This window comes from Pseudonocardia kongjuensis (assembly GCF_039526905.1).
GTDB lineage: Bacteria > Actinomycetota > Actinomycetes > Mycobacteriales > Pseudonocardiaceae > Pseudonocardia > Pseudonocardia kongjuensis.
This window is the reverse complement of record NZ_BAAAJK010000009.1, coordinates 1-113,127: the sequence shown is the minus strand read 5'-3', so window position 1 is coordinate 113,127 and position 113,127 is coordinate 1. Positions and strand designations below refer to the sequence as shown.

Here is a 113,127-nt window from a genome sequence, read left to right as displayed (position 1 = left end):
GGACACCATGTTGCACGCCCAGATGACGATGTAGCGGGAGTGCACCAGGCTCTCCGGGTCGACGCCCGCGGTGGGGCCGACGCTCATCACATACGCGGTGGACGCACCGGAGTCGCAGTAGGTGCGCTCGCTGACGGTGGCGCCCATCCGGTTGAAGAACGGGTCACCGACGTTGAGCCCGTTCAGCGTGCCCTGGGTCCCCAGGTAGCTGACCGGCATGACGGCCTCGGGTCCGTGCTCGTCGATCACCTGCTTCCAGGTCGACGAGATCGTCCCCAGCGCCTCGTCCCAGGTGATCGGCTCGAACCGGCCGGACCCCTTCGGGCCGGTCCGCCGCAGCGGCGTCGTCACCCGGTCCGGGCTGTACACCCGGTCGACGTAGTTGTTGACCTTCACGCAGAGCCCGCCCCGGGTGAAGGGGTGCTCCTTGTCGCCGCGGACGGCGGTGGCCCGGCCGTTCTCGACGGTCACCGTCATCGCGCAGCCGTCCGGGCAGTCGTGCGGGCAGATGGCGCGGCGGGTGCCGGAGCCGTTCAGGTCGATCAGCGGGAGCTCGGGGGTGGTGGTCATCGCGGGACTCCTCCGGTGGTGGTGACGCCAGCATCGGGTCCGGCGGCGGGGTCCCGTTTCGCGCAGCGTGCCCGTTTGTTGCCACTGGGCGACAGGCATTGACCCGGCGGCGCCCGGGGGGTGGACTCGGGTCCGCGGCCGAGTGATGCGGAGGTGCCCCCGTGGTCCTGTCCCCCGGTGCGGCGCCGGTCGCGTCCCGGACCCGGCGCTGCGACGAGTGGCGCGAGGCGTTGCGGCACGACTTCGTCGCACTCGACGTGGCCCCGGACCGCAGGCGCGGCGGATCGTTCGCCGGTGCCGTGGACAGCGCGACGCTGGCCCACCTGCAGGTCTCCCGGGTGTCGTCGGTGCCGCAGACCTGCCGGCGGACCCCGCAGCTGGCCCACCGGGACGACCGGCGGTTCCTGCAGGTCGGGATGCTGGCCCGGGGGACGGCGGTGCTCGACCAGGACGGCAGACGGGCCGTCCTGCATCCCGGTCAGCTCGCCCTCTACGAGACGGAACGGCCGTTCGCCTGGCAGCTGGGCGGGGACTGGGAGCTGCTCGTCTTCACCTGGCCGCGGGACGCGATCGACCTGACCGGCGGCGAGTCGGCGGCCGCCACCGCGCGGCGCTTCGACACCCGGGCCGGCCTGGGGGCGGTCGTCGCCGGGGTGCTGCGCGGCCTGGTCCGCGATCCGCCGTCGCTCAGTGCCCCCGGCGCGGTGCGGGTCGCCGACGAGGTCGGCGGGCTGGTCGGGACGCTGGCCGGTGAGCTGGCCCCGCCCGCCGTCGGTGAGCGGGCGCACGCCGACCTGCGGGTCCGGGTCGAGCGCTACCTCGACGAGCACCTCGCCGATCCCGACCTGGGCCCGGCGTCGATCGCCGCGGCGCACTTCGTCTCCACCCGGCAGCTGCACCGGTTGTTCGCCGGTTCCGGCGAGTCGGTGACCCGGCGGATCCGGCGGGCCCGGCTGGACCGGGCCCGCCGCGATCTCGCCGATCCACGGCTCGCCGCGACGCCGGTCGGGCAGGTCGCCCGGCGCAACGGCTTCACCGACCTGGCCGGGTTCAGCCGGGCGTTCCGGGCCGCGTACGGGGTGCCGCCGAGCGCCTACCGGCCGCGTCCCTGAGCCGGGGTGCGGTAGACCAGCCTGCGCAGCAGCGCCTCGGCCGGGCCCGGGCTCCCCCGCCGCTCCAGCACGACCGCGTAGGCCAGCGTGACCAGCCAGACCCCGGTCGCGAACAGCGCCGTCGTCGCGCTGCCGAGCACCGCGCCCAGCCCGAGCCCCCAGGCCGCGAGCAGCGGGGCGCACAGCACCGACTGGCCCAGGTAGCAGGTCAGCGACCGCTTCCCGACCGCGCTGATCGCGAAGCCGACCGGCCCGGGCTCGCGCCCGGAGAGCCGGTCCCCGATCAGCCCGAACAGCGCCACGTAGCCGATCCCGCAGGCCAGCCCGGTGACCATCTGGGTGGTGGAGAACACCCACATGACCTGGTCCAGACCGCCGAGCACGCCGACGTGCGCCAGCGCGTGCGGGAGCCCGCCGAGCCAGCCGATCGCGATCCCGCCGACCGCGGTGATCCACAGCAGCCGGCGGTGCTCCCCCGGCCGCTCCAGGATCCGGCGCCGGGCCGCCCAGAAGCCGAGCAGGATCGCCACCGGCACCGCGAGCCCCAGCAGTCCCTGCACCAGCACGATGAACGGCCACAGCAGCATCCGCGCCCCCATCGCGGCGAGCACGCCCTCCGACGACGCGGAGGCGGTCACGAAGTCCGGGATCCCGCCGGTGGCCTGCGCCGCCGTCCCGGCGGACAGCGTGGCCCGGGCGCCGAGCACCGACAGCATCGCGAGCAGCAACAGCACGGCGGCGCCGATCCCGGCCCACACCAGCAGCGTCCGGTCCGCCCGCCGGACGAACAGCCACACCAGCACCAGCCCGCACAGGCCGTAGGCGCCGAGCACGTCACCGCCCCACAGCAGCAGCGCGTGCACGAACCCGAACACCAGCAGCCACAGGTTGCGCCGCTGCAGCAGCCGGAACGCCTCCCGCTCCGGCACCCCGTTCTCGCCCTGCCGCCGGTAGATCACGGCCAGGCCGTAGCCGAACAGGAACGCGAACATCGGGTACACCCGCATGTCGACGCCCGTGATCAGCACCGCCTGCACGATCCGGTCCGCGACCGAGCCGTCCACCGGATGGAAGCCGGTGAGCGAGTGCGCGCGGCCGTACAGGTAGAACGGCGTGTTCGCGAGCGCGATCAGCAACAGCATGAAGCCCCGCGCCAGGTCCGGCGCCGGTGCCCGCCCGGTCAGCCCGACCGGGCCGGTCAGGCGTGGGCGTCCCCCCTCGACAGTCATGTCTCCCCCCTCGTGAATCCCCCGAACACCAGCAGAGCGGGACGAAACGGGGATCGTCAAGCAGGAAACACCGCCCGCCGGAGCTCGGCGGTGAACCGCAGCCGCAGCTCCGGCCCGGGCGGCGGCCCCGGGGACGCCCGGGTGGTGAGTTCGTCGGCGTACACCCGGAAGCAGCCGTGGATGCCGCGCAGCAACCCCTCGACCAGGAACGGCCCCGGCTCGGCCGGATCCAGCACGGTCCGCAGCATCCGGTGCCCGGTGCCGTCGCCGGTGGCCGCGTCCGGGCAGACGACGAACAGGCCCCGGCCCGCCAGGACCGCCTCCTGCAGCAGGTCCCGGACGAGCTCGGTGTCGTCCACCGGTTCCCCGTGACCGGGTTGCAGGACGTGCCGGGTGACCGGCAGATCCTCGTGGCCGATCGCCTCGGCCAGCGCGACGACGTCGGCGACCGGATGCCCGACGACGGCCGACACCTGCGCGGCCGCGGCGCGCAGCCAGCGCAGCGCGGCGGTCGCCGCCGCGGTCGGTTCGACCTCGCTCAGCAGCCGCCACGCCCCCAGCGGATCCTCGTGCAGGATGCGGTGGGCGAGCGTCAGCTGCTCGGCGGGCACCCCGATCCGGACGTGCGTGACGGCCTGGGCGGAACGCCCGGTGAGGTCGCCCGCGTCGGCGTCGAGGACGGCCTCGATCTCGGCCCGGACCTCGTCGACGACCGCGTCGGCGAAGGCGCGGCCCGGTGCCACGGCCACGACGCGACCCAGGGTGTGCGCGATCCGGTCGCGCTCCTCCGGGATGCGGGCCGGGTCGACCGGCGGGAACTCCGGGAGGCGGACCGCCTCGACCAGCCGGAACGGCTGGATCGTGATCGCCTCGTCCTCGGCGTAGGCCGACCAGAGCAGCTCGGAGAGCCGGGTGAGCAGACCGGCGGCGCGGCGCGCGTGCACGGCGTCCCAGCTGCGGGGGACGCGGGCGATCCGGGCGGCGACGGTGCCGTCGCCGGTGGGCCAGGTCGCGACGATCACGGACGCGGTCGGGTCGTGGGCGTAGGAGGTCATCACGGACCGTCCCCGTTGGGAGTCATACGGCTTGGACGACGCCGGTGTCCGGGCGGTTCCGGTGGGGTCGCGGTCGGGCACCGGGAGCCGCGGGGCGGGCGGTGTCCGACCCGTTCGGCTCCACAGAGGACCGAGGCGCTCCGTCTCTCCGCGATCGGCTACGGCTTCACCGATCAGGATCTGGAGGACTCGTTCCGGAGCCTGGTCGAGCAGTGAAGCCGACTCCGACTGCCATGGCAGGCCTGGTCCTGGTGCTCGTCACCGGGTGCTCGTCCGCGTCCGGCTCGGCCGCGGTCTTCCCGGACCGGCCCTACTCCCTCGACGTCGCGGTGGTCGATCCGTGTTCCGGCCTCACCGACGACCAGCTCGAGGCGATGAACCTGCGCGAGGGCAGCGCGGGAACGAGCCACGGCGGGAGCTCACGCGGGTGTACCTGGCCGGGCGACGACGGCGTCGGGTACTCGTTGCAGACCTTCGACAGCGCCGCATCCGCCGCCCTCGGCGCGGAGCCGACGTCGACCGTCGTCACCGTCGCGGGTTTCGGAGCGGTGCAGAGTTCACCACCCGCCACGGCCACCGGTCTGCCGTTCTGCCAGGTGGTGCTCGACGTGGCCGACGAGGCGTCGCTGCGCGCGCAGCTCCAGGTCGGTCCGCGCGGCGCGGAGCGCGACCGGCACACCGTGGACAGCACCTGCGCACGGATCCGGGAGGTCGCGGGGCTGATGCTCGACAACCTCCGACGGCGGCAGGCCGGTTGATCCGCAGCGCTCCCACCGTGTGCCGACACCTGGCTGTACAGGGCTGTACATGACCGAGCTCAGCCTGAGCGAGGCGCGCGGCCGGCTGCCGCGCCTGCTCGACCGGGTCGCCGCAAGCGACGTCGTGCACCCGGACCGGCCGGCCGGCGGTCAGAAGTTCCCCAGCACCCGCACCGGGGTGACCAGCACCGCCGCCCGGCGCTGCTCGGCCATCACCCGGTCGTACTCCGCCCAGTCCCCGTGCGTCCCGCCGCAGGCGGTGAACACGTCCCGCAGCAGCCGCGGGACGTCGACGCCCTCGACCGGGTCGTCCGGCCCGACGATCTCCGAGGTCCCCTCGACGGCGGCCCACTTCCAGCCGGCCCGCCAGTGCAGCGACGTCGCGGGTCGCGCACGCAACGCCCGCAGCTTGACGGGACCGTAGGTCACGTAGGCCGCCACCGGGTCACCGGAGACGGGATGGTCGAGGACGCCGGCGTTCACCAGCGAGGTGTGCGGGCTGCCGTCGGGTCGGACGACGGCGACGGTGCACAGTCCGCTGTCCGCCGCCACGATCCGGCGGACGATGTCGAGATCGACGCTCATCCCCCGAGTCTGCCCGCTCAGCGCCAGCCGAGCTTCTTCGTGCAGGCGGGCCACGCCTTCCAACCCTGCTGGTCCTGGACCTTCTTGGCGACGGCGATCTGCTGGGACTTCGACGCCTCATCGGCGCTCGCCGCGTACTGGGTGCCGCCGAACTCCTCCCAGGTGGACGGCGTGAACTGCAGTCCACCGGTGAAGCCGTTGCCGGTGTCGGCGTCCCAGTTCCCGGTGCTCTCGCAGTGCGCCAGCTGGTCCCAGGTGTCGGTCTGCTCGACCGACGGGGCCGACGGCGACGACGGGGCCGCGACCGCGGTGCCGACGAAGCCCAGCGGGGCGGCCGCCATCGCGGTCAGCGCGCCGATCCGGGCGGCGCGCCGGCCGGTCGGGGTGGGTTTCCGGTGGCGTCCTGCCATGGGGTCGTACCTCCGTGCGTCGGGGAGCGGTTCGAACGGGCCGACACGGTAATCACGCCGGACATCCCACTCACAACCCGTGACACACGCTCACCGTCCGTGGAACGACGAGTGGTCAACCGTGCGCGTCGACCGTCGAAGGGAGTAACGCAATTCGGACGAACAGCTCAGCGTCCGCGGCACCGCCGCCCGCCGATCACCCGGTGCGGGTCGTCGCGGGAACCCGTTCCCCGGTGGCGGACGCCGGGACACGCCGGGCGAGCACCGCCGCGACCACCGCCAGGCCGACGACCACGCCGCCGTAGACCAGCGCGGTCGGCCGCAGCCCGACGGCCGTCGCCGCCACCCCGGCGAGCATCGCGGGCACGCTGAACGCCAGGTAGGCCAGGCTGTAGGTGGCGGCGAACAGCTCGCCGCGCTCGTGCGGGGTGGCCAGCGCGGCCAGCGTCCCGAACGTCGCGTAGGCCGCCGACCCGAACCCGACGCCGGCCACCAGGGTCCCGGCGGTCGCGACCGGGAGCAGCCCGGCGAGCGTCCCGGCCAGGGTGACCAGTGTGCCGAGCCCGAGCAGCAGCGCGGCCGGTGCCAGCACCCGGGCCGGCGCCCGGTGCCGCAGCACGTAGGCGCTCGCCGCGCCGGTCAGGCACAGCGCCGCGACCACCAGCCCACCGACGAGGTGGTTCCGCACCCCGAACAGCCCGATCACCACCGACGGGCCGAGTGACAGGTACAGCCCGCCCAGCGACCAGCTCGCGACCAGGGTCGGGACGATCGCCACGAACCCGGGCCGGACCCGCTTCGGCACCGCGAGCCGGGGGCGCAGCGACGCGAGCGCGCCGGGCCGGCGGGTGACCGTCTCCGGGATCAGCGCGATCAGCAGCGCGGCCACCAGCAGGCCGCCGAGCAGCAGCACCCAGACCAGCCGGGTCGGGGCGGGGGCGAACTCGACGAGCGCGCCGGTCGCGAGCCCGCCGAGCCCGAGCCCGGCGAGCGGCGCGGTGCCGTTGACCAGGCCGGCCCGCTCGGGTCGCGGCGCGAGATCGACGATGGTCGCCGGCAGGGTCGCGGTCGCCGCACCGGTCGCGATGCCCTGCACGATCCGGGCCGCCAGCAGCCAGCCGACCCCGTCGGCCAGCAGGAACAGCACCAGCGCGACGATCTCCAGCGCGATCGCGCCGAGCAGTACCGGCCTGCGGCCGACGTGGTCGGACAGCGCGCCGACGACGAGCAGCGCGGCGATCAGCGCGAGCACGTAGACCGCGAACACCGCGGTCAGGGTGAACTCGGTGAAGGCGAACCGCTCCTGGTAGACGACGTAGAGCGGGGACGGTGCCGACGACGCGGCCAGGAACCACAGGAAGGTCGCCGCGACCACGGCGAAGGCGACCGGCGGGGACAGGCGGATCCGGTGCACGACGCTCCTCGGGTTCACTCAGGTACTGAGCAGTGCCAACGGAATCCGGCGGCCGCGGCATTCCCGGCCGGGTGAGCGTCGATCCGGTCCTGCCGGAACCGGCCGGGTGGTGGCAGGCTGAGGGGGTGCTGCGTGCGTCGTCCACCCGGGTGCGGCTGTTCAGCGTCCGCTACGAGGTCACCCAGGACGGCCGACCGGTCACCGGCTGGACCGCCCGGACCTGGCAACCGCATCGCGACCTGGTCATCGACGGCCATCCCTACGCGCTGCGCTCGGAGGGTGTCGCCCGGTTCGCGCTGGAGGGCGACATCCGCGCGCACATCCTGCGCACCGTCGACCACCCGTACGGCCCGCTGTCGACGCCGCACTGGAACATCGAGGTCGGCGACCTCACCTATCGGATGGCCGGCTCCGGGATCGGCCGCCGGTTCGCGCTGCTCACCACCGCGGACGCGGCGAACGAGGCCGGCCGGGTGTGGCGGACCGGCGCGCTGCGCCCCTCCTACGCCGCGCAGCTGCCCGCCGCGCTGGCGCTGCCGGTGCAGGTGTTCGTGCTGTGGTCGGCGATGGCGATCTGGCGGGCCAGCGTCGCCGCCGCGACCGCCGCGGTCGCCCGCTGACCGTCCCCGGACGCCGATCGGCCCCGGACACCGTGCGGTGTCCGGGGCCGGTGATCGGGATCAGGCCTCGCCGCGGTACCCGGCGGCCTGCGCCTGCCACATCCAGCGGGCCTCCTCCAGCGCGCGGCCCAGCTCGATGAGCAGGTCCTCGGTGAGCGGGTCGGCCTTGCCGGCCTGCTCGATGCGCGGGCGGAGCCGGTCGACGGCGACGTCGACGGTCGCCGAGACGGCCAGCACGGTGTCGGCGTCGGACACGTAGCCCTCCGGGTACTCCGGGAGGCCGGTGTCACGGCCGACGGTCCGCACCCGGCCGTCCGGGGCGACGCCGATGGCGGCGGAGCGCTCGGCGACGTTGTCGCCGTGCTCGCGGGCCAGGTCGACGAGCTCGTCGAGGTGCAGGTGGATGTCGCGGAACTGCTTGCCGACGAGGTTCCAATGCGCCTGCTTGGCGACCAGGGAGAGGTCGACGAGATCGACCAGGGTCTCCTGCAGCACGCGACCGGTGATGTCGCGGGCACCGTCGTCGAGCGGGCTGGTGATCGGGGTGGCCATGGTTCGCACGGCTCCTTTCGCGTCGGTCCGGAACGAGCACCGGCGGGGGTCTCCCGCCTACACGGGGTGCAACGCCGGTCTCGCTTCCGGTATGCCCCGAACCGCCCGCCCGCATGCCGTTCCGTGACCCGTCAGACATCCGGTGAGGTATGCCTGACCTGCGAAAAGGCCGGCCTATCGGGCGGCGTGCGTGACCAGTACCGGCACCGGCGACTCGAGGATGATGCGCTGCGCGACGCTGCCGGTGAGCAGCTTGCCGACCGGGCTGCGCCGCCGGACCCCGACGACGAGCAGCGACGCCCCCGCCGCCGCGGCCAGGTCCAGGATCGCCTCGGCCGCGTCGCCGCCGTCGTCGATCACCTGGACGTCGGTCTCCGGGTCGCCGTCGGCGCGCAGCGCGGCGAGCCGGGACTCCACCCGGTCCCGCAGCGGCCCGCCGTCGTCGGGCTCGGTGTCGTTCTCGAACCGCTCCTGGTGCTCGGTCGCGAGCGCGACCAGCCTCGCACCCCGCAGCCGGGACTCGCGGACCGCGAGGTCCAGCGCGGCGGTCCCCTCGGGCGTCGGGCCGTAGGCCACACAGATCGTCATGTCGCTCCCCATCAAGCGCGTGCGGACGGCGCCGACCCTAACCACGGAATGGGGAGAAACCCGGAAAAGTTCATTGTGTTCGCAGCGGACATAGAGTTATCGAAGCCGGACATTGGTAACGGCCCATACCTGTGATTACCGTTCCCGCCATGCCACGACGGCAGGTCATCGCAGCCCTGGGAATCGTACTCGTCGCCGCACTCGCGGTGACCGCCTTCGCCGACGCCGCCCGGTCCGGGGAGGGTCAGGCGGCGCGCTCCAACCTCACCATGATCGCCCCCGCAGCGGCGGGCGGCGGCTGGGATCTCGTCGCCCGCGAGTCCCAGCAGGCCATGCGCACCGGGAACATCGTGAACACCGTCCAGGTGGTCAACATCCCGGGCGCCGGCGGCACCATCGGCCTGAACCAGCTGGCCGGGCTCGCCGGCGAGGAGACCACCATGATGGTCACCGGCACCGTGATGCTCGGCGGGATCAGCCAGTCCGGCAGCCCGCTGAGCCTGGCCGACACCACGCCGATCGCCCGGCTCGCCGAGGACTTCGAGGTGATCGCCGTCCCCGCGGCGTCACCGTTCCGCACGCTCGAGGACATGCTCGTGGCGTGGGAGTCGAACCCGGCCGCACTGCCGATCGGCGGCGGATCCGCCGGCGGCATCGACCACATGGTCGCCGCGCAGCTCGCGCAGGCCCGCGGCATCCCGGTCGAGAACATGGTCTACACCCCGCACCCGGGCGGCGGTGAGCTCACGCTCAGCCTGCTGTCCACCGCCGCCGGCACCGTCGGCGTCGGCGTCTCCGGCTACAACGACTTCCGCGACCTGGTCGAGTCCGGCCAGCTGCGGGTGCTGGCGGTCGTCTCGCCCGAGCGGCTGACCGGGGTCGACGCCCCCACCATGGACGAGCTCGGGTTCCCGCAGGTCGATCTCGTGAACTGGCGCGGCCTGGTCGCCCCGGCCGGGATCACCCCGGACGAGCGGGCCGAGCTCGAGGCGATCGCCCGCGAGATGGTCGCCACCGAGTCCTGGTCGGAGGCCGTCGAACGCAACCGGTGGGTGCGCAGCGAGATCTATGGCGAGGACTTCGAGAAGTTCCTCGTGACCGAGCAGACCCGGATCGACGACCTTCTGAAGGAGCTGGGATTGGCATGAGCGGCCGTCCTGCACATCTGTCGAGGGGCGCCCTGGTCGTCCCCGCCATCCTCGCCGGACTGGGGATCTTCCTGGTCTACGGCACCGTGACGATGGAGGTCGTCGGCGACGGCGGCCTGTTCGGCCCGACCACCATGCCGTGGATCGTGGCGGTGCTCTGCTTCGTCGTCGCCGCGCTGCTCGCGTTCGACATCCTCCGCCCGCGACCCGAGTACGACACCCCCGCCACCGGCACCGCCGACGGTTCCGCCGGGGAGTCCGGCGAGGCCGGTCCGGCCGCGCCCGACGGCGTCAACGTGCCCGCCGTGCTCACCGCGGTCGGCGGTGTCGCCGGGTTCATCATCGTCCTGCCGTTCCTCGGTTGGATCCTGTCCGCCACCGGCCTGTTCACCGCGGTTGCGGTGGCGCTGGGCAACCGCCGCTGGCCGGGCATCGTGCTCGGTGGCCTGGCGGTCTCCTCCGCGGTTCAGGTCGTGTTCAGCGCCCTGCTGGGGATCTCGCTGCCCAGCGGGTTCGTCGGGGGGTTCTGAGCGATGGAACAGCTGTCCAACCTGCTCGGCGGTTTCGCCGACATCCTGAGCCCCTCCGCGCTGCTGTTCGTGTTCCTCGGCGCCCTGATGGGCACCGCGGTCGGTGTGCTCCCCGGCCTCGGCTCGGCGATGGCGGTGGCGCTGCTGCTGCCGCTGACCTTCGTCCTGGACCCGACCAGCGCGCTGATCATGTTCACCGGGATCTACTTCGGCGGGCTGTTCGGCGACTCGATCGCCGGCTTCCTGATGAACACGCCCGGCAACTCCACGGCGATCGCCAGCACCTTCGAGGGCCACCGGATGGCCCTGCGCGGCAAGGCCGCACAGGCGCTCGCCACCGGCGCGATCGGCGCGTTCATCGGCGGCATGGTCGCCTCCGCGCTGGTCGTGTTCTTCGCGCCCACCCTCGCGCAGCTCGCCACCGGATTCGGCCCGGCCGAGTTCCTGGCACTGGCCGTGTTCGCGTTCGTCGCAATCTCCGCGGTGGTCGCCGACTCCGCGATCCGCGGTGTCGCCGCGCTCGCCATCGGCCTCACCCTGGCGCTGATCGGGATCGACCAGCCGTCCGGGAGCCCGCGGTTCTCGTTCGGCTTCTCCCCGCTGCTCGACGGCATCTCGATCGTCGTCATCACGGTGTCGCTGCTCGCGCTGGGCGAGGTGTTCAGCCAGGCCGCGAAGGTCGGCCGGGCCCAGGACACCAAGGCCGTCATGCCGACCGGCCGCTGGTGGCTGTCCCGCGCCGAGTTCCGGCAGGCGCTGCCCGCCTGGCTGCGCGGCACCGCGATCGGCGTCCCGTTCGGCGTCATCCCGGCCGGTGGCGCCGAGGTGCCGACGTTCCTCGCCTACGGCACCGAGCGCCGCCTGGACCGGCGCAAGCCGGAGCCGACGTTCGGCAAGGGCGCCATCGAGGGTGTCGCCGCGCCGGAGGCGGCGGGCAACGCCACCGCCGGCACCGCGATGGGCGCGCTGCTCGCGCTCGGCCTGCCGACCTCGGCGACCGCGGCGATCCTGCTCGCCGCGTTCCAGCAGTACGGCCTGCAGCCCGGCCCGCTGCTGCTGGAGCGCTCCGGGGACATCGTGTGGGCGCTGCTCGCCGGCTTCTTCCTGGCGATGATCGTGCTGCTGATCCTGAACCTGCCGTTCGCGCCGCTCTGGGCGCAGCTGCTGCGGGTGCCGAAGTCCTACCTGTACGCGGGCATCGCGGTGTTCGCCGCGTTCGGCGTGTACGCGGCCGGCGCGAGCACCGTCGACCTGGTGATCATGCTGGTGCTCGGCGTGCTGGGGCTGGCGATGCGGCTCTACGACATCCCGGTCGCGCCGGTGCTGATCGCGGTGATCCTCGGCCCGCTCGCCGAGTACTCGCTGCGCGACGCGATGGGCAACTCGGACAACGACCCGGCCGTGCTGGTGTCGAGCCCGATCACCGTGGTGCTCTACCTGCTGCTCTTCGCCGGTGTGGCGTGGACGGCGTGGCGCCGGTTCGCCGAGAAGCAGGCCGCCGACGTCTGAGCACCGCCCCGACCCCGGGGCCGCACCCCGCGCTCCCCACGGGGTGCCGCCGCCCCCTCCCTCACGAGCGGACCTCCCGTGGCCGTCCCCCCGGCCACGAGGGGTCCGCTCGTGGCGTTCCGGGTCCGGCGCTCACCAGGGTTCCGAGCGTGTCCATTCCGGACGCCAGCCGATGTAGCGCGGCATCACCCACACCGTCACCACGCTGATCACCGCGGTCAGGACCAGGTAGCCGCCGGCGATCCAGGGGCTCCCGGCCCCGGCGGCGAGCAGCGCGGTCAGGATCGCCGGCGTCAGGCCGGAGGCGTAGATCCCGGACACCTGGTAGACCAGCGACAGTCCGGTGTAGCGCACGTCGGCCTCGAACAGCTCCGCGTAGAGCGCCGACTGGGTGCCGGTCATCAGCGCGTAGGCGACGCCCAGCTGGAACAGCACCACGACCACGACGATCCAGCCCACACCCGTCCCCACCAGCAGGAACGACGGGATCACCGACAGTCCGAACAGGACGGCGCCGGTACCGAACACCCGTCGTCTGCCGAACCGGTCGGCGAGCAGCCCGGCCAGCGGCGTCACCACCGCCATCAGCAGCGCCCCGGCCGTGACCGCGACCAGGACGAGCACCCGGTCCACCCCGACGGTGGTCACCGCGTAGGTGATGACGAAGACACCCCAGGTGTTGAACGCGGCGCCCTCGGCCCAGCGGGCGAGCATCCCGGTGCCCAGCCCGCGGCGGTGCACCCGGGTGCGGAACAGCTCGACGGCGGGGACCTTCGTCGTCGTCCCGGTCTCCTGCAGCTTCCGGAACTCCGGGGTCTCCAGGATCGTCAGCCGCACCGCGAGCCCGACGACCACCAGCAGCACCGACACCAGGAACGCGGCCCGCCAGCCGTAGGCCAGGAAGGTCTCGTCGTCGAGGAACTCGGCGAGCAGCGCGAACGCCCCGGTGCCCAGCGCGAGCCCGAGGCCCAGGCCGATCTGCGGGACGCTGCCGTAGAGGCCGCGCTTCCCGGGCGGCGCGTTCTCGATGGCGAGCAGCACCGCGCCGCCCCACTCGCCGCCGACCGCGACGCCCTGCAGGATCCGCAGCAGCACCAGCAGCAGCGGCGCGGCGACGCCGATCGCGGCGTACGGCGGCAGCAGCCCGATCAGCGCGGTCGCGACGCCCATCAGCAGCATCGTCGCGACCAGGGTCTGCTTGCGGCCGACCCGGTCGCCGATGTGCCCGAAGATCACCGCGCCGACCGGGCGGGCGACGAACCCGACCGCGAACGTGCCGAACGCGAGCAGGGTGCCGACGGTCGGGTCGTCGGACGGGAAGAACAGGATCGGGAAGACCAGGCCGGCCGCGGTGGCGTAGAGGAAGAAGTCGTACCACTCGATGGTGGTGCCGACCAGCGAGGCGATCAGGACCTTGCGCCGCGCCGCCGGGCTGTCCGGGGCGGTGGGTGCCGTGCCGCTCGCGGTGCTCACCTGCGGTAGTCCGCGGCGAACGGCACCGAGCGGGCTTCGTCGGCCTCGACGACGGCGCCGTCCGGCGGGGACCACAGGCCGGGCTCGCGCAGCACCGGCAGCACCCCCTCCCCCATCCACCAGGCCTCCTCCAGGTGCGGGTACCCGGAGAGGACGAACTCGTCGATCCCGGCGGCGTGGTAGTCGGCGATCCGGTCGGCGACCTCGGTGTGCGAGCCGACCAGCGCGGTCCCGGCGCCGCCGCGGACGAGTCCCACTCCCGCCCACAGGTTCGGGGCGATGGTGAGGTTCTCCCGCGACCCGCCGTGCAGGGCACGCATCCGGCGCTGCCCCTCCGACTCGGACGCGGCCAGGCCCTGCTGGACCCCGGCGATCGTGTCCGGGTCGAGCGCGTCGAGCAGCTTCTGCGCCTGCGCCCACGCCTCCGCCGCGGTGTCCCGGGTGATGACGTGCAGCCGGATGCCGAACCGGACGGTGCGCCCGCGGTCGGCGGCGAGCTTGCGGATCCAGCCGACCTTCTCCCGGACCTGCTCGACCGGCTCGCCCCAGGTGAGGTAGACGTCGGCGTGCTCGGCGGCGATGTCACCGGCGGCCGGGGACGATCCGCCGAAGTACACCGGCGGCACCGGATCGGGCAGCCGGGACAGCGACGCGGCCTCCACCCGCAGGTGCTCGCCGTCCAGGTCGACGGTCTCGCCGCGCCACAGCCGGGTCACCACCGACAGGAACTCGCCGGTGCGGGCGTAGCGGGCGTCCTTGTCGAGGAAGTCGCCGTAGGCGCGCTGCTCGCGGGACTCGCCGCCGGTGACGACGTTGAGCAGCAGCCGCCCGCCGGAGTGCCGCTGGAAGCTCGCGGCCTGCTGTGCGGCCAGGGTCGGCGAGATCGAGCCGGGCCGGAACGCGACCAGGAACTTCAGCCGCTCGGTGTGCGCGACGAGCATCGCGGTGGTGATCCAGGCGTCCTCGCACCAGGCGCCGGTCGGGGTCAGCGCCCCGTCGAAGCCGGCCTGCTCGGCGGCCCGGGCGACCTGGGTGAGGTAGCCGATCGAGGCCGGGCGGATGGTGCCCGCCGAGCCGGTGGCGTTGCCGTGGCCGCCGCCGACGAGATGGCGGCCGTCGCCCATCGTGGGCAGGAACCAGTGCATGGTCAGGGGTGCGTCGGGCACGGGGACCTTCCGGGGTGGTGGGGGGTGTTCAGCGGCTGCGGGGTGCCCGACAGGCCTGGGCGTGCACCCGGCCCAGGTCGACCCACAGCCGGCGGGTCAGCTCGCTTCCTCCCACCCCACGAGCGCAACAGAGCACCGCGTCACCACGCAACCCGGCGCGGGATCGGTCACAGCGGCCGCGCGGTCCCGCGGCGCGGGCCGAGGGCGAACAGCAGCAGCAGCGCCAGCGCCGGTGCGACGGCGGTCGCGGCGAACCCGGCCGCGCCCGCCCCGCTGTAGAGCGGCACCCACAGCAGCGGCGCCAGTGCCCCGCCGAAGAACTGGAACGACAGCGCCAGCGACGCCGCCCCGGCCCGGTTCCCCTCGGTGCTGGTCGCGGCGATCGCGTTCACCGTGGTCCGCAGCCCGGTCACCGCGACGCCGACGGCGGCGATCCCGATCCCCAGCAGCAGCACGGTCGGCCCGACCGCGGCGACCACCAGACCGGCCGCGAGCAGCAGGTTCATCCCGACACCGGTGCGGCGCGGACCGAGCCGGTCCAATCGGCGGCCGAGCAGCGGCGCGGCGAGCAGCCCGGCCACCCCGAACGACGACGCGAGCAGGCCGCGCTCCCAGGGGCCCAGGCCGAAGTCGTCGGCGGCGCGCAGGATCGCCAGCACGGTCAGCCCGACCGCCGCCAGGTAGCACAGGAACGACAACCCGCAGGCCACCGCCAGGTTCCGGTTGAGCAGGGCGCGCACCGGCGGCGGGCCGGTCCGGGGCGGGCCGGCCGTCATCGTCGGCGGCAGTGCCGCGAGCACCAGCGCGACCAGCGCCGGGAACACGAACGCCAGCCGCCAGTCCAGGGCCGCCGACGGACCGGACACCAGCGGGCTGGCCGCCTGCCCGGCCGCCTGCATCCCGGCGAACAAGCCGAGCGCGCGGCCCAGCCCGGCCCGCGGGACCAGGTCGGTGATCGCGGCGACCAGCAGCGGGGTGGTGAACGCGTTCGTGACGCCCTGCAGGGCACGCGCCGCGAGGAACCACCCGATCCCCGGGGCGAGCACGCACAGCCCGCAGGCGACGACGAACGCGACCAGCGACACCTGCATGGTGCGGGCCCGGCCCCAGCGCTCGGCCAGCGTGCCGGACACCAGCATCACCGCGGCGAACGGGAGCATGTACGCGGTGACGGCCGCGGCGGCCAGCTCCGGTGTGGTCGCCAGCCCGTCCGCCACCTCGGGCACCATCGGCGTGACCATGGTGCTGGCGTAGGGGCCGAGGAAGCCGCCGACGTAGAGCGGCCACGCCCGGACGCCCGGGCGTGGCCGCGTCACGGCGAGATCGTGCTCAGACATCCACTCAGACATCCACCAGGTTCTGGACCAGCGAGTCGAAGGTGCGGTCGTCCTCGATCAGGCCCCAGGACACCATCCAGTCGTAGGTCCGCCGGAACTGGGCCTCCGGGTACGGCGCCGGATCGACGTAGCGCAGCCGGCCCAGCGGGATCTCGTGCGGCTCGACGGTGCCCAGCTCCGGCGGGATCTCCGCGGTGAGGTGGTGCAGGTAGGGCCGCGGGTCCTCGTCGAGCTTGCGCACCGCGCGCACCACGGCCCGGTTGATCCGGGCGTAGGTGTCCTCGTCGACCTGCGGGCTGGCGATCTCGGCGCCGACGTAGAACGCCTCGGCGAGGATCTTGTAGCCCTGCTTCTCGGCGAGGGTGATCCACGGCTCCATCAGCGCGGCCGCCTCGACGGTGCCGTCGCGCAGTGCCTCGAACCGGACCTGCGGGCCGCCGTAGTGCGCGACGCTGATCTCCTCCCGCGGCAGGAAGCCCTCCAGCGTCTGCAGCGCGACGTAGTGCGAGCCGTGGTGGAAGTTCACCGCGACGGTGACGCCGGCCAGGTCCTGCGGGTGGGTCGCCGGATGGTCGCCGCGGACCATGATCGCCTGGCCGTTGACGGCGGCCCGCTTGCTGACCACCCGGCCGCCGACCGTGGTGTCCCCGGCGCGGCGCACCTGGCCCCACTCGCAGGCCCGGTAGAGCGACGCCTCGCCGCTCTCGAAGTGCGACTTGGTCGAGCCGAACGAGCTGAGCAGCTGGTGGTCCTCCACCGGCGCGATGCCGGCGTTCGCGTAGTCCTTGGTGACGAACGCGACGTCGACGCCCTCCTCGGCGAAGTAGCCCTCGTCCCGGGCGACGAGCTGGGGCAGCGAGAACACCAGGGACAGCAGCTCCATGGTGACCTGGGGTCGGTCGGTCATGCGGGTCTCCTCTCGGGTGCGCTCAGGCGAGCGCGGCGACGATCCGGGTGTGCAGGTCGAACAGGTGCGGGTCCTCCGCGGAACGCGGCCGGGTGCGGTCCACCCGGTGCTCTGCGACGATCCGGGCGGGCCGGCCGGCCAGCACGATCACCCGGTCGGCGAGCAGCGCCGCCTCGAGCGGATTGTGCGTGACCAGCAGCCCGCTGCGCGGGCGCTGCATCCACAGCTGCTGCAGCAGCAGTCGCAGCTTGCGGGCGGTGAGCTCGTCGAGGGCGCTGAACGGCTCGTCGAGCAGCACCAGATCGGGTTCGACGGCGAACGCGCGGGCCACCGCGACCCGCTGCCGCTGCCCGCCGGACAGCACGCTCGGGTAGGCCCCGGCGTACTCGGTGAGGCCGACGGCGTCGAGCACGGTGTCCGCGGCGGCCGGGTCGAGCCCGGCCGCGTCCAGCGCGAGGACGACGTTCTGCCGGACCGGCAGCCAGTCCAGCAGCCGGGGCTGCTGGAACACGACGCCGAGCCGGGGCCGTCCGATCTCGACGGTGCCGCGCTCGGGCACGGTCAGCCCGGCGACGATGTGCAGCAGGGTGGTCTTGCCGGTGCCGGACGCGCCGACGACGGCGACCAGCTCGCCGTCGTCGACGGTGAGCGAGAAGTCCTCCAGCACGGTCTGCGGGGCGCCGGAGCGGGCGTCGACGAAGGTCTTGCCGATGCCGTCCAGCCGGATCCGGGTAATGGCCGGGGCGCTCACACCGACACCACCTTCCGCCAGCGGCTCGCCCGCCGTTCCAGGCCCTGCAGGACGCCGTACTCCAGCACCGCCATGACCACCGCGAACAGCAGCGTCCAGGCCAGCACGGCGCCGACGTTCTGCCCGGCGAACGCGTTGTTGAGCTGGTAGCCGACGCCGGAGGACATGCCGAACACCTCGACCAGCACGATCACCTTCCAGCCCAGGGACAGGCCGAGGCGGGCCCCGGCGAACAGCGACGGCGCCAGCGCGGGCAGCCACAGCCTGCGCAGCCGGGTGGTCCGGGAGAACCGGTAGACGTGCGCCATCTCCAGCAGGTCCGGATCGACCGACCGGACGCCCTGGTAGATCGTCAGCACCAGCGCGGGCGCCGAGGCGAGGGCGACCGCGATGACCGGGTTGGCGAGGCCGACGCCGAACCAGATCACGCACAGCAGCGCCCACACCAGCCCGGGGATGGTCAGCCCGAGCAGCACCGCGGGCTCGAAGAACCGGCGGGCGAACTCGTTGCGCCCCATCGCGATCCCGACGGCGATGGCGACCAGGAAGGCGAGCGCGAAGCCGAGCGCGACGCGCAGCACGGTGATCCCGAGCTGCTCGGCGAACGAGCCGTCGACGACGATGCCGACGAGCTCGGTCGCGACGTCGCCGACGGTCGGCACCAGCACCGAGTCGAGCAGCACCGCCATCAGCTGCCAGGCCAGCGCGGCGAGGACCAGGAACAGCGCGGCGGGCCCGGCCGCGCGCAGCAGGCGGCGGCGCGGCGGAGCCGGGACGGCGGGGCGCTCCGCCGGCGGGACGGTCCCGGTGGGCCGGCCGGCCGGTGCCGCCGCGGTCCGGCCGGCTGCGGTGTCGGTGCTGGTCACAGGGTCTCCAGGTCGATCCAGGGCAGCTGCTCCGGCACCGCCGTCACCAGCCCGACCTGCTGGGCGACCTCGACCTGGCGCTGCAGGTTCGCGAAGACCGCCGGGCCCCACTCGACCGGATAGACCTCGCGCATCCGCTCCGGCAGCAGCTCGATCGCCGCGCGCTCCTCGGCCGGAATCCCGTAGACCTCGTGCAGCTCGGCGAGGATCTCCGGACGCTCCCGGATCACCTCGTGCGCGCCGACCCGCAGATCGGCGACCGCCCGGACGGCGTCCGGGTTCTCGTCCAGGAACGAGCGCACCGTGCCCTGGCCGTTGAGGACGAGCGCGGCCGGGTCCTCCCCGGTGCCCCGCGACCACTCCTCCCCGACGGTGGCGATCTGCCGGGCGCCCCGGCCGACGAGGCGGGTCGCGTTCGGCTCGATGGTGACGATCGCGTCGACGTCGCCGCGGTCGAACAGCGCCAACCCGGCCAGCACCGCACCCGGGAACAGCTCGTACTCGTCGTTCAGGTCGGTGCCGTTGACGGCGGCCGCGAGCTGGGTGGAGCGGAACGCGTCGCTGTTGTTCGGCGGCGTCGCGACCCGCCTGCCGCGCAGGTCGGCCGGCGTCCGGTAGGGGCTGTTCTCCGGGACCAGCCAGCGGACGTGGTTGGTCAGGTTCGCCGAGAACAGCACGACGTCCGAGCCGGCCTCCCCGGCGACGACCGCGCCGAGCGGGCCGAAGCTGGCGACGTCGAGCGCCCCGGAGAGCAGCTTGTTCTGCACGTCGCCGGGGCCGGTCCCGGCGATGTAGGTGAGATCGAGGCCGTCGAGCAGGCCGTTCTGCTCGGCGACCGGGCGGATCACCGAGCTCGCGGTGCCCGCGCCGGAGTCCTCGACCCGGGCGGAGATCCGCCCGGCGGGGGCGGCGCCGCCGCCGCAGGCGGACAGCAGCGGGGCGGCGGTGAGCCCGGCGGCGCCGAGCAGGACGGCGCGCAGCACGGTGCGCCGGTCGGTGGACAGGGTGTGTGCGGGCATGCGGGGGCTCCGGAGGGGGCGGGTCCGCGCGGGGGCGCGGCGAGGCGGCCGGGCGCGCAGGTGCGGCCGGCCGGGCGGACGGGTGTGCGGGGCGTCAGCGCCCCGGACAGGTCCCGCCGTTGATGTGGCACAGGTCGATGTGCCTGCGCCGGGTGAGCAGCCCGTTCACCGCAGTGCCCGCAGCGTCTCGTAGCCGGAGCGGCCGTCGGTGAGCCGCCAGGAGCGCATCCAGGCGTAAGTCTCGGTGAACCGCTGCTCGGTGAAGGGAACGATGTGGGTGTAGCGGTGGTAGTCGCGGCGCAGGTCGGCCGGATCGAGCAGACCGCCCGCCTCGGCGGCGATCAGCGGCGCCCAGCGGTCCCGGTCGGCGTTGATCAGGTCGACGGCCCGGTCGACGGCGGCGCGGTAGGCCTCCTGCGCGGCGGCGGTCAGGTGCGGGGCGACGACCTGCGAGCCGCGGTAGGTGTAGGTGCCGAGCACGTGCGCGCCGTGCACCAGCGCGGCGGACAAGAACGGCTCCATCAGCATCGTGGCCCGGGTGCGCCCGGTGAGCAGCGCGTCCAGCCGCTCGGCGGGCGGGCCGCCGTGCACCAGGGTGATCCGCTGCCGCGGGACGGTGCCCTCCAGCAGGTGCAGCGCGGTGTAGTGGGAGCCGGTGTACTCGTTGATCGACACCGGCACGTCGGCCACGTCGTGCGGCTCGTTCAGCTCCGGATCGAGGCTGACCAGCGCCTGGGCGACGACGGCCGCCCGCAGGTGCCCGATCCGGCCGCCGCGGGCGTCGCGCTCCAGCCGGTCGATGCCGCCCCACTCGCAGACGTTGTAGACGTCGGCCCGGGCCGCGGAGAACTGCGACTCCTTGTGCCGGACGGCGGGATTGCGCCGGGTGTCGGCGGACCGGTCGGCGGGGGTCTCGAACCGGACGTCGAGCCCGGCGCCGGCGAACAGCCCCTCGGCGACGGCGACCATCTCGGGGAGGTCGAACACGACGTGGTTCGGCGACACCACGATCTCGGAACCCGTCACGCTGGTCACCGTAAGGAGCCGCGACGACCCCCGTCAACAGGCGATTTGCGCGATGCGGGACACGTTCGCGCAGTGCGCAATGTACGGACACGTGTCCATTCCGCAGCGGACGGGGGCCGGTTCAGAACTCCCCGAACGCCATCGACACCGGCAGGCCCTCCAGCGCGTCGGCGGCGGAGCGGACGAGTGCGCCGATCCCGTCCAGGGCGTCGTCGGGCAGCCTGCTCACCGGGCCCTGGATCTCGACGCCCATCCGCACCACGTCGCCGGCCCCGACGACCGGCGCGGCGATCGCCCGCAGCGCGTCGTCGTGCGGGTCGTCGAGCACCGCGTAGCCGCGGAACTGGGTGGCCATCAGGTCGACCTCGGCCAGCCAGGTCTCCGGGGCGCCGGCCCGGGACAGCACCTGCGCGGCGTGCCCGAGCGGATCGGTGCCGAACGCGACGATCGCGCAGCCGATCGCCGACTCCAGCAGCGGCACCCGCTCCCCCGGCCGCCCGGTGTAGCGCAGCGGGCGGGTCGAGGGCACCGACAGCACCACCAGCACCTCGTCGCCGCGGCGCATGCCGATGCTGGCCGTCTCGCCGGTCCGGTCGGCCAGCTCCTTCAGCACGTCGGCCGCCTCCGGCACGCCCGAGGCGCCGAGCGACTTGCGGGCCAGCCGCAGCAGCAGCGGGCCGGGCAGGAACCGGTCCGACGAGGCGTCGCGGCACAGCAGGTTCCCGGCGACCAGGGTGTGCGCGAGCCGGTGCACGGTGGACACCGTCATCCCGGTGATCTTGGCGATCTCGGTGGTGGTGAGCCCCCCGTCGCTGTCCACGACGAGGCCGAGCACGGTCGCCGCGCGCGCCACCGACTGGATCTCCGAACCGCGGGCCGGGTTCGGGGCGCGCCCGGTCACCGGAGGGTCCTCAGCACCGATCTCGACACCGGCTCACCCTAGTCCGCGCGTGTGCGGCGGCCGTCGCACGCGGTCAGGCCGGCGCCCACCCCAGTGCCGGGGCGACGGTGGTGGCCAGGTCGGTGATCAGCCGCCGGTTCTGCGCCGGCCCGAACGCGGGCGGCAGGAACAGCACGATCTCGTCGGCGGCGGCGATCCCCGGGTCGGCGAGCAGCGCGGCCACCACCTCGTCGGGGGTGCCGTGGTGCACCGGGCTGATCTGCTGCCCGGCCGGCAGTGCCGCGGTGATCACCGGCTCCAGCGCGCCCTGCGGGCGCGAGGTGGCCATCCCCCGGGTGCGGCGTTCCTCGTCGTAGGCGGCGTAGCGGGCGCGCAGCTCGGCGGAGGTGCCGGGCAGGATCGACGCCGCCGCCGCGACCGGTGGCGGCTCGGTGCCGTGCTCGGCGCGCCAGGTGTCCCGGTAGGCGGTGATCAGCCGGGCCTGGTACTGCGGGAACGTCTCGCCGTCGGCGATGCCGTGCAGCACGGTCCCGGTGATCAGGCCCAGGCCGCGGCGGGCGGCCCGCACCGCCGAGCCGACGCTCGCCGCGCCGATCCGCAGCCGGCCGCGCAGGCCGGGGCTGTGCGGGGTCACCCGGATCTCGGTGCCGACCGGGGCGCCCTGGCCGGGGCCGTCGACGACGTGCAGCGGCGCACCGGAGACCGCGGCGAGGAACCGGTCGAGCCGCCGGTTCGCCTCGGTCCGCGGGTCGGTGTCGACGGCGCCGAACACCGCGTCCCAGCTCGCGGTCGAGCCGGTCGCCAGCGCCAGCTCCAGCCGCCCGCCGACGAGCAGATCGGTGGTGCCCGCGGCCTCGGCGAGCAGCACCGGGTCCTGGTAGCGCATCGGGAGCACGGCCGAGCCGAGCCGGATCCGGGAGGTGTGCCGGCCGACCGCGGCGAAGAACGGCAGCGGTGAGGACAGGTAGTGGTCGAAGTGCCGCTGGTAGGCCCAGCCGGACTGGTAGCCGAGCTCCTCGGCGGCCTCGTAGAGCGCGATGCCGTCGGCCAGCCCGGCGGCCGGGCCCGCGTCGTCGGTCCAGGAGACCCGGGTGTTGAACCCGAGCGCGGTCACCGGGCGGGCCGCCGTGACCGGTGCTGCCCCGGCGGTCACGCGGCGGCCCGCTCGGTGCCGGGGAGCGAGTCCAGCAGGGTGCGGGTGTAGTCGTCCTGCGGGTCGTCGAACACCGCGCCGACCTCGCCCTGCTCGACGACCCGGCCGTGGCGCAGCACGGACACGGTGTGCGCGAGCTGGCGGATCAGGGACAGGTCGTGCGAGACGAACACGTAGGTCAGGCCGCGTTCGGCCTGCAGCCGCAGCAGCGTCTCCACGATCCCGGCCTGCACCGTCACGTCCAGCGCCGAGGTCGGCTCGTCGAACACGATCACGTCCGGTTCGAGCACCAGCGCCCTGGCGATCGCGACCCGCTGCCGCTGCCCGCCGGACAGTGCCGCGGGCCGTCGTCCGAGCAGGTCGTCGGAGAGCCCGACCGACGCGGTCGCCGCCCGCACCCGGCCGGCCCGCTCGCGCCGGTCGCCCACCCGGAAGCGGTCCAGCGGCTCGCGGACCAGGCGTTCCACCTTCCACATCGGATCCAGCGAGGTGAACGGGTTCTGGTAGACCAGCTGCAGGTGCCTGCGCAGCTCGCGCAGCGCCGCGGGCGAGCGGGACTCCAGCGCCGCGCCGGCGACGGCGATCCGCCCGGTGTCCGGGCGTTCCAGCCCGAGCAGCAGCCGGATCGCGGTGGTCTTGCCGGAGCCGGACTCGCCGACCAGCGCGTGCGTGGTGCCGCGGCGGACGGTGAACGACACGTCGTCGACCGCGGCGACGCGGGACCGGCCGCTGCCGAACGCCTTCGCGACCTGCGACACCTCGATCGCGGCCGGAGTCGCCGGATCGGCGAGCCGGGCCGCACCCGCGGCGCGCTGCTCGGCCCAGCGGTCCGGGTTCAGCGCGGGCACGTCGGCGTGCAGCCGCCGCGCGTACACCGACGACGGCCGGTCGAACACCGCGGCGGTCGGCCCCGACTCCTGCACCGCGCCGTCCTTGAGCACGACGAGGTCGTCGGCCCGGTCGGCGGCGATCGCCAGGTCGTGGGTGATCAGCAGCAGCCCGATGCCGAGGCTCCCGCGCAGCTCGGAGAGCAGGTCCAGGATGTGCCGGGCGATGGTGACGTCGAGCGCGGAGGTGGGTTCGTCGGCCACCAGCAGCGACGGCCCGGGCAGCACGGCGAGCCCGATCAGGACCCGCTGCAGCATGCCGCCGGACAGCTCGTGCGGGTAGGCGTCGAACACCCGGCGGGGATCCGGGAGGCCGACCCGCGCGAGGGTGTCGAGGACCAGCCCGCGGCGCCCGCCCGGCTCGGTGCCGTCGGCGAGCGCGGCGGCCTCCAGTCCCTGCGAGCCGATCGTCCGGACCGGGTTGAGGGCGCTGCCCGGGTCCTGCGGGACGAAGCCCAGGGTGCGTCCGCGCAGCGACCGGAACCGCCGCTCGGGCAGCCCGAGCACCTCGGTGCCGTCGATCTCGACCCGGCCGGTCGCCCGGCCGGTGTCCGGCAGCAGCCGCAGCACCGAGCGGGCGATGGTGGACTTGCCGGAACCGGACTCGCCGATCAGCGCGAGCGAGCCGCCCGCGTGCAGGGTGAGGTCCACACCGGACACCGTCGGGCGGCCGGCGTAGGACACGGACAGGTCGGTGACCCGCAGCAGCGGTGCGGTCAGTCGGTCGTGCGGAGCCATCGGCTGATCCTGTTCACGGAGAGGACGGTGACGATCGTGACGAGCGCGGGCGCCCACACCAGCCAGGGCGCCATCGGGTGGTCCTTGCCGGAGGCGACGAGCAGCCCCCAGTCCGACGCGGGCGGCGGGTCGCCGTAGCCGAGGAAGGCCAGGCCGGCGATCACCAGGATCGACAGGCCGAAGTGCAGCACGGCGAGCTGCAGCACCGAGCGCGACGCGTTGGGCAGCACGTGCCGCAGCAGCACGTGCGTGCGCGACCCGCCGAGCAGCAGCGCCGCCTCCACGTAGACGGCGCTGCGGGTCTTGAGCACCTCCGAGCGCATCACCCTGGCGAACACGGCGACCGCCGAGATGCCGGTCGCGATGGCCGCGTTGATGGTCTGGAAGCCGAGCGCCGAGACCACGACGACGGCCAGCAGGAAGCTGGGGATCGCCAGCAGCACGTCGACGAACCGGGCCAGAACCACGTCGACCAGCCCGCCGAGGAACCCGGCGAGCAGCCCGATCAGGCCGCCGCTGAGCACCCCGATGGCGACCGCGACGAGCGCGCTGGTCACCGACGACGAGGTGCCGTGCACGACCCGGCTGAACAGGTCCCGGCCCAGGTGGTCGGTGCCGAACAGGTGCTCGGCGCTCGGCGGCAGGAACAGGTCGGCCGGCACCCCGTCGACCGGGTCCTGCGCGGTGAACAGCCCCGGCGCCACCGACCAGGCGACGACCAGGGCGATCACCAGGAACGACAGCACCACCCCGGCCGGGACCCGGCGGGCGGGGGCGCGGTCCGGGCCGCGGGGCGCGGTGGCCGAACCGGAGACGGTGGAGACGGTCATCGGGCGGCCACCCCTCGTTCGGGGCCGGCCTGCAGCGACACCCGCGGATCGAGCAGCGGGTACACCAGGTCGGCCACCAGGTTGACGACGACGAACACGACGGCCGCGAGCGCCACCACCGCCTGCAGCACCGGCAGGTCCTGCATCGCGACGGACCGCTCGACGAGCGAGCCGACGCCGGTCCGCCCGAACACCGCCTCGGTGATGACGGCGCCGCCGAGCAGCTCGCCGACGGTCAGCGCGAGCACCGTCACCACCGGCAGCGACGACGGCTTGAGCAGGTGCGCCACCAGCAGCGCCGGCCGGCCGAGCCCGCGTGAGCGGGCCACCGCCGCGTACTCCTGGCGGGACTCGTGATCGAGGTTGGCGATCAGCACCTCGGCGATCTGCGCGGACACCGGGATGCCGAGGGTGAGCGCGGCGAAGAAGGTCGCCGTCGGCGAGTCGGCGTCGATCGCCCGGAACAGCCCCAGCTGGAAGGAGAACAGCTGGATCAGCAGCAGCCCGATCAGGAAGTTCGGCACCGACAGGAACAGCGACGGGAACGCCCGCAGCGCCGGGCCGAACGGGCGCGGCAGGTACTGCGCGCCGAGCGCGATCCCGAAGGCCAGCACCACGGCCACCACGAACGCGGTGCCGGCCAGCGCGAGCGTCGACCCGAGCACCTCGCCCAGCATGTCCGCGACCGGCCGGTCGGACCGCAGGGACAGCCCGAGGTCGCCGACCAGGAACCGGGACAGCGCCTCCCACAGCTGCACGTACACCGGCTGGTCGAGGCCGTAGTAGGCGATGATCCGGGCGATCTCCTCCTCGCTGAACCCGTTCTCCGGGTTGCGCAGGGTGGCGGTCACCGGATCACCCGGCAGCACGCTGATCACCACGAAGGTGAACACGTAGGCCAGCAGCACCACGACGACGGCCTGCCCCGCCCGGCGCAGTGCATAGCCGGTCCAGTCCCGGTTCACGGCGGCCTCAGTCCCCGATCCAGGCCGTGTAGTAGTTGGCGTAGGCGACGCCGTTGTAGGTCACGTCGTGCACCCGCGGGGACTGCAGGTAGATCCGCTGCACGATCTGCGTGATCGGCACGAAGTACGCCTGGTCGAGCACGTGCGCCTGCAGCTCGTCGAGCTGCGCGTCCCGGGCGGCCGGGTCGCTGGCGCCGGCGATGCCGCTCGCCAGCTCGACCAGCTTCGGGTCGCTCTGCCCGACGCCGAACCAGTTCTCGCCGTTGTCCGCGTCGGTCAGGATGCCGCTGACCGTGCCGGCGTCGATGATGCTGCGGGTGACCTCGTAGAGCGGGACCGAGCCGATCTCCACCCGCTGGGTGTAGGTGACGACGTCGAACGACTGGATCTCGACGGTGAACCCGATGGCCCGCAGCTGCTGGGCGATCAGCTCGTCGACCGCGGTCGAGGTCGCCAGGTACGGGTTGGGGTGCAGGGTGACCGACAGCGGCGTCCCGTCCTTGGCCCGGGTGCCGTCGGCGCCGCGCACCCAGCCCGCCTCGTCGAGCAGCTGCTCGGCCCGGGCCCGGTCGAACGCGAACGACGCCGAGTGGTCGGTCGCGCCCGGCACGTTGCTCTGCAGGAACGACTCGGCGGGCAGCCAGTCCGGGGTGTAGACGGTGGAGATGATCTCGTCGCGGTCCAGGCCGTGCTGCAGCGCCTGCCGGACCCGCAGGTCGTCGAACGGGGCGGCGGCGGTGTTCACCGCGAAGCCGTTGACGAACCCGAGATAGCGCGGCGTGGCGGTGGTGAACCCCTCGGCCCGGAAGCTCTCCAGCTCCTTCGGCGACGGGTTGTAGGCGACGTCGGCCTGCCCGGAGCGGACCGAGGAGGTGCGCACCGGCTGCTCGGAGACGACCTTGTAGGTGATGGTGTCGATCCGGGCCGCGCCCTGGTGCTCGAACACCTCGGGCGCCCAGTCGTAGTCGTCGCGCTTGCGGAGCACCACCGAGTCGTCGTCGCGCCAGGACTCGACGACGTACGGGCCGGATCCGATGCTGTTCGACAGGTCGGCCTGCTCGGCGGCCGGCCGGGCGAGCGTGGCCGGCGAGATCAGGATCGAGCCGTGGTAGCCCAGGGTCGGGACGAAGCCCAGGGTCGGCGACGAGAAGCGGACCCGCACCGTCGCCGGGTCGACCGCCTCGGCGCTGTCGTAGGTCTTGGGGAACAGCCCGATCGGCCGGATCCCGTCGTCCGGGCGGCCCCTGGCCCACAGGTCGAGATTGGCGACGACGGCGGCGGCGTCCACCGGGGTGCCGTCGGAGAAGGTGACGCCGGGCCGCAGGCGCAGGGTGAACTCGGTGGCGTCGTCGTTGCGGTCCCAGCTCTGCGCGACCCACGGCGACACGGTGCCGGTCTCGTCGACGTGGACGAGCTTGTCGGTGACGTGCCCCCAGACGTGGCCCTGGAAGCTGGAGATCGCCGAGTTGTTCGGGATCCAGGTGTCGCCGAGCGAGTCGATGAGGAAGGTCAGGTCGCCGCCGGCCCGCGGCTCACCGGAGCCGCCGGTCTGCGCGGCGCCGGGGCTGCAGGCGGTGGCCAGGACGGTCGCGGCCAGCAGGCCGATCGCGATCCGGAACAGCCGTCGCGCGGTGTGGGACGTTCTCATGGCAGGTCGTGCTCTCTTCTCGGTGGTCAGCGGGTGAGGAGGCGGCGGCCGGCGTCGAGCAGCGCGGCGTCCGCCTGCGGGGGATGCACCCGGACGCACAGGACGTCACGCAGATGCCGTTCGAACGGCTGGTGACGGGTGAGCGCGGGATTGCCCAGTGCGGCGACGGCGGTCTCCACCGCCGCGACCACCGAGCGGGCGATCTGCACCTTCAGCACCGACAGCTGCGGCAGGTGCGCGGTGTCGCCGGCCTCGATCCGCAGCAGCGTGCCGAACAGCAGCGTCTCGGCCTGCGCGACGAGCGCGTCGATCTCGCCGGCGACGGTGCGGATCCGCTCGGTCTCGGCGATCGGCCGGCCGAGCGCGGCCGGGACCCGCTCGCGGGCGTACCGGACGAACGCGGCCCGGGCCGCCCGGGCGACGCCGACGTAGAGCGCCGGATGGCCGAAGCTCGCCGGCCCGGCGACGGCGGCCGGGTCCCGGTAGACGCCGTCGGCGCCGCGCGGGATCTCGACGAACGCGTCCGCGGGCAGCGCCACCTCGTCGTAGACGACGTCGTGCGTGTTCGACGCGCGCAGCCCCAGGTGGTCCCAGGTGTCGATCCAGGTGATCCCGGGCAGGTCCGCGGGCACGATCAGGTGCCCGACCCGGGGCGCGTCCGGGTCGCCGTCCGGTTCGTCGGCGGTCGCCCACACCACGTGGTAGGCCAGCGCGGTGCCGCCGGTGGCGTACGCCTTGCGCCCGGACAGCGACCAGCCGCCCGCGATGCGCCGGGCGACGGTCGCCGGGAGCCCGCCGCGGGCCGGGGCGCCCAGCTCGGGCTCGGCCCGGACCGCGTTCAGCAGGGTGGGCTCGCGGGCCGAGCGGCGCAGCACCTCGGCGTAGCGGGCGGCCGGCCAGCTCCCGGCCGCGGCCTGGCCCTGGTGGGTGGCCAGGGTGTTCGCGGCGAGCAGCGCCACCGACGGGTCGCCCTCGCCGAGCGCGACCAGGATCCGGGCGGCGTCCCGGGCGGACACCCCCGGCCCGCCGAACCGCTCGGCGACGGTCGCGGTGAGCAGCCCGGCCCGGTGCACGGCGTCGATCCCGGCGCGCGGGATCTCGCCGCTGCGGTCGTAGCGCTGCGCGGTGCCGGCCAGCTCGGCGGTGACCGCGGCCAGCCCCTCCTCGGACAGGTCCGGGACGGGGAGCGCGGTGCTGCGCTCGTCCAGCGCGGTCACCGGACGCCGGCCAGCGCGTCGGCGTCGAAGCCGGGGGCGAGCGCGCCCGGGTGCTCGGCCTGCAGGGTGCCGCGGCGGCCGGTGGCGGCCCGGTGTGCGAGCTCCTGGCGGACCAGCGGCAGCACGTACCGGCCGTAGTCGGCGGCATCGGCGAGGGTGTCGTAGCCGCGGATCGAGACCAGGTCGGCGCCGACGTCGACGTAGTCCACGATCGCGGCGGCCACCGTCTCCGGGGTGCCGACCAGTGCGGTGGCCGCGCCGGCACCGTTGGTCACCGACGCGGTGCGGGTCCACAGTGCCCGGTCGTAGACCTCGGAGCGGGCGGCGAAGTCGAGCGCCCGCCGGGAGCCGACGTTCTCCGGGGTGTCCTTCAGGTACCGCTTGCCGAAGGTGCCCTGGCCGAAGGTGGCGCCGATCTTCTCGGCGTAGTCGTAGGCCTTGCGCCAGGCCAGCTCGTCGGTGCGGTCGATGATCGGGCGGAAGGTCACCCAGATCCGCGGCCGCGGGCGGCCCGCGGCGTCGGCGATGTCGTGCACCCGCTGGATCTGGGCGCGGATCTCGCCGAGCGGCTCGCCCCAGAAGCTGAACACGTCGGCCTGCCTGCCGCCGATCTCGAACGCCTCGTCGGACTGGCCGCCGATGGAGATCGGGATGGTGTCGCCGTAGGGCCGGAAGCCGGGGCCGAAGTCGTCGAACCGGTAGAAGTCGCCGTCGTGCGAGAACGGCTCGGGCTCGGCCCAGGCCCGGCGCAGCAGCTCGATGAACTCGCTCGTGCGGGCGTAGCGGCGCTGCTTGGGCAGGTAGTCGCCGTGCCGGGCCTGCTCGGCGTCGTTGCCGCCGGAGATCAGGTGCACGACGGCGCGGCCCTCGGTGAGCTGGTCGAGGGTGGCCAGCTGCTGGGCGACGACCAGCGGGTACGCCGTGTTCGGGCGGACCGCGACGATCGGCCGGAGCCGCTCGGTGAGCTGCCCGACCGCGGAGGCGACGACGAACGAGTCCGCCGACGACGAGCCGTAGGGCAGCAGCGTGTAGTCGTAGCCGGACTCCTCCAGGGTGCGCACGTAGCGGCGGAAGTAGTCCAGGTCGATGCCGCGGGTGGGGCGCGGGGCCAGCTCGGTGGACGGGTTGAGGTGCGAGAGCGAGATGAACTCGACGGTGCGGGCCGCGGTCGGCGGGACGGCGTCGGTGGGCACGGGTGTCTCCAGGGTGGTCGGCGGTGGTCGGACGGTGCCGGTGGTCGGACGGGGCGGTGGTCGACGGGGCCGGTCAGATCGCCTTGCCGGGATTGAGGACGCCGCGCGGGTCGAACACCGCACGCAGCTGCTGCTGCAGGTCGACGACGTCGTCGCCCAGCTCGTCGCGCAGCCAGCGGCGCTTGAGCAGGCCGACGCCGTGCTCGCCGGTGAGGGTCCCGCCGAGCCGCAGCGCGGTCGTGAACACCTCGCCGGCGCACGCCCAGACCTGCTCGTCGAGCTCCCGGCCGGGTTCGAGGACGAGGATCGGGTGCAGGTTGCCGTCGCCGGCGTGCGCCATCGTCGCGATCCGGATCCCGGTGCGGTCCGAGATCGCGGCGATCGCGCCGACCGCCTCGGCGAGCCGGGACCGGGGTACCGCGACGTCCTCGACCAGCACCCGGCCGAGGCGTTCCAGCGCGGGCAGCCCGGCCCGGCGGGTGGCGAGCAGCGCCTCGGCCCCGGCCGGATCGGCCGCGACCTCCACCGAGCCGGGCCCGGCGAGCGGCTCGACCACCGCCCGGACGGCGTCGATCTCGGCGTCGGCGCCGAACCCGTCGGTCTGCACCAGCAGGAACGCGCCGCCGCGCGGTGCGGGCCCGCCCGCCTCGGCGATCGCGGTCAGGCAGGCGGTGTCGAGCAGCTCGGCGACCGAGGGCTGCAGCCGGGCCGCGGTGATCGCGGCGGCGGCCGCGGCGGCCGCACCGATCCCGTCGAACCAGGCGGCGAGGGTCGCGGTGGCGACCGGCGCCGGGCGCAGCCGCAGGGTCGCCCCGACGACCACCCCGAGGGTGCCCTCGGAGCCGACGAACAGGCCGGTCAGGTCGTACCCGGCGACGCCCTTCACGGTGCGCCGCCCGGTCGAGATCCGGCGGCCGTCGGCGAGCACCACGTCCAGGCCGAGCACCGAGTCGCGGGTGACGCCGTACTTGGCGCAGCGCAGGCCGCCGGCGTTGGTGGCGATGTTCCCGCCGATCGTGGAGATCGCCAGGCTGGCCGGGTCCGGGGCGTAGCGCAGGCCGTGCGCGGCGGCGGCCGCGTCCAGGTCGGCGGTGATCACACCGGCCTCGACGACGGCGTACTCGTCGGCCGGGGAGATCTCGACGATCCGGTCCAGCCCGCTCAGGTCGAGCACGATGCTGCCGGCCCCGGCGACGGCGCCGCCGGACAGTCCGCTGCCCGCCCCGCGGACGACGACCGGGGTGCCGGTGGCGGTCGCGTGCGCCAGCACCGCGGCGACCTCGTCCACCGAACCGGCGACGACGACGGCGTCCGGATCGGAGCCGGGATCGAAGCCGGACCGGTCGAGCCGGGCGGCGGCGCGGGCGGCCGGATCGGTGGTCCAGCCGGGCAACGCGGCGGGATCGGTCAGGGTGCTGGTCACGGCGGTCCTGCTTCCGTGGTCGGCCCGGCCGTGGGCACGGCAGGGCGGCGACCCGCGCGGGGCGGGTCGTCGGGGCGGCGCGCGGGCGGGCGCGCGGGACGCGGGGGTCCGACCCGGGGCGGCGCTGCGGCCGGGTCTCAGCAGGCCCGACAGCCCGTGGAGCCGACCGTGCCGTGGTCGATCACCCGGCGCCGGGTCAGTGCGGCACCGATGACCCCGGCGGGCCGGGCGCACGACGACCCGCCGCGGCGCGGCGCTGCCACGGGGCTGCGCGGCGCAGCCGCGGGCCCGAGCGGGGTCGTCGTGTCCACCCGGTGAGTGAAGCCCGCGGGGGCGGCCGCGGTCCAGCGACGAATCCGCATCGGTACCGATCGCGGATCGCGATCGATGAGGTCGGGGCCGGTCACGGCGCCGCCCCGGTGGCGGCCGGGCGGGCCGGGTCGTTCGACCAGGCCGACCAGGAGCCGGGGTACAGCGCCGCCGGGACGCCGATCGCGGCCAGCGCGGCGACCTGGTGCGCGGCGGTCACCCCGGAGCCGCAGTAGACGCCGACGTCGCGCCCGTCCACGCCGAGCGCGGCGAACCGCTCGCGCAGCTCGGACGGCGGCCGGAACCGGCCGTCCGGGCCGAGATTGTCGCCGGTCGGCGCGCTGACCGCGCCGGGGACGTGCCCGGCCCGCGGATCGACCGGTTCGGTCTCGCCGCGGTAGCGCTCGCCGGCGCGGGCGTCGAGCAGCAGCCCGGAGGTCGCGAGCGCGGCGGCGCCGTCGGCGTCGAGCACCGGCAGCCCGCCGCCGGTGAGCACCACGTCGCCCGGCTCCGGATCCGGCACCTCGCCCAGCTGCACCGCGAACCCGGCGTCCTGCCAGGCGGCCAGGCCGCCGTCGAGCAGCCGGACGTCGTGGTGCCCGCCCCAGCGCAGCAGCCACCAGGCGCGGGCCGCGGCGAGCCCGCCGGACGCGTCGTACACCACCACCGGGCGGTCCCCGCGCACCCCCCACCGGCGGGCGGCGGCCTGCAGGTCGGCCGGCTCGGGCAGCGGATGCCTGCCGCCGGCCGGATCGCCGGTGTGCCGGGCCAGCTCGGTGTCGAGATCGACGTAGACGGCGCCGGGCAGGTGCCCGGCCCGGTGGTGCTCCCGGCCGTGCGGGTCGCCGAGCGCCCACCGGACGTCGAGCAGCACCGGCGGCCGCGGCCCGGCCAGCTCGGCGGCCAGCGCGACCGGACCGACCAGCACCGCGGCGGCGGCCCGGGCGTCGTCCAGCGGTTCGGTGCGGGCGATCGGACCGGCGCCGCCGCGCAGCCGCTCCAGGAACAGCACCGCGGTCGCCGCGGCGGTCCGGTGGGTCTGGTCGTTGAGCGCGTCGTGCGCGCCGTCGGCGATGCTCACCAGCTCGGCGCCGGGCAGTGCGGCGTACCAGCCGCGGACGTCGTCGACCGGGCTGACCGCGTCCGCCGCGCCGTGCAGCCCGAGCACCGGGACGCCGATCGCGCCGGGCCGGGCCCGGTCCCGCCAGCCGGCCGGGACCGGCTCGGTCAGCGCGCCGCGGCGGACCGCGTCGTCGCCGTCGAGCCGGCCGCGGTGGGCCGGGCAGGAGGTGCGCAGGGCGAGCTCGTCGTCCCAGCTCACCGGGCCGGTCGCGGCACCGGCACCGGGCAGCCCGGCCAGCACGAGGCCGTCGATCCCGGCCGGTTCGGCCGCCGCCAGCCCGGCGGCCCACAGCGCGCCGGTGTCCGAGCCGACCAGCACCCGCGGCGGCGGCCCGGCCTCCCCCGGCTCGTCGGAGGGGGTGCGGTCGAGCAGCGCGCGCACCTGGGAGCGGGTCCGCTCCTCGTCGACGGTCGGATCGGACACCGCCCACACCCGGTAGCCGTCGGCGGCGACCCGGCGGCCGAACCGCTCGTAGACCGCGGCGTGCTCGCCGCGGCCGGGCACCACGACGACCGTGCCGCGCGGCCGGATGCCCTCGGGCTCCGACCAGGACGCGACCACCGGGACCGCTCCGACAGCAGTCATGACAGACCTCACCTCGTGCTCGGGTTCGACGGGGGTGCGCCGGCGACGGGGGCCGGGGCACGGCAGGGATCGGCAGCGGCCGGCGGGGCCGGGGCCGGGGACTCGCTAGTGGTGACGCGGACAGCGCGCGGAGCACACGGTGCCGTGGTCGATCACCCGGCGCCGGGTCAGCTCACCCGCGACGCCCCCGCCGGTGCGGGTCGGGATCGTCGTGCGGGCCACGGCTCCAGGAGACCCCGCGCCGGGTGCCGCCGTCCAACGACGAATGTTCATCACAACTGATCACGAATCACAATCAGTGCTGCTAGCGTCCGACCGTGCCCGCCGTCCTCGACATCACCGCGCTCCGCAGCATCGTCGCCGTGGCCGACCAGGGCGGCTTCCACCGGGCCGCCGAGGCGCTGATGCTGTCGCAGTCCGCGGTCAGCCAGCACGTGCGCAGGCTGGAGAAGGCGGTCGGCCGGCCGCTGGTCCGCAAGGACGGCCGGGCCAGCCGGTTCACCCCGGAGGGCGAGGCGCTGGTCGGCGAGGCCCGGCGCATCCTGGCCGCGCACGACGACGCGCTGCGCAGGCTCGGCGTCGGCGATCCGCGCGAGTCGCTGGTGCTGGGCTCCACCGAGCACGCCGCCGACGAGCTGCTCCCCCGGGTGATGACCCGGCTGCAGGAGGTGTTCCCCGGCATCGCGGTCCGGTTCCGGCTGGACCGCTCCAGCCGGCTCAACGACGCCGTCGACCGCGGCACCCTCGATCTCGCCATGTACATCGGGGACCCGGTGGACGCGCCGGCCGGGCTCAGCGTGCACGCCGGGGCGATCCCGCTGACCTGGTACGCGGCGCCGGGCTGGCGGCGCCCGGCGGACGCGCCGATCCCGCTGGTGGTGATCGACAGCCCGTGCACGATCCGGCGCCGCGCGCTACGCACCCTGTCCGACAACGGTCTGCCCGCCACCGTCGTCGGCGAGGCCGCCTACCTGGCCGGGGTGCTCAACGCCGCCCGCGGCGGACTGGGCGTCGCGCTCGTGGCCGGGCTCGGTGCGGCCCCGGAGGGCCTGGAGGCGTGCGGCGACCTGCCGCCGGTGCCGCCCGAGCGGCTGTACCTGCGGGTGCGCTCCGGATCGGACCCGCGGCTGCTGGAGTCGGCGGTCGGGGCGCTGTCCGAGGTGCTGGTCGACGACGGGACGCCCGCCGCGGGCTGATGCCCGCCGCGGGTGTCCGGGACCGCCGGTCAGGCCGCGGCCTCCTTCACCGCCTGCCCGACCCGGGCCCGCAGCTCGGCGAACTCGGCGGAGCCGCGCAGCGCCTCGGCGTCCACCCCGGTCCGGGGCAGGTCGATCCGCAGGTCCAGCGCGACCCGGCCGGGCCGCGCGGTCAGCACCACGACCCGGGAGCCGAGGAACACCGCCTCGTCCGCGCTGTGCGTGACGAACAGGCTGGTCCGGCCGGTCTCGTGGCTGACCCGGCGCAGGTCGTCCTGCAGGCGTTCCCGGGTGAGCGCGTCGAGCGCGCCGAACGGCTCGTCGAGCAGCAGCAGCGAGCGGTCCGCGGCCAGCGCCCTGGCGATCGCGACCCGTTGCTGCTGGCCGCCGGAGATCTCCCAGATCCGCCGGTCGGCGACGCCGGTCAGGCCGACCCGTTCCAGCAGCCCGTCCCGGGCGACGGCCCGGTCGGCCGGGTCGGTCCCGGCGTAGCGCAGCGCGAGATCGACGTTGCCGCCGACGGTCCGCCACGGGAACAGCCGCGGCTGCTGGAACACCACACCCGCGCTCACCCCCGGCTCGGGTGCCTGCCCGGCGACGGTCAGTACGCCGTCGGTGGGCTGCTCGAACCCGGCGACCAGCCGCAGCAGGGTGGACTTGCCGCAGCCGGACGCGCCGACCAGCACCAGGAACTCGCCCGGGTCCACGGTCAGGTCCAGCGGGCCGAGCGCCTGCACCCGTTCCCGGCGGCCGGGGTAGGAGTGCCCCACCCCGGTGGCCTCGATGGCCGGCGTCGCGCCGCCGGTGCCGGTGCCGGTGGTCTCAGCCTGCGGCGAGGACATCGGGCAGTCCCTTCGTGTAGACGGCGTCCTGGAAGGTCGCGAGGTCCGGTGCCGACGGGATCTGCTTCTGCTCGGCGAGGAACGCCGCGGCGCTCTGCAGGTTCTGCGCGACGTTGCCGGGCGCGCCGTCGGTGCCCAGCCACTCGGCGGAGGTCAGCTCCTGCTGGCTGAGGAACACGCCCTGCTTCAGCTGGGCGGCGGCGTCCTCGGGGGTGGTGCCGATCTCGGCGGCGACCGCCTGCGCCGCGGCCTGCGGGTCGTCGCGCACCGTGTCCAGCGCCCTGGCCTGCACCTGCCGCCAGGCGTCGACGACCTCCGGGTTCTGCTCGGCGAACGGCCGGGACACCACGCCCAGGTCCAGGGTCGGCTTGCCCTCGGCGGCCAGCTCCCGGCTGGTGATCAGCGTGGTGCCGGTCGCGCGGAGCTCGTCGAGGGTCGGCAGCCAGGTGTAGACGGCGTCGACGTCGCCGCGCTCCCACGCGGCCAGTGACGCCTGCGGCTGCAGGTCGATCAGGTCGACGTCGGCGGCGGTCAGCCCGGCGCCCTGCAGTGCGGCGAGCAGGCTGTAGTGCGAGGTGGAGGCGAACGCGGTGGCGATCCGCTTGCCGCGCAACCCGGCGACGTCGGTGACGCCGGTCTCGTTGCGGGCCACGAGTGCTTCGTTGTCACCGGCGACGTCCAGCACGAACGCCACCTGGTACGGGATGTTCAGCGGATCGGACAGCCCGCGGGCGACCGGGCTGGAGCCGATCGCGCCGAAGTCGATCTCCCCGGCGACGAACGCGGTGTTGATGTCGGCGCCGGAGTCGAACTTCGTCCACCGGATGTTGTAGTCGGGCAGCGCCTCCTCCAGCCAGCCGTTGTGCTTCACGACGAGATCGCCCGAGGGGAAGGTCTGGTAGGCCAGCCGGATGGTCGGCCGGTCGGCGTCCTGGCCGGCCGGGCCGATGGCGCAGCCCGCCAGCAGGGCCAGCCCGGTGAGCAGCGCGGCGACGACGCCGGTACGACGGAATCGGGTGATCATGCTTTTCCCCTCCACGGGACGGCGCGGCGCTCCACGGCGCGCAGCAGCGCGTCGATGACCAGGCCGGAGATGCCGATCGCGGCGATGCCCACGAGCACCACCGGCGTGTTGTTGTAGTTGCTGGCGTCCTTGACCATCCCGCCGATCCCGGGGATGCCGTTGAACAGCTCGGCCGCGACGACCGAGGAGTAGGCGATGCCGACGGCCAGCCGGATGCCGGTGAAGGTCTCCGGCAGCGCGGCCGGGACGATCACGTCCCGGACCACCTGGCCGCGGGTGGCGCCGAGTGCCCGGGCCGCCTCGATCAGGCCGACCGGTGCGGCGGCGACCGCGGCGGTGGTGGCGACGGCGGCCGGCGGGAACGCGGCCAGCGCCAGCAGGGTGATCTTCGGGGCCTCGTCGATGCCCAGCCAGATCACCAGCAGGAAGAAGTAGGCCAGCGGCGGCAGCGCCCGCAGGAAGGTCAGCCACGGTTCCAGCACCCGCCGGACCCAGCCGATGGTGCCCATCAGCAGACCGACCAGCACACCGGCGGCGACACCGAGCACGACACCGCCGAGCACCCGGCGCAGGGTCATGTAGAGGTGCTCCCACAGCAGGTAGCCCTGGTAGCCGCGGACCCCGTCGCTGCTGGTGGTCGAGACGTCCAGGAACGCCTGCCAGACCGTCGCCGGGTAGGGCACGAACGTCTCGTTCCAGATCCCGCTGGCGGCGGCGAGCTGCCACACGCCGAGGAAGACCAGCAGCGACAGCAGCGGGAGGAACGCGGTGCGGGGATCGAACCGGGGTGACCGGGTACGGCCCCTCGGTGGTGCGGCACGGGCCGCGGGTGCGGCCGGTTCGGCGGGGGCGGACATGGCGGAGCCTCTCGGGACGGCGCGGCGGCGCACGGGACGGGACGGCGTGCCGGGCACGCCGGATTCGTGCGGCCGAGGGCTCGACGAGGAGGGCTCGGCGCCTCACGCGGGGTCGCGGCCTCGCGCCCGGGGGCCCGACCGTCGGGGTCGGGGGCCCGGGGCCCGTCTCAGCGGGTGGGAGGCGGAGTGGTCAGCGACAGGTGACCGTGCAGAGACGGCACAGATCCACCGTGATCCGCCGGGCCAGGCACGTGTGCTGCACGGCGCAATGAATACCGGACGGGCGGGTGTGCGGACAAGAGGCCGTTCGCTGTCGGCATCACCACGCCGCCACCCCGTAACGCGGGCCGCGGGTTGCCGGCAGCTCAGTCGCGGGCGGTGAACCCGGCGGCGCGGGCCTTGTCGTCGGGCCCCCACAGCGTCGTCGTCAGCTCCCGGCGCACCAGCGGGATCACCTCGGTGGCGAACCGGGTCAGCACCTCGTGCTGGGTGGCGTAGGGCAGTACCGGGTTCACCGAGACCGACTGCACGTCGTGACGGTAGGCGCGGTGGTAGTCGACGATCTTCTCGGCGACCCGCTCCGGCGTCCCGACCAGCGCCGGGCCGTGCGCGACGGCCTCCTCGACGGTCGCGAACGAGGTGACCTTGCCGGGCCGGTCGTCGCCGGCGTGCGCGGCCCGCATCTTCGCCGCGAACCCCTCGTAGACCGGCCGGTACTCGGCGATCGCCTCGGCGTCGGTGTCGGCGAGGAACAGCCCGCCCGATCCGGACCCGACGTAGCCGACGGCCGGATCGTGGCCGTGCTCGACGAGCTTCTCCCGGTAGCGGTCTATCAGGATCTTGTAGTTCTCCCGCGGCTGCAGCGCGTTCGCGGAGAAGATCGGGTCGCCCCACCGGGCGGCCAGGTCGACGGCGTGGGTGGAGGTCGCCGAGCCGTGCCAGATCCGGAACGGGCCGTCGAACGGGCGCGGCCAGGTCGTCACCCCGGACAGGTCGGCGTGGTGGGTGCCGGCCCAGTCGACGCCGGTCTCGCGCAGCAGCCGGCGCAGCAGCTCGTAGTTCTCGGTGAGGTACTCGTACTGCCGGGCGAGCTCCAGGCCGAACATCGGGAAGTGCCGGTCCTCGTTGCCCTTGCCGATCACGATCTCCAGCCGGCCGCCGGAGAGCTGGTCGACGGTGGCGTAGTCCTCCGCGACCCGGACCGGGTCGAGCAGCGAGATCACCGTGACGCCGGTGGAGAGCAGGATCCGCTCGGTGGCCTGGGCGATCGCGCCGAGCAGCACGGTCGGTGCCGAGGACACGAACTCGCCGGCGTGCCGCTCCCCCACCGCGTAGGAGTCGAACCCGAGCCGCTCGGCGAGCACCGCGGTCTCCACCACCCGGGTGAGCCGCTCGTGCACCGAGATGATCTCGCCCGTCACCGGGTGCGCCGTGTGCGGGACGATGTCGAGGACCTGGAACCTCACGGTGTCTCTCCCCTGCCGGCGGGGCCGCCGTGCGGCGGAGCCCCCGGATCGTCGACGCCCGGGCGCGCGACGCCGGGCGGGCCCCGCCGTCGGCGGGACGCGGATCCCGGGTACGGCGCGGCGGAACCGGGCCGCCGCGGCGATCGCCACGGCGGGGCGGCCGACCTGGCACCGACGCTACCCCCTCGACGTGCGGTGGGTCGTGTGGTGAGGATGGAGGGGTGACCGGAGAGCTGCGCCTGGTGGCGCGCCTGCACGTGGACCTGGGTCGTACCCGGTCCGCCTGCTGTCGCTGACCCGGCCCCGCTCTCCCGGCCGCCGCACCGCGCGGCCGTCGCCCCGGCCGTCCCGGAGGTCACGCCATGTCCCGGCGCCCCGTACCGCTGTCCGTGCTCGACCTGTCCCCGGTTCCGGCCGGTGCCGGGGTCGGCGACGCGCTGCGCAACACCCTCGACCTGGCCCGCGCCGCCGAACGGGCCGGGTACGCCCGGTTCTGGCTGGCCGAGCACCATCTCAACCCGGGTGTCGCCGGTGCCTCCCCGGCGGTGCTGATCGGTGCGGTCGCCGCCGCGACGTCCACGATCCGGGTGGGGGCGGGCGCCGTGCAGACCGGGCACCGCACCCCGCTGTCGGTGGTGGAGGACTTCGGCACCCTGGACGGCCTGCACCCCGGCCGGATCGACCTGGGGCTGGGCCGCTCCGGGGCGCGGCCGCCCGCGCAGCGCGGTCCGGCCGGCCGGGAGCCGCGGGTGGTCGGCGGGATCCTGATCCCGGCGCCGTTCTCGTTCGCCGGTCTGGTCGGGTCGCCCCGGTTCCGCGCGCAGGCCGAGCTGCTGGGCAGGCCGGGGCCGCAGGTGCCGGACTACGACGAGATCGTGGACACCGTGCTCGGCCTGATCGGCGGCACCCACCGCAGCTCGGACGGGGTGCCGGTGAGCGCGGTCCCCGGCGAGGGTGCCGACCTGCAGCCGTGGGTGCTCGGTTCCAGCGGCGGGGACAGCGCCGTGGTGGCCGGCCGGAAGGGGCTGCGGTTCGCGGCGAACTACCACGTCAGCCCGGGGACCGTGCTGGACGCGGTGCAGACCTACCGGGCGTCGTTCCGCCCGTCGGAACACCTGGACCGGCCGCACGTGATGGTGTCCGCGGACGTCGTCGTCGGCACCGACGACGCGCACGCCGGGCACATCGCCGCCGGCTACGGCCCGTGGGTGCACAGCATCCGGACCGGCGCCGGCGCGATCCCCTATCCGGCGCCGGACGACGCCGCCGGGCTGCCCGCCGATCCGGCCCTGGTCGCGGACCGGCTCGACACCCGGTTCGTCGGCGGACCGGCGACCGTCGCCGACCGGCTGGCCGCGCTGCAGGAGGTGACCGGCGCCGACGAGCTGCTGGTCACCACGATCACCCACCGGCACGCCGACCGGGTCGCCTCGCAGGACCTGCTGGCCGCGGAGTGGGCGGCCCGGCAGGACGCGCCGGCCGGCGCACGCGGCCGCTGACCGGGGCGTCCCGGCATCCGGTCCGCCCGCCGCCCGCCGCCCGGGACCGTGTCCGTACACCCGCTGCCCGGTCCCGCCGTCCGGACGCCCGAGTTGTCCGGTGCACACATCCCGTGGTCACCTGCCGGAGTGACCGACAGCAGCCCCGCGACCGCGCCGGGGCGGCTGCTCACCCGCCGCCGGCACGTCGATCTGCTGCTGCTGGCCGGCTACACCTGTCGCTGAGGACACCCGCACCCGCGCATCCCTGCACCCGATCCGGGAGACACCTGTGTCCTCATCCACCCTCGCCCGCGCCTCCGGGGAGCGGGCCGCGGCGCCGCCACCGGCCGCCGCCCGCCGTCGCGGCCCGGACCTGCGCCGCTGGATCTCACCCGTCGCGCTGGTATTGCTCTGGCAGCTCGCGTCGTCCACCGGGCTGCTCGCCGAGGACGAGCTCGCCTCGCCGCTGCGGGTGCTCACCGCCGCCGTCGACGTCACGCTCACCGGCGAGCTGCCCGAGGGGCTGGCGGTCTCCCTCGGCCGGGTCCTGGTCGGCGTCGCGCTCGGCCTGACCGTCGGCGTCGGGCTGGGCCTGCTCTCCGGGCTGTCCCGCTGGGGCGGGCTGCTGGTCGATCCGCCGGTGCAGATGCTGCGCACGCTGCCGCACCTGGCGCTGGTGCCGCTGTTCATCCTGTGGTTCGGGGTCGGCGAGCTGCCCAAGGTGCTGCTGGTCGCGCTCGGCGTGCTCTTCCCGATGTACCTGAACGTGCACGCCGGGGTCCGCGGCGTCGACCCGAAGCTGATCGAGGCCGCGTCGGTCTCCGGGTTCACCCCGGCCGAGCGGCTGCGGCACGTGGTGCTGCCCGGCGCGATGCCCTCCACCCTCACCGGCCTGCGGCTGGCGCTCGGCGTGGCCTGGCTGTCGATCGTGGTCGCCGAGACCACCGCCGCCGACGCCGGGCTCGGCTACATGATCATGAACGCCCGGGAGTTCCTGCGCACCGACGTGATCGTCGTCGGGCTCGCGGTGTACGCGCTGCTCGGGCTGTCCACCGACGCGCTGGTGCGCAGGCTGGAGCGGACCGTGCTCGCCTGGCGCCCCGCCGGACCGGCCGGGGCCGACCGGTGAGCGCCCGCGTCCGCGGCCTGACCCGCGAGTTCGCCGGCCGCCGCGTCCTCGACGGGCTCGATCTCACCATCGATGACGGCGAGTTCGTCGCCCTGCTCGGCCGCTCCGGCTCCGGCAAGTCCACCCTGCTGCGGCTGCTCGCCGGGCTCGACGACACCTCCGACACCGGCGTGTCCGGTGCCGTCGACGTGCCCGGCTCGGTGGCCGTCGCCTTCCAGGAGCCACGGCTGCTGCCGTGGCGCTCGGTCCGCGACAACGTCGCGCTCGGCCTGCACCGCGATCTCGGCACCGACACCCCGGGTGCGGTCGCCGACCGGGCGCTCGACGAGGTCGGCCTCACCCCGCGCGCCGGCGCCTGGCCGCTCACCCTGTCCGGCGGCGAGGCGCAGCGCGCGTCGCTGGCCAGGGCGCTGGTCCGCGAGCCGGAGCTGCTGCTGCTCGACGAGCCGTTCGGCGCGCTCGACGCGCTGACCCGGATCACCATGCACACCCTGGTCCTGGACCTGTGGCGCCGGCACCGGCCCGGCGTGCTGCTGGTGACCCACGACGTCGACGAGGCGCTGCTGCTCGCCGACCGGGTGCTGGTGCTCGCCGACGGCCGGATCGGCGCCGAGCACCTGCCCGGCGACCGGCCCCGCGACCCGGAACGGCTGGTCGCGCTGCGCCGCACCGTGCTCGACGAGCTGGGGGTGGCCGAGGATGCGGCGTGAGCCGCGGGTACTCGCCGCGCTGCTGCTGGCCGCGCTGCTCGCGCTGGCCGGCTGCTCGAACGTCCCCCTGGAACGCCCGCCGGTGCAGCCCCCGGTGGACGACGCCGCGCTGGCCGGGGTCACCCTCGTCGTCGGTGACCAGCGGGGCGGCTCGCAGTCGCTGCTGCGCGCCGCCGGGCTGCTCGACGACCTGCCCTACCGGGTGCAGTGGCGCACCTTCACCTCCGGGCCGCCGCTGATCGAGGCCGCCCGGGCCGGCGCGATCGACCTCGGCGGCACCGGCAACACCCCGGTGATCTTCGCCGCGGCCGCGCAGGCACGGGTGCAGATCGTGTCGGCGAACCGGGGCAACGTCGAGAGCGACGCGATCCTGGTCCGGGACGACTCGCCGCTGCGGTCGGCCGCGGAGCTGCGCGACAAGCGGGTCGCCGTCGCCAAGGGCAGCTCCGCGCACGGGCAGCTGCTGTACACGCTGCGCGCGGCCGGGCTGACCCTGGACGACGTCGATCTCACCTTCCTGGCCCCGGCCGACGCGTTCGCGGCGTTCCAGCAGGGCGACGTCGACGCCTGGGCGGTGTGGGACCCCTACACCACCCAGGCCGAGCTGGACGGCGCCCGGATCATCGCCGACGGCGAGGGCACCGCGAACGGCTACGGCTTCCAGGTGGCGTCGAACGCCGCGCTCGCCGAGCCCGCGCGCAGCGCCGCCGTCGCCGACCTGCTCGCCCGGATCGCCGCCGCACAGGCCTACTCCGACACCCACCGCGAACAGCGGGCCCAGGTGTGGAGCGAGGAGACGAAGCTGCCGATCGAGGTGACCCGGCGGGCCGTCGGACGCGGGCCCGACCAGCCGATCCCGCTGGACGACGACGTGGTCGCCTCCCAGCAGGCGCTGGCCGACGCGTTCTCCGACGCCGGCGTCATCCCCGGCCGGGCCGACTTCGCCGCGTTCGTCGACCGGCGGTTCGAGCGGAGCACACTGGACGCCGCCCGGGACGGCATACCCGGCACCCCGACCGACACCCGAGGAGGCGCACGATGACCGTCGTCCCGCACTGGTTCCTGCCGACCGCAGGCGACGGCCGCACCATCGTCGCCCGCCGGCACGCCGACCGCGGCGAGGCCGGCAGCACACCGCGCGACCCGGACATCGACTACCTCGCCCAGGTCGCCCGCGCCGCGCAGGCGCAGGGCTTCGACGGGGTGCTCACCCCGACCGGGACGTACTGCGAGGACGCCTGGCTGACCACCGCCGCGCTGCTGCGCGAGACCAGCACGCTGCGCTACCTGGTGGCGTTCCGGCCCGGGGTGCTGTCACCGACGCTGGCCGCCCAGATGGCGTCGACCTACCAGCGGATCTCCGGCGGGCGGCTGCTGCTCAACATCGTGACCGGTGGCGACGCCGTCGAGCAGCTGCGGTTCGGTGACCGGGCCGCGCACGACGAGCGCTACGCCCGCACCGACGAGTTCCTCACCGTGCTGCGCGCCGCCTGGGGCGCCGAGCCGGCCGACTTCACCGGTGAGCACTACCGGGTCGAGGGCGCGACCACCTTCGTGCCGCCCGATCCGCTGCCGCAGATCTACTTCGGCGGATCGTCGGACGCCGCGCTGCCGGTCGCCGCCCGGCACGCCGACGTCTATCTCACCTGGGGCGAGCCACCCGAGGCGGTCGCCGAGAAGATCGGCCGGGTGCGCAAGCTCGCCGACGACCTGGGCCGCAGCCCGCGGTTCGGGATCCGGTTGCACGTGATCACCCGGGACACCGCCGACGAGGCGTGGGCGCAGGCAGGGGCGCTGCTCGACGCGCTCGACCCGGACGAGATCGACCGTGCCCAGGCGACCCTGCGGTCCAGCCAGTCGGTCGGCCAGCAGCGGATGCTGGCGCTGCACGGCGGATCCCGGAAGGGCCTGACGATCGCGCCGAACCTGTGGGCCGGCGTCGGCCTGGTCCGCGGCGGCGCGGGCACCGCACTCGTCGGCAGCCACACCGAGGTCGCCGACCGGATCGCCGAGTACCACGAGCTCGGGATCGAGGAGTTCGTGCTGTCCGGCTACCCGCACCTGGAGGAGGCCTACCGGGTCGGCGAGGGCCTGCTGCCGGAGCTGGGCCGGCGCGGCCTGCTCGCCCCCGCGGTCCGGTCGTGACCGGCGGGCCGCAGCTCGACGACTCCTACGCCCGTGCGGTGCCGGAGCTGTCCCTGCCGTGGACGGCGGTGCGCGCCCCGGCGCCCCGGCTGCTGCTGCTCAACGACGCGCTCGCCACCGGACTGGGCCTCGATCCGGCCGCGCTGCGCGCCCCGGACGGGGTGGCGCTGCTGGTCGGCAACGGGCCGCCCGGCGGTGTGCGGCCGGTCGCCCAGGTCTACGCCGGTCACCAGTGGGGCGTCTGGAAGCCGCGGCTGGGCGACGGCCGGGCGCTGCTGCTCGGCGAGCTCGTCGATCCCGGTGGTCAGCGGCACGACCTGCACCTCAAGGGGACCGGCCCGACGCCGTTCGCCCGCGGCTACGACGGCATGGCCGCGATCGGGCCGATGGTGCGCGAGTACCTGATGGGCGAGGCCATGCACGCCCTGGGGGTGCCGACGACCCGGGCGCTGGCGGTCACCGCGACCGGGGCGCAGGTGCAGCGCGACACACCGCTGGCGGGCGCGGTGCTGTGCCGGGTCGCCGCGAGCCACCTACGCATCGGGACCGTCCAGTACGCGGCCGCGACCGGCGACCGGGACCTGCTGCGCGCGCTCGCCGACCACGCGATCGCCCGCCACCATCCGGCCGCGGCCGACGCCGACGAGCCCTACCTGGAGCTGTTCCGGAGCGTGGTCGACGCGCAGGCGTCCCTGGTGGCACGCTGGATGCTGATCGGCTTCGTGCACGGCGTGCTGAGCACCGACAACACGACGCTGTCCGGCGAGACCATCGACTACGGCCCGTGCGCCTTCATGGACGCCGTCGATCCGGCCACCGTCTTCAGCTCGCTGGACACCACCGGCCGCTACGCCTACGGCGCGCAGCCGGACATCGTGGGCTGGAACCTGGCCCGGCTCGGCGAGAGCCTGGCGCCGCTGATCGGCGACGACGCGGCCGTGCAGGACGTGCTCGCCGGCTACCCCGCGGCCCACCGGCGGTACCGGACGGCCGGGATGGCCGCGAAGCTCGGGCTCGCCCGGGAGGACGAGCAGCTGGGCACCGACCTGATGGAGCTGCTGCACGCGCAGCGGATCGACTTCACGTCGTTCTTCCGGGCGCTGTCCGCGGGCACCGCGCGCGACCTGTTCCTCGACCGGGCCGCGTTCGACGCGTGGGCCGCGCGCCGGGAGGCGCTGCTCCCGGCCGACCGGGCCGCGGTCGCGCGGGCGATGGACCGGGTGAACCCGGTGTACGTCCCGCGCAACCACCTGGTGGACGCCGCGCTGGACGCCGCCGGGCAGGGTGACCTCGGACCGGTGCACCAGCTGCTCGAGCTGTTCGCGGCGCCCTACGACGAACGCCCCGGCCGCGCGGAGTTCGCCCGCCCCGCCCCCGGCGGCGCCCCGCACGTCACCTACTGCGGAACCTGACCGGCCCCGACCTGCCGACGCCGCACCCCGGCCGCAACGGCGCACCACCTGGAGCAGGTGCGAGACAGCGGCAGCGGTGCGCGGAGGCGTCAGCGGTGCGCGGCCGCGCAGCTGTGCGAGGCCGCACCCCGCCCACCACGACGCACCGGGTAGAGCAGGTGCGAGACCGCGCCAGGGGTGCGCGGACACCCAACGAGTGCGAGCACACGCAGCGATGGACCACGCCGCACCCTGCCCACCACAACGCACCACGCAGAGCAGGTGCGAGACCGCGGCAGCGGTGCGCGGACACCGAACGAGTGCGAGCACACGCAGCGATGGACCACGCCGCACCCCGTCAGCGACAACGCACCAGGTGGAGCAGGTGCGAGACCGCGGCAGCGGTGCGAGGCCGCGCTGCGAGGTCAGCGCCGAGGGTCAGGGACGGAGGCCGGCGCCGGAGGCCGGCGCACCGCGGTCAGCGCTGCCAGTCGGTGAGATCCCAACCGGTGCGGGCGGCGACCCGCGGCACGTCGTCGGCGAACCGGGGCAGCGCCGCGGCCCGCTCCGCCGGGGTCGGGCCGGCGGTGCGTCCGTGCACGTCGGGCCGGACGTTGTGCCGGGGCACCCCGGCCACGATCCCGGTCGCCACGCCGAGGAACCGGCAGACCCGGTCGATCGTCTCCCCCGGCGCGTCGCGCAGCTCCCGGTAGCGGATCAGCAGCACCTGTTCCGGCGCGAACAGCGTGTCCAGATGCGCGAGCTGCTCGCCGTAGCGGCCCTGCGCGGTGTAGTGCCAGAAGTGCGCCCAGCCCTGCTCGATCCGCCGGGGCTCGGCGCGCAGCGCCGCACCGAAGTCGGCCTCCGGCTCCAGGCCGGCACCGCGCAGGTGCGCCCAGTTCGAGTGCGCCCGCTCGACCGGGTCGCGCAGCACCGCGATCAGCTTCGCCGCCGGGACGAGCTCGCGGATCCGGCGCTGGGCCGCGGTGTCGTAGAGGTAGAACACGGTGGACTCGCCGCGGCGCGCGCCGGGCGGGGCCGCCTCGAACAGCTTCTCGTAGTCGGCGCGCCGCCAGACGTGCTCGGCCCAGGTCTCGACGTCGCCGGGGCCGCCGCCGGAGGTCGGCGGCGGCCCGTCGGTGAGGAAGAACTTGGGTTCCTTCGGCTCGGTCAGGAACAGGTCGGGATGCCGGTTCAGCGCGTGGTGCAACGCGGACGTCCCGCACTTGGGCGCGCCGATCAGCAGGAAGTCGGGCGGTCCCGGCACGGATCAGGCCGTCCCGTCCGGCCCGGCGGCCGGTACCGGCTGCTGCGCGGGCACCGGCGGGCGGAGCAGCTCGGTCCGCAGCTCGTGCGCCCCGTCGGCCCGGGTGGCCTCGTAGAACAGCCGGTACCCGCCGTCCGGCCGGCCGACCGCGCTCAGGTAGCGCAGCCCGCCCGGCCCGTGCGGCGACCGTGCCACCGGCTCGCCGCCCTGCGGGGTGAACCCGTCGGCGGCGTCCGCGGTGCCGTAGGCGAGCCCGGTCCGCTCCTCCCAGTTCTCCCCGGCGCTGGCCCGGCCGTCGTAGGTGGCGGCCCAGCGGCCGTCCACCCGGAAGACCGCCGACACCCGGACCCCGCGGGCGTCCCACCGGCCCGCCCGCCCGGCCAGGGCGGTGCCCCGGTGGGTCCAGTCCAGGCCGTCCGGCGAGGTGTAGTGCTCGGTGGTCATCCGGTCCTCCTGCCCGGCGACGTCGAGCGGGTGCACCGACGCCCACAGGTGCCAGGTCCCGCCGTCGACGACGATCACCGGGTCCTTCACGGCGTGCGTCGCGTCGCCGGGCAGCACGGTGCGGCGCGGCGCGGCGGGCAGCTCCTCGGGGGTGGCGGCCTCCAGGACGTCCACCCACCAGTGCTTCGATCCTGGTGTGGCGCAGGAGATGTAGAGCCGCCACCGATCCTCCGGCGTCCGGACGAGCGCGGGCCGCTCCAGCGACTCCGCGCCGAACCGGTCCTTGGTCACCTCCCCGACCGGGTGCACGGTGGTCCCGTCCGCGGAGCGGGCGAGCACCACCGACAGCCCGCGGCCCGCCGCCAGCGGGGCCCGCATCCGGTAGGCCAGCAGGTAGCTCCCGTCGGCGTCGAGGACCGCGCTCGGCGCACCGGCCCAGTGGCCGGCCCCCGATCCCGGTGGGGCGACGGCGACGGTCGCGTCGTCCCAGCGCGGCAGCGGCAGCAGTGGGGACAGCGACGACAGCGGCATCAGGGGTTCTCCTCGTCCCGGGCAGGCACGCCGGCCAGCCCTCGTCCGGTCAGGTGGTCCACCAGCAGCGTCACCGAGTCGGCGACGGACTGCCGGTGTGCGGGGAGCACGAGGTCCGGCGAGCGCGGTTCCTCGTACGGGTCGTCGACGCCGGTGAGCCCGCTGATCTCGCCGGCCCGCTGCCGGGCGTAGAGGCCCTTCACGTCCCGCGACGACGCGACGTCCACCGGTGTGCTGACGTGCACCTCCAGGTAGCCGGTGCCGTTCTCCTCGTGCGCACGCCGGACGTCGGCGCGGACGTCGGCGAACGGTGCGATCGCCGACACCAGCACCAGCACGCCGTTGCGGGCGAGCAGCTCGGACACCCAGCCGATCCGGCGGATGTTGACGGCGCGGTCGTCGCGGCTGTACCCGCGGGCGGCGGCCAGGTGCGGGCGGACGGCGTCGCCGTCGAGCACCTCGACCTTCAGCCCGCGACGGCGCAGCACCGGCTCGCAGGCGTGCGCGATGGTCGACTTGCCGGCGCTGGGCAGCCCGGTCAGCCAGACGGTCGCCCCTGGCGCTGGGGTGACCGCGGAGGTGACCGCCCCGAGCGCGGTCGTGACGGTGGCGGGGCCGGTGGTGGTCCGGTCGGCGTGGGGCATCGGCGTTCTCCGGTGCACGGGGCGGCGGACCGGCCCGTGGTCCGCCCGGGACGGGCACGGACCGCGGACCGCGACCGGGGCCGGGAGCGGGCCGCCTGGCCGGCGGGGCCGGCGGGTGGCGCGGCGGGCCGGGACGGGCGGGATGGCCGGCGCACCCGGGAGGCCCGGGTGGACACCGGCCCGGACACCACCTCGGTGGCGCGTCCGGAGGGTGGACCGCTGTCGTCAGCGACAGATCGCGGACCGGGTGCGCCCCAGGTCCAGGTACAGCCGCGCCACCAGGCGCAGGTCGTCGCTCACCCCCCGATCGTGGCCGGTCGGACGGGCGCGGCGCAACCACCCGGCCCGGCCGGGCCGCGGCCGTCGTGAGCTTCGTCGCGGCGCCCGCGGGCGGCCGGTTCGTCCGATGTATCCTCGGCGGCCGTGCCGACCGCCCCGCCGTCGGGGCCGCTCCCGCGCCGGGGGCGACCACGACGGCGGCCCGGTCCCCTCGGACGACGCCCCCGGAGCACCCGCTTCCGCCGGCGTCCCCCACCCGCACCGGCCGCGCCGGTGCACGGCCGCGACCCGGCCACCCGGCACCCCGCCCGACGCACCGCCGCGCCGTCCCCCGCCGGCGTCACCCGCCTGCGGCACGGCGCCGAAAGGAACCCACGATGCGCCTGCTGCGCGTCCTGTCACTGCTGGTCCCGGCCGCCGTACTGGCCGTGGGCTGCGCGGCCCCCGGCTCCGCCCCGTCCGGGGACGCCGCCGACGGCGACTCCCGGACCGTCCGGATCGGTGTCTCCGACGGCGCCGAGCCGTACTGGAACGTCTTCACCGAGAAGGCGGCCGCCGAGGGCATCACCGTCGAGCTGGTGAACTTCACCGACTACAACCAGCCCAACCCGGCGCTGTCCCAGGGCCAGCTGGACCTGAACCAGTTCCAGCACCTGCAGTACCTGGCGAACTACAACGTGCAGAACGACGACACGCTCACGCCGATCGGCGCGACCGCCGTCTACCCGCTGCCGCTGTACTCGACCCGGCACACCGATCTCGCGCAGATCCCGGACGGCGGCCAGATCGTCATCCCGAACGACGCGGTGAACCAGGCCCGGGCGCTGAACGTGCTGCAGTCCGCCGGGCTGCTCACGCTCACCGACGGTGGCACCACCACCTCCACCCCGGCCGACATCGACCAGGCCGCCTCCCGGGTGACGGTCACCCCGGTGGACGCCGCCCAGACCGCGGCGAACCTGCCCAGCGCGGACGGCGCGATCGTGAACAACAACTACGCGACGGCGGCGAACCTGACCGAGGAGCAGGTGCTCTACCAGGAGGACCCGGACTCGGACGCGGCGAAGCCCTACATCAACCTGTTCGTCGCCCGGGCCGACCAGGCCGCCGACCCGGACTTCGCGACCCTGGTCCGGATCTACCACGACCAGGAGGTGCTCGACGCGGCCCGCCAGGACCTCGGCGAGGGCGGCGTGTTCCGGGACAACACCCCCGAGGACCTGCAGCAGACCCTCGCGGACATCGAGCAGCAGCTGCGGGCGGGCTGATGAGCACCCCGGTGATCTCGTTCGCCGGCGCGACCCGCACCTTCCCGGCCCGCCGCGGCCCCGGGGTCACCGCCGTCGACGACGTCGATCTCGACATCGCCGAGGGCGGGATCACCGGGGTGATCGGCTGGTCCGGTGCGGGCAAGTCGACGCTGGTCCGCATGATCAACGCCCTCGAGCTGCCGACCGCCGGCACCGTGACGGTGCGCGGCCGGGTCACCTCGGAGCTGTCCGAGAAGGGCCTGCGCACGCTGCGCGGCGAGGTCGGGATGATCTTCCAGCAGTTCGCGCTGCTGAACTCCCGCACGGTCGCGGGCAACGTCGGCTACCCGCTGAAGGTGGCCGGCTGGTCGCGCGAGGCGCGCCGGGCCCGGGTCACCGAGCTGCTCGAGTTCGTCGGGCTCGCCGAGCTGGCCGGGCGCTACCCGGCCCGGCTGTCCGGCGGCCAGAAGCAGCGCGTCGGCATCGCCCGCGCGCTCGCCACCTCGCCCGGGATCCTGCTCGCCGACGAGGCGACCAGCGCGCTCGACCCGGAGACCACCCGTGAGGTGCTCGCCCTGCTGCGGCGGGTCAACCGGGAGCTCGGCACCACCGTCGTCGTGATCACCCACGAGATGGAGGTGGTCGCCGCGATCTGCGACCGGGTCGTCGTGATGGAGGCCGGGAAGGTGATCGAGCACGGCCCGGTCTACGACGTGTTCTCCGCGCCGTCGCACCCGGCGACCGCCCGGTTCGTGCACGGCGTCCTGCAGGACGTGCCGTCCGCCGAGACGGTCGGGCGGCTGCGCAGCCGCTTCCCCGGCCGGCTGGTCACGGTCGCCGTGGGCGGGCGCGACGGCGGCGAGCGGGCCCAGGAGATCCTGGCCCGGGTCACCGCCGAGCAGGGCGTGCGCAGCACGGTCGTGCACGGCGGCATCCGCGAGCTCGCCGAGCGCCCGATCGGCAGCCTCACCCTGGAGCTGACCGGTGCCGACGTCGCCGTGCAGGCCGTCGTCGACGAGCTGGCCCGGCACACCCGGGTCACCGAGGTGACCGGATGAGCCCCGCCGCGACCGACTGGGCGACGCTGCAGCCGGTGCTGTGGCTGTCCGTGCTGCAGACCATCTACATGGTGTTCTGGACCATGCTGATCGCGGGCGCGCTCGGCCTGCTGCTCGGCGTCGCCCTGCACACCACCCGGGCCGGCGGGCTCTACGCCCACCGGGGCGTGTTCACCGTGCTGAACGTGCTGGTCAACCTCGTGCGGCCGATCCCGTTCATCATCTTCATCACCGCCGTCGGGCCGCTCACCCTGCTCGTCATGGGGACCACCATCGGCACCCGCTCGGTGCTGTTCCCGATGATCGCGATGGCCACGTTCTTCATCGGCCGGATCGTCGAGCAGAACCTGGTGTCGGTGGACCCGGCCGTGGTCGAGGCGGCCCGGGCGATGGGCGCGAGCCGGTTCCGGATCGTCTGGAGCGTGCTGATCCCCGAGGCCCTCGCGCCGCTGGTGCTGGGCTACACGTTCACCTTCATCGCGGTCGTCGACATGTCGGCGATGGCCGGCTACGTCGGCGGCGGCGGGCTGGGCGACTTCGCGATCTCCTACGGCTACCAGCAGTTCAACTGGCCGGTGACGCTGTTGACCGTCGCGATCATCGTCGTCATCGTGCAGGTGGCACAGCTGCTCGGGAACACGATCGCCCGCAGGGTGTTGCACCGGTAGGAGCATGTCGGGAGGACACTTATGCCGCGCAAGCAGATCCACCTCGCCGCGCACTTCCCGGGCGTCAACAACACCACGGTGTGGAGCGACCCGGCGTCCGGCAGCCACATCGAGTTCGAGTCGTTCGCGCACTTCGCGCGGACCGCGGAGCGGGCGAAGTTCGACTTCCTGTTCCTCGCCGAGGGGCTGCGGCTGCGCGAGCACCGCGGCGAGATCTACGACCTCGACGTGATGGGCCGCCCGGACACCTTCACCGTGCTGCACGCGCTGGCCGCCGTCACCGACCGGCTCGGGCTCGCCGGGACGATCAACTCGACGTTCACCGAGCCGTACGACGTGGCCCGCCAGTTCGCCACCCTCGATCACCTCTCCGGCGGCCGGGCCGCCTGGAACGTGGTCACCTCGTGGGACGCGTTCACCGGCGAGAACTTCCGGCGCGGCGGGTTCCTCCCGAAGGAGCAGCGCTACGCGCGGGCCAAGGAGCAGCTCGCCGCCACCGCCGCGATCTGGGACTCGCGCAGCGGCCCCGACGACCGGTCCACGTTCTCCTACACCTCCGGCCAGTTCGACGTGCACGGCCGCTTCGCGCTGCCGCGCAGCCCGCAGGGCCGGCCGGTGATCCTGCAGGCCGGCGACTCCGAGGAGGGCCGCGAGTTCGCCGCGGCGTCGGCCGACGCGATCTTCTCCCGGCACTCCGAGCCGGCCGCCGGCCGGGCCTTCCTGGCCGACGTGAAGGGCAGGCTGGCCCGCTACGGCCGCGGATGGGACGACCTCAAGATCATGCCCGCGGCGACGTTCGTGCTGGGCGACACCGACGCCGAGGCCGCCGAGCGGGCGGAGGTGATCCGGCACCAGCAGGTGAGCCCGCAGACCGCGATCGTGTTCGCCGAGCAGCTGTGGAACACCGACCTGTCCGGCCGGGACCCGGACGGCCCGCTGCCCGAGTTCGACCCGGTGGAGGGCGAGCTGGTGTCGAAGGGCCGGGCCAGCGTGCGGCAGTACCGCGACCCGAAGGCGGTCGCCGACGAGTGGCGGGCGATCGCCGCGGAGAAGAACCTGACGCTGCGCGAGACCGTGATCGAGGTCGCCGGGCGGCACACCTTCGTCGGCAGCCCGCAGACCGTCGCGGCCGCGATCGACGATGCCGTGCAGACCGACGCCGCCGACGGCTACGTGCTCGTCCCGCACGTCACCCCGGCCGGGCTCGACGAGTTCGCCGACCGGGTGGTGCCGCTGCTGCAGGAGCGCGGCTCGTTCCGCACCGAGTACACCGGCACCACCCTGCGCGAGCACCTCGGCCTGCCGGTCGTCGCGACGACGACCGACCCGACCGAGGCGGCGACGGCGGCACCGGGCGCCGGGCGGTAGGGCAGGCTCAGGAGCGGCGGTCGTCGCCGTCGTGGCGCTGCTCGCCGCCCTCGCCGGTACCGCCCTCCCGCTTCGCGCGGGCGGCGATCATCGCCATCGCGAACGGGATGCCCAGCAGCAGGCCGAACGACAGGATCCCGGCGAGCCAGTCGGTCGGCACCAGGACCAGCACGATCACCGCGATCGCGACGGCCTGGAGCACCCGGTCCAGGGAGAACCGGTCGTCGCGGGCCAGCGACGACATCTCCGACTCCAGATCCGGGTCGGAGCGGCGCAGCTCGCCCTCCAGGTCGGCCAGCGACCGCTCCTCGTCGCGGTTCAGCGGCGACGCGAAGGGGCGCGGTTCGGGGTCCGGCGCCGCACCGGCGGGCTCCGACGGCGGCGGTGGCGGCAGGGGTGGCGGTGTGGCAGGCATTGTTCCTCCTCGGTGCCGAGCTGCCGGCGATCCGAGCGTTCCGGTGGACCCCGCTCATCCTAGCGAAACGGACATAGCTCCGCCCGGTCGTACGCCGACGCAACACCGTCGTGGTGTCGTGTCGATCTCACCGGCCCATCCGGCCACCGCCGTCCCGGGCGGGCAGGATCGCGGTCATGGAAAGGCTGCACGACCTCGTCCACCGGCACGACCCGGGCGGTGTGCTCGCACTGCTCGACGACCGGCCCGCGCACGAGGTGGCCGACGAGCTGGCCCGGCTCGATCCGGTCGACGCGGGCTGGGCGTTCCGGCTGCTGGACAAGGACCGCGCGCTCGAGGTGTTCGAGGAGCTCGATCCGGTCGACCAGCAGGAGCTGCTCGCCGGGCTGCGCGACGACGCGGTGGTCGCGCTGGTCGAGGAGATGGACCCGGACGACCGGGCCCGGATGCTCGGCGAGGCACCGGCGAAGGTCGCCACTCGGGTGCTCGCCGGGCTGTCCGCCGGGGAACGGACCATGACCGCGGCGCTGCTCGGCTACCCGGACGGCTCGGTCGGCCGGACCATGACCCCGGAGACGGTCGCGGTGCCGGTGCACAGCTCGGTCACCGAGGCGCTGGCCGTGGTGCGCCGCAAGGGGGCCGACGCCGAGACCGTCTACACCCTGCCGGTCACCGACGCCGGACGGCGGGTGCTGGGCACCGTGTCGCTACGCGACCTGGTGCTGGCCCGGCCGGACACCCCGGTCGCCGATCTCGTCGACCGCGGCGCGCCGCGGGTGCGCGCCACCGACGACGCCGAGGACGCGGCCCGCCTGATGGGCGAGGCGAACCTGCTGGCGCTGCTCGTCGTCGACTCCGAGGACCGGCTGCTCGGTCTGCTGACGATCGACGACGCCGTCGAGATCCTGGAGGCCGCCGACACCGAGGACGCGGCCCGCCAGTCCGGCGCCGCGCCGTGGTCCGGGCACTACATGTACGTGAAGGTCACCCGGCTGGCCCGCACCCGCGCGATGTGGCTGGCGGTGCTGCTGCTCGCCGCGGTGCTCACGGTGAACGTGCTGCAGATCTTCGAGGACTCCCTGGAGCAGGTCACCGCGCTCGCCCTGTTCATCCCGCTGCTGGTCGGGACCGGCGGGAACGCCGGCGCTCAGGCCGCGTCGGCGGCGGTGCGGGCGATCGCGGTCGGCGAGGTGCGCCTCGCCGATCTGCCCGCCGTCGTCTGGCGGGAGCTGCGGGTCGGCCTGCTGCTCGGCACCCTGCTCGGCGGGCTCGGGCTGGTCGTCGCCTCGGTGCTGGTGGGCGTGCAGATCGCCACCGTGGTCGCGGTGACCCTGGTGGCGATCTGCGGCTGGGCGGCCACGGTCGGGGCGACCATGCCGTTGCTCGCCCGCAGGCTCGGGATCGACCCGGCCGTGGTGTCCGCGCCGATGGTCACCACCCTGGTCGACGCGACCGGCCTGCTGATCTACTTCTCGGTCGCCCGGCTGCTGCTCGGGGTCTGAGCGAGCTCCTCGGCGGACCCGGCGGCCGCAGTGCCCGGGCCGGTCCCGTCCGGGCCGTCACCGTCGCCGTCGCGTGTGCCGGGGCCGGCGTCCGGTCCGCCGGGCGTCCCGGCACCGGCTGCGGCGGCCCGCCGCCGGGACACCACCAGGCTGGCGACCGCGGCGACCGCGATCGTGCCCGAGATGAACAGCAGCGACAGCCAGATCGGCACCTCGGGCACCGGCACCGGCTGCCCGCCGTTGATGAACGGCACGTTGTTCTCGTGCAGCGCGTGCAGGGTGAGCTTCACGCCGATGAAGGCCAGGATGACCGACAGGCCGTGCGCGAGGAAGATCAGGCGCTCCAGCAGGCCGCCGATCAGGAAGTACAGCTGGCGCAGGCCGAGCAGCGCGAACGCGTTCGCGGTGAAGACCAGGTACGGCTCCTGGGTCAGGCCGAAGATCGCCGGGATCGAGTCGAACGCGAACAGCAGGTCGGTGAGGCCGATCGCCACGATGACCAGCGCCATCGGGGTCAGCAGCCGCTTGCCGTCGATCTTCGTGGTGAGCTTCGCGCCGTCGTACTCGCTGGAGGTCGGCAGCACCCGGCGGACCATCCGGATCAGCCTGCTGTCGGCCGCGTCGCCGTGGTCGCCCTCGTCCTTCGAGAGCGCCTCCTTGATCTGCGAGTAGGCCAGCCAGAACAGGATGATCGCGAAGATGTAGAACACGGCGGCGAACCGCTCGATGATCACCGCGCCGACCGCGATGAAGCCGCCGCGCATCACGATCGCGATCGCGATGCCGATCAGCAGCACCTTCTGCTGGTGGATCCGCGGCACCGAGAACGCCGTCATGATCAGCAGGAAGACGAACAGGTTGTCGACCGACAGCGCCTTCTCGGTCATCCAGCCGGCCATGTACTCGCCGCCGTACTGCCAGCCGGAGAAGACACCGACACCGACACCGAACAGCAGCGCGATCGCCACGTAGCCGGCCGACCAGATGGCGGACTCGCGCAACGTGGGTTCGTGCGGGGTGCGGACGTGCCCGACGAAGTCGAACACCAGCATGCCGACCACGAACGCACACGTGGCGAGCCATACCCAGAGAGGGACGTTCACTGCAAGGACCTCCAGCGCAGGTTGGGGCGCTGAAGGTCTCCTCCGCCCGCTGATCGCGGACCGGCGCCACCGGGATCCAGCTCGTCCTGGTTCCGTGATGACGGCGACGCCGTGTTCGGGAGTACTCCCCTTCTCCGGCGAACGGTAGGGCACGCCGTCCGGTTCCCGACAGTCGGGGCCGTCGCGACCTTGGTCACTCCTGCCCGATTCGCAGGATGGTTGGCAGGACCGGACGGCCCAGGTGCCACTCCTCCGGGCGGCGCACCGGAATGGCTCAGCCGGTCGCGAGCCGGACCGTGACCGCTTCCCGGTCGGTCGTCCGCAGCGGGCGCGGGGCGGCGGGCGCGACCGGGGTCGCGGGCCGGCGTCGGGCCGGCCGGTCCACCGGGGCGAGCACCGGCCGGACCGGGCGCTCGGGCAGGACGGCGGGGGCGCCCTCGGGCAGCGACCGGACCGCGGGCGGTGCACCCCGGAACGGCGTCGGCACCGGCGACGGCCGGGTGTACCGGGGGGTGGCCGGGGTGGCCCGCCCGCCGTGTCCCGGGACGTCCCGCCGGCTGCGCTCCGCGACCCTCCGCCCGTCCGTAGCTGCGGCGGCCGTGGCCGTGCCGGCTGCCGTGCGTGCGCCGGTGGCCGTGGCTGCCGCGCCGGTGGCCGTGGCTGTGTCAGCCGTGCCGGTGGCTGTGGCTGTGGCTGCCGCTCCGACGGCTGTGGCTGCCGGACCGCCCGGCTGCCCGCCGCCCGCCGGCAGGACCCGGGCGGCCAGCCGCAGCGCCGTCCGCCGGGGCTCCCGGCAGCCGGCCAGCATCCGGCGGGCCCGGCCGGGCACCGACCGCGCCCGGCCGCGGCCGGCGTCGGCGAGTGAGCGCCGGACAACCGTCCGCGGATCGGGCGACTCCGGCCCCACCGCCACCGCGGTGACCGGCACGCCGGCCGACCGCAGCACCGCGAGATCGGGCAGCGGGCCGCCCCGGCCGCCGTTCCCGCCGTCGACGAGCAGGATCCCGGGGCGCCGCCGACCGGCCGCCGTCGCGGGCACGGGCGCGGGCCCGGTCATCGCCGCGACGGCCGCGCGGACCAGCCGCAGCACGACCTCCGGGTACGGGTCCGGCCCGGTGACCGGGCCGCCCGGCGCGCACCGGGCGGCCTGCACCAGCAGCCGCACCGGCAGGTCCGGGTCGGCGATCCGGCGCTCGACGGCGGCCAGACCGGCGGGCCCGGTCAGGTCGGTCAGGTCGGCCGCCAGGATCTCGACGATGGCGCCGGTCGCCCGGCCGATCCGCTCGGCGGTGGCCGCCAGCCGGTCGGGGTCCCGGGCGACCAGCACCACCGAGTACCCGCGCTCGGCGAGCTCGCGGGCGTAGGTCTCGCCGAGGCCGCGGCTTCCCCCGGTGATCAGTGCTGTCGGCATGCCCGAGACGGTAGAGCGCAGCCGCTGTGGGGCCACTGAGAACGATCACCGGGAACGATCACCGGCCGGGCGGTGACCAGGATCATCACCGGCTCCTCCCGATCGCGTGCGCAGCACCTCCGGCACCCGGTGGGCGGGCGCCGCGGACCGTCCGGCGTTGCGACGGCGGCCCCGTTCCGGATACGGTCACGGACCGGTCGCATCGCAAGCCGCTTTTCATCGCGGACATCGTGCGGCGACCGTCAACGGCGATCCGTTCAACCACGCAGCGGACCCCGCACCAGCCATCGGCGAACGCGAGGGACCCAGATGCGCACTGCAACGAGACCGACCACAGGCCCAGGCACCGGCACCGTCGGCACCGCCCGCGAGGGCCGTACCGGCTACGACCACCTGATCCCGCACCTCGAGCAGCTCGCCGGGGCGGACGAGGGTTCGACCACCCGGAGCGACCTGCGCGACCACGTGATCCGCGAGCTCCGGCCGCTGGTCCGCAACCTGTCCCGGCGGTTCGCGCCGGGCGGGCGCGGCATCGAGGACGTCGAGCAGGCCGGGATGCTCGGCCTGGTCAAGGCGGTCGACCGGTACGACCCGGCGTCCGCGACCGGCGGCCCGCTGGGGTTCTTCGTGCCCAGCATCCGCGGCGAGATGAAGCGCTACCTGCGTGACCACTCGTGGTCGGTGCGGGTGCCGCGGGACCTGAAGGAGCTCGCCGTCACGGTGCAGCGCACCGCCGACACCCTGGGCCAGGAGCTGGGCCGGGCACCGCGCCCGTCCGAGCTGGCCCGGGAGCTGAACGTCGGGGTGGACCAGATCGTCGACGCGCTGGGCGCGCTCGACTCGCACCGGGCCCGCTCGCTGGACGCCCCCACCGGGGACGGCGCGGAGTCCGGCGACGGCATCCCGCTCGGCGAGCAGATGGGCGGCGAGGACCCGGACCTGCACCTGGCCGCGCACCGCGGGGAGATGAACGCGCTGATCCGCGGGCTGCCCGAGCGGGAGCGGACGATCCTGATGATGCGGTTCTACGGCGACCGCACCCAGTCCTCGATCGCCACCGAGATGGGCATCTCGCAGATGCACGTGTCCCGGCTGCTGAGCCGGACCCTGGCCCGGCTGCGCGAGGGGCTGGCCGAGCAGGACTGACCGGGCGGGATCCCGCCCGGCCCCGCCCGGCCCGGTCCGGTTCAGCCCGGCATCGTCTCGCCGCCGACCGGCGCCAGCACCTCACCGGTGTAGTACGACGACAGCGCCGGCGCGGCGAAGAACACGTACGACGGCGCGATCTCGTCGGGATCGGCGGGCCGGCCCATCGGGGTCTGCTCGCCGAACCCCTCGACCTTGTCCGGCGGCATCGTCGCCGGGATCAGCGGTGTCCACACCGGCCCGGGTGCGACGCAGTTGACCCGGATCCGCCGGTCCGCCAGCGACTGCGCGAGCGAGTAGGTCAGCGACTGCACGGCCCCCTTCGTGGCCGAGTAGTCGATGAGCGACTTGTTGCCGCGCAACCCGTTCACCGATCCGGTGTTGATGATCGAGCCGCCGTCGGGCAGGTGCTTCAGGGCCGCGGCGGTGACCCGGAAGAAGCTGTGCACGTTCACCTCGAAGGTGCGCAGCCACTGCTCGTCGGTGATGTCGGTCAGCGAGTCGTAGGGCTGCTGGGTGGCGACGTTGTTGACGACGGTGTCCAGCCGGCCGAGCTCGTCCACCGTCCGTGCCACGATCCCCGCGCAGTGCTCCGCGTCGCCGAGGTCGCCGGGGAGCAGCAGGCAGCGCCTGTCCTGCGCCCGGACCAGCGCCGCGGTGTGCTCGGCGTCGGCGTCCTCGGACAGGTAGGCGAGCGCGACGTCGGCCCCCTCCTTGGCGAACGCGACGGCCACCGCGCGGCCGATCCCGGAGTCGCCGCCGGTGACCAGCGCGGCGGTGCCCTCGAGCAGGTCACGACCGCGGTAGCCGCGCATCTCGTCGCGCGGATCGGGCTCCATCGACCCGGTGTCCCCGGGCGGGCTCTGCTGCTGGGCGGGTGGGCTGTCGGGCACGGATGCCTCCTGCTGCTGGGTCGTGTTCCGGCCACGCGGCGGCTACCCGGGACCGGGGGTGGCAAACGGCCGCGGCGACGTCACCACCGAGCGCGCCCGGCGCCCGGCGAGGACCGGAGCGCGGAGGGCATGGACCTCGGCGACGCCGGGGCCCGCGCGACCGGGGCGAGTACGGCCGGTGCGCGGTCTGCGACTCCACGATCGACGACGAGCGCCTCGAGATCCGCAGCCTGCCCGGCCCGGTCGAGGGCTGATCGAGGGCTGATCGACGGACGGGCGACGGGCCCGGCACCCACGGGGGGTCCGGGCCCGTCGGCGCGCGCGGGATCAGGCGGTGGCGCCGGCCGGGTGCACCGGGTGGCGCCCCTCCTCGAACTCCTCGATCAGCTTCGCGCAGAACGCGTCGAGATCGTCCGGGTTGCGGCTGGTGACCAGACCCTCGTCGCAGACCACCTGCTCGTCGACGACGGTGGCGCCGGCGTTGCGCAGGTCGGTCCGGATGCTCGGGTACGAGGTGAGCGTCCGGCCGCGGACGACGTCGGCCTCGATCAGCGTCCACGGGCCGTGGCAGATCGCGCCGACCGGCTTGCCGGCGACGAAGAACGCCTGCACGAACGCGACCGCGGCCGGGTCGGCGCGCAGGTTGTCCGGGTTGACCGTGCCGCCGGGCAGCACCAGCGCGTCGTAGTCGTCGGCGGACACGTCCGCGACGGCCCGGTCGACGTCGACCTTCTCGGCCGGGTTGATGTCGGCGTTCATGGACTGGATCGGGTCCGTGGACAGCGACACGACGTCCACCCGGGCCCCGGCCCGGCGCAGCTCGTCGCGGGGCTGCACGAGCTCGACCAGCTCCACGCCGTCGGTGGCCAGGATCGCGACCGTCCGGCCGTCGAGTTCGTTCGTCACGGTGTTCTCCTCCTCGGTCGGTGGGTGTGCCCTCCCCGGCTTCCCGCTGCACGTCCGCCCAACCACCCCCCGCGGGTACGATCGGGATCGGCCGCGACGCAACGCGGGTGGCCCCCGTCCCAGGAGCACCGGTGCCAGACGAGCGAGCGATCCGACCCCCCGCGCGACGGGTGTCGCGATGAGCCGGGCCGGAGAGGCGCGCGCCTACCGGTCGCCCGCGGTCGGCCGTGCCTTCGCCGTGCTGTCCGAGCTGTCGACCGAGCCGTCCGGCCTCACGCTCAGCGAGCTCGCCGGTCGGACCGGGCTCCCGGCGAGCTCGCTGCTGACCATCCTCGGCAGCCTGCGCGAGGCCGAGGCGGTCCGGCTGAGCAGCCGCAAGCGCTACTCGCTCGGCGTCGGGATGCTGCGGCTGGGCCAGGCCTACTCCGACGGGAACGAGCTCGTCGAGTCGTTCCGGGGCGAGGGCCTGCGCATCGCCCGCCAGTTCGACGAGACCGTCCACCTCGGCGTGCTGACCGGCACCGACGTCGTCTACATCGCCCGGTTCAGCAGTTCCCGGCCGCCGCCCTCGGTCACCGCGCTCGGGCGCCGGGTCGCCGCACACGCCTCCGCCGTCGGCAAGGCGGTGCTGGCGTGGCGGCCGGACGTCGCCGCCCTGTACCCACCCGACGGCGGGCTCCAGGTCTTCACGTCCACCACCCGGCGCACGGTGTCCGAGCTGGTCGGCGACCTCGACGAGGTCCGCCGGCTCGGCTACAGCGAGAGCGACGCGGAGTGCATCGAGGCACTGCAGTGCGTCAGCGCCGCGATCTTCGACCACACCGGCGCCGTCGTCGGGGCCATCGGGATCTCGGTCCCGGCCCCCCGGATGTCGGCGGCGCTGCGGCACGGTCTGCGTCGCTCGGTCGTCTCCTCGGCCGCCGTGCTGTCCCGGACGCTGGGCGCGGCCCGGCTCCCCGACTGCTACGAGGCCGTGACCGCCTGACGCGGCCGGGCCCCGACGTCGTCGAGGTCGGTCCCGCGGGTCTCCCTGGTCGAGGCCACGCCGACGATCGTCATGACCCCCATCAGCATCCCGAACAGCGCGAGCGGCCAGACCGATCCGGACCATGCGACCAGCACCGAGAACAGGGCCGGTCCGAACCCGGACAGCAGCACCGCGTTGAACTGGTAGGACACCGAGATGCCGGTGTAGCGGACCCGGGTCGGGAACAGCTCGGTGAACAGCGCGGGCAGCGGCCCGTAGAGCAGCGTGTGCACCGCACCCAGGTAGAAGGCGATACCGAGCACGATCGCCCAGGTCCGGCCGGTCCCGACGAGCAGCAGGATCGGCCAGATCGACACGATCAGCAGCGCCGCGCCCGCACCCAGCACCCATCGGCGCCCGAAGCGGTCCGACGCCAGCCCGGCCACCGGCATCAGCAGGATGTTGAGCGACGACCCGACGATCACCGCGAGCAGCCCGGTGCCGGCCGGCACCCCGAGGGTCCCGGCCACGTAGGCGATGAGGAACACGGTGAACAGGTAGTACGTCCCGGAGTGGCCGAAGCCCACGGCCACCGCGGTCGCCAGCGCGCGCCGGTGCGAGCGGACGACCTCGACGATCGGGGCCCGCTCCGGCGCGGTTGAGCCGGCGTCGCGGGCCCGCAGGAACGCCTGGCTCTCGGTCGCCCGCAGCCGGATGTAGAGCCCGACCGCGGCCAGCGGGATGCTCAGCAGGAACGGCAGCCGCCAGCCCCAGGTCATGAACTCGTCACCCGAGATCAGCTGCGAGCCGGCGACCGCGAGCGTGCCCAGCAGCAGCCCGCTGGACACCCCGATCTGTGGCCAGGACGCGGCGAAGCCGCGCCGGTCCGATCGGGCGCTCTCGGCCGCGACGATGGCGGCGCCGCCCCACTCGCCGCCGACGGCGAAGCCCTGCAGCAGCCGCAGCAGGCACAGCAGGACCGGCGCCATCAGGCCGATCGCGCCGTAGTCCGGGAGCAGCCCGATCGCCGCGGTGGCCGCCGTCATGACCGTGAAGGTGGCGAGCAGGGTCGCCTTGCGGCCGATCCGGTCGCCGTAGTGCCCGGCGACCCAGGCTCCGATCGGGCGTGCCACGAAGCCGACACCGAACGAGGCGAACGCCGCGATCTGCGATGCGGCGGGATTGTCGCTGGGGAAGAACAGCGGTGCGAACACCAGCGCCGCCGAGGTTGCGTAGATCGTGTACTCGTACCACTCGACGACGGCGCCGACGACGCTCGAGAGCAGGGTGTGTCTGCGCCCCGACCGACCGGGTGCGTGAGCTGTGCTGGTCACGGTTGCTCCTGGGTGATCCGGATGGTGGTGGCTGCTCAGCCGAACGGGGACGGCGTGAGGGTGTAGGTGGTCTCCAGGTACTCGCCGATGCCCTCGGCGCCGCCCTCGCGGCCGAGCCCGGACTGCTTGACCCCACCGAACGGTGCGGCCGCGTTCGACACCGCGCCCACATTGAGTCCGAGCATCCCGGTCTCGATCAGTTCCATCATCCGGGCACCGCGCTGCGCGTCCCGGGTGAAGACGTAGCCGACCAGGCCGAAGTCGGTGGCGTTCGCCAGTGCGACGGCCTCGTCCTCGGTGTCGAACCGCTGGACGCCGACGATCGGCGCGAAGATCTCCTCGGCCGACACCGCCATCTCCGCGGTCACCCCGTCGAGCAGGGTGGGTTCGAAGTAGTGACCCGGACCGGCCGGCGCCCGCCCGCCGGTCCGGACCACCGCACCGCGGGCCACCGCGTCGCCGACCAGCCGCGCCGACCCCTCGACGGCGCGGTCGCTGACCAGCGGCCCGATCTCGACACCGTCCTCGGTGCCCCGCCCGACCGTCAGCGCGGCGACCCGGTCGGTGAGCCGGGCGACGAACTCGTCCGCGACGGAGCGGTGCACCAGGAACCGGTTGGCCGCCGTGCACGCCTGCCCGATGTTGCGGAACTTCGCGAGCACGGCGCCGTCGACCGCGCGATCGAGGTCCGCGTCCTCGAACACGACGAACGGGGCGTTCCCGCCCAGCTCCATCGAGGTCCGCAGGACGTTCCCGGCCGCCTTGCGGAGCAGCGAGACCCCGACCCGGGTCGATCCGGTGAAGCTGAGCTTGCGCAGCCTGCGGTCGGCGAGCAGGGCGTCGGAGAGCGGCTCCGGCCGGGACGTGGTGACCACGTTGACCACACCGGGCGGCAGGCCCGCCTCGGTGAGCAGGTCGATCAGGGCGAGGGTGGTCAGCGGGGTCAGCTCCGCGGGCTTGACGACCGCGGTGCAGCCCGCGGCGACCGCGGGCGCGATCTTGCGGGTGGCCATCGCCAGCGGGAAGTTCCACGGGGTCACCAGGTAGCAGGGGCCGACCGGGCGGTGCGAGACGGTCATCAGACCGCGGCCCTCCGGTGCGGGGCCGTAGCGTCCGGAGATGCGCACCGCCTCCTCGGCGAACCAGCGCAGGAACTCGCCGCCGTAGGCCACCTCGGCCCGCGACTCGGCGATCGGCTTGCCCATCTCGAGCGTCATCAGCAGGGCGAAGTCCTCCGCCCGGTCCTCGAGGAGCTGCCAGGTGCGGCGCAGCACCTCGCCGCGTTCCCGCGGCGGGGTGCGCGCCCACGACCGCTGCGCCGCGGCCGCGGCGTCGAGCGCCCGCAGCCCGTCCTGCGCGGACGCGTCGGCGACCCGGGCGAGGACCTCGCCGGTCGCGGGGTCGTGCACGTCGAAGGTCCCGTCCGCGCCGTCCACCCACTTCCCGTCGATGTACAGCCCGGTCGGGAGGGCCTCCAGCAGGGTCGTCTCACGGGCGTTCACGGGGTCTGCTCTCCTTCGGGGTCGAACATGATGATCTGGCGGACGGCGCGCCCGGCGGCGAGCTCGTCCATCGCCTCGTTGATCCGGTCCAGGCTCGTCCGGGACGAGATCAGCTCGCCGACCGGCAGCCGGCCGTCCCGCCACATCCGGACGAACCGGGGGACGTCCCGCGCGGGGACGGCCGACCCGAGGTAGCTGCCCTGGATGATCCGTGCCTCGGTGGTCAGCCCGAGCGGGGCGATCGTCGAGCGGGCCGACGGGGCGGGCAGGCCGACCGTGGTGGTCGAGCCGCCCGCGGCGGTGATCCGGACCGCCGTCTCGAAGGCCCGCGGGTGCCCGGCCGCCTCGATGACGGCCGACGCCCGCACCCCGCTCTCCAGCGCCTGCTCGGGCGTGTACACCTCCTTCGCGCCCAGCTCGCGGGCCCGGTCGAGCTTGGCCGGGAGCGCGTCGATCCCGATCACCGTGCACCCGAGCGAGAGGGCGGTGAGCAGAGCGGCCATGCCGACCCCGCCAAGCCCGACGACGGCGACGACGTCACCCGGGTCCGGGCGGGCGGCGTTCAGCACGGCGCCGCCGCCGGTGAGCACGGCGCAGCCGAGTACGGCCGCGACGTCCGGCGGGACGTCCGGATCGACCGGCACCACCGAACGACGGTCCACCACGGCGTGCGTCGCGAAGGCGGACACCCCGAGGTGGTGGTGCACGTCGATCCCGTCCCGGTGCAGCCGGCGACCGCCGAGCAACCGGCCCTCGGTGTTCGCCGCGCTGCCCGGGGCGCACGGGAGCCTGCCGTCGGTGGCGCACTGCGCGCAGTCGCCGCAGCGCGGCAGGAAGGTCATGACGACGCGCTCGCCGATGCCGACGTCGCCGACCTCGGCACCGCGCTCGACCACCCGGCCGGCGGCCTCGTGCCCGAGCAGCATCGGCAGCGGCCGCTCCCGGGCGCCGTTGACGACCGAGAGATCGGAGTGGCAGATCCCGGCCGCCTCGATCCGCACCAGCAGCTCGGTCGGTCCGGGGGGTTCGAGGGTCAGCTCGGTGACGGCGATGGGCCGGGACCGTGCGTACGGCCCCTCCCGGCCGTGGCTCGCCAGGACAGCGCCTCGGATCATCATCGTTCCTGTTCCCTTCGCCGGGCTGCGCCGCTCGGGTCGCCGAGGGGGCGTCGGGCGCCAGTACAGGTCGCGGCGCTGCGCGGTCACAAGGCGGAATTCAGCATGCTGAAATGCGCGCGGCGAGCCGGGCCGGGTCACATCCCCTTCCCCGACGACCGCGGCGCGGGTTACGGTCCAGCTGAGTAGCTCACCGATACCCAGGAGCCGGGGATGGACACGTCGCAGACCGTCGCGGGCCCGGCCTGCTCGGTGGCGCGCACGATGGCGTTGCTGTCCGACCCGTGGGCGGTGCTGATCGTGCGGGACCTGGGGCGCGGCATCCACCGGTTCGACGACCTGGCCCGCGACCTCGGCATCGCCCGCACCGTGCTCAGCCGGCGACTGTCCACACTGGTCGGATCCGGGATCGTCGAGCGGTCGGAGTACCGCGAGCCCGGATCGCGGACCCGCCCGGAGTACCACCTGACCCGGCGCGGCCGGGATCTCGGCGTCGTGCTCGCCGCGATGATGGACTTCGGCGACCGGCACCTGGCCGGCCCGGAGGGGCCGCCGGTGGTGCGGAGGCACGCCGGCTGCGGCGCCCCGGTGCGGCTGGTGAGCGTCTGCGCCGACGGCCACCGGCTCGGCGCGGGCGATCGCGTGCTGCTCGAACCCGGCCCCGGCGCCACGCCGGGCTCCCCCGCACCCGACCTGGAGGAACCATGACCGCCGACACCTCAGCCGGCCCTGCCACCGGCGCCGCAGCCGGCGCGACCCGGCGGCGCGAGCACGAGTGGTCCGACCCGGCGGCACTGGCCGCCGCCGCCACCGAGCTCGACGGCCTGGAGTTCCTGCGCCGGATCGCCGACGGCCGGCTGCCCGGCGCCCCGATCGGCAGCCTGGTCGGGTTCCGTCCGGTGTCCGCGGAGCCGGGCCGGGTGGTCTTCGAGTTCGAGCCAGCCGAGCACCAGTACAACCCGATCGGCTCGGTGCACGGCGGCGTCTACGCCACCCTGCTCGACTCGGCGTGCGGCTGCGCGGTGCACTCCACGCTGCCCGCCGGGACCGGCTACACCAGCCTGGACCTGTCGGTGCGTTTCCTGCGCCGGATCACCGTCGACACCGGCACCGTGACCTGCACCGGGCACGTCGTGCACGCCGGGCGGCGGACGGCGCTCGCCAGGGCCGAGCTGACCGACGCCGGCGGGAAGCTGCTGGGCGAGGCCACGTCGAGCTGCATGATCCTGCCCGGCGGCTGACCGGCCGCAGCTCGGCGACCCGGCTGCTCAGCGACCGTCCGTGCCGCCGCCGACCGGCAGGGCCGGTCCCTGCTCGGCCGCGACCCCGCTGGCCTCGGCCCGCAGCGCGGCCTCGACGCAGGTGGCGACCCGGACCACGCCGGACGCCTCGGCGTCCACCCCGTAGAACGCCGGACCGGGCAGGTCCGGCGAGAGGCTGCGGGCGTCGTCGGTGACGGCGGCGAACCCCTGCCCGCCGTAGACCCACACGGCCCGGTCGCCGTCGCGCTCGACGAGATCGTCGCCGTCCACCGGGGCGGACAGGAACAGCAGCGGCCCCTCGGTCACGGCGAAGCGCTGCTCCCCCGGCACGGCACCGGGCGACAGCGCGGCGGCGAGGGCGTCGAAGTCGGTGCCGCGGGCGGGGGTGCACGCGCGCAGCGCCGCACCGGGGTCGTCCGCGGCGAGCCGGGTGAACTCCTGCAGCGCGGTGTCCGGGCGGTCGTCGGAGTGCGCCTCCTCCGGACCGACCAGAGCGCCGACCCCGACGACGAGCGCGGTGAGCAGTCCGGCACCGGCCAGCAGCACGCCCGCGCACCAGGCCACGGTCCTCAGGACCAGCGACCCGGATCCACCCATGGCCTGCACGTTAGCCGCTCCCGGGGGCTCCGGCGGTACGGAAGGCAAACGGTTACCCGGCGGTGACACCGCAGGGGTGATTCGTGCACCCGGTCGGGGATGAGGCTTTGCCACCGTGCGTCGCACCGGCTAAAGGATCATGCCGGACGGCCGTGGGCGTGGGCGTGGCCGTGACCGCGGCCCTGGCCGTCGCCGTGCCCGTCCCCCTGGCCGTGGTCGTGCCCGGCCGGACGGTCCGCGAGCCGGGCCGCGCGGACACCGAGGTCGTCGACGCCGATCCGCCCGGCCCCGACGAGCACGTCCTCCAGCGCGGCCAGCCAGCTCACGTAGTAGGCCCGCTGCGGGTCCTCGGCGATCCGGGCGACCAGCCGGTCGCGGAAACCGTCCCAGCCGATCAACCCGCTCTCGGCGAGCGTCACCGCCATCCCGAAGGCGCGCCCCTCCCACGGCTCGGCGAACACCAGCTCGCCGTTGGACCGCGGCGGCGCGGCCGGCCCGCTGGTGTCCAGTGTGGTCCCAGGGGCCCCAGGGGCCCCGGCGGTCCCGGTGCGGCCGTCCCGGCCGGTCACGATGCGACCGCCCCGGCCGGGCCGATCTCGGCGACCCCGACCATGGCGTCCCGGGTGACCAGCGCCGCCAGCTCGTCCTCGGTCATGCCCGCGGTGCCCGCCGGGCGCCGCGGCAGCGTCAGGTAGCGGACCTCCGCCGAGGAGTCCCACACCTCGATCCGCCGACCGGCGGGGACGTCGAGCCCCATCTCGGCGAGCACCGTGCGCGGCTCGCGGACCACCCGGGCCCGGTAGGCCGGGTCCTTGTACCAGCTCGGCGGCAGGCCGAGCACCGGCCACGGGTAGCAGGAGCACAGCGTGCAGACCACCACGTGGTGCACCTGCCCGGTCTGTTCCAGCACCACCATGTGCTCGCCCTGCGGCCCGGTGAACCCGAGCGAGGCGATCGCGGCGGTGCCGTCGCGCAGCAGCCACCCCCGGAACTCCGGATCGGTCCAGGCGCGGGCGACGACCCGGGCGCCGTTGAGCGGGCCGACGTCGTTCTCGTAGGTCCGGACGAACCCGTCCATCACCGCCGGATCGACCAGCCCGCGCTCGACGAGCAGCTCCTCGAGGGCCTCGGTGCGCAGCGCGGGCGGGATCCGGTCGTCGGTCATCGCGGCTCCAGGTGGATCTCGAACAGGTCGGCGTGCACGGTGGCCTCCTCCGCGCCGGGACCCCACAGCTCGGCGGAGCCGAACGCGACGGTGTGCACGTGCTGCGGGTGCTCCCCGGCGAACACGGCGTGCGTGTCCGGGAGCACGTGCGGCGGCCGCACCGCGACCACCGTCCCGGCCCGGCCGCGCAGGTAGCCGGGCACCTTGAACGGCCCGGTCCCGGCGCAGGGCCGCCGGGTCAGCACCCGGACCGGGTCACCCGGGCCGAACCGGGGCGGGCGGTCCAGCGTGCGCAGCGATCCGGGCCCGGTCGGCGCGTAGTCCGGCCGCGCCGGTTCCGGCACCGGTGGCTCGGTGACGTCCTCCCCGCGCCGCCGGCGGGCCCGCGCGTCCACCGCGCCGGGGGCCAGCAGCGCCGAGTCGGTGAGCATCAGCTCGGCGGCGTTGAGCCAGCGGCCGTAGTAGCCGTCGTCGAAGTAGGCCGCCCGGTCCAGCCGGGACAGCGCGTACCGGAACGCGTCGAGGTTGCGCCCGGAGATCCGGCCCATCGTGAGCACGGTCAGCGCGAACGCCCGGCCCTCCCAGGGCCGGCCGAACGGCGGCTCCGGCTCCACCCGCGACGGCGGCAGCACCGGACCGAGCCCGGGCCGCCCGCCGAGATCGGACGGGTCCACTCAGGATCCCAGCGCCAGCACGTTGCAGACGTCCCCGCGGCCGCCGGTGGTGACCAGCCCGCGCTGCGAGCGGATCCGCTCGGCGAGGTACCCGGCGTCCTGCCCGACGCCGGAGAACCGGCCCGAGCCCCAGGTCCACTGCCAGGGCAGGCCGAGGAAGAACAGCCCGGGCACGGAGGTGGCGCCGCGGGTGTGCACGGGCGTCCCGCGGCCGGTGAACACCGGCACGTCGATCCAGCCGAAGTCCTGCCGGAACCCGACGCACCAGACCACCGAGGTGATCCCGCTGCCGTCCAGCGCCAGCTCGGTGGTCTCCTGCTCCGGGCGCCAGACCGGGGTGTAGCGCTCCCCCGGCGGCGCGTCGATGCCGTTCCGCTCGATGTGCGCGTCGATGGTCTCCTTGATGGACTCGCAGACCTCGTCGGCGTGGTCCAGCGCGGCCGCCAGGTCCGGCCGGAAGCGCAGCGCGCCGCCGGCGTGGTCGGCGAGCGAGCCGTAGAGCCGCATCCCCTCGGCGGCGAACCGGCGCAGGTCGATGTCGCGGCCGCCGTCGCGGCCGGTGACGTAGTGGTTCGCCTGGGCGCGGACGGCCTCCCGGCGCGGGTGCTCGGTGACCGGCATCCGGTAGTAGCCCATCTCGTCGAGCCAGTCGGTGACGTCCCGGCCCCGGTGGAAGCGGGCCACCCGCGGCGCGCTGCCGACCGCCAGGTGCACCCGCCTGCCCTCCAGGTGCAGGTCCTCGGCGATCTGCGCGCCGGACTGCCCCGATCCGACGACGAGCACCTCGCCGGGCGGCAGCTGCGCGCCGCTGCGGTAGTCCTGGGACTGCACCTGGGTGATCCCCGTCGGCAGCGGCTCGGTCAGCGACGGGACGACCGGCGTGTGGTAGCCGCCGGTGGCGACGACGACCTGGTCGGCGGTGCAGGTCCCGGCGGTCGTCTCCAGGGTGAAGGTGCCGCGCTCGTCGCGGGTCAGCCGGGTGACCGTGACGCCCTCGCGCAGCGGCGGATCGACGAACTCCCGGTACGCCTCCAGGTAGCCGATGATCTCCTCGCGCACCATGAACCCGTGCGGGTCGTCGCCGGCGTACGGGAAGTCCGGCAGGTCGCACTGCCAGTTCGGGGTGACCAGGCAGAACGTGTCCCAGCGGTACCGCTTCCAGGAGGAGGCGACGACGTCGCGCTCCAGCACGAGATGGTCGATGCCGCGCACGCCCAGGCAGCGGCTCATCGCCAGCCCGGCCTGACCGCCGCCGACGACCACCACCGGCCGGTGCTCACCGTCCAGATCGGACACCGGCGCCGGTCGCGCGTCCCTGTGCACCACCGCGGTCATCGGCACTCCCTCGCTCACGTCGTCGCACTCCTGCCGGGACACCACGGTCGACCCGTTCTATTGCGGAATCGTGTCGGCCGGACTACCGGAATATTTCCCGGTGTTACGCAACGCGACCGTCACACATCGCCGATCCGGAATTGCCGACGTAGTCCGCCGACAACATTTCCGAAACGCGGCACTGGTGTCGTTGTCGGTGCCGGAGCCGGAATCGCTACTCCCGGCGTTCCCGCGAACCGTACGGAAAACCCGTCACATCATCGAGGAGCCGAGAACATGACCAGCGCCGAGCTGTCCGACGTCGAGAAGAAGAGCCTCGAGGAGATCCCGCACCCCTCGCTGCCCGAGGGTTCCAGCATCTACGGCGGCACCAAGGTCTTCCCCGACCTGCAGGCCGAGGACGGCGAGACCTACTTCACCCTGGTGCACGGCATCGCGCACGAGTCGTCGGTGAGCTTCGTGGCCGTGCTGCAGGCGACCCGCGCGCTGCGCAAGGGATTCGAGTCCGCCATGTACTTCTACGGGCCGGGCTCGCTGAACTGCCTGGCGACCCGCGGGTTCCCGACCACCGGCACGTCCGCGTTCCCCGGCGAGCACAACATCAACGACCAGCTGAAGACGTTCCTCGGGGAGGGCGGCAAGGTCTACTGCTGCCGGTTCGGGCTCTCGCTGCACGGCGCCCGCGAGGAGGACCTCATCGAGGGCGTCATCCCGACCCACCCGCTCGACGTCCAGGACGCGCTCATCCACTACGCCCGCAAGGGCGCGATCATCAACTCGACCTACCAGCTCTGAGGATCGCGGGTGGTTGTCGCGGCCGGATCGGCCGCCACAACCGCTCCCGAGCGCACACCGCCCGCCCCTGGAGGTCCGCCGCATGTCCGCTCCGTCGTCCCACGACACCGATCTCGGCCTGCAGGCCCGCGCCGAGATGGCCGTCCGCGGGGTCGCGATCGATCCCGACCCGGCACCCGCCGGGCGCGTCACCGATCTCGGGTCGTCGATCCCGCTGCGCCGCCCCGGCGGCGCCGGCCCGTCGGCCGACGGGCACGTGCTCGTCGACGGCCTGAAGACCACCGTCCCGATCGTCGCGGACTCGCCGTTCCGGCTGCGCGGCGGCAGGCTCGTCCGCAACGATCCCGGGGGCGGGATCACCGACATGGGCGTCGCCGTCGAGACCGTCGACCGGCCCGCGTTCTACGACCTGCGGACCGCCGACGGCGTCTCCTACGAGCAGATCGCCCGGCTGCACGGCAACGACGTGCTCGCCTCCACCGTCGTCCAGACCTGCGTGCGCTACGGCGAGGCCGACCGCTGCCGGTTCTGCGCGATCGAGCAGTCGCTGCGCACCGGCGCCACCACCGCCGTGAAGACCCCGGAGCAGCTCGCCGAGGTCGCCGAGGCCGCCGTCCGGCTCGACGGGGTCCGGCAGATGGTGCTCACCACCGGCACCTCCAACGGCCGCGACCGCGGCGCCCGGCACCTGGTGCGCTGCGTGCGCGTGATCAAGGCGGCGGTGCCCGGGCTCCCGGTGCAGGTGCAGTGCGAGCCACCGGCACCCGACGATCTCGCCGTGCTCACCGAGCTGCACGAGGCCGGCGCGGACGCGATCGGGATCCACGTCGAGTCCCTCGACGACGAGGTGCGGCGGCGCTGGATGCCCGGCAAGGCGACGGTCCCGCTGGCGCAGTACCGGCTCGCCTGGGACGAGGCGGTGCGGGTGTTCGGCCCGAACACCGTCTCCACCTACCTGATCGTCGGGCTCGGCGAGGACCCGGACGAGCTGGTCGCCGGTGCGGCCGGGCTGATCGCCGGCGGGGTGTACCCGTTCGTCGTCCCCTACCGTCCGATCCCCGGCACCCTGGCGTTCGACGACGGCGTGCCCGGTCCCGATCCGGCGCTGCTCGCCGACGTCACCGCCCGGGTCGCCGCCGAGCTGCGCGGCTCCGGGATGCGCGGCTCCGACCAGGCCGCGGGCTGCGCCGCCTGCGGGGCGTGCAGCGCGCTGTCCGCGGCGGGGGGCTGAACCGTGGACACCCACCTCACCCGCACCTCCCGCTGGATCGCCGACGAGCTGCTCGGCGGCCGCCCGGCGAGCCGGGCCGGCACCGCCGACCTGCACGTCACCGAGGCGCGCGCGACCGACGGCGACGACCGGCTGGTCGCGGAGTACCGGCGGCTGCGGCGCGCGGTGTTCTGCCGCGAGCAGGGCCTGTTCGCCGACTCGGCCGCCGCCGATCTCGACGACCACGACACCGACCCGCGGGCGGTCGTCCTGCTCGCCCACGACGGCGCCGGCGAGCTGCTCGGGGGTGTCCGGCTCGGGCCGGCCGCCCCGGACGGCCCGGACATCGGCTGGTGGACCGGCAGCCGGCTGGTCGTCGCGCCGGGTGCGCGGAGCCGGGCCGGGGCCCGGGTGGGCGCCGCGCTGGTCCGCGCCGCCTGCGCCCGCGCCGAGACCGCGGGCGCGCTGCGGTTCGACGCCGACGTGCAGACCCGCAACGCCGCCCTGTTCACCCGGCTCGGCTGGGAGCAGGTGCGGCACACCGAGGTCGCCGGCGTCGCACACCTGCGGATGCGCTGGCCGATCACCCGGGTCCGGGCGCTCGCGACCGCGACCAAGGCCCCGCTCGGGGCGCTGCTCGGCGCGCTCGGCCCGGCCGGGTTCGTCGGCGACGACGGCGCCCCGGTGCCCGGCACCGACCTGGTCGCCTGCTGCGACGCGATCGTCCCGGCGATGGTCGAGCGCGACCCGGAGTGGGCGGGCTGGGCCGGTGTGCTGGTCAACGTCAACGATCTCGCCGCGATGGGCGCCACCCCGATCGGACTGCTCGACGCGCTCGGCGCCCGGGACGCGTCGTTCGCGCACCGGGTGCTGTCCGGGGTGCGGGCCGCCGCCGACGCCTACGGCGTCCCGCTGCTCGGCGGGCACACCCAGCTCGACGTGCCCGCCGCGCTGTCGCTGACCGCGCTCGGCCGCACCCCGCATCCGGTCCCCGGCGGCGGCGGACGCCCCGGGCACCGGGTCCGGCTGACCACCGATCTCGGCGGCGGCTGGCGGCCCGGCTACGGCGGCCGGCAGTGGGACTCGACGACGACCCGCTCCCGCGCCGAGCTGTCCGCGATGGTCGGGGCGATCGGCCCCGCCGCGGCACACCGCCCGGCCGCAGCGAAGGACGTCTCGATGGCCGGCATCGCCGGGACCCTCGGCATGCTCGCCGAGGCGTCCGGCACCGGCGCGCTGCTCGACGTCGCCGCCGTGCCCCGCCCGGACGGCGCGAGCGTCGGCGACTGGTTCACCTGCTTCCCCGGGTTCGGCCTGCTCACCGCGGACGCCCCGGGCGCCCCGGCGCCGCAGGCCGGTCCGGCGGTGTCCGCCGTCTGCGGCGAGCTGGTCGACGGCGCCGGGGTCCGGCTGCGCTGGCCGGACGGCGAGCTGACCGACGCCGCACCCGACCCGGTCACCGGGATGGGCCCGGCGGGGGTGGCCCGGTGACCGCGACGACGTTCGCCGCCGCCGCCCAGGGCTTCGTGCGCGACCTGGAGGAGGACTTCGTCCGGGTCGCCGCGACCGTCGCCGAGGCGCGGTCGCGGGGTGTGCAGCTGCTCGCGCTGCCGGAGGCCGCGCTCGGCGGCTACCTGTCGTCGTTGCACGGCGACGTCGCCGACGGCCCGCCCCGGCTCGACCCGGACGGGCCGGAGATCCGGCGGCTCGCCGCGCTCGCCGGGGACATGGTCGTCACCGCCGGGTACTGCGAGGCCGGGGACGCCGGGTCCGGCGGGCTGCCGTACAACAGCTGCGTCGCCGTCACCGGCGACGGCGTGCTGGGCCGGCACCGCAAGGTGCACCAGCCGCTGAACGAGAACGCCTCGTACGCGGCCGGTGACCGGTTCGCCGCGTTCGACACACCGGTCGGCCGGATCGGCATGATGATCTGCTACGACAAGGCGTTCCCGGAGGCGGCCCGGGCGCTGGCCGTGGACGGGGCCCGCACCGTCGTGTGCATGTCGGCCTGGCCGGCGTCGCGCACCGACCGGGCGCCGGTGCTCGCCGAGGACCGCTGGGCGCGCCGGTTCGACCTGCACGACCGGGCCCGCGCCCTGGAGAACCAGATCGTCTGGGTCTCGGCGAACCAGGCCGGTACGTTCGGCGACATGCAGCTCGTCGGCGCGGCGAAGGTCGTCGACCCGGGCGGCGAGATCCTCGCCACCACCGGGCCGGAGGCCGGGCTGGCCGTGGCGTCGGTCGACGTCGACGCGGCCGTCGACGCCGCCCGCCGCTACATGAGCCACCTGCGCGACCGCCGGCCGGACGCCTACGGCCCCCGGCCCGTCGCCGCGGGGGTGTGAGCGGTGCGGGTCGCCGCGGCCGCGGCGAACTTCACCCGGGACGTCGCGTTCGATCTCGAACGCATCGGGGTGATCGTCGCGCACGCGCGGGAGGCGGGCGTCTCGGTGCTGGCGCTGCCGGACGGGGCGCTCGGCGGCTACCTGGACGACCTGCGCGTCCCCGATCCGGCCCGGGCCGACGGCACCGCGCTGCCGCCCGCGCTCGACCCGGACGGCCCGGAGGTGCGCGCGGTCGTGGAGCTGGCCGGGGACATGGTGGTGTGCCTCGGGTTCTGCGAGGCCGGCCCGGACGGCGAGCGCTACAACTCGGCCGTCTGCCTGACCGGCGACGGCGTGCTCGGCCGGCACCGCAAGGTGCACCATCCGGCGGGCGTCGCCGCGCTGTTCACCCCCGGCGACGGGTTCACCGCGTTCGACACCCCGGCGGGCCGGATGGGCATGCTGATCGACCACGACAAGACGTTCCCGGAGTCGGCCCGCTCGCTGGCCCTGGACGGGGCCGAGCTGGTCGCCTGCCTGTCCGCGTGGCCGACGTCGCTGACCAACCGGGCCCCGCGGATGGCGCAGGACCGGCAGGCCCGGCTGTTCGACCTCTACGACCAGGCGCGGGCCGCGGAGAACCAGGTGCTGCTGCTGTCGGCGAACCAGAGCGGGCGCAACGGCTCGCTGCACTTCCTGGGCCGGGCGAAGGTGGTCGGGCCGGGCGGCGAGATCCTGGCCAGGACGTGGTCGAAGGGCGGCCTGGCGGTCGCCGACGTCGACCCGGACGGCATGATCGGCGCGGCCCGGGCGGTGCTGCACCACCTCAAGGAACGCCGGCCGGACCTCTACCGTGGCTGACCGGCTGCGGATCCGGCTCTCGACGTACTCGACGAAGCCGCGCGGCGGGGTGGTGCACACCCTGGCGCTGGCCGAGGCGCTGGCCGCCGCCGGGCACGACGTCGCCGTGTACTCGCTGGCCCGCGGCGGCGACACCGGCTTCTTCCGGCCGGTCGACCCCCGGGTGCGGGTGCATCTGGTCCCGGTGCCCGATCTCGACGGCGAGCCGGTCGGCGCCCGCATCCTGCGCTCGATCGACCTGCTCGCCGACGCGCTCGGCCGGGCGCCCGGCGCCGGCATCCGGCACGCGCAGGACTGCCTGTCCGCCAACGCCGAGGGCCGCGCGCACGGCTACCGGACGCTGCTGCGGACCGTGCACCACGTCGACGAGTTCAGCACCCCCGAGCTGGTCGCCTGCCACGAGCGCGCGATCGCCTCCCCGGCCGCGCTGGTGTGCGTGTCCCGGGCGGTCGCCGCGGAGGTCCGGGACGGCTGGGGCCGGGACGCCACGGTGATCGGCAACGGCGTCGACGCGGCCCGCTTCGCCCGCGCCGACGGCGGTCCGTGGCGGGAGCGGTTCGGCCGCTACGTGCTCTCGGTCGGCGGGATCGAGCCGCGCAAGGGCACCGCCGACCTGGTCGAGGCGATGGCCCTGCTGCCCGGGCTGCGGCTGGTCGTCGGCGGCGGCGAGACGCTGTTCGACTACCGCGACTACCGGGCGTCGGTGCTCGCGCGGGCCGCCGAGCTGGGTGTGACCCCGGAGATCCTCGGCCCGGTCGACGACGACGACCTGCCCGGCCTGATGGCGGGCGCCGCCGCGTTCGCGTTCCCGTCGGTCAAGGAGGGGTTCGGCCTCGCCGCGATGGAGGCGCTCGCCGCCGGGGTGCCGCTGGTGACCCGCGACCTGCCGGTGCTGCGCGAGGTGTTCGGCCCGGCCGCCCGGTTCGCCGCCGATCCGGCCGGCTTCGCGGCCGGGCTCGCCGCGGCCGTCGCCGGGCCGGACCCGGTCCGGGAACGCGCCGGCCGGGAGCTCGCCGCCCGGCACTCCTGGACGGCGGCGGCCGACCGGCACGTCCGGCTGTACCGGGAGTTCGCCGCTACCGGATCTGCTTGTCCGAGCGCCCCTTGATCGCGCCGTAGGCCACCGTCCCGAGGAACGCCACCCCGGCCAGGACGGTCAGCCACACCAGACCCTCGATGATCACGCCGAGCACGGCGAACACCAGGTACACGGCGACGAGAAATCCGACGATCTTCCACATACCGGACAACGCTACGGGTTGTGGTGCATGATCGCCGCCCGGGCCGGGGTCCCCCGCGACTCGGACGTGAGCCGGACCACACCTATCCGGTAACGTGCACGTAACACGAGCCGCGTTCCGGAGGTGCCGCCCGATGTCCGAGCCGACGCCGTCCGCCACCGTCGTCCCGCTGTGCCGGGCGATCCGCCGCGACGACCTCCCGGGGGTGCACTGCCCGCACTGCGCCGCGCCCGATCCACGGCGCGGGCCCGCCGTCGTCCTCACCCTGCCGGTGGACTGCCTGATCAGCGATGACGACCTGCTCGCCGGGGAGCTCTGAGCGGGCTCCTCACCCCTCCCGCAACACCACCCGGCCCAGGAACCGGCAGGCCAGCAGCGCCACCTCGACGTCCGTCCGGCCCTCGGCGAGCGGCCGCCCCCGCACCTCCTCGGCCCGCCGCAGCCGGTACTGCACGGAGTTGCGGTGCAGGTGCAGCTCCGCGGCCGCGCCGGCCAGGCTGCCGCCGGAGCGCAGGTAGGCGTCGACGGTGGCGCGGAGCCGCTCGTGCGCCTCGTCGTCGATCGCGAGATCCCTCAGCACCTCCCGCACCCACGACGCCAGCAGCTCGACGTCGCCGCCGAGCAGCACCAGCGGCCCGAGCGCGGCGGCCGGGGTGACCGGGCGGCGGTCCGCCGGGTCGGCGGCCGCTGCGACCGCCTGCGCCTGCCGGGCCCGGCGGTGCGAGCGGCGGAACCCGTCCAGGCCGTGTTCCGGGGTGCCGAGCGCCACGAACACCTCGCCCGGGTCCGGCACCGGGTCGGCCGGACCGACCGGGCCCGGGTACCACGCCCACAGGGTGGCCCCGTCCGGTGCGACCACCAGCGGCGCCCGCCCGCCGCCCAGCGTCTCCCCGACGACCGCGACCGCCCGTTCCAGCGCCCGGCCGGGATCGGCCGCGTCGGACCAGAAGACGGCGGCGAGGTGCTCGCCGGTGACCGGGTGCCCGAGCACCCGCTCCACCTCGGCGGCGGTCCCGCCCCGCCCGGCCAGCACGGCGTCGACCATGGCGAGGCGGGCGGCGTCCCGGCGGCGCACCCAGCCGTCCCGCTCGGCCTGGTGCACCGCGACCATCGCCTCGGAGATCCGGTCGACGTAGCCGAACGCCACCGTCGACAGCTCCCCGACGGCGGCCGCGATCTCCCCGGCGCCCAGCCCGGCGTCCTCGATCCGGGAGATCAGCACCCGCTGGAACGCGGCCTGCCCGAGCCGGTAGGCGCGCAGCACCACGGTCACCGGGACGCCCTGCTGGGCCAGCCGCCGGGCGAACTCGGTGGCGGCCGGCGGGACCGGCGCGTCGTCCGGGTCGCCGCCGTCGGCGATGACCGCCAGCGCCCCCTCCAGCGAACCCTCGATCGTGCCGACCAGCAGCTCCCGGGACCGCGGGTCCCGGCCGAGGTCGGGCAGCCCGGCGTCGATCTCGGTGAGGACGTGCGCGGCGAGCGCGCCGACGTCGTCGCGGACGGTGCCCGCGAGCCGGGCCAGGGTGTCGGTGACCGGTGTCACGGGCGGCACCGTAGCGCGGGCGGCGGCCGTGGGCGGTGCGCGCTCACCCCTCCAGGCGCAGCGCCCGGGCCGGGCAGGCCTGCACCGCGGCGTGCACGTGCTCCCGGTCGGCCTCCGGCGGGTGCTCGTCGTGCACCACCACCACGTCGTCGGTGCCGATCTCGAAGTACCCGTCGGCCATGGCCTCGCACATCCCGTAGCCCTCGCAGGCGCCGACGTCGGCGACGATCCGCATCTCACACGCCCTCTCGGTCCAGGGCGACGAAGTCGACCTTGTCGCGGACCCCGCAGTCGGGGCAGGTCCAGTCGTCCGGGATCTCCGACCAGGCGGTCCCCGCCGGGAACCCCTCGGCCTCGTTGCCGGCGGCGACCTCGTAGACGTAGCCGCAGCCCGGGCAGCGGGTCGCGCTCACGCCGTCGGCCTGCTTCCGGCGGGCGGTGTCGGCCCGCTCCTGCGGGATCTCGTCGGCGGGCGGCGGGTACGCGGCGAGCAGCTTCTCCCGCTTCGCCGGGTACAGGTTCGCCAGCCGCAGGTCGCCGCGGTAGTGCGCGATCACCAGCGGATCCATCATCCGGCGGAACACCGGCGGCAGCAGGGCGACCAGCATCATCCCGGCGTAGCCGGTCGGCAGCACCGGGGCGTCCGGGAAGTCGCGCAGCGCCTGGAACCGGCGGGTCGGGTTCGCGTGATGGTCGGAGTGCCGCTGCAGGTGGTAGAGCAGCACGTTGGTGGCGATGTTGTTGGAGTTCCACGAGTGCGCCGGGGTGACCCGCTCGAAGCGGCGGCGGTCCGGCGGGCCGACCTTCTGCCGCAGCATCCCGTAGTGCTCCATGTAGTTGACCAGCTCCAGCAGGGTCAGCCCGAACACGGCCTGGACCAGCAGGTAGGGCAGCACGCCCCAGCCGAACAGCGCGATCAGCGCGCCCCACAGCACCACCGACATCAGCCAGGCGTTGAGCACGTCGTTCCCGATCCGGAACGGGTGCCGGTCGCGGCGGGCGTAGCGCTTGCGCTCCAGCCGCCAGGCGCTGGCCAGCGAGCCGAACACGGTGCGCGGCCAGAACCGGTAGAAGTTCTCCCCCATCCGGGCCGACGCCGGGTCCTCCGGGGTGGACACGCGGACGTGGTGGCCGCGGTTGTGCTCGACGTAGAAGTGGCCGTAGAAGCACGGCGCGAGCGCGATCTTCGCGGCCCAGCGCTCGACGTCCTCCCGCTTGTGGCCCAGCTCGTGCGCGGTGTTGATGGCGATCCCGGAGACGGTGCCGAGGGTGATCGCGAGCCCGATGTTGCCGATCGTCGGCGCCCCGGCCGAGGCGATGTACCAGATGCCGGTGACCAGGCCCGCGTACTGGATCGGCAGGTAGGCGTAGGTGACCCAGCGGTAGTACCGGTCCTCCTCCAGGTCGGCCATGATCTCGTCCGGCGGGTTCGTCGGGTCCTCGCCGGCGAACAGGTCGATCGCCGGGACGATCATCAGTACGACGATCGGGCCCAGCCACAGCATCACCGACAGCCCGGTGAGCTGGTGCAGCCCGATCGCGAGGAACGGCAGGACCGGGACGACCAGGCCCAGCAGCCAGGCGTAGCGCTTGCCGTCCTGCCAGGTGTCCTTCCCGTCCACCGGCTCTGCCAGCGGGTAGGTCTTCACGGCGGCTCTCCCTCGCGTCGGCTCTGACGGACGTGGGGAACGGTAGGGAGATCGCGGTCACGTTCCTTCGGTCCCGGGAACGAAGCTGCGCGCCGCGTTCGGTCCCGGTGCACAAAAGACCGGGTCCGGCCGTCCCCCTCGTGACGGCCGGACCCGGCTCCGGGCTCATCCCCAGCGGAACCAGCGGGCCGCCCCGGCCGCCGCGACGACCGCGGTGACGGCGAGGCCGGCCACCGCGCCGAGGTCCGGCGGCACCCCCCGCCAGGCGGTCCCGAGCACCTCCACCGTCGCACCGAACGGCAGCACCCGCCCGATCTCGGCGAGCGGGCCGGGCAGCGCGGACGGGTCCCCGAACATCCCGCCGACCGCCCCGGTGCCCAGGAAGATCACCAGGCCGACCGCGATCACCGCGTTCGTCGTCGGTGCCAGTGCGGCGACCAGCGCGCCGAGCGCGAAGAACGCCGCCGTCGCCAGCAGCAGTCCGCCCAGCGCGGCCCACGGCGACGCGGGCATCCCGGCGCCGAAACCGAGCACCGCGACCAGCAGCGCCAGCCCGATCCCGGCCATGGCCTGGGCGAGCCCGACGACGGCCTGGGCCACCAGCACCGGCGCCGGGCCGGCCGGGGTGACGCCGAGCCTGCGCAGCACCCCGCTGCGCCGGTAGGTCGCCAGGAAGCTCGGCACGTTGACGACGCCGACCAGCCCCAGCACGGTCGCCGCGGCGATCGGGATGCCCACCGCCTCCAGCGGGGTCCGCCCGTCCAGGGCCTGCGGCGGGACGTCCGGCATGGTCAGCCCGATCATCGCCAGGATCAGCAGCGGCAGCGCGAACGGGACGATCAGCCCGGCGGTGTCCCGGGCGACCATCCGCGCCTCGGCAGCGATCAGCGCGGTCCAGCCGGCGAGCGGCGTCCCGATCGGGCGGGCCGTGCGGGTCGTTTCCGTCGTGGTCATGCCGGCACCTCCGTGTCCCGGCCGGCCCCCAGCCGGCGTCCGGTCAGTTCCAGGAAGGCGTCGTCGAGACTCGGCCGTTCCTCCCGCAACCCGGTGGCGACGACGCCCTGGCGCACCAGCTCGGCCCCGACCGGCCCGAGCAGGTCGCCGGTCCCGGCGACGGTGACCTCCTCCCCCACCCGATGCACCTCACCGACCCCGGGCAGGCCGAGCAGCGCGCTCCGGTCGAACCCCCCGGCCGTCCGGAACCGCACCTGCTGCGCCAGCCCGGCCCTCTCGACCAGCCCGGCCGGTGTGGAGTCGGAGACCACCCGGCCCGCGTCGAGCAGCAGCACCCGGTCGCAGAGCCGCTCGATCTCGTCGGTCCGGTGGGTCACCAGCAGCACCGTGACGCCGTCCGCCGCGAGGTCGCGCACCACGTCCAGGATCCCGTCCCGGGACCGCGGATCGAGCCCGGTGGTCAGCTCGTCGAGGATCACCACCCGGGGCGCCCCGACCAGGGCCAGCGCGACCGAGAGCCGCTGTTGCTGGCCGCCGGAGAGCCGGTCGAACCGGGTCCCGGCCTGCTCGGTCAGGCCGACCGCGTCGATCAGCTCGGCGGGGTCGCGGCCGTTGCGGTGCAGTGCGCGGTGCAGCCGGACCAGCTCGGCGGTGGTGAGCATGTCGTGCAGCGCCGCCTCCTGCAGCTGTACCCCGAGCACCGCGCGGACCGCGCGCCGGTCCCGCCACGGATCGAGCCCGAGCACCCGGACGGTGCCGCGGTCCGGTCGGCGCAGTCCGGCGACGCACTCGACGGTGGTGGTCTTCCCGGCGCCGTTCGGGCCGAGCACCCCGGTCACCGAACCGGCCCGGACGGTGAACCCGACGTCGTCGACGGCCACCCGGTCCCCGTAGCGCTTGTGCAGGTCGTGCACCTCGATCGCATCCATGACACACACCCTGTCCGGCGGCCGGGCCCGCGGTGAGTGCCGGACGTCGTGACCGGCACCCATGACTTCCGGCACTCCGGGACGGCTTGTCCGCCCGTCTACTGTGCCCGGTATGCGCAGGATCGACCCGAACGTCGTGGCCGGCGCGATCATGACGGCGCTCTGCCTGCTCCTGGCCGTGCCGATGGCCCTCGAACAGCTCAACCCGGACGGCGGCAGGCCGCTGGGGCCGACCTGGCTGTGGTGGGTGCTGTACGCGGTCTTCCTCGCCGCGCTGGTGCTCGGCGGCTGGCTGGACGAGTGGGTCGGGCCAGTCGTGAGCCGCTGGCTGCTGCTCGTGCTGGTGCTGGCCGCCGCCGCACTGGTGCTGCTCGCGCCGACGTTCGGCTGGCTGCCGATCCTGCTGGTGTTCACCGCCGCGCTGTCGGTCTTCCAGGTGCCGTTCCGGGTGACCGCCGCGATCGTGGCGTTCAACTGCGGCGTGGTCGTGCTGGTCGGGATGCTCTCCGGCAACCAGGGCCTCGCCGGGTCGCTGACCGCGGGCGCGATCTACCTGATGCTGCAGCTGTCGTCGGTGCTGCTGCTGGTGGCGCTGCACCGGGAGGAGCGGTCCCGGGCCCAGCTCGCCGAGGCGCACGCGGAGCTGGCCGCGGCCGGCGCCGTGCTCGCCGAGACCAGCCGCGCCGAGGAGCGGCTGCGGATCTCCCGGGAGCTGCACGACCTCGTCGGGCACCAGCTCACCGCGCTCACCCTGGAGCTGGAGATCGCCACCCACCGCGCGGACAACACCGAGCACGTCGAGCGGGCCCGCGGCATCGCCCGGGACCTGCTCGCCGACGTCCGCTCGACGGTGGGTGAGCTGCGCAGGCGGGCCCCCGACCTGGCCGGGACGCTGCAGCGCATCACCCGGGAGCTCCCGCGGCCCGCGGTGCACCTGAGCGTCGCCGACGGCGTCGAGGCCGACGAGGAGCACACCGTCGCCGTGGTCCGCTGCGTGCAGGAGATCCTCACCAACGCGATCCGGCACGCGGACGCGACGAACGTGTGGATCGAGATCGACCCCGCGCCGGGGAGCGGGCTGCGGCTGCACGCCCGCGACGACGGCCGGGGCGCGACCGGCGAGATCGTCCCCGGCAACGGCCTGCGCGGGCTCGCCGAGCGGACCGGCGCGTTCGGCGGGACCGTCGACTTCGGCGCCGCCACGCCGCGCGGCGGCTTCACGGTGACGGCGGTACTGCCGTGAGCGTGCGGGTCTGCCTGGTCGACGACCAGACGCTGGTCCGGCACGGGATCCGCGGGCTGCTCGACATCCCGGGCGACATCGAGGTGGTCGCCGAGGCGTCGGACGGCGCGGAGGGGGTCGCGGCCGTCGTCGAGCATGCCCCCGACGTCGTCCTGCTGGACCTGCGGATGCCCCGCCACGACGGCCTGTGGGCGCTCGACGAGCTGCGCACCCGCGGTCTCGACGTGCCGGTCCTGGTCCTCACCACCTTCGACGACGACGAGCTGGTCCTGCGCGCGCTGCGCGCCGGTGCCCGCGGCTACCTGCTCAAGGACGTCACCCTGGAGCAGCTGGTCGGTGCCGTCCGCACGCTCGCCGGCGGCGGCACCCTGATCAGCCCGGCGATCACCGAGCGGCTGCTGCGCGCGGTCCGCGAGAGCCCGGCCCCGCCCGACGACGACGTGCCGGTCCAGCAGCTCTCCGAGCGCGAGCTGGAGGTGCTGCGGCTGCTCGCCGGCGGCTACGCGAACCGGGAGATCGCGCAGGTGCTGTTCCTGGCCGAGGGCACAGTCAAGAACCACGTGTCCAGCGTGCTGCTCAAGCTCGGCACCCGGGACCGCACCCGGGCCGTGCTGCGGGCGCTGCACCACGGCCTGCTCGACCCGCCGCACGGATCGGAGGGGAACCGATGAGCACCTCCAGGATGGTCGCGCCCGATCTGGCCCGCGGCGCGATGCTGCTGCTGATCGTGCTCGCGCACGCCCCGCTCTACCTGACCGGCACGCCGCCGGTCCCGTCGGTCGCGGACACCGTGGTCGCGGTCGGGTCGACGCTGCTGGTGGACAGCCGGGCGTACCCGATGTTCGCCGCGCTGCTCGGCTACGGGCTGGTGCTGAGCGTGACCCGGTTGCGGGCCGCCGGGGTGTCCGAGCGGGACGCGCGCCGCTCGATCCGCCGCCGCGGGCGCTGGCTGCTGGTGTTCGGGCTGGTGCACGCGCTGCTGGTGGCGCCGATCGAGATCCTCGGTGCCTACGGGCTGGCGCTGCTGCTGGTCGCCGGGCTGGTGTTCCGGCCGGATGCGACGGTGCGCCGGGCCGGGTACCTGCTGCTCGCGCTCAACAGCGTCGCGATCGTGCTGTTCAGCCTGGGCGCGGTGGACGACGGAGCGAGCGGCCCGTACGCGCCCGGCATGCTCGGGCACGACGTCGAGGGGCTGGTCGTCCGGCTGATCGTCTGGCTGGTGGCGGTGCTGTCCAACGTCGTGGTGTGGCCGGTGCTGGTCGCGCTGCTGATCGGGGTGCTCGCCGGACGGCACCGGGTGCTGGCGGACGCCGGCCGGTACGCCGGGCTGCTGCGCAGGCTGGCGTGGGTGGGCATCCCGGTGGCGGTGCTGGCCGCGGTGCCGCTGGTCCTGGTCGAGCAGGACGTGCTGCCGGCCGGGCTCGCACCCGCGGCGACGCTGCTGCAGATCCTGTCCGGCCTGGCCGGCGGACTGGGCTACGCGGCGGCGTTCGGCCTGCTCGGTGCGCGCCTGCAGGGGGCGGGGCCGCCGATCCTGCTGCGCCCGCTCGCGGCGGCCGGACGGCGCTCCCTGACCTGCTACCTGCTGCAGTCGTTCCTGCTGGTCGGCCTGCTGTCGCAGACGTTCCTCGGGTTCGGCGCCGGGACCGGGGAGGCCGGGGCGGCGCTGGCGGCGGTGCTCGCCTGGTCGGCGTCGGTGCTGGTCGCGACCGTCCTGGAACGGTTCGACCGGCCCGGGCCGGTGGACGCGCTGCTGCGCAGGCTGGTCCGCCGGGGGCTGCCCGATCCCGGCCCGGCCGTGCGCACGCCCGGCTGAGCCACCCCGTCGCGAACCCGCGCATGATCCGCCGCGGGCCGGGTATTCCGGTGTCGTGCACGACCGGGACGGACGGGCGGAGGCGGCCATGCGGGTGATCGGGCGGTTCACGGGGGCGTGTGGCGCAGGCACCGGGCGGGTCGTCGATCGGGCCCGCCGGTGAACCCGGACCTCGCCCGGGCCACCGACGCGATCGCCCGGCTGCTGGCCGAGCTGGGGCCCGGCACGTCGCCGGACGCGGTCCGCGCGGCGGTTCGTGAGGCGTGCGAGGACCTGCGGGGCAGCCCGGTCGGAGCGCTGCCCGAGCTGGTGGAGCGGCTGGCCAGGGCACGGTTGACCGCGGACGCCTGACGGCGCCCGTCGCAGCGGCGTTCCGGTCGCCGGCGCGCACGTCCTGCGCGATCCGGGGTGCTCGGGGTGGTCGGCCTGGTCCGGGTGGTCGGCGTGATCGGGGCGGTCGGTGTGGTCGGGGGCGGTCGGCGTGATCCGGCGTCGGTCGGCGCGATCGGCGCGATCCGGGTGGTCGGCGCGATCCGGGTGGTCGGCGCGATCCGGGGCGGTCGGCGTGGTCGGGGGCGGTCGGCGTGATCCGGCGTCGTCGGCGGCATCAGCGTGGTCGGCGTCGGCATGGTCGGCGTCGGCGTCGGCATGGTCGGCGTCGGCGTCATCGGGACGGCCAGCGACATCGGTGTCATTAGCATGATCGGGGCGGTTAGCGTGCGCGGTCGTCGCGGTCGTCGCGGTCGTCGCGGTCGTCGCGGTCGCGGTCGTCGCGGTCGTCGCGGTCGTCGCGGTCGTCGCGGTCGTCGCGGTCGTCGCGGTCGTCGCGGTCGTCGCGGTCGTCGCGGTCGTCGCGGTCGTCGCGGTCGTCGCGGTCGTCGCGGTCGTCGGGACCGGAGCGTCGTCCCCCGGTGTTCCGGTATCGAGGTGGTGACCCGCCGATCGGGAGCGGATGGCGGCCGTTCGCCGCCCGGAGCGCCGAGCAGGCAGAGGTCGATGTCGTGTTCACCCGCGACCGCGAACGACGCGCGATGCCGCACGGCACCGCCACCAGCCACACGGCACCGCCACCGGCACGACACCGCCACCGGCCGCACCGCACCGCCGCCAGCCGCACCGCACCGCCACCGGCCGCACCGCACCGCCGCCAGCCGCACCGCACCGCCACCGGCCGCACGGCACCGCCACCGGCACGGCACCGCCGCCGTCCGCACGACGACGACGTTCCGCACGGAACCGGGACCTCCAGGTGCCGGTCAGCCGATGGCCGCCGGGACGGACCCGGAGCCGAGGCTCCCGCCCCCGCGAACGATCGAGATCGCGACCTCCGGCCGGCGACCGCCCCGTCCGGCCGAGGAGCCGGCGGGCGGCCCTCGCACATCGGTCGACGATGTCGTTCACCATTGCAAACGATCATGGTCGAATGCTCGCGAGCGCTGCGCCGATCGCTATATAATCGAATGCATGTTCGAACAGGTGGACGAGGCGGTGCTCACCGAGGTGGTGCTCGACCGCCCCTACTGGGCCGAGCGTGAACCCCCCGAGCCCGACCCGGAAGACGAGATGCTGCTCGCCGGCTACCGGCCCGCACCCGGCACGCCGGTCATCGATCCCGACTGCTCACCCGGCGCCCGCCTCGCCCTCGACATCGAGTACGCCGCCGCCGTGGCCGGGCAGCTCACCGACACCCAGCTGCTCGAGGTCGTCGCCGCGACCGCCCGCCACCGCAGCTGGCTCGCCGCCCTCGAGCACCGCATGATCGCCGCCTACGCCGACCGCCACCCCCGCGACAGCCACGCCACCCGCCCCGGCGCCGCCACAGCCACCCCCGTCGAACAGTGGGTGCCCGATGAACTCGGCCTCGTCCTGGCCATCAGCCGCGAACGCGCCCGCGGCATCATCGCCGACGCCCAGCGCCTCACCCACGTCCTGCCCGCCACCCTCGACGCCCTGCAAACCGGGCTGCTCGACCAGAGCAAGGTCGACACCGTGCTCCGCGCCACCGACGTCCTCGACGACGACCAGGCCCACCAGGTCGAAACCATCGTCCTCGCCCGAGCCGCCGGAGCCACCCGCCGCCAGATCTACGACCGGCTCCGCCGCGCCGTGGCCAGGATCGACCCGGACGGCGCCGAACGCCGCCACCAACGATCCCTGGCCGACCGCCGGATCGGCCTGTCGAACGGCGAGGACGCCATGGCCACCCTCTGGCTCACCAGCTCCGCCCACGACACCCAGGCCTCCCGGCGCTCGCTCGATCGCCTCGCCCGCTCACTGGGCACCGACGACCCACGCACCCTCGAACAACGCCGCGTCGACCTCGCCCACCAACTCCTCCAAGGCACCCTCACCACCACCGACCTCGGCCAGGTCCACGCCGCCGTCGACAGCGTCCTCGCAGCCGCAGCCGCAGCCGCAGCCGCCGCAGCCGCCACTGCCACCGCCGCTGCCGGTCGGACCGACCCACCGACCGGCCCGACCGGTCCCACCCCCACCGACCCAACCGGCCCGGCCACCCGGCCCACCGGCCCGGCCGGCGCCCCACCTCCGATCCCACCCGAGGTCCTCACCGAAGCCCTCACCCGAGCCCTCGCACAGAAGCCCGACCCCAACGACGTGATCGGCCGCAAGCCACTGGTCCACGTCGTCGTCGCCCTCGACACCCTGATCGGCACCAGCAACCGCCCGGCCGAACTCAGCGGCCACGGCCCCATCCCCGCCACCACGGCCCGCGCACTCGCCGCCGGTGGCACCTGGCGACAACTCGTCACCCACCCCACCACCGGCCGCATCCACAACGTCGGGCGCACCACCTACACCCCGCCCGCCGCCATGGCCGACCACGTCCGAGCCCGCGACGGCCACTGCCGCGGCCCAGCCTGCGACCACACCATCCGCGACCTGGACCACCACATCCCCTGGGCACACGGCGGCCAGACCAGCGAAGACAACCTGCACAGCTACTGCCGCGGCTGCCACACCCTCAAGGACCGACCCGGCTGGCAGGTCATCGCCCACCCCGACGGCACCGTTCAATGGATCACCCCTCACGGCTGGACCAGCACCTCCCACCCCCACGACTACCGCGACCTCACCGACCCCTACCCGGACCCGGACACCCGCCCGACGACGCACTCGGACACGGACCCGACCATCGGCACGCGCACGGGCACGGGCACCGGCACGGGCACCGGCACGGGCGCGAGCACCGGCACCGGCACGGGCACGGGCACGCATCCGACCCCGGCACCGGAACCGCCGCCAGTCCCGGCCCTGGTGTCGATGCCCGCTGCAGTGCCGGTCCGGATGCCGGACCCGCTGCCTGTCCCGAGCCCGGTGTCGATGCCCGTTGCGGGGCCGATGCCGGGGCCGGGGCCACAACCACGGCCGGTCTCCGGGTGGGTCGATCCGGTCCACCCAGCTGATCCCGCCCGGATCGCGACCCCGCCACCGTTCTGACCGGTCGGCTCGGGGGCAGACACCACGTCGATCGGGCCGAGCGCGGGGAGCCCGGCGCGGGCCGTGACCTCGACCAGGCAGGCGAGCAGCAAGCCGCGTCGACTCGGGTCAGGTCGGCTCAGGTCAGGTCGGCTCAGGTCAGGTCGGCTCAGGTCAGGTCGGCTCGGGCCAGGTCCGCTCGGCTCGGCTCGGCTCGGGCGCGGGCTCGGGTCAGGTGCGCCCCGCTCGGCTCGGGCCAGGTCCGGTCGGGTCGGGTCGGCTTGAGTCAGGTCCGGTCGGCCTGAGTCAGGTCCGGTCGGCTCGGGTCGGCTCGGGGTCAGGTGGGCTCGGCTTCGGCTCGGACTCGGGCTCGGGCTCGGGCTCGGGTCAGGTGCGCCCCACTCGGCTCGGGCCAGCTCCGGTCGGCTCGGGCCAGCTCCGGTCGGCTCGGGCCAGCTCCGGTCGGCTCGGCTCGGGTCGGGTCGGGTCGGGTCGGGTCGGGTCGGCTCGGCTCGGGTCGGGTCGGGTCGGGTCGGGTCGGGTCGGGTCGGGTCGGGTCGGGTCGGCTCGGCTCGGCTCGGCTCGGGTCGGGTCGGGTCGGCTCGGCTCGGCTCGGCTCGGGTCGGCTCGGCTCGGCTCGGCTCGGCTCGGCTCGGCTCGGCTCGGCTCGGCTCGGCTCGGCTCGGCTCGGCTCGGCTCGGCTCGGCTCGGCTCGGGCGCAGCCTGACGGAACGCTCGCCGCCCCGCCCCCTGTGCACCCGCCGTCACGTGCGGACCGATCGCGGCCGACCGGCGGGAGCGCCGCTCGCCTGCCTCGCGCCCGTCGGCCCGCGGGCCACAGGTATGCCGGACCGGCGGTACGGGTACGCCGCGGTTGTGACATCGCAGGAGGACCAGCACGACGCCGGACAGCCCCCGGTCGACCCGGCGCGCGCCCTGGACGAGCTCGAGGAGCGCGTCCTCGGCCGGACCACCGATCCCGATCCCGCCGACCGCGACGAGGAGCGGGCCGACGGTGCCGACACCGAGACCGACGCCGACGCCGACGCCGGCGCCGGCGCTGGCGCTGACACCGAAACCGATCCGGTCGAGGGGGACTCCGGCACCGGCATCGACCAGGAGCCCACCGGCTGACCACCGCCGCACCGAGCACCGCCGCCCGGCTTGTCCCTTTCGCCCCGGCCCCACCATGCTGGGCCGGTGAGCGCCGGGGCGAGTACCGACAGCAGCGACACCGACCGGTCCGCCGCCGGGCGGCTCGCGGCGGCGGCGCTGGTCGCCGTGTCCGCGGTGGCCCTGTTCGGCTTCGAGCACCGTCCGGTGGGCTACCTGCTGATCGTCGTGGGCCTGGGGCTCGCCGCCGCGGTCGACCGGCTGCTGCTGCGCCATCTCGGGCTGATCGCGGCCGGCCTGGTGATCATCAGCACGATGTCGCTGGAGGCCGATCTCAGCGACGCCGGGATGCTCCGGTTCACCGTGGTGCTCTCGCTGGCCGTGCTGGTGCCGCTGCTGGTGTCGCGGTTCTGGTTCGGCGAGGACATCATCCGCTTCCCGATGCTGACCGGGAAGCGCTGGAGCGGCTTCGAGTACGGCTACCTGGCGCTGGTCGTCGTCGCCGGGTACCTGATCCTGCCGGTGTACTTCATCGGCACCGGCGCGTACCAGAACTGGCCGGAGATCAGTACGAACAGCGAGATCGCCCGGCTGTTCGTCGGCGTCAACGCGGTCGGCCTCTGGGACGAGCTGTTCTTCATCTGCACGGTGTTCGCACTGCTCCGGCGGCACTTCCCGTTCTGGCAGGCGAACCTGCTGCAGGCCACCGTGTTCGTGGCGTTCCTGTGGGAGCTGGGCTACCGCGGCTGGGGGCCGGTGCTCACGATCCCGTTCGCCCTGCTGCAGGGCTACATCTTCCAGCGGACGCGCTCGTTCACCTACGTGCTGACCGTGCACCTGACGTTCGACATCGTGATCTTCGGGATCCTGGTGCACGCCTACAACCCGGAGCTGTTCGACCTGTTCGTCACCAGCCCGCGCTGAGCGCCGTGATCAGAACCGGCCCAGCCGGTGCAGGCGCAGCGCGAGCTGCAGCTCCAGCGACCGCTCCGGGTCCTGCCAGCCGTCCCCGAGCAGCGACCCGATCCGGTCCAGCCGCTGCGCGACCGTGTTGACGTGCACGTGCAGCGCCCCGGCGGCGCGGGTCGGGCTGGCCCCGGCCGCGTAGTACGCCTCCAGGGTGCGCAGCAGCTCGCTGCCGCGGCGCTCGTCGTGCTCGGCGACCGGTCCGAGGATCCCGGTGACGTACCCGGCGACGTCGGGCCGCTCACCGAGCAGCAGCCCGGCGAACCCGAGCTCCGCGGCGGCCGCCGACTCCCCGGCCCGGTCCAGCGCGAGCAGCGCCTCCATCGACCGGCGGGCCTCGGCGAGCACCGGGCCGGCGCCGTCGGCCGGCCGGAACGGCCCCGCCGCACCCACCGTCACCGCGGCGTCCGGGTCCTGCTCGGACGCCCGGCGGGCCAGCCGGGCGCCGGCCGCGGCCGGGTCCTCGCCGGGCAGCAGCACGACGACCGCGCCGTCCTGCTCCCCCACCAGGCCGGACCGCCCGCCCAGGGTCGCCGCCTCCCGGGCCAGCGCCCGCCGCCGGGCGGGATGGGTCCGGCAGACCAGCAGCACGTGCGGGCGGCGGACGGACACGCCCAGCGCGGCGAGCCGGGTCAGCGTCGCCGGGCGCGGCTCGCCGGCCGCCAGGAGCTCCGCCATCCCGTCGGCCCGGTCGCTCCGGTCGGACTCGTCGGCGCGCTGGGTGAGCAGCAGCACGAGCGCGGTGACCATCGCGGCCCGCTCCACGATCCGCACCTGCCCGGGGCTCAGGCCGGGCGCCCGGCCGGGCTCGGCGAGCCCGCCGAGCAGCAGGGTGCCCAGGCGCTGCCCGCCGGCGATCACCGGCGTCACCCAGGCGCCGCCGGCGCACGGCACCGGCACCGGGTGCCCCGAGGCGGCCCCGGCCCGCCGCAGTGCCGCCGCGGCGTCCAGGCCGGCCGGCACCGGTCCGTGCCGGGCGGCGGGCACGCCGTCCGGGTCCAGCACCGTCACCCAGCAGCCGAGCAGCCTGCCCAGCGCCTCGGCGAGGTCGTCGACGTCGCCGCCCTCCAGCACGACGCCCGCGAACCGGTCGTGCGCGTCCGACGCCTCGGCGATCGCGGCGTGCGCACCGCGCAGCGCCTCCAGCGCGGTCGCGGTGTCGGTGAGCCGGCGGGCCTGCACCAGCGAGACGGCGGCCAGCGCGGCCAGCGAGCCGAGCAGGGCGGCGTCGTCGGCGGAGAACGGGCGGGCCGAGCGGTTGGCGGCGAACAGCACGCCGACGAACTCGTCGTCGACCAGCAGCGGGGTGCCGCAGATCGCGACGATGCCCTCCTCGCGGACCGCGGTGTCGATCTCCTCGGTGTGCCGGTAGCGGTCGTCCCCGGCGTAGCGGCCGGTCCAGTGCGGGGTGCGGCTGGCCGCGACGAGCCCGCCGAGGCCGGCGCCCAGCGGGAGCCGCAGCGTCTGGAACCGGTGCGACACCGAGCCCGAGGTGACCCGCATGTAGGTGTCGCCGCGCTCGGAGTCGTAGAGGGTCAGGTACGCGACGTCGGTGCCGAGCAGCGCCCTGGCCCGCCGGACGATGGTGTCGAGCACCGAGCCGGTGTCCGACTCGGACGCGAGGTCCCGGGCGATCGCGACGAGCGCGGCCAGCTCGGACTCCCGGCGGCGGCCGGCGTCCATCGCGGCGCGGACCCGCAGCGCGAGCGCACCGGCCTCCGGCGCGGAGCCGGACAGCTCGGCCGCGACCCGGGCCAGCTCCTCGGCGGGCGCGGCGCCGTCGGCCCGGTCGGCGAGCAGCCGGAGCAGGTCGAGGACGGTGCGCACCCGGTCATCCTGCCCGCGCACCGGGCTCCGGTCTCAGCCGGACTTCCAGGCCCCCGGCCTGCCGTACAGATCGCGCAGGTCGAGCAGGTGGTTGCGCATGGCCTCCTCGGCCTCGGCGGCCTCGCCGCGGGCGATGTGCTCGGTGATCTCGGCGTGGCAGGCGTCGACCTCGGCCCAGCGGTGCGCGGGGACCGCGGCCCGGTCCAGCCGGGTCCGCAGCACGTCGCCGACCGGCTGGCCCATCATCGTGAGCATCAGGTTCCCGGTCGCCATGAGCACCGTGGTGTGGAAGTCCATGTGCTCGACGAACCCGCTCGGGTCACGCGGATCGCGCGGCGCCGAGGCGGCCGCGCGCAGCGCCTCGATCGTCTCCGGCGCGGCCCGCTGCGCGGCCAGCCGGGCGGCGGCCGGCTCCAGCAGCAGCCGGGCCTCCAGCAGGTCGGCCATCCCCAGCCGCGGGGTCGCGACGAGCACGCCGAGCGCGCCGCCGACGTCCTCGACCAGCCGGGCCGGATCGGGCGCGGCGACGAACGAACCGCCCTGCACCCCGCGCCGGGTGTCGATCAGGTGCTGGCTGGCCAGCACCCGCAGCGCCTCGCGCACGGTGGACCGGCTGACCCCGAACATGCCGGTCAGCTCGCTCTCGGCGGGCAGCCGCGCGCCGGGTGCGAGCGCGCCGCGCATGATCTGCGAGCGCAGCTCGTCGGCGACCTGCCGATAGGCCGGACGGACCCGCTGCACCTGCAGCCGGGCGGTGGGCGCCTGCGGTGTCGCGGCGGCGTCGGCGGGACGTCCCGGACTCGGGCTCATGGTCACGCTCCGCGGCTCGGTCACGTCGGATCCGGCCCGCCGGACCGGCGGGCCCGGCCGAGCGTACCGGCCACCCGCACTCCGGACGGGCCACCTGCCGGGCAAACATCAGACCGACCCTGTACCGCCGGGAAACCCTTGCATTGCTAAGTGTCTGATGTTTACGGTCGGCAAGCTTCGGGTGCGGTTTCCGAGCCCGCCCGGTACCGGTCAGCGACGACCCGTGATCCGCGCGGTCACGGCCGACGAGGGAGCGCAGCACGTGACGATCAAGCCGGGATGGCAGGGACGCTTCTTCGAGGACTTCGAGGTGGGCGACGTCTACCAGCACCCGCTCGGGCGCACCATCACCGAGACCGACAACAGCTGGTTCACCCTGCTGACGATGAACACCAACCAGTCGCACTTCAACCGGCAGGTCGGCGAGTCCTCGGAGTTCGGCCGGATGCTGGTGGTGTCGCCGCTGACGATCGCCGTCGCGATGGGACAGTCGGTCGTCGACACCACCCAGAACGCCTTCGCCAATCTCGGCATGGACGACCTGCGGCTGACCGCCCCCGTGTTCGCCGGCGACACCCTGTGGTCGGAGTCGATCGTGCTCGCCGTCCGGGGCTCGGGCTCCCGCCCGGCCGCCGGGATCGTCACCATCCGCACCCGCACCCTCAACCAGGACGCCGTCGAGGTGCTCACCTTCAAGCGCACCTTCTACGTGCACCGGCGCGGCGCGGACGGTGCACGGCCGCTGTTCCCGCAGGCGGCCACCCCGCTCGCGCTGGAGGACGTGTGAGGCGCCCGCTCGACGACGTCCGGATCGTCTCGCTCGAGCAGTACGGCGCGGGCCCGTTCGGGTCGATGCACCTGGCCGAGCTCGGCGCCGAGATCATCAAGATCGAGGACCCGACGGTCGGCGGTGACGTCGGACGGACCATCCCGCCCTACGCCGAGCCGGGCGACTCGCTGTTCTTCCAGTCGTTCAACCGGGACAAGTCCTCGATCACCCTCGACGTGCGCACGCCCGGGGGCCGCGCGGTCTTCCACGACCTGGTCCGGACCGCCGACGCCGTCTACTCCAACCTGCGCGGCGACGTCCCGGCGAAGCTCGGCATCCGCTACGAGGACCTGCGCGGGATCAACCCGCGGATCGTCTGCTGCTCGCTGACCGGCTTCGGGATGACCGGCCCGCGCTCCACCGAGCCCGGCTACGACTACGTGCTGCAGGCGCTCGGCGGCTGGATGTCGCTGACCGGGGAGCCCGGCGGCGCCCCGCAGAAGACCGGCCTGTCGCTGGTCGACTACTGCGGCGGCTACGTCGCCGCGATCGCGCTGCTCGGCGCGATCCACGGCGCCCGCCGCGACGGCGTCGGCACCGACTGCGATCTGTCGCTCTACGACACCGCGGTCAGCCTGCTCACCTATCCCGGGACGTGGCACCTGACCGCGGGCTACGAGCCGGCCCGCACCCGGCAGTCGGCGCACCCGTCGCTGGTGCCGTTCCAGGCGTTCGAGGCCGCCGACGGCTGGCTGGTCGTGGGCTGCGCGAAGGAGAAGTTCTGGCAGCGGCTCACCGTGGTGCTGGGCCGCCCGGAGCTCGCCGACGACCCGCGCTTCGCGACCTTCGCCGACCGGGCCGAGCACCGCGACGAGCTGCTGCCGCTGCTCGAGGAGCTGATCCGCACCCGCACCGTCGCCGACTGGCTGGCCCCGATGTACGCGGCCGCGATCCCGTGCGCCCCGATCCGGGACGTCGCCGGGGCGCTCACCGATCCGCACACCGTCGAGCGCGACCTGCTCGCCGAGACCGACCACGCCGTGTTCGGGGCGGTGCGCAGCCTGCGCAGTGCGGTCCGGGTGGGCCCGCCCGGCGCCGACCGGGCACCGACCCGGGCGGCACCGGCGATGGGCGCCGACACCGACCGGGTGCTGCGCGAGCTGGGCTACGACGACGACGCGATCACCGCGCTCCGCGACGCCGGCGCGCTGGGGAGGGACTGAGATGGACTTCCGGCTCACCGACGAGCAGCGCCTCTTCCGGGAGACGCTGCGCGACTTCGTCGACTCCGAGATCGTCCCGGTGGCCCGGGAGTGGGAGCAGTCCGGCCGCTACCCCACCGAGATCGTCGAGGGGATGAAGCAGCTCGGGCTGTTCGGTCTCGCGGTGCCCGAGGAGCACGGCGGCCTGTCCGCGGACACGGTCTCGTTCGCGCTCGCGTTCGAGGAGATCTCGCGCGGCTGGATGGGCGTCGCCGGGATCCTCGGCAGCCACTCGGTGTCCTGCTTCATGCTGGCCCGGCACGGCACCGAGGAGCAGAAGCGGCGCTACCTGCCGGAGCTGGCTACCGGCGCCCGGCGCACCGGGATCGCGCTCACCGAGCCCGGCGCGGGCACCGACCTGCAGGGCATCCGGACCACCGCGCGGCGCGACGGCGCCGACGGCGACTACATCGTCAACGGCACCAAGATGTGGATCACCAACGCGCGGCACGCCGATCCGCTGCCGGTGCTGGTCAAGACCGACCCGGCGGCGGAGCCCGCGCACCGGGGCATGAGCATCCTGCTCGTCGAGGCGGACTCCCCCGGCTTCGAGGTGACCGCCGACATCGGCAAGCTCGGCTACAAGGGCCCCGAGTCCTGCGAGGTCGTGCTCACCGACGTCCGGGTGCCCGCATCCCAGCTGCTCGGCGGGGTGCAGGGGCGCGGCCTGCAGCAGGCGCTGTCGTCGCTGGAGACCGGCCGGATCAACATCGCCGCGCGCAGCGTCGGCATCGCCCAGCGCGCCTACGACGAGGCGCTGGGCTACGCCAGGGCGCGGACCGCGTTCGGCCGCCCGATCGGCGAGTTCCAGGCCGTCGAGCAGCGGCTCGCGCAGATCGCGGTGCGGCTGCAGGCCGCCCGGCTGATGACCTACTGGGCGGCGTCCCGGATGGACGACGGCGTCCGGATGGACACCGAGTCCGGGATGGCGAAGATCTTCGCCTCGGAGCAGGCCCTGGAGTGCGCGATCGACTCGATGCGCATCCACGGCGGCTACGGCTACTCCACCGAGTTCGAGGTGGAGCGGCTCTACCGGGACGCGCCGCTGATGTCCATCGGAGAGGGCACCAACGACGTGCTGCGCGGCGTCGTCGCGAAGGCGCTGCTGGCCGGGAAGGCGACCATCCGGTGAGCTCCCGCGACGAGACCGGCGAGCTGGGCGCGCTCGCCGCCCGGCTGGGCTACGCGCTCGACCCGGCGCAGCTCTCGGCGATGGCCGAGGCCGTCGCGGGCGCCGAACCCGCGGTGTCCGAGCTGCGCGCGATCCCGGTTCCGCCCGCGGCCGCCGATCCGGCCGCCGGGGACCACTGGCTCCGCCCGCCCGCCGGTGCCGCGACGGCCGGCCCGCCCACCGGCGACGACCCGCTCGCCGCGGCGCTGCGGGACGCCTGGTCCGGCCGGGTGCCCGAGTCGCTGGACCGGCTCGAACGGCTGCACGCCGAGCTGAACTGCACGATCCGGGTGCTGCGCGAGCGGGCGCTCGGGCAGCGGCCGGTGGACGGCCCGCTGACCGGCGTCCCGTTCGCCGTCAAGGACGTCATCGACGTCGCGGGCGTCCCGACGACGGCCGCTTCCCGCACCCGCGCCGACGCCGCCCCCGCAGCCGCGTCGGCGACCGTGGTCGCCCGGCTGGAGGCCGCCGGCGCGGTCCCGGTGTCGAAGGACGCGACCACCGAGTTCGCCGTCGGCGGGCCGCACCCGCCGCTGACCGGCGCCTGCCGCAACCCGTGGGACACCGGGCGCTGGGCGGGCGGCTCCTCCACCGGCACCGCCGCCGCGGTCGCCGCCGGGGTGGTGCCGTTCGGCCTGGGCACCGACGTCGGCGGCTCGGTCCGGCTGCCCGCCGCCTGGTCCGGGCTGACCGGGCTCAAGCCGACCGCAGGCGCGGTCCCGCGGACCGGATCGGTGCCGCTGTCCTGGACCACCGAGACGATCGGCCCGCTGGCCCGCGACGCCCGCACCGTCGGGCTCGTGTTCGGGCTGGTCCGCGGCCCGGACGGGCTGGACCCGCGGGCCGGCGGTCTGCCGCCGCTGCCGCCGACCGGCGTGCCGGCCGACCTGCGCGGGCTGCGGATCGCGCGGCCGGGCGGCTACCTCACCGAGCTGTGCGACGGCGCCGTGCGGGCCGGGGTGGACCATCTCGTCGACGTGCTCACCGGGGCCGGCGCCGAGATCGTCGCCGGGGAGATCCCGTCCGCGCACCTCGCGCTGCCGATCGGCTACCAGATCGTGTTCGCCGAGGCCGCCGCCGTGCACCGGGCCGACGTCGCCCGCTGGGGCGACTACGACCCGGTGACGGTGCGCCGGATCAGCCAGGGCATCACCACCCCCGCCGCCGACCACCTGCGGGCGCTGCAGTTCCGGGTGCAGCTGCAGCACGAGCTCGACGCCGTGTTCGCCGGTGCCGACCTGATCGTCGTCCCGACCACCCCCGGGACGGCGCCGCGGCTGCCCGACTGCACCGTCACCGTGGACGGCGAGCGCTACCCGCTCTACGCCGCCCAGTCCCGCGCGACGATGCTCGGCAACCTCACCGGGGCGCCCGGCCTGGCCCTGCCCACCGGGTTCGCCCCGGACGGCTGCCCGGTCTCCGCGCTGCTGATCGCCCGCCCGCACGACGAGATCACCGCGCTGCGGGTGGCGGCCCTGTTCCAGGACCGCACCGAGCACCACCGCCGCCGGCCGCCGATCGCGGACCGGATCGGCGGCCCCTTCCCACCGGCATACGTCTGACTTATTCTCCCTCTCGATCTGGAGGCCCCCGATGACCCTGAGCCCGGCACCACCGCGTACCGGCACGCTGGCCGCGACGGTCGGCGGGTTCGCCGCCCGCACCACGCTCGACGACATCCCCGCCGATGTCCTGGAGCGGGCCCGGCACCTGGTGCTCGACGCCGTCGGGCTGGCGTTCGCCTCCACCTCCCACCCGTTCTCCGGGGTCGCGCTGCGGGCGCTCACCGCGTTCGGCGGGGCCGGCGAGCAGCCGGTGCTCGGCCTGGCGGAGCGGCTCCCGGCCCGGGACGCCGCGGTGCTCAACGGCGTGCTGATCCACGGCATGGACTTCGACGACACGCACATCCCGGCGGTCACCCACGTCTCGGCCGCCGCGCTGCCCGCGGCCCTGGCCGCGGCGATCGCCGCCGGCGCCGACACCCGGGAGCTGCTGCTGGCCTACGTGCTCGGTGTCGAGGTGTCGGCGCGGGTCGGGATCGGCGGGGCGGGCGGGTTCCACGACGTCGGCTTCCATCCGACCGCCGTCGCCGGGGCCTTCGGGGCCGCCGTCGCGGCGGGCAGGGTCTCCGGGCTGGACGCCGCCGGGATCACCACCGCCCAGGGCGTGGTCGGCTCGATGAGCGCCGGGCTGCTGGAGTTCCTGGCCGACGGCTCCTGGACCAAGCGGCTGCACCCGGGCTGGGCGGCGATGTCCGGGCTGACCGCCGCCGGGTTCGCGAAGGCGGGCTGGAGCGGGCCACCCGCCGTCTACGAGGGCCGGTTCGGCCTCTACAACACCCACCTGGCCGGGCGGGACACCCGGCCCGAGGCGATCGGCGACGGCCTGGGCGAGACCTGGGAGCTGATGCGGACAGCCGTCAAGCCGTACCCGATCTGCCACTTCAACCACGCCTTCGCCGACGCCGCGCTCACCCTGCGGCCGGAGATCGGCGACACCGCCGTCGCCGCGATCCGGTGCGCGATCCATCCGGTGCCCGGCAAGGTGGTCTGCGAGCCACCGGCGGCGAAGTGGGCCCCGCGCGACGAGTACGACGCGAAGTTCAGCCTCCCCTACGTCGTCGCCACCGCGCTGCTGCGCGGCCGGTTCACCCTCGCCGAGCTGTCCGACGAGGCGCTCGCCGACCGGGCGGTGCTCGACCTGGCGCAGAAGGTGCAGGTCTGCGACGACCCGGACAGCGCCTTCCCGGCCGCCTACTCCGGCGCGATCGAGATCGAGCTGGCCGACGGCCGGGTGCTCCGGCACCGCGAGCAGGTCAACCGCGGTCACGAGGAACGACCGCTGGGCAACGACGAAATCGTCGCCAAGTTCCGCGGGACGATCGGCCGGGCCGCACCGGACGCCGTCGCCGACCGGGTGCAGGAGGCCGTGCTGGGACTCGGCGACGCGACCCCGGCCGCCGACTTCGCCGAGGCGTGCCGTGGCTGACCGCCCGGTGCGGCGCGGCCGGTCCGCGCCGCCCAGGTCTACGCCGACCGGGGGCAGCACCGTGTCCTGCCCGGAAACGAGTCGTTCCGGGCCGGTTACGACGACCTCGCCCGGGACCGGTTCGTGGTGGGCTCGCCGGAGGACTGCCTCGCGGCGCTGCTGCCGTGGCGCGACGAGCTCGGGTGGCACCCGTCCTGCGCTCCTCCCCCGCCGTCCGGCCCCCCGCGGCCGGCTGATCCTCCGACCGGAAGGACTCCCCCATGGACTTCGGCGTCTTCATCCCCATCGGCAACAACGGCTGGCTGATCTCCGAGAACAGCCCGCAGTACATGCCGAGCTTCGACCTCAACAAGCGGGTCGTGCAGGAGGCGGAGCTGCAGGGCTTCGCCTTCGCGCTCTCGATGATCAAGCTGCGCGGCTTCGGCGGGAAGACCGAGTTCTGGGACCACAACCTGGAGTCGTTCACCCTGATGGCCGGGCTCGCCGCGGTCACCGAACGGATCAAGCTCTACGCCTCCACCGCGGTGCTCACGCTGCCCCCGGCGCTGGTCGCCCGGATGGCGACCACGATCGACTCGATCGCACCGGGCCGGTTCGGCATCAACATCGTCTCCGGCTGGGCCAAGGGCGAGTACGAGCAGATGGGCCTGTGGCCGGGCGACGACTACTTCGGCTACCGCTACGACTACTCCACCGAGTACGTGCGGGTGCTGCGCGACCTGTTCGAGAAGGGCCGCTGCGACCTACAGGGCGAGCACTTCACGATGAACGACTGCGTGCTGTCCCCGCGGCCGTCCGGGCACGTGGACATCGTCTGCGCCGGGCAGTCCGAGCGGGGGATGCGGATGGTCGCCGAGTACGGCGACTACAACTTCGTGCTCTCCCCCGGCGTCAACGACCCGGAGGTCTACCGGGAGTCCACCCAGCGGCTCGCGAAGGCCGCCGAGGCGACCGGGCGGGACGTGGGATCGCTGCCGCTGTTCATGGCGATCATGGCCGAGACCGACGAGGAGGCGCAGGCCAAGTGGGCCTCCTACAACGCGGGCGCGGACGCCGCCGCGCTCGGCTACATGTCCGACGAGGGCAGCAAGGACGCCACCGCGGACGACTCCGGCACCGCCCGGACGATCAACCTCCCGGAGGGCGCGGTCAACTTCAACATGGCCACCCTGGTCGGCAGCTACGAGACCGTCGCCCGGCAGATCGACCAGGTCGCCACGATGCCCGGGGTGAAGGGGATGATGTTCACCTTCGACGACTTCGAGCAGGGCGTGCACGACTTCGGCACCCGGGTGAAGCCGCTGCTGGGCTGACCCGTCGGGGTCGCCCGGGGTTTCAGTCGCGCCAGCGGCGCTCGTAGCGTTCCTGGGCCGCCGCCCGGTCGGCCGCGCCGGCGGCGGCCCGGACGGCCGCGGCGTGTCCCACCGGGTAGCCGGCCTTGGCCACCCGGTGCTCGGCCGACTCGTACATGTAGGCGACCGAGTAGAAGTAGCCGAGCAGCGCCCCGGCCAGCACCGACAGCGCCTTGACGTAGGGCGGGCCGGGGATCAGCAGGTACAGCGCGACCCCGATCGGCAGCAGCTGCACGGTGACCCGGGCGAGATGGCGCAGCTGCCAGCTCGGCGCGCTCACGTCGTGCAGCACCCAGCTGCGGTGCCGGGCCGGGAGCGCCGCGCCGTAGGCGTAGAGCAGCCAGCGCAGCGGATCGGGCCGGATCGGCTCGTCCACGGTTGGACCCCCAATTCTTGGTGCCCCAACAATGTACGATGCGGGATGTGGCGAGCGCATCCCCGGGTGACCAGGACGACCTTCTCCGGCTGGACCGGCAGGTCTGCTTCGCGCTCGCGGTCGCGGCGCGGAACGTGATCGCGTTGTACCGGCCGCTGCTCGAGCCGATGGGCCTGACCCATCCGCAGTACCTGGTGCTGCTGGCGCTGTGGGAGCGCTCGCCGCGCTCGGTCGGCGAGCTGGCCGAGGAGCTCGCCCTCGATCCGGGCACGCTGTCGCCGCTGCTCAAGCGGCTGGAGGCGGCCGGGCTGGTGGACCGGCGCCGGGTCCCCGGCAACGAGCGGACCCTCGCGGTGACGCTCACCGCGGACGGCCGTGCGCTGCGCGCCCGCGCCGAGGCGATCCCGCCCGCGATCGTCGAGCGGCTCGGCATGCCGCTGTCCGAGCTGGAGGACCTGCGCGCCGTGCTCGACCGGGTGATCCGGGCCTCCCGGCGCCGGGAGCCCTAGCCGAACGACGCGACCGGATCGCCGAGGGCGCCGTCGTCGGGCACCACGCCGAGCCCGGGACCGGTCGGCACCCGGATGCGACCGGCCTCGACCCGGACCGGGTTCGCCGTGTCGTAGTGGACCTTCGTGAAGGGTTCGGCGATCCACACGCCGTCGAGCAGGCGGGGATGCACGGTGGCGGCCACGTGCACGCAGGCCGCGGCGATGATGTCCCCGCCCCAGGAGTCGTCGCAGGTGTGCGGCAGCGAGCGCGCCTCACAGACGTCGCGGACGGCCGCCGTCGCACCCAGCCCACCCAGCCGGGTCACCTTGAGGCCGAACCCGTCGCAGATCCCGAGCGAGATCGCCCGCAGCACCTCGCCGAGGTCCTCGGCGCTCTCGTCCAGATGGACCGGGTGGTCCAGCTGGGCCCGGATCGCGGCGACCTCCTCCATGGAGTGGCAGGGCTGCTCGAACACGAACGGGATGTCGGCGCACGCCCGGTCGATCCGCAGCACCTCGCGGGTGAGCAGTGACCGGTTGGCGTCGACCACCAGCCGCGTGCAGCCGGTCGCCTCCCACACCTTCCGGATCGTCTCGATGTCGGCCTCCACCGGCCGGCCCCCGACCTTCACCTGCAACCGGGGATAACCCTCGGCGATCTTCTCCGCGGCGATCCGGGCGGTCTCGTCGGGCTCGTCGAGGGTCAGCGAGTGGTACGAGTCGACCTGATCGGTCGTCGCACCGCCGAGCAGGTCGCACACCCGGAGACCGTGGGCCTTGCCGAGCAGGTCGTGCACCGCGATGTCGATCGCGGCCTTCGCGTAGTCGTGGCCGCCGAGCAGACCGTGCAGCGCGCGCCGGACCACTGCGGGCCCGGTCACGGTCCGGCCGACCAGCCCCGGGGCCATCCGGGTCAGGGCTGCGCGGGCACCGGGGGCGTGCGCCGCGGCGTGGGTCGGGCCGATCGGGCACGTCTCGCCCCATCCGGACAGCCCGGTGTCCGACACGATCTGCACGACCGTCGAGTCCAGGTCGGCGTGGGCGCCGTCGGACATCCGGTAGACGCCGCCGACCGGCGGCAGGTCGACCTGGTAGAGGTGGATCTCGGCGATACGCACGGCGCTCCTCGCACGGTTCGTGGGGCGGAATGGTGGCGGCGCGGTCAGGTCGCCCGACCGCCGTGGGCGAGGAGCACGGCCGCGGCGTCGCGGGAGGTCTGCGGGGCGGTGAGGTCGGCGCCGACGGAGTAGAGCACGGTGGCCCCCTCGTGCAGGCTGAGCAGCTGCGCCGCGAGCGTGCCGGGATCGTCGTGGCCGGCGTCGGTGGCGAGATCGTGCAGGTGCCCGCGCAGCCAGGCCTTGTGCTCGCGGGTGACCTGGCGTGCCGGGTGCTCGGGATCGGCGATCTCGCCGGAGGCGTTGACGAAGGCACAACCGCGCTTCCCGTACCGGGTCATCCACGCGGACATCGCGTCGAACGTGCCCAGGATCGGTGGAGTCCGCGGGTGCTCGACCGCCCAGTCCGCCATCCACCGGCGATAGGCCTGGTCGCGACGGTGCAGGTAGAGCGCGATCAGGTTGTCCTTGGACCGGAACCGGTCGTAGATCGTCTTCTTGGTGACCTCGGCGGCCGCCGCGATGGTGTCGACCCCGACCGCGTGGATCCCGCGCTCGTAGAACAGCTCCGAGGCGACGTCGAGCACCCGTTGCGCCGCAGGCGTGAGCCGCGACGTAAACAGATCTGTATAGTCCGACGTATCCATACCGGTCAGTATACTCACGGAGGTTGTCGCGACGGTGACGCTCGAGGCTCGATCGCCATCGGTGGGCGCGGCGGTGCTCCCGGCCGGGTTCGTGGTCATGTGGAGTTCGGGGTACATCGGCGCCCGCCTGACCGGCGACGTCGCCCCGGTCGCGACGGTGATGCTGCGGCGATTCGCGGTGGTGGCCCTCGGACTGGGCATGCTCCTGTGGCTGCTGCGGCGGTTCCCTCGACGTCGTGACGGCCCCGGGCCCGGCGGCCGGCCGCTGCCGGGCGGGCGGGAGGTCGCGGCGCACGCGGTGATCGGGGTGCTCGGGCAGGTGATCTACATCTGGGCCAACGTCGGCGCCGTCGTCGCCGGGGTCGGTGCGGGCACCGCGGCGCTGGTCGCGGCGCTGCAGCCGATCGCCGCCGGCGCGGCCGCCGGCGTCGTGCTGGGCGAGCGGGTGAGCCCTCGCCAATGGCTGGGGCTCATGGTCGGGCTGGTCGGCGTCGCGATCGTGGTGGGAGGCGATCTGACCTCCGCCGATCCCGCACCGGGGTGGGCCTACCCGCTGCCCCTGCTGGGCATGGTCGGCCTGGTGGCGGCGAGCCTGGTCGAGCGCACCACCAGCGCGGCCCGGACACCGATGCCCGAGGCCCTGGCCGTGCAGACCACCGTGAGCGCCGCCGTGTTCGCCGTCGCCGCACTCTCCACCGGCGGCGCCATGCCACCGCCCGACGAACTGGAGGCGTTCGCCGTCGCGGTGGCCTGGTTCGTCGTCCTGTCCACCATCGGCGGCTACGGGTTCTACTGGCTGACCCTGCGCCGGCACGGGCTCACCCGGCTCAGCAGCATGTTCTACCTCGTCCCGCCGACCACGATGCTCTGGGCGTGGCTGATGTTCGGCGATCCCGTCGGCCTGCGCGCGGTCGCCGGCCTGGGCCTCTGCGCGCTGGCCGTCGCCCTCGTCCATCTCGGACCTCGACCGGGCCCGGCCTGAACACGCCGGGCACCGGGTACGGCGTCACGTGCGGGGCAGGCCGACCGTGTACGCCGTCATCGACAGCGAACCGTAGGCGTAGCCGTCCACCAGCACCTCGGGCCGTTCGCCACGGTCCGCCGACGCCACCCCGGCCAGGTACAGCGCCGGGATGAAGTGGTCCGGCGTCGGGACGGCGAGCCGGTAGTCGCCGTGCGCGTCCAGCGTCGCGAACTCCGCGGGCCGGTCGAGCATCAGCTCCTGCGCCGCCTCGTCGAACCGGCGGGCCCAGTCGAACCCGGTGTCCGGCCGCGCCCGGTCGACGCCGCCGAGGTTGTGCACGACGTTGCCGCTGGCCACGATCAGCACCCCGGTCCCGCGGAGCCGGGCCAGCTTCGCGCCGAGCTCCAGGTGGTAGCCGAGCGGCTCGTTCGCGTTGATCGCGAGCTGGACCACCGGGATGGACGCGTCCGGGAACGCGTGCACCAGCACCGACCAGGTCCCGTGGTCGATGCCCCAGCTGTCGGCGTCCGCCCCGACCCAGGTGGGCCGCACGATCTCGGCGATCTCGTCGTACAGCTCCGGCGCGCCGGGCGCCGGGTACTGCACCGCGAACAGCTCGGGCGGGAAGCCGAAGAAGTCGTGGATGGTGCGCGGGCGCGGCATCGCCGTGACCGCGGTGGCCTGGATGTACCAGTGCGCGGAGACCACCAGGATCGCCCGCGGCCGCGGCACCGCCGCGCCGAAGGCCCGCCAGGCGTCGGTGTAGCGGTTGGTCGCCAGTGCGTTCATCGGGCTGCCGTGCCCGAAGAACGCGGCCGGCATCAGGTCCTGGGTCACCGACCGAGTCTACGGCGCGCCGCCGGGCCGCTCATCAGTTCTGTGGAGCGCCGTTAACGGGCCCCGTGCGGAGCACGACGAACCGGCCGAACCCGGCACCAGCCGGTGACTCCCCGCTCACGTTCCGTGGAGGAACACGTGTCCAAGGCCGGAATCTTCGGCACCGTCCTGCTCGTCGCCGGCGTCGTCTACGCGTGCTCCGGTCCCGGGGACACCGGGACGGACACCGAGATCGGCGACGGGATCGACACGGCGTCGGCGAACCGGGCGGCGACGGCCCCGGCGGTACCCGCGGCGACCGCTCCGGAGGCCGGTGCGGTTTCCGGTGCAGCCGGCGGCGCAGCCGGCACGTCGCGGACCGGCTTCGGCGTCGACCCGGACACCGTCGTCGTCACCTCGGTGACCGACGGCGACACCTTCCGGGTCGGCGAGCGCCGGATCCGGGTGATCGGCATCGACTCCTGCGAGGCGGGCACCACCGGCGGTGACGCCGCGACCGCCGCCGCACGCAGGCTGCTCGGCACCGGGACGGTGACGCTGACCCGCGAGCCGGGCGTGGATCTCGACCGGTTCGGCCGCGAGGTCCGCTACGTCGCGACGTCCGCCGGTGACTTCGGCCGGCTGATGGTCCCGGCCGACCACACCGGGGTCTACCGGGGCGGCAACAACGCCTCCGCGTCCTACCTGGGTGGGCTGACCGGGCTCGACCGCGGGCGCAGCTGCGGCACCTCCACCGCCGGGACCACCACCGGGACCGCTCCCGCGACCGGCACAGCACGCTCCGCCCCTGCCCCGGCGGCCACCCGGGCGCCCGCGACGACGGCGCCGCTGCAGTCGACGCCGCGCACCGCGCAGACCCGGCGCACCGCGGCGCCGCAGCCCGCGGTGCAGGCGCCGCCGCCCGCACCGTCCGGCGGTGGCGGGGTGTACTACAAGAACTGCTCCGCGGCGCGGGCCGCCGGTGCCGCCCCGATCCTGCGCGGCCAGCCGGGTTACCGCGGGCCGCTGGACCGCGACGGCGACGGTGTCGCCTGCGAGTGAGCCCGGCCGCTACCGTCGGCGCTGTGCTGATGACCGCCGACGCCGCCGTCCTGCTCCTGGTCGATCTCCAGCAGCGGCTGGCCCCCGCGATCCACCGGGGCGACCGGGTGATCGACCGCACCGCCCGGCTCGCCGAGGCCGCGTCCCTGCTCGGGGTGCCGGTGCTGGCCACCGAGCAGGTGCCGGACAAGCTCGGCCCGACCGTCGAGCGGCTGGCCGGCTACCCGCACCTGGTCACCCACAAGTCGTCGTTCGGCGCGGAACCGGGCGGGCTGGTGCCGCCCGGCCGCTCGGAGGTGGTGGTGACCGGGATGGAGGCGCACGTGTGCGTCCTGCAGACCACGCTGCGGCTGCTCGCCGACGGGCACCGGGTGCTGTTCGTCGCCGACGCCGTCGGCTCCCGCGACCCGGACGACCGGTCCGCCGCGCTCGACCGCGCGCGGGCCGCCGGCGCCGAGATCGTCACCTCGGAGATGGTGCTGTTCGAGTGGCTGCGCGACGCGACCCATCCGCGGTTCCGCGAGGTGCAGAAGCTCCTGAAGTGACGGCGGGCCCGGACCCCCGGTCCGGGCCCGCCGCGGGAGGTCAACCGCGCAGGCTCCCCAGCCGCGCGGCCGCCTCGGCCCGGAACCGCTCGACGTTGCCGAGCTTCACGTCCTCGTAGCCGCGCACCAGCCCGGCGGTCTCCGCGACCGCGACCACGCCGTCCACCGTGCCCGGCCGCAGCGCGTCCAGCGCGGTGCGCACCAGCGCCTGGTACTCGCCGACCAGCTCCCGCTCGACCCGGCGGACCCCCGCGTAGCCGAACACGTCCAGCGCGGTCCCGCGCAGCCGCCGCGCGGCGCGCAGCGCCCGGAACGCCGGGCCGGCCACCCGGCCGTCGAGCCGGATCTTGCGGTCCATCCCGAGCGCGCGCAGCACCGGCGGGTGCAGCATCACCGTCACCCGGGCGTCGGCGCCGTACGCGTCCTCCCGGCGGGCGACCTCGACCGGGTCCAGGTGCAGCCGGGCGACCTCGTACTCGTCCTTGTAGGCCATCAGGGTGTGCAGGCCGCGGGCGTAGGCGCGGGCGATCCGGGCACCGGCGGCCTCGCCCGCGCGGGCGGTCGCGATCGCGGCGACCCGGCGGACCTCCTCGGCGTAGCGGGCCGCGTACCCGGCGTCCTGGTAGCCGGTGAGATCGGCGATCCGGGTCGCCAGCTCGGCCTCGAGGTCCGCACCCGCGGCGACCGACGCGGCCAGTGCCGCCGAGGCCGCGTCGACGCTCACCGTGGCCCGCTGCGGCCCGGCCAGCGCGGCGCACACCGCCGCGGCGTCGATCGCGGCGGCGCGGCCCCAGCGGAACGCGGTGAGGGTCCGCTCGACGGCGGCGCCGTTCACCCGGATCGCCGCCTCGAGGGCCTGCTCGGACACCGGCAGCACGCCGTGCTGGTAGGCGGCGCCGAGCAGCAGCATGTTGGCCGGGAGGTGGTCGTCGAACAGCGCCTCGGAGATCGTCTGGGCGTCCACGGTCAGCAGGTCGCGGGTGCTGCGGGCGATCCTGTCGACGGCGTCGTCGGTGGAGCCGGGCAGCACGACCCGGCCGGTGACCATGGCCGCGGTCGGCACCAGCGAGGTGTTGACGACGGCGACGGTGTGCCCGGGCCGGGCGACCGCCAGGTTGGCGTCGGTGGCGGCGCCGACCAGGTCCATCCCGATCAGCACGTCGGCGGTACCCCGGGAGGCGCGCAGGATCCCGTCCACCGGCTCCTTGGAGATCCGGACGTCGGACACGACCGGCCCGCCCTTCTGGGCGAGGCCGACCTGCTCCAGCCCGGCCGCGCACAGCCCGTCCAGGTGCGCGGCCATCTGCAGCACCGCCGAGGCGGTGACGACGCCGGTGCCGCCGATCCCGGGCATCCGGATCAGCGTGGAGTCGGCGCCGACCCGCGGCTCGGGATCGGTCAGGGTGACCGGCAGCGCCGGGATCTCCCGCCGGCGCGGGGTCCCCGGCTCCACCATCAGGAACGACGGGCAGTCGCCCTTCAGGCAGGACAGGTCGGAGTTGCAGGACGGCTGGTGGATCCGGGTCTTGCGGCCGAACTCGGTGTCCACCGGCAGCACCGACAGGCAGGTCGACTTGTCACCGCAGTCGCCGCAGCCCTCGCACACCCGCTCGTTGATCACGACCTTCTCGGCCGGGGTCGGGAGCTTCCCGCGCTTGCGCAGCCTGCGCTCCTCGGCGGCGCACCGGTCGTCGTGGATGAGGACGGTCACGCCGTCGACCGCGGCCAGCTCGGCCTCGGCGGCGGGCAGCTCGTCGCGGTGCCGCAGCGAGGCGATCGGGTCCAGGGCGATCCCGCGGTAGCGCTTCGGCTCGTCGGTGGTGACGACGATCCGCCGCACCCCCTCCAGCGCGAGCGACCGGGTGATCTCGGGGACGCCCATCCGTCCCTCGGCGCGCTGCCCGCCGGTCATGGCGACGGCGTCGTTGTAGAGCAGCTTGTAGGTCATCGTGACGCCGGACGCGACCGCCGCCCGGATCGCCAGCGACCCGGAGTGGTGGAAGGTGCCGTCCCCGAGGTTCTGCACGAGGGTGCGGTCGTCGGTGAACGGCGCCAGCCCGAACCACTGGGCGCCCTCGCCGCCCATCTGGGTCAGGCCGATCTGCCTGCCCCGGTGGCCGCCGTCCAGCGCGATCATCGCGTGGCAGCCGATGCCGACGCCGACCAGCGTGTCGTCGGAGGTCCGGGTGGAGGTGTTGTGCGGGCAGCCGGAGCAGAAGTACGGCGTGCGGGCGCCCAGGTCACCGGCCTTCGCCAGGCCCAGCTCGATCCGGGACGGCCGCGGCGGCGCGAGCGCGTCGAGGTGGGCGCGGGCGGCCACGGGCAGCTCCGCGCCGGCGGCGGTGAGCCGGGCGGCGACGGCGCGGGCGACGTCCTCGGCGGAGAGCTGGCCGCGGGCGGTGAGCAGCGGCCGCTGCCGGTCGTCGCGCCGGCCGGTGATCACCGGCTGCTGCGCGCGGCCGTAGAGGGCGTCGCGCAGGTGCCCCTCCAGGAACGGGACCTTGTCCTCGACGACGAGCACCTCCGCCAGGCCGTCGGTCAGCGCGGCGAGATCGTCGCGGTCGATCGGGAACGGCATCGCGAGCCGGATCAGCCGGATCCCGAGCGCGTCGAGGTCGCCCTCGCCGAGCCCGAGATCGTCGAGCGCCCGCAGGACGGTGGCGTAGCCGGTGCCGGAGGCGAGCACGCCCAGCCGGGGACGGCGGGCGTCGAAGGTGATGCGGTTCAGCCCGGTCTCGCGGGCGTACTGGCGGGCCAGGTCGAGACGCCGGGTGAGCAGGTCGTGCTCGGCGTCCACGGCGGCCGGGCCGACCAGCGCGCCGGCCTGCGCGCGGTCGGTGGCCGGCGGGTGCGGGATGCCGAGCAGCTCCGGGCGCAGCGCGCCGAGATCGACGGTGGACGACGCGTCGGCGACGTCGGCGATGATCTTCAGGCCGGTCCAGAGGCCGGTGGCCCGGGAGAGCGCGACGGCGTGCAGCCCGAACTCGACGACCTCGGACACCGAGCCGGGTGCGAGCAGCGGCATGGCGAGACTCTGCGCGATCGGCTCGCAGGAGCTGGGGACGGTGGACGACTTGCAGGACGGGTCGTCGCCGATGATCGCGACCGCGCCGCCGAGCCGGGCGGTGCCGGCGAGGTTGCCGTGCCGGATCGCGTCCGCGGCCCGGTCCAGGCCGGGGTTCTTGCCGTACCAGTAGCCGACGACGCCGTCGTGCCTGCGTCCCGGGACGGCGTCGAGCAGCTGGGTGCCGGCGACGGCGGTGGCGGCGAGCTCCTCGTTGAGGCCGGGCCGGAACACGATCCGGGCCGGGTCGAGGTGGCGGGCGGCGCGGCCGAGTTCGGCGTCCAGGGTGCCCAGCGGCGAGCCCTGGTACCCGGAGACGAACGAGGCGGTGTCCAGTCCGCGGGCGGCGTCCAGCCGGGCCTGCTCCAGGGTGAGCCGGACGAGAGCCTGGATCCCGGTCATCGGGGCACGGCCGCGGTCGGAGACGTACTTGTCGTCGAGCACGGTGGTGGTGGCGGTGCGGGCGTCGCTCGGGCCGTTCATGGACGCGGCTCCTCGGTGAGTCGGGTGCGGCTGCGAACAGGACAACGTGACCGCGGCCACCCGCGCAACGTCCGGCGGCGAACTCGGCCCGCAGACGCAACGGATACGCTCCGGACGACCGATCTGCGACGTTCCGTTGCGTGGGGGCAGCATGCAGGAGCTCGACGACATCGACCATTCGCTGCTCCGGCTGCTGCACGAGGACGGCCGCCGGACCTTCGCCGACATGGCCGCGACGGTCGGTCTGTCCACGGCCGCGGTGAAGCGCCGGGTGGACCGGATGCGCGAGTCCGGGGTGATCACCGGGTTCACCGTGCAGGTGGACCACAAGAAGCTCGGCTGGGCGGTCGAGGCGTTCAGCGAGATCCGCTACGCGGGGACGGCAAGCATCTCCGACATTGTCGAGTCGGCGGCCCGCCAGCCGGAGGTGCAGGCCGTCTACACCCTCGCCGGGGACCTGGACGCGCTCGTGCAGGTCCGGGTGCGCGATCTCGCGCACCTGCAGGAGGTGATCGACCGGATCCGGCGGAGCGGGACCGTCACCGGCACCCGGACGCTGATGGTGCTGGGTCGCTGGACCCGCGGCTGAGCCCGCCGGGCCGGGCCGGTCAGCCGGGCCGGTCAGCCGGGCCGGTCAGCTGGGCCGGTCAGCCGGGCCGGTCAGCCGGGCCGGTCAGCCGGGCCGGTCAGCCGGGCCGGTCAGCCGATCCGCACGGTGGCGGCGCGCGGTCCGGCGGCGACGACGATCCAGGCCCAGGTGACGAACAGGACGCTGATCGCGAGCACCGTGACCACCAGGCCCGGCCCGATGTCGGCACCGGCCGCCGTCTGCCGGGACCAGACCGCCCACAGCCCGGACAGTGCGCCGATCCCGCAGGCCGTCGCGGCGGTCCAGGCGAGCGGCCAGTACCGGGTGAACAGGGCGAGCGCCGAGGCGATCAGCCCGGCCACGACGACGATCGTGAACAGCCGCGGCAACGGTCCCATGTCGACGTGCCCGGTGAGGATCTGCCAGCCGTCCGCGCGGACCGACCACGGCATCAGCAGCGACGCGGACACCGCCGCCAGCGCCGCACCCACGACGACCGCCGCCGGGCCCGGGTCGATCCAGCGCTCGACCCGCCAGGCGATCCGGGTCAGCTCGTCGGACAGCTCCGGTGCCGCCACGGTGCGGGAGGTGCGCCGCTCGCTCATCCGGTCCTCTCCTGTACACCGCGGGACTGTCGTGCGAACCGTTGTGGGGGGAAGCGTACCCACCCGCCCGGGGATCCCGGGGGGCGCGCGTCTCCCCCGCCGGTCGTGGGGTGCGAGGCGGAGGGCTCGCGTGGACATGGACGTGTCGCTTCCGGGGCTCGTGGGCCGGGTCGGGCCTGCCCGGCTTCGGACTCCCCGGGGTTCGGACTCGCCCGGGTTCCCGGGGTTCCCCGGGTCCCGCCTGACCGGGTTCTGTCCGCCACCGGTTTCGTCCGCCCCGGTCGGTCGGGCCGGGTTTCGTCCGGCCGGCACGTTCTGTCCTCCCCTGCCGCGCCGCCGGACGCCGCGTCCCGGATGTTCCCTCAGGCAGCCCGGGTGCTGCAGCGGCACGCGGCACCCTGCTGGCAGCCGCACCCGCAGGTGGCCGGGCAGCCGCAGGCCGATCTCGGCGCAGCCGCGGCCGCCGGCTCGGACGCCGCGCAACAGCCACCGCTGTGGCAGGTCAGCTCGGGAACCGCCGGGACGGCGGGCTCGGGCGGGTCCGGAAGCGCGATCCCCAGCGAGGCCAGCAGTGGGGTGACGACATCCGGCACGTCGCCGATCGGGCGCACCCTGCCGAGCCGGGTCACCCGTTCCGCGCTCGCGGCGTAGCGGCGGCACTCGTCGCACCCCGACAGGTGTGCGTCGGCGTCCGTCCGCTCCGCCGGGGTGGCCTCGTCGTCCAGGGACGCGGACACCACGTCGCGGCACTGCTGACAGTCCATACCCTCACTGTCGTCCACGGGGCCCGTTCGGTTCCATCCGGCCCCGATCCGGTTCGGATCCGCGACGTGTTCCGCGCTACGTCGCGAAGATCTGCGACTCGTCGGCGAACGCCTTGAACTCGAGGTTGTTCCCGGCCGGGTCGGTCAGGAACATGGTCCACTGTTCCCCCGGCTCGCCCGCGAAACGCTGGTACGGCTCGATGACGAACCGGGTGCCCGCCGCCCGCAGGCGCTCCGCGAGCTCGTGGAAGGCCGGGACCGGGAGCACGAGGCCGAAGTGCGGCACCGGGACGTCGTGCCCGTCGACCGGGTTGTGGGCCGGCGGTGTCGTGCGCGGTGCGACGTGTGTGACGACCTGGTGGCCGTGGAAGTTCCAGTCGACCCAGCTCTCCGACGAGCGGCCTTCGGGCAGCCCCAGCACGTCGCCGTAGAACCGGCGGGCCGCGGCCAGGTCGTCCACCGGGACGGCCAGGTGGAAGCACGGACGGACATCGGTACTCATCAGGGGCCTCTCCGGGTGGAAGGATCCGGAGGTACCTCAGGGTTGTCCGGGCCAGCCCCGACGACCCTCAAGCACCTCTCGCGGGCGATGCTGAACGCAGAAATGCCCCGGACCGAAGTCCGGGGCATCCCCACAAAAAAAGTTGAATGTCGGCAGCGACCTACTCTCC

General features: G+C 74.8%; 110 protein-coding genes (1 of these 110 only partly in view). 47 read left to right on the top strand and 63 right to left on the bottom strand.

Annotated elements, in window-relative coordinates; all coding sequences use genetic code 11:
- On the bottom strand, positions 1–570 hold the start of the coding sequence (locus tag ABD160_RS13940) for a molybdopterin-containing oxidoreductase family protein (protein WP_344022316.1). The gene continues 1,566 nt to the left of window position 1, outside the view; only the first 570 of its 2,136 coding nucleotides appear in the window; its start codon is at positions 568–570; its stop codon lies beyond the left edge, outside the window.
- Between the two features lie 161 nt (positions 571–731).
- Here ABD160_RS13940 and ABD160_RS13935 point away from each other — a divergent pair, with 161 nt between their 5' ends.
- Positions 732–1,682, top strand: a complete 951-nt coding sequence (locus ABD160_RS13935; protein ID WP_344022314.1) for an AraC-like ligand-binding domain-containing protein — start codon at positions 732–734, stop codon at positions 1,680–1,682.
- On the opposite strand, the gene ABD160_RS13930 is transcribed toward ABD160_RS13935, so the two are convergent.
- Both ABD160_RS13930 and ABD160_RS13925 read right to left on the bottom strand, forming a co-directional pair.
- Positions 1,664–2,911: a DUF418 domain-containing protein gene (locus ABD160_RS13930; protein ID WP_344022312.1), complete on the bottom strand. Its 1,248-nt coding sequence runs from the start codon at positions 2,909–2,911 to the stop codon at positions 1,664–1,666. The genes ABD160_RS13935 and ABD160_RS13930 overlap by 19 nt on opposite strands.
- Positions 2,912–2,967: 56 nt before the next feature.
- A complete protein-coding gene (locus tag ABD160_RS13925) occupies positions 2,968–3,966 on the bottom strand; it encodes a hypothetical protein (protein WP_344022310.1) in 999 nt (332 codons plus the stop codon).
- A 233-nt stretch (positions 3,967–4,199) separates the two neighbouring features.
- Here ABD160_RS13925 and ABD160_RS13920 point away from each other — a divergent pair, with 233 nt between their 5' ends.
- Positions 4,200–4,724 carry a DUF3558 domain-containing protein gene (locus ABD160_RS13920; protein WP_344022308.1) on the top strand — a complete coding sequence of 175 codons (525 nt, stop codon included), beginning with the start codon at positions 4,200–4,202 and terminating at the stop codon, positions 4,722–4,724.
- A gap of 150 nt (positions 4,725–4,874) precedes the next feature.
- Here the strand turns inward: ABD160_RS13920 and ABD160_RS13915 are convergent, their stop codons facing one another.
- The 3 genes from ABD160_RS13915 to ABD160_RS13905 all read right to left on the bottom strand — a co-directional run bounded on the left by ABD160_RS13915 (position 4,875) and on the right by ABD160_RS13905 (position 7,133).
- Complete coding sequence (locus tag ABD160_RS13915; protein ID WP_344022306.1) at positions 4,875–5,309, bottom strand: pyridoxamine 5'-phosphate oxidase family protein; 435 nt, start codon at positions 5,307–5,309, stop codon at positions 4,875–4,877.
- Positions 5,310–5,326: 17 nt separating this feature from the next.
- Positions 5,327–5,719 carry a transglycosylase family protein gene (locus ABD160_RS13910; RefSeq protein ID WP_344022304.1) on the bottom strand — a complete coding sequence of 131 codons (393 nt, stop codon included), beginning with the start codon at positions 5,717–5,719 and terminating at the stop codon, positions 5,327–5,329.
- A gap of 196 nt (positions 5,720–5,915) precedes the next feature.
- Positions 5,916–7,133, bottom strand: coding sequence for an MFS transporter (locus tag ABD160_RS13905; RefSeq protein WP_344022302.1), 1,218 nt, complete (start codon positions 7,131–7,133; stop codon positions 5,916–5,918).
- Positions 7,134–7,204: 71 nt separating this feature from the next.
- Between ABD160_RS13905 and ABD160_RS13900 the strand changes: the two genes are divergently transcribed.
- Positions 7,205–7,753, top strand: a complete 549-nt coding sequence (locus ABD160_RS13900; protein ID WP_344022300.1) for a hypothetical protein — start codon at positions 7,205–7,207, stop codon at positions 7,751–7,753.
- A 60-nt stretch (positions 7,754–7,813) separates the two neighbouring features.
- On the opposite strand, the gene ABD160_RS13895 is transcribed toward ABD160_RS13900, so the two are convergent.
- Complete coding sequence (locus tag ABD160_RS13895) at positions 7,814–8,305, bottom strand: Dps family protein (RefSeq protein WP_344022298.1); 492 nt, start codon at positions 8,303–8,305, stop codon at positions 7,814–7,816.
- A 174-nt stretch (positions 8,306–8,479) separates the two neighbouring features.
- Positions 8,480–8,893 (bottom strand): universal stress protein, encoded by a 414-nt coding sequence (locus ABD160_RS13890; protein ID WP_344022296.1) that lies wholly within the window; start codon positions 8,891–8,893, stop codon positions 8,480–8,482.
- Positions 8,894–9,042: 149 nt separating this feature from the next.
- Here ABD160_RS13890 and ABD160_RS13885 point away from each other — a divergent pair, with 149 nt between their 5' ends.
- The 3 genes from ABD160_RS13885 to ABD160_RS13875 are packed head-to-tail and all read left to right on the top strand — an operon-like array spanning position 9,043 to position 12,080.
- On the top strand, positions 9,043–10,041 hold the full coding sequence (locus tag ABD160_RS13885) for a Bug family tripartite tricarboxylate transporter substrate binding protein (protein WP_344022294.1): 999 nt from the start codon (positions 9,043–9,045) through the stop codon (positions 10,039–10,041).
- Entirely contained in the window at positions 10,038–10,571 is a 534-nt protein-coding gene (locus ABD160_RS13880) for a tripartite tricarboxylate transporter TctB family protein (protein WP_344022291.1), read from the top strand. The genes ABD160_RS13885 and ABD160_RS13880 overlap by 4 nt, the downstream gene beginning before the upstream one ends.
- A 3-nt stretch (positions 10,572–10,574) precedes the next feature.
- Entirely contained in the window at positions 10,575–12,080 is a 1,506-nt protein-coding gene (locus tag ABD160_RS13875) for a tripartite tricarboxylate transporter permease (RefSeq protein WP_344022289.1), read from the top strand.
- Between the two features lie 132 nt (positions 12,081–12,212).
- Here the strand turns inward: ABD160_RS13875 and ABD160_RS13870 are convergent, their stop codons facing one another.
- From ABD160_RS13870 to ABD160_RS13785, 18 genes are all read right to left on the bottom strand, one after another.
- Positions 12,213–13,553, bottom strand: coding sequence for an MFS transporter (locus ABD160_RS13870; RefSeq protein ID WP_344022287.1), 1,341 nt, complete (start codon positions 13,551–13,553; stop codon positions 12,213–12,215).
- Positions 13,550–14,698, bottom strand: a complete 1,149-nt coding sequence (locus ABD160_RS13865; RefSeq protein ID WP_344022357.1) for an LLM class flavin-dependent oxidoreductase — start codon at positions 14,696–14,698, stop codon at positions 13,550–13,552. Before ABD160_RS13865 ends, ABD160_RS13870 begins: the two co-directional genes overlap by 4 nt.
- Positions 14,699–14,886: 188 nt before the next feature.
- Positions 14,887–16,035, bottom strand: a complete 1,149-nt coding sequence (locus tag ABD160_RS13860) for an MFS transporter (RefSeq protein WP_344022285.1) — start codon at positions 16,033–16,035, stop codon at positions 14,887–14,889.
- A gap of 25 nt (positions 16,036–16,060) precedes the next feature.
- Entirely contained in the window at positions 16,061–16,963 is a 903-nt protein-coding gene (locus ABD160_RS13855; RefSeq protein ID WP_344022283.1) for an ABC transporter substrate-binding protein, read from the bottom strand.
- Between the two features lie 22 nt (positions 16,964–16,985).
- Entirely contained in the window at positions 16,986–17,714 is a 729-nt protein-coding gene (locus ABD160_RS13850) for an ABC transporter ATP-binding protein (protein ID WP_344022281.1), read from the bottom strand.
- Positions 17,711–18,580, bottom strand: coding sequence for an ABC transporter permease (locus ABD160_RS13845; RefSeq protein ID WP_344022279.1), 870 nt, complete (start codon positions 18,578–18,580; stop codon positions 17,711–17,713). Before ABD160_RS13845 ends, ABD160_RS13850 begins: the two co-directional genes overlap by 4 nt.
- Positions 18,577–19,599 carry an ABC transporter substrate-binding protein gene (locus tag ABD160_RS13840; protein WP_344022277.1) on the bottom strand — a complete coding sequence of 341 codons (1,023 nt, stop codon included), beginning with the start codon at positions 19,597–19,599 and terminating at the stop codon, positions 18,577–18,579. Before ABD160_RS13840 ends, ABD160_RS13845 begins: the two co-directional genes overlap by 4 nt.
- Positions 19,600–19,764: 165 nt before the next feature.
- Positions 19,765–20,625: a substrate-binding domain-containing protein gene (locus ABD160_RS13835; protein WP_344022275.1), complete on the bottom strand. Its 861-nt coding sequence runs from the start codon at positions 20,623–20,625 to the stop codon at positions 19,765–19,767.
- Positions 20,626–20,746: 121 nt separating this feature from the next.
- Entirely contained in the window at positions 20,747–21,526 is a 780-nt protein-coding gene (locus tag ABD160_RS13830; protein WP_344022273.1) for an IclR family transcriptional regulator, read from the bottom strand.
- A gap of 73 nt (positions 21,527–21,599) precedes the next feature.
- Complete coding sequence (locus ABD160_RS13825; protein WP_344022271.1) at positions 21,600–22,679, bottom strand: LLM class flavin-dependent oxidoreductase; 1,080 nt, start codon at positions 22,677–22,679, stop codon at positions 21,600–21,602.
- Positions 22,676–24,304, bottom strand: a complete 1,629-nt coding sequence (locus ABD160_RS13820) for an ATP-binding cassette domain-containing protein (RefSeq protein ID WP_344022268.1) — start codon at positions 24,302–24,304, stop codon at positions 22,676–22,678. Before ABD160_RS13820 ends, ABD160_RS13825 begins: the two co-directional genes overlap by 4 nt.
- Positions 24,283–25,134 (bottom strand): ABC transporter permease, encoded by an 852-nt coding sequence (locus tag ABD160_RS13815; RefSeq protein ID WP_344022266.1) that lies wholly within the window; start codon positions 25,132–25,134, stop codon positions 24,283–24,285. Before ABD160_RS13815 ends, ABD160_RS13820 begins: the two co-directional genes overlap by 22 nt.
- Entirely contained in the window at positions 25,131–26,099 is a 969-nt protein-coding gene (locus ABD160_RS13810) for an ABC transporter permease (RefSeq protein ID WP_344022264.1), read from the bottom strand. Before ABD160_RS13810 ends, ABD160_RS13815 begins: the two co-directional genes overlap by 4 nt.
- Before the next feature lie 7 nt (positions 26,100–26,106).
- Entirely contained in the window at positions 26,107–27,747 is a 1,641-nt protein-coding gene (locus tag ABD160_RS13805) for an ABC transporter substrate-binding protein (protein ID WP_344022262.1), read from the bottom strand.
- A gap of 26 nt (positions 27,748–27,773) precedes the next feature.
- Positions 27,774–28,964 carry an acyl-CoA dehydrogenase family protein gene (locus ABD160_RS13800; protein WP_344022260.1) on the bottom strand — a complete coding sequence of 397 codons (1,191 nt, stop codon included), beginning with the start codon at positions 28,962–28,964 and terminating at the stop codon, positions 27,774–27,776.
- A complete protein-coding gene (locus ABD160_RS13795; RefSeq protein ID WP_344022258.1) occupies positions 28,961–30,157 on the bottom strand; it encodes an LLM class flavin-dependent oxidoreductase in 1,197 nt (398 codons plus the stop codon). The genes ABD160_RS13800 and ABD160_RS13795 overlap by 4 nt, the downstream gene beginning before the upstream one ends.
- 73 nt (positions 30,158–30,230) lie before the next feature.
- On the bottom strand, positions 30,231–31,580 hold the full coding sequence (locus ABD160_RS13790; protein WP_344022256.1) for an FAD-binding oxidoreductase: 1,350 nt from the start codon (positions 31,578–31,580) through the stop codon (positions 30,231–30,233).
- Between the two features lie 403 nt (positions 31,581–31,983).
- A complete protein-coding gene (locus tag ABD160_RS13785) occupies positions 31,984–32,814 on the bottom strand; it encodes a sulfurtransferase (RefSeq protein WP_344022355.1) in 831 nt (276 codons plus the stop codon).
- Positions 32,815–33,914: 1,100 nt separating this feature from the next.
- Between ABD160_RS13785 and ABD160_RS13780 the strand changes: the two genes are divergently transcribed.
- Positions 33,915–34,793, top strand: coding sequence for a LysR substrate-binding domain-containing protein (locus ABD160_RS13780; RefSeq protein ID WP_344022254.1), 879 nt, complete (start codon positions 33,915–33,917; stop codon positions 34,791–34,793).
- Positions 34,794–34,822: 29 nt separating this feature from the next.
- On the opposite strand, the gene ABD160_RS13775 is transcribed toward ABD160_RS13780, so the two are convergent.
- The 4 genes from ABD160_RS13775 to ABD160_RS13760 all read right to left on the bottom strand — a co-directional run bounded on the left by ABD160_RS13775 (position 34,823) and on the right by ABD160_RS13760 (position 38,982).
- Complete coding sequence (locus ABD160_RS13775) at positions 34,823–35,635, bottom strand: ABC transporter ATP-binding protein (RefSeq protein WP_344022252.1); 813 nt, start codon at positions 35,633–35,635, stop codon at positions 34,823–34,825.
- Positions 35,616–36,659, bottom strand: coding sequence for a taurine ABC transporter substrate-binding protein (locus tag ABD160_RS13770; RefSeq protein ID WP_344022250.1), 1,044 nt, complete (start codon positions 36,657–36,659; stop codon positions 35,616–35,618). The genes ABD160_RS13775 and ABD160_RS13770 overlap by 20 nt, the downstream gene beginning before the upstream one ends.
- Entirely contained in the window at positions 36,656–37,516 is an 861-nt protein-coding gene (locus tag ABD160_RS13765) for an ABC transporter permease (RefSeq protein ID WP_344022248.1), read from the bottom strand. The genes ABD160_RS13770 and ABD160_RS13765 overlap by 4 nt, the downstream gene beginning before the upstream one ends.
- Before the next feature lie 365 nt (positions 37,517–37,881).
- Positions 37,882–38,982 carry an LLM class flavin-dependent oxidoreductase gene (locus tag ABD160_RS13760; RefSeq protein WP_344022246.1) on the bottom strand — a complete coding sequence of 367 codons (1,101 nt, stop codon included), beginning with the start codon at positions 38,980–38,982 and terminating at the stop codon, positions 37,882–37,884.
- A gap of 362 nt (positions 38,983–39,344) precedes the next feature.
- Between ABD160_RS13760 and ABD160_RS13755 the strand changes: the two genes are divergently transcribed.
- The 6 genes from ABD160_RS13755 to ABD160_RS13730 all read left to right on the top strand — a co-directional run bounded on the left by ABD160_RS13755 (position 39,345) and on the right by ABD160_RS13730 (position 45,859).
- Positions 39,345–40,481: an LLM class flavin-dependent oxidoreductase gene (locus ABD160_RS13755; protein ID WP_344022244.1), complete on the top strand. Its 1,137-nt coding sequence runs from the start codon at positions 39,345–39,347 to the stop codon at positions 40,479–40,481.
- A 271-nt stretch (positions 40,482–40,752) separates the two neighbouring features.
- The gene (locus tag ABD160_RS13750) at positions 40,753–41,592 is read left to right on the top strand and encodes an ABC transporter permease subunit (RefSeq protein WP_344022242.1); all 840 of its coding nucleotides are present in this window, start codon (positions 40,753–40,755) and stop codon (positions 41,590–41,592) included.
- Entirely contained in the window at positions 41,589–42,302 is a 714-nt protein-coding gene (locus tag ABD160_RS13745; RefSeq protein WP_344022240.1) for an ABC transporter ATP-binding protein, read from the top strand. Before ABD160_RS13750 ends, ABD160_RS13745 begins: the two co-directional genes overlap by 4 nt.
- Positions 42,292–43,344 carry an ABC transporter substrate-binding protein gene (locus tag ABD160_RS13740; RefSeq protein WP_344022238.1) on the top strand — a complete coding sequence of 351 codons (1,053 nt, stop codon included), beginning with the start codon at positions 42,292–42,294 and terminating at the stop codon, positions 43,342–43,344. Before ABD160_RS13745 ends, ABD160_RS13740 begins: the two co-directional genes overlap by 11 nt.
- Positions 43,341–44,447 carry an LLM class flavin-dependent oxidoreductase gene (locus ABD160_RS13735; RefSeq protein ID WP_344022236.1) on the top strand — a complete coding sequence of 369 codons (1,107 nt, stop codon included), beginning with the start codon at positions 43,341–43,343 and terminating at the stop codon, positions 44,445–44,447. The genes ABD160_RS13740 and ABD160_RS13735 overlap by 4 nt, the downstream gene beginning before the upstream one ends.
- A complete protein-coding gene (locus ABD160_RS13730; RefSeq protein ID WP_344022234.1) occupies positions 44,444–45,859 on the top strand; it encodes a protein adenylyltransferase SelO in 1,416 nt (471 codons plus the stop codon). The genes ABD160_RS13735 and ABD160_RS13730 overlap by 4 nt, the downstream gene beginning before the upstream one ends.
- Positions 45,860–46,316: 457 nt before the next feature.
- Here ABD160_RS13730 and ABD160_RS13725 read toward each other — a convergent pair whose 3' ends face one another.
- Genes ABD160_RS13725 through cysC form a run of 3 tightly spaced genes read right to left on the bottom strand, consistent with a single transcriptional unit; the run spans position 46,317 to position 48,724 of the window.
- Positions 46,317–47,105 carry a sulfotransferase domain-containing protein gene (locus tag ABD160_RS13725; RefSeq protein ID WP_344022232.1) on the bottom strand — a complete coding sequence of 263 codons (789 nt, stop codon included), beginning with the start codon at positions 47,103–47,105 and terminating at the stop codon, positions 46,317–46,319.
- 3 nt (positions 47,106–47,108) lie between these two features.
- A complete protein-coding gene (locus ABD160_RS13720) occupies positions 47,109–48,080 on the bottom strand; it encodes a glycoside hydrolase family protein (protein ID WP_344022230.1) in 972 nt (323 codons plus the stop codon).
- Positions 48,080–48,724: an adenylyl-sulfate kinase gene (gene cysC / locus ABD160_RS13715; RefSeq protein ID WP_344022228.1), complete on the bottom strand. Its 645-nt coding sequence runs from the start codon at positions 48,722–48,724 to the stop codon at positions 48,080–48,082. Before cysC ends, ABD160_RS13720 begins: the two co-directional genes overlap by 1 nt.
- Before the next feature lie 656 nt (positions 48,725–49,380).
- Here cysC and ABD160_RS13710 point away from each other — a divergent pair.
- The 4 genes from ABD160_RS13710 to ABD160_RS13695 are packed head-to-tail and all read left to right on the top strand — an operon-like array spanning position 49,381 to position 53,347.
- On the top strand, positions 49,381–50,271 hold the full coding sequence (locus ABD160_RS13710; RefSeq protein ID WP_344022226.1) for a MetQ/NlpA family ABC transporter substrate-binding protein: 891 nt from the start codon (positions 49,381–49,383) through the stop codon (positions 50,269–50,271).
- Positions 50,271–51,311, top strand: coding sequence for a methionine ABC transporter ATP-binding protein (locus ABD160_RS13705; protein WP_344022224.1), 1,041 nt, complete (start codon positions 50,271–50,273; stop codon positions 51,309–51,311). The genes ABD160_RS13710 and ABD160_RS13705 overlap by 1 nt, the downstream gene beginning before the upstream one ends.
- Positions 51,308–51,979 (top strand): methionine ABC transporter permease, encoded by a 672-nt coding sequence (locus tag ABD160_RS13700; RefSeq protein WP_344022222.1) that lies wholly within the window; start codon positions 51,308–51,310, stop codon positions 51,977–51,979. The genes ABD160_RS13705 and ABD160_RS13700 overlap by 4 nt, the downstream gene beginning before the upstream one ends.
- Positions 51,980–52,000: 21 nt before the next feature.
- Positions 52,001–53,347: an NtaA/DmoA family FMN-dependent monooxygenase gene (locus tag ABD160_RS13695; RefSeq protein ID WP_344022220.1), complete on the top strand. Its 1,347-nt coding sequence runs from the start codon at positions 52,001–52,003 to the stop codon at positions 53,345–53,347.
- A gap of 7 nt (positions 53,348–53,354) precedes the next feature.
- Here ABD160_RS13695 and ABD160_RS13690 read toward each other — a convergent pair whose 3' ends face one another.
- Positions 53,355–53,762, bottom strand: a complete 408-nt coding sequence (locus tag ABD160_RS13690; RefSeq protein WP_344022218.1) for a DUF3040 domain-containing protein — start codon at positions 53,760–53,762, stop codon at positions 53,355–53,357.
- Between the two features lie 176 nt (positions 53,763–53,938).
- On the opposite strand from ABD160_RS13690, the gene mgtE reads away from it, so the two are divergent.
- Complete coding sequence (gene mgtE / locus ABD160_RS13685; RefSeq protein WP_344022216.1) at positions 53,939–55,264, top strand: magnesium transporter; 1,326 nt, start codon at positions 53,939–53,941, stop codon at positions 55,262–55,264.
- Here the strand turns inward: mgtE and ABD160_RS13680 are convergent.
- Both ABD160_RS13680 and ABD160_RS13675 read right to left on the bottom strand, forming a co-directional pair.
- Complete coding sequence (locus tag ABD160_RS13680; RefSeq protein WP_344022214.1) at positions 55,228–56,367, bottom strand: TerC family protein; 1,140 nt, start codon at positions 56,365–56,367, stop codon at positions 55,228–55,230. The two genes, mgtE and ABD160_RS13680, sit on opposite strands and share 37 nt — an antisense overlap.
- 274 nt (positions 56,368–56,641) lie before the next feature.
- Positions 56,642–57,778: an SDR family NAD(P)-dependent oxidoreductase gene (locus tag ABD160_RS13675; protein ID WP_344022212.1), complete on the bottom strand. Its 1,137-nt coding sequence runs from the start codon at positions 57,776–57,778 to the stop codon at positions 56,642–56,644.
- A 309-nt stretch (positions 57,779–58,087) separates the two neighbouring features.
- Between ABD160_RS13675 and ABD160_RS13670 the strand changes: the two genes are divergently transcribed.
- The gene (locus ABD160_RS13670) at positions 58,088–58,924 is read left to right on the top strand and encodes a sigma-70 family RNA polymerase sigma factor (RefSeq protein ID WP_344022210.1); all 837 of its coding nucleotides are present in this window, start codon (positions 58,088–58,090) and stop codon (positions 58,922–58,924) included.
- Between the two features lie 41 nt (positions 58,925–58,965).
- On the opposite strand, the gene ABD160_RS13665 is transcribed toward ABD160_RS13670, so the two are convergent.
- Both ABD160_RS13665 and ABD160_RS13660 read right to left on the bottom strand, forming a co-directional pair.
- On the bottom strand, positions 58,966–59,763 hold the full coding sequence (locus tag ABD160_RS13665; protein ID WP_344022353.1) for an SDR family oxidoreductase: 798 nt from the start codon (positions 59,761–59,763) through the stop codon (positions 58,966–58,968).
- Positions 59,764–60,144: 381 nt separating this feature from the next.
- Positions 60,145–60,723, bottom strand: coding sequence for a type 1 glutamine amidotransferase domain-containing protein (locus ABD160_RS13660; RefSeq protein WP_344022208.1), 579 nt, complete (start codon positions 60,721–60,723; stop codon positions 60,145–60,147).
- A 178-nt stretch (positions 60,724–60,901) separates the two neighbouring features.
- Here ABD160_RS13660 and ABD160_RS13655 point away from each other — a divergent pair, with 178 nt between their 5' ends.
- On the top strand, positions 60,902–61,708 hold the full coding sequence (locus ABD160_RS13655) for an IclR family transcriptional regulator (RefSeq protein WP_344022206.1): 807 nt from the start codon (positions 60,902–60,904) through the stop codon (positions 61,706–61,708).
- On the opposite strand, the gene ABD160_RS13650 is transcribed toward ABD160_RS13655, so the two are convergent.
- Genes ABD160_RS13650 through ABD160_RS13640 form a run of 3 tightly spaced genes read right to left on the bottom strand, consistent with a single transcriptional unit; the run spans position 61,687 to position 65,641 of the window.
- Positions 61,687–63,024, bottom strand: a complete 1,338-nt coding sequence (locus tag ABD160_RS13650) for an MFS transporter (RefSeq protein WP_344022204.1) — start codon at positions 63,022–63,024, stop codon at positions 61,687–61,689. The two genes, ABD160_RS13655 and ABD160_RS13650, sit on opposite strands and share 22 nt — an antisense overlap.
- 35 nt (positions 63,025–63,059) lie before the next feature.
- Entirely contained in the window at positions 63,060–64,526 is a 1,467-nt protein-coding gene (locus ABD160_RS13645) for an NAD-dependent succinate-semialdehyde dehydrogenase (RefSeq protein ID WP_344022202.1), read from the bottom strand.
- Positions 64,523–65,641 (bottom strand): alcohol dehydrogenase catalytic domain-containing protein, encoded by a 1,119-nt coding sequence (locus tag ABD160_RS13640; protein ID WP_344022200.1) that lies wholly within the window; start codon positions 65,639–65,641, stop codon positions 64,523–64,525. Before ABD160_RS13640 ends, ABD160_RS13645 begins: the two co-directional genes overlap by 4 nt.
- Positions 65,642–65,854: 213 nt before the next feature.
- On the opposite strand from ABD160_RS13640, the gene ABD160_RS13635 reads away from it, so the two are divergent.
- Complete coding sequence (locus ABD160_RS13635) at positions 65,855–66,349, top strand: winged helix-turn-helix transcriptional regulator (RefSeq protein WP_344022198.1); 495 nt, start codon at positions 65,855–65,857, stop codon at positions 66,347–66,349.
- Positions 66,346–66,882, top strand: a complete 537-nt coding sequence (locus ABD160_RS13630) for a PaaI family thioesterase (RefSeq protein ID WP_344022196.1) — start codon at positions 66,346–66,348, stop codon at positions 66,880–66,882. The genes ABD160_RS13635 and ABD160_RS13630 overlap by 4 nt, the downstream gene beginning before the upstream one ends.
- A gap of 27 nt (positions 66,883–66,909) precedes the next feature.
- On the opposite strand, the gene ABD160_RS13625 is transcribed toward ABD160_RS13630, so the two are convergent.
- The 5 genes from ABD160_RS13625 to ABD160_RS13605 all read right to left on the bottom strand — a co-directional run bounded on the left by ABD160_RS13625 (position 66,910) and on the right by ABD160_RS13605 (position 70,692).
- Positions 66,910–67,500: a hypothetical protein gene (locus ABD160_RS13625; RefSeq protein ID WP_344022194.1), complete on the bottom strand. Its 591-nt coding sequence runs from the start codon at positions 67,498–67,500 to the stop codon at positions 66,910–66,912.
- 137 nt (positions 67,501–67,637) lie between these two features.
- Entirely contained in the window at positions 67,638–68,069 is a 432-nt protein-coding gene (locus ABD160_RS13620) for a nitrile hydratase accessory protein (protein ID WP_344022192.1), read from the bottom strand.
- A complete protein-coding gene (nthA, locus tag ABD160_RS13615; protein ID WP_344022190.1) occupies positions 68,066–68,665 on the bottom strand; it encodes a nitrile hydratase subunit alpha in 600 nt (199 codons plus the stop codon). Before nthA ends, ABD160_RS13620 begins: the two co-directional genes overlap by 4 nt.
- Positions 68,662–69,339, bottom strand: coding sequence for an SH3-like domain-containing protein (locus ABD160_RS13610; protein ID WP_344022188.1), 678 nt, complete (start codon positions 69,337–69,339; stop codon positions 68,662–68,664). Before ABD160_RS13610 ends, nthA begins: the two co-directional genes overlap by 4 nt.
- Positions 69,340–70,692 (bottom strand): MSMEG_0569 family flavin-dependent oxidoreductase, encoded by a 1,353-nt coding sequence (locus ABD160_RS13605; protein WP_344022186.1) that lies wholly within the window; start codon positions 70,690–70,692, stop codon positions 69,340–69,342.
- A 258-nt stretch (positions 70,693–70,950) separates the two neighbouring features.
- On the opposite strand from ABD160_RS13605, the gene ABD160_RS13600 reads away from it, so the two are divergent.
- The 6 genes from ABD160_RS13600 (at position 70,951) to ABD160_RS13575 (ending at position 76,972) form a co-directional block, all read left to right on the top strand.
- The gene (locus ABD160_RS13600; RefSeq protein WP_344022184.1) at positions 70,951–71,469 is read left to right on the top strand and encodes an MSMEG_0572/Sll0783 family nitrogen starvation response protein; all 519 of its coding nucleotides are present in this window, start codon (positions 70,951–70,953) and stop codon (positions 71,467–71,469) included.
- Positions 71,470–71,551: 82 nt separating this feature from the next.
- Entirely contained in the window at positions 71,552–72,700 is a 1,149-nt protein-coding gene (locus tag ABD160_RS13595; protein ID WP_344022182.1) for an MSMEG_0568 family radical SAM protein, read from the top strand.
- Positions 72,701–72,703: 3 nt separating this feature from the next.
- Entirely contained in the window at positions 72,704–74,170 is a 1,467-nt protein-coding gene (locus ABD160_RS13590) for an MSMEG_0567/sll0787 family protein (RefSeq protein WP_344022181.1), read from the top strand.
- On the top strand, positions 74,167–75,024 hold the full coding sequence (locus ABD160_RS13585; protein WP_344022179.1) for a carbon-nitrogen hydrolase family protein: 858 nt from the start codon (positions 74,167–74,169) through the stop codon (positions 75,022–75,024). Before ABD160_RS13590 ends, ABD160_RS13585 begins: the two co-directional genes overlap by 4 nt.
- 3 nt (positions 75,025–75,027) lie before the next feature.
- Positions 75,028–75,864 (top strand): carbon-nitrogen hydrolase family protein, encoded by an 837-nt coding sequence (locus ABD160_RS13580; RefSeq protein ID WP_344022177.1) that lies wholly within the window; start codon positions 75,028–75,030, stop codon positions 75,862–75,864.
- Complete coding sequence (locus tag ABD160_RS13575; RefSeq protein WP_344022175.1) at positions 75,857–76,972, top strand: MSMEG_0565 family glycosyltransferase; 1,116 nt, start codon at positions 75,857–75,859, stop codon at positions 76,970–76,972. The genes ABD160_RS13580 and ABD160_RS13575 overlap by 8 nt, the downstream gene beginning before the upstream one ends.
- Here ABD160_RS13575 and ABD160_RS13570 read toward each other — a convergent pair.
- Complete coding sequence (locus tag ABD160_RS13570) at positions 76,941–77,105, bottom strand: hypothetical protein (RefSeq protein WP_344022173.1); 165 nt, start codon at positions 77,103–77,105, stop codon at positions 76,941–76,943. The genes ABD160_RS13575 and ABD160_RS13570 overlap by 32 nt on opposite strands.
- A gap of 133 nt (positions 77,106–77,238) precedes the next feature.
- On the opposite strand from ABD160_RS13570, the gene ABD160_RS13565 reads away from it, so the two are divergent.
- On the top strand, positions 77,239–77,424 hold the full coding sequence (locus ABD160_RS13565; RefSeq protein WP_344022171.1) for a hypothetical protein: 186 nt from the start codon (positions 77,239–77,241) through the stop codon (positions 77,422–77,424).
- 9 nt (positions 77,425–77,433) lie between these two features.
- Here the strand turns inward: ABD160_RS13565 and ABD160_RS13560 are convergent, their stop codons facing one another.
- From ABD160_RS13560 to ABD160_RS13540, 5 genes are all read right to left on the bottom strand, one after another.
- Positions 77,434–78,648 (bottom strand): PucR family transcriptional regulator, encoded by a 1,215-nt coding sequence (locus ABD160_RS13560; RefSeq protein WP_344022169.1) that lies wholly within the window; start codon positions 78,646–78,648, stop codon positions 77,434–77,436.
- A 43-nt stretch (positions 78,649–78,691) separates the two neighbouring features.
- On the bottom strand, positions 78,692–78,883 hold the full coding sequence (locus tag ABD160_RS13555; protein ID WP_344022167.1) for a ferredoxin: 192 nt from the start codon (positions 78,881–78,883) through the stop codon (positions 78,692–78,694).
- A 1-nt stretch (position 78,884) separates the two neighbouring features.
- On the bottom strand, positions 78,885–80,297 hold the full coding sequence (locus ABD160_RS13550; RefSeq protein WP_344022165.1) for a fatty acid desaturase: 1,413 nt from the start codon (positions 80,295–80,297) through the stop codon (positions 78,885–78,887).
- 165 nt (positions 80,298–80,462) lie between these two features.
- Entirely contained in the window at positions 80,463–81,251 is a 789-nt protein-coding gene (locus ABD160_RS13545) for an ABC transporter permease (protein WP_344022163.1), read from the bottom strand.
- Positions 81,248–82,180: an ABC transporter ATP-binding protein gene (locus ABD160_RS13540; protein WP_344022161.1), complete on the bottom strand. Its 933-nt coding sequence runs from the start codon at positions 82,178–82,180 to the stop codon at positions 81,248–81,250. The genes ABD160_RS13545 and ABD160_RS13540 overlap by 4 nt, the downstream gene beginning before the upstream one ends.
- Positions 82,181–82,292: 112 nt before the next feature.
- Between ABD160_RS13540 and ABD160_RS13535 the strand changes: the two genes are divergently transcribed.
- The 4 genes from ABD160_RS13535 (at position 82,293) to ABD160_RS13520 (ending at position 85,590) form a co-directional block, all read left to right on the top strand.
- Entirely contained in the window at positions 82,293–83,423 is a 1,131-nt protein-coding gene (locus ABD160_RS13535; RefSeq protein ID WP_344022159.1) for a sensor histidine kinase, read from the top strand.
- Positions 83,420–84,094 carry a response regulator gene (locus tag ABD160_RS13530; protein WP_344022157.1) on the top strand — a complete coding sequence of 225 codons (675 nt, stop codon included), beginning with the start codon at positions 83,420–83,422 and terminating at the stop codon, positions 84,092–84,094. The genes ABD160_RS13535 and ABD160_RS13530 overlap by 4 nt, the downstream gene beginning before the upstream one ends.
- Positions 84,091–85,239 carry a DUF418 domain-containing protein gene (locus ABD160_RS13525; protein WP_344022155.1) on the top strand — a complete coding sequence of 383 codons (1,149 nt, stop codon included), beginning with the start codon at positions 84,091–84,093 and terminating at the stop codon, positions 85,237–85,239. Before ABD160_RS13530 ends, ABD160_RS13525 begins: the two co-directional genes overlap by 4 nt.
- A 159-nt stretch (positions 85,240–85,398) precedes the next feature.
- Positions 85,399–85,590 carry a three-helix bundle dimerization domain-containing protein gene (locus ABD160_RS13520; protein WP_344022153.1) on the top strand — a complete coding sequence of 64 codons (192 nt, stop codon included), beginning with the start codon at positions 85,399–85,401 and terminating at the stop codon, positions 85,588–85,590.
- A 361-nt stretch (positions 85,591–85,951) separates the two neighbouring features.
- On the opposite strand, the gene ABD160_RS13515 is transcribed toward ABD160_RS13520, so the two are convergent.
- On the bottom strand, positions 85,952–86,248 hold the full coding sequence (locus ABD160_RS13515) for a hypothetical protein (RefSeq protein ID WP_344022151.1): 297 nt from the start codon (positions 86,246–86,248) through the stop codon (positions 85,952–85,954).
- Between the two features lie 455 nt (positions 86,249–86,703).
- Here ABD160_RS13515 and ABD160_RS13510 point away from each other — a divergent pair, with 455 nt between their 5' ends.
- From ABD160_RS13510 to ABD160_RS13500, 3 genes are all read left to right on the top strand, one after another.
- Positions 86,704–88,698, top strand: a complete 1,995-nt coding sequence (locus ABD160_RS13510; RefSeq protein ID WP_344022149.1) for an HNH endonuclease — start codon at positions 86,704–86,706, stop codon at positions 88,696–88,698.
- A gap of 855 nt (positions 88,699–89,553) precedes the next feature.
- Complete coding sequence (locus ABD160_RS13505) at positions 89,554–89,811, top strand: hypothetical protein (RefSeq protein WP_344022147.1); 258 nt, start codon at positions 89,554–89,556, stop codon at positions 89,809–89,811.
- A gap of 66 nt (positions 89,812–89,877) precedes the next feature.
- On the top strand, positions 89,878–90,714 hold the full coding sequence (locus tag ABD160_RS13500; protein ID WP_344022146.1) for a CPBP family glutamic-type intramembrane protease: 837 nt from the start codon (positions 89,878–89,880) through the stop codon (positions 90,712–90,714).
- A 9-nt stretch (positions 90,715–90,723) separates the two neighbouring features.
- On the opposite strand, the gene ABD160_RS13495 is transcribed toward ABD160_RS13500, so the two are convergent.
- Complete coding sequence (locus ABD160_RS13495) at positions 90,724–92,583, bottom strand: helix-turn-helix domain-containing protein (protein ID WP_344022144.1); 1,860 nt, start codon at positions 92,581–92,583, stop codon at positions 90,724–90,726.
- A 33-nt stretch (positions 92,584–92,616) separates the two neighbouring features.
- On the bottom strand, positions 92,617–93,393 hold the full coding sequence (locus ABD160_RS13490) for a FadR/GntR family transcriptional regulator (RefSeq protein WP_344022142.1): 777 nt from the start codon (positions 93,391–93,393) through the stop codon (positions 92,617–92,619).
- A gap of 262 nt (positions 93,394–93,655) precedes the next feature.
- Between ABD160_RS13490 and ABD160_RS13485 the strand changes: the two genes are divergently transcribed.
- The 6 genes from ABD160_RS13485 (at position 93,656) to rutA (ending at position 100,896) form a co-directional block, all read left to right on the top strand.
- Positions 93,656–94,180, top strand: a complete 525-nt coding sequence (locus ABD160_RS13485) for a MaoC family dehydratase (protein WP_344022140.1) — start codon at positions 93,656–93,658, stop codon at positions 94,178–94,180.
- Positions 94,177–95,385 (top strand): CaiB/BaiF CoA transferase family protein, encoded by a 1,209-nt coding sequence (locus tag ABD160_RS13480; RefSeq protein ID WP_344022138.1) that lies wholly within the window; start codon positions 94,177–94,179, stop codon positions 95,383–95,385. Before ABD160_RS13485 ends, ABD160_RS13480 begins: the two co-directional genes overlap by 4 nt.
- Before the next feature lies 1 nt (position 95,386).
- A complete protein-coding gene (locus ABD160_RS13475) occupies positions 95,387–96,556 on the top strand; it encodes an acyl-CoA dehydrogenase family protein (protein ID WP_344022136.1) in 1,170 nt (389 codons plus the stop codon).
- Positions 96,553–98,157 carry an amidase gene (locus ABD160_RS13470; protein ID WP_344022134.1) on the top strand — a complete coding sequence of 535 codons (1,605 nt, stop codon included), beginning with the start codon at positions 96,553–96,555 and terminating at the stop codon, positions 98,155–98,157. Before ABD160_RS13475 ends, ABD160_RS13470 begins: the two co-directional genes overlap by 4 nt.
- A gap of 31 nt (positions 98,158–98,188) precedes the next feature.
- Entirely contained in the window at positions 98,189–99,583 is a 1,395-nt protein-coding gene (locus tag ABD160_RS13465; protein WP_344022132.1) for an MmgE/PrpD family protein, read from the top strand.
- Between the two features lie 260 nt (positions 99,584–99,843).
- Positions 99,844–100,896, top strand: coding sequence for a pyrimidine utilization protein A (gene rutA / locus ABD160_RS13460; protein ID WP_344022130.1), 1,053 nt, complete (start codon positions 99,844–99,846; stop codon positions 100,894–100,896).
- A gap of 22 nt (positions 100,897–100,918) precedes the next feature.
- Here the strand turns inward: rutA and ABD160_RS13455 are convergent, their stop codons facing one another.
- Entirely contained in the window at positions 100,919–101,311 is a 393-nt protein-coding gene (locus tag ABD160_RS13455; RefSeq protein WP_344022128.1) for a DUF5313 family protein, read from the bottom strand.
- 38 nt (positions 101,312–101,349) lie between these two features.
- Here ABD160_RS13455 and ABD160_RS13450 point away from each other — a divergent pair, with 38 nt between their 5' ends.
- Positions 101,350–101,820: a MarR family winged helix-turn-helix transcriptional regulator gene (locus ABD160_RS13450; RefSeq protein WP_425563615.1), complete on the top strand. Its 471-nt coding sequence runs from the start codon at positions 101,350–101,352 to the stop codon at positions 101,818–101,820.
- Here the strand turns inward: ABD160_RS13450 and ABD160_RS13445 are convergent.
- A complete protein-coding gene (locus tag ABD160_RS13445; protein ID WP_344022124.1) occupies positions 101,817–102,920 on the bottom strand; it encodes a mandelate racemase/muconate lactonizing enzyme family protein in 1,104 nt (367 codons plus the stop codon). The two genes, ABD160_RS13450 and ABD160_RS13445, sit on opposite strands and share 4 nt — an antisense overlap.
- 44 nt (positions 102,921–102,964) lie before the next feature.
- On the bottom strand, positions 102,965–103,504 hold the full coding sequence (locus tag ABD160_RS13440; protein ID WP_344022122.1) for a TetR/AcrR family transcriptional regulator: 540 nt from the start codon (positions 103,502–103,504) through the stop codon (positions 102,965–102,967).
- A 157-nt stretch (positions 103,505–103,661) separates the two neighbouring features.
- On the opposite strand from ABD160_RS13440, the gene ABD160_RS13435 reads away from it, so the two are divergent.
- Positions 103,662–104,546, top strand: coding sequence for a DMT family transporter (locus ABD160_RS13435; protein ID WP_344022119.1), 885 nt, complete (start codon positions 103,662–103,664; stop codon positions 104,544–104,546).
- Positions 104,547–104,570: 24 nt separating this feature from the next.
- Here ABD160_RS13435 and ygiD read toward each other — a convergent pair whose 3' ends face one another.
- Positions 104,571–105,365 (bottom strand): 4,5-DOPA-extradiol-dioxygenase, encoded by a 795-nt coding sequence (ygiD, locus tag ABD160_RS13430; RefSeq protein ID WP_344022117.1) that lies wholly within the window; start codon positions 105,363–105,365, stop codon positions 104,571–104,573.
- Positions 105,366–105,503: 138 nt separating this feature from the next.
- Between ygiD and ABD160_RS13425 the strand changes: the two genes are divergently transcribed.
- Together ABD160_RS13425 and ABD160_RS13420 are read left to right on the top strand one after the other, a co-directional pair.
- Positions 105,504–106,406, top strand: a complete 903-nt coding sequence (locus ABD160_RS13425; protein ID WP_344022115.1) for an excalibur calcium-binding domain-containing protein — start codon at positions 105,504–105,506, stop codon at positions 106,404–106,406.
- Between the two features lie 29 nt (positions 106,407–106,435).
- Positions 106,436–106,951: an isochorismatase family protein gene (locus ABD160_RS13420; protein WP_344022351.1), complete on the top strand. Its 516-nt coding sequence runs from the start codon at positions 106,436–106,438 to the stop codon at positions 106,949–106,951.
- Positions 106,952–106,991: 40 nt separating this feature from the next.
- On the opposite strand, the gene ABD160_RS13415 is transcribed toward ABD160_RS13420, so the two are convergent.
- The gene (locus tag ABD160_RS13415) at positions 106,992–110,498 is read right to left on the bottom strand and encodes an indolepyruvate ferredoxin oxidoreductase family protein (RefSeq protein WP_344022113.1); all 3,507 of its coding nucleotides are present in this window, start codon (positions 110,496–110,498) and stop codon (positions 106,992–106,994) included.
- A 151-nt stretch (positions 110,499–110,649) separates the two neighbouring features.
- On the opposite strand from ABD160_RS13415, the gene ABD160_RS13410 reads away from it, so the two are divergent.
- Positions 110,650–111,087 (top strand): Lrp/AsnC family transcriptional regulator, encoded by a 438-nt coding sequence (locus ABD160_RS13410; RefSeq protein WP_344022111.1) that lies wholly within the window; start codon positions 110,650–110,652, stop codon positions 111,085–111,087.
- Between the two features lie 110 nt (positions 111,088–111,197).
- Here ABD160_RS13410 and ABD160_RS13405 read toward each other — a convergent pair whose 3' ends face one another.
- From ABD160_RS13405 to ABD160_RS13395, 3 genes are all read right to left on the bottom strand, one after another.
- Positions 111,198–111,692 carry an Rv2732c family membrane protein gene (locus ABD160_RS13405; protein WP_344022109.1) on the bottom strand — a complete coding sequence of 165 codons (495 nt, stop codon included), beginning with the start codon at positions 111,690–111,692 and terminating at the stop codon, positions 111,198–111,200.
- 362 nt (positions 111,693–112,054) lie between these two features.
- Complete coding sequence (locus ABD160_RS13400) at positions 112,055–112,456, bottom strand: zf-HC2 domain-containing protein (RefSeq protein ID WP_344022107.1); 402 nt, start codon at positions 112,454–112,456, stop codon at positions 112,055–112,057.
- Between the two features lie 76 nt (positions 112,457–112,532).
- Positions 112,533–112,958: a VOC family protein gene (locus ABD160_RS13395; protein ID WP_344022105.1), complete on the bottom strand. Its 426-nt coding sequence runs from the start codon at positions 112,956–112,958 to the stop codon at positions 112,533–112,535.
- Positions 112,959–113,127 lie beyond the last annotated feature (169 nt).

Coding starts and splice junctions, on each gene's coding strand:
- ABD160_RS13565 (WP_344022171.1), top strand. CDS start 77,239: ATGTCCGAGCCGACGCCGTCCGCCACCGTCGTCCCGCTGTGCCGGGCG.
- ABD160_RS13545 (WP_344022163.1), bottom strand. CDS start 81,251: ATGACCACGACGGAAACGACCCGCACGGCCCGCCCGATCGGGACGCCG.
- ABD160_RS13720 (WP_344022230.1), bottom strand. CDS start 48,080: ATGCCGCTGTCGTCGCTGTCCCCACTGCTGCCGCTGCCGCGCTGGGAC.
- ABD160_RS13540 (WP_344022161.1), bottom strand. CDS start 82,180: ATGGATGCGATCGAGGTGCACGACCTGCACAAGCGCTACGGGGACCGG.
- ABD160_RS13740 (WP_344022238.1), top strand. CDS start 42,292: ATGCGGCGTGAGCCGCGGGTACTCGCCGCGCTGCTGCTGGCCGCGCTG.
- ABD160_RS13670 (WP_344022210.1), top strand. CDS start 58,088: ATGCGCACTGCAACGAGACCGACCACAGGCCCAGGCACCGGCACCGTC.
- ABD160_RS13655 (WP_344022206.1), top strand. CDS start 60,902: ATGAGCCGGGCCGGAGAGGCGCGCGCCTACCGGTCGCCCGCGGTCGGC.
- ABD160_RS13450 (WP_425563615.1), top strand. CDS start 101,350: ATGCGGGATGTGGCGAGCGCATCCCCGGGTGACCAGGACGACCTTCTC.
- ABD160_RS13710 (WP_344022226.1), top strand. CDS start 49,381: ATGCGCCTGCTGCGCGTCCTGTCACTGCTGGTCCCGGCCGCCGTACTG.
- ABD160_RS13910 (WP_344022304.1), bottom strand. CDS start 5,719: ATGGCAGGACGCCACCGGAAACCCACCCCGACCGGCCGGCGCGCCGCC.
- ABD160_RS13665 (WP_344022353.1), bottom strand. CDS start 59,763: ATGGAGCCCGATCCGCGCGACGAGATGCGCGGCTACCGCGGTCGTGAC.
- ABD160_RS13815 (WP_344022266.1), bottom strand. CDS start 25,134: ATGACCGTCTCCACCGTCTCCGGTTCGGCCACCGCGCCCCGCGGCCCG.
- ABD160_RS13915 (WP_344022306.1), bottom strand. CDS start 5,309: ATGAGCGTCGATCTCGACATCGTCCGCCGGATCGTGGCGGCGGACAGC.
- ABD160_RS13820 (WP_344022268.1), bottom strand. CDS start 24,304: ATGGCTCCGCACGACCGACTGACCGCACCGCTGCTGCGGGTCACCGAC.
- ABD160_RS13395 (WP_344022105.1), bottom strand. CDS start 112,958: ATGAGTACCGATGTCCGTCCGTGCTTCCACCTGGCCGTCCCGGTGGAC.
- ABD160_RS13435 (WP_344022119.1), top strand. CDS start 103,662: ATGTGGAGTTCGGGGTACATCGGCGCCCGCCTGACCGGCGACGTCGCC.
- ABD160_RS13925 (WP_344022310.1), bottom strand. CDS start 3,966: ATGACCTCCTACGCCCACGACCCGACCGCGTCCGTGATCGTCGCGACC.
- ABD160_RS13525 (WP_344022155.1), top strand. CDS start 84,091: ATGAGCACCTCCAGGATGGTCGCGCCCGATCTGGCCCGCGGCGCGATG.
- ABD160_RS13880 (WP_344022291.1), top strand. CDS start 10,038: ATGAGCGGCCGTCCTGCACATCTGTCGAGGGGCGCCCTGGTCGTCCCC.
- ABD160_RS13535 (WP_344022159.1), top strand. CDS start 82,293: ATGCGCAGGATCGACCCGAACGTCGTGGCCGGCGCGATCATGACGGCG.
- nthA (WP_344022190.1), bottom strand. CDS start 68,665: ATGACCGACGACCGGATCCCGCCCGCGCTGCGCACCGAGGCCCTCGAG.
- ABD160_RS13405 (WP_344022109.1), bottom strand. CDS start 111,692: ATGAGCGAGCGGCGCACCTCCCGCACCGTGGCGGCACCGGAGCTGTCC.
- ABD160_RS13555 (WP_344022167.1), bottom strand. CDS start 78,883: ATGCGGATCGTCGCCGACGTCGGCGCCTGCGAGGGCTACGGGATGTGC.
- ABD160_RS13865 (WP_344022357.1), bottom strand. CDS start 14,698: ATGCACTGGTTCCTGCCCACGATGGGCGACGGCCGCCATCTCGTCGGC.
- ABD160_RS13805 (WP_344022262.1), bottom strand. CDS start 27,747: ATGAGAACGTCCCACACCGCGCGACGGCTGTTCCGGATCGCGATCGGC.
- ABD160_RS13920 (WP_344022308.1), top strand. CDS start 4,200: ATGGCAGGCCTGGTCCTGGTGCTCGTCACCGGGTGCTCGTCCGCGTCC.
- ABD160_RS13855 (WP_344022283.1), bottom strand. CDS start 16,963: ATGACCGACCGACCCCAGGTCACCATGGAGCTGCTGTCCCTGGTGTTC.
- ABD160_RS13465 (WP_344022132.1), top strand. CDS start 98,189: ATGACCCTGAGCCCGGCACCACCGCGTACCGGCACGCTGGCCGCGACG.
- ABD160_RS13875 (WP_344022289.1), top strand. CDS start 10,575: ATGGAACAGCTGTCCAACCTGCTCGGCGGTTTCGCCGACATCCTGAGC.
- ABD160_RS13595 (WP_344022182.1), top strand. CDS start 71,552: ATGTCCGCTCCGTCGTCCCACGACACCGATCTCGGCCTGCAGGCCCGC.
- ABD160_RS13625 (WP_344022194.1), bottom strand. CDS start 67,500: ATGGGTGGATCCGGGTCGCTGGTCCTGAGGACCGTGGCCTGGTGCGCG.
- ABD160_RS13600 (WP_344022184.1), top strand. CDS start 70,951: ATGACCAGCGCCGAGCTGTCCGACGTCGAGAAGAAGAGCCTCGAGGAG.
- ABD160_RS13630 (WP_344022196.1), top strand. CDS start 66,346: ATGACCGCCGACACCTCAGCCGGCCCTGCCACCGGCGCCGCAGCCGGC.
- ABD160_RS13400 (WP_344022107.1), bottom strand. CDS start 112,456: ATGGACTGTCAGCAGTGCCGCGACGTGGTGTCCGCGTCCCTGGACGAC.
- ABD160_RS13675 (WP_344022212.1), bottom strand. CDS start 57,778: ATGCCGACAGCACTGATCACCGGGGGAAGCCGCGGCCTCGGCGAGACC.
- ABD160_RS13490 (WP_344022142.1), bottom strand. CDS start 93,393: ATGAGCCCGAGTCCGGGACGTCCCGCCGACGCCGCCGCGACACCGCAG.
- ABD160_RS13885 (WP_344022294.1), top strand. CDS start 9,043: ATGCCACGACGGCAGGTCATCGCAGCCCTGGGAATCGTACTCGTCGCC.
- ABD160_RS13840 (WP_344022277.1), bottom strand. CDS start 19,599: ATGCCCGCACACACCCTGTCCACCGACCGGCGCACCGTGCTGCGCGCC.
- ABD160_RS13895 (WP_344022298.1), bottom strand. CDS start 8,305: ATGGCCACCCCGATCACCAGCCCGCTCGACGACGGTGCCCGCGACATC.
- ABD160_RS13765 (WP_344022248.1), bottom strand. CDS start 37,516: ATGTCCGCCCCCGCCGAACCGGCCGCACCCGCGGCCCGTGCCGCACCA.
- ABD160_RS13415 (WP_344022113.1), bottom strand. CDS start 110,498: ATGAACGGCCCGAGCGACGCCCGCACCGCCACCACCACCGTGCTCGAC.
- ABD160_RS13570 (WP_344022173.1), bottom strand. CDS start 77,105: ATGTGGAAGATCGTCGGATTTCTCGTCGCCGTGTACCTGGTGTTCGCC.
- ABD160_RS13930 (WP_344022312.1), bottom strand. CDS start 2,911: ATGACTGTCGAGGGGGGACGCCCACGCCTGACCGGCCCGGTCGGGCTG.
- ABD160_RS13695 (WP_344022220.1), top strand. CDS start 52,001: ATGCCGCGCAAGCAGATCCACCTCGCCGCGCACTTCCCGGGCGTCAAC.
- cysC (WP_344022228.1), bottom strand. CDS start 48,724: ATGCCCCACGCCGACCGGACCACCACCGGCCCCGCCACCGTCACGACC.
- ABD160_RS13410 (WP_344022111.1), top strand. CDS start 110,650: ATGCAGGAGCTCGACGACATCGACCATTCGCTGCTCCGGCTGCTGCAC.
- ABD160_RS13640 (WP_344022200.1), bottom strand. CDS start 65,641: ATGATCCGAGGCGCTGTCCTGGCGAGCCACGGCCGGGAGGGGCCGTAC.
- ABD160_RS13635 (WP_344022198.1), top strand. CDS start 65,855: ATGGACACGTCGCAGACCGTCGCGGGCCCGGCCTGCTCGGTGGCGCGC.
- ABD160_RS13735 (WP_344022236.1), top strand. CDS start 43,341: ATGACCGTCGTCCCGCACTGGTTCCTGCCGACCGCAGGCGACGGCCGC.
- ABD160_RS13510 (WP_344022149.1), top strand. CDS start 86,704: ATGTTCGAACAGGTGGACGAGGCGGTGCTCACCGAGGTGGTGCTCGAC.
- ABD160_RS13775 (WP_344022252.1), bottom strand. CDS start 35,635: ATGTCCTCGCCGCAGGCTGAGACCACCGGCACCGGCACCGGCGGCGCG.
- mgtE (WP_344022216.1), top strand. CDS start 53,939: ATGGAAAGGCTGCACGACCTCGTCCACCGGCACGACCCGGGCGGTGTG.
- ABD160_RS13755 (WP_344022244.1), top strand. CDS start 39,345: ATGTCCCGGCGCCCCGTACCGCTGTCCGTGCTCGACCTGTCCCCGGTT.
- ABD160_RS13420 (WP_344022351.1), top strand. CDS start 106,436: ATGACCGCCGACGCCGCCGTCCTGCTCCTGGTCGATCTCCAGCAGCGG.
- ABD160_RS13705 (WP_344022224.1), top strand. CDS start 50,271: ATGAGCACCCCGGTGATCTCGTTCGCCGGCGCGACCCGCACCTTCCCG.
- rutA (WP_344022130.1), top strand. CDS start 99,844: ATGGACTTCGGCGTCTTCATCCCCATCGGCAACAACGGCTGGCTGATC.
- ABD160_RS13700 (WP_344022222.1), top strand. CDS start 51,308: ATGAGCCCCGCCGCGACCGACTGGGCGACGCTGCAGCCGGTGCTGTGG.
- ABD160_RS13475 (WP_344022136.1), top strand. CDS start 95,387: ATGGACTTCCGGCTCACCGACGAGCAGCGCCTCTTCCGGGAGACGCTG.
- ABD160_RS13770 (WP_344022250.1), bottom strand. CDS start 36,659: ATGATCACCCGATTCCGTCGTACCGGCGTCGTCGCCGCGCTGCTCACC.
- ABD160_RS13690 (WP_344022218.1), bottom strand. CDS start 53,762: ATGCCTGCCACACCGCCACCCCTGCCGCCACCGCCGCCGTCGGAGCCC.
- ABD160_RS13890 (WP_344022296.1), bottom strand. CDS start 8,893: ATGACGATCTGTGTGGCCTACGGCCCGACGCCCGAGGGGACCGCCGCG.